The 113,000-nt window shown below is 70.8% G+C and carries 101 protein-coding genes, 5 tRNA genes and 5 pseudogenes (2 of these 111 running past the window's edge); 54 read left to right on the forward strand and 57 right to left on the reverse strand.

The window, feature by feature from the left end:
- A protein-coding gene (locus ACWCPM_RS03530) for a copper resistance CopC/CopD family protein (RefSeq protein WP_450974471.1) crosses the window boundary here: on the forward strand, window positions 1–716 show its end. Its footprint begins 1,237 nt before the window's first position; only the last 716 of its 1,953 coding nucleotides appear in the window; its start codon lies off the left edge, out of view; its stop codon occupies window positions 714–716.
- Window positions 717–788: 72 nt separating this feature from the next.
- On the opposite strand, the gene ACWCPM_RS03535 is transcribed toward ACWCPM_RS03530, so the two are convergent.
- The 4 genes from ACWCPM_RS03535 to ACWCPM_RS03550 form a co-directional block, all read right to left on the reverse strand.
- Window positions 789–873, reverse strand: a tRNA-Ser gene (locus ACWCPM_RS03535).
- A gap of 67 nt (window positions 874–940) precedes the next feature.
- The gene (tadA, locus tag ACWCPM_RS03540) at window positions 941–1,372 is read right to left on the reverse strand and encodes a tRNA adenosine(34) deaminase TadA (RefSeq protein WP_450974649.1); all 432 of its coding nucleotides are present in this window, start codon (window positions 1,370–1,372) and stop codon (window positions 941–943) included.
- A gap of 56 nt (window positions 1,373–1,428) precedes the next feature.
- Complete coding sequence (locus ACWCPM_RS03545; RefSeq protein ID WP_450974472.1) at window positions 1,429–1,965, reverse strand: tRNA adenosine deaminase-associated protein; 537 nt, start codon at window positions 1,963–1,965, stop codon at window positions 1,429–1,431.
- A gap of 303 nt (window positions 1,966–2,268) precedes the next feature.
- Window positions 2,269–2,463: a hypothetical protein gene (locus ACWCPM_RS03550; RefSeq protein WP_450974473.1), complete on the reverse strand. Its 195-nt coding sequence runs from the start codon at window positions 2,461–2,463 to the stop codon at window positions 2,269–2,271.
- A 96-nt stretch (window positions 2,464–2,559) separates the two neighbouring features.
- Here ACWCPM_RS03550 and upp point away from each other — a divergent pair, with 96 nt between their 5' ends.
- Window positions 2,560–3,195 (forward strand): uracil phosphoribosyltransferase, encoded by a 636-nt coding sequence (gene upp / locus ACWCPM_RS03555; RefSeq protein ID WP_450974474.1) that lies wholly within the window; start codon window positions 2,560–2,562, stop codon window positions 3,193–3,195.
- A gap of 202 nt (window positions 3,196–3,397) precedes the next feature.
- On the opposite strand, the gene ACWCPM_RS03560 is transcribed toward upp, so the two are convergent.
- Window positions 3,398–4,042: a LytR C-terminal domain-containing protein gene (locus tag ACWCPM_RS03560; RefSeq protein ID WP_450974475.1), complete on the reverse strand. Its 645-nt coding sequence runs from the start codon at window positions 4,040–4,042 to the stop codon at window positions 3,398–3,400.
- Between the two features lie 124 nt (window positions 4,043–4,166).
- Window positions 4,167–4,463, reverse strand: a complete 297-nt coding sequence (locus tag ACWCPM_RS03565) for a type II toxin-antitoxin system VapB family antitoxin (protein ID WP_003991361.1) — start codon at window positions 4,461–4,463, stop codon at window positions 4,167–4,169.
- Between the two features lie 103 nt (window positions 4,464–4,566).
- On the opposite strand from ACWCPM_RS03565, the gene ACWCPM_RS03570 reads away from it, so the two are divergent.
- Entirely contained in the window at window positions 4,567–6,174 is a 1,608-nt protein-coding gene (locus ACWCPM_RS03570) for a helicase HerA-like domain-containing protein (RefSeq protein WP_450974476.1), read from the forward strand.
- A gap of 20 nt (window positions 6,175–6,194) precedes the next feature.
- On the opposite strand, the gene ACWCPM_RS03575 is transcribed toward ACWCPM_RS03570, so the two are convergent.
- The 4 genes from ACWCPM_RS03575 to ACWCPM_RS03590 all read right to left on the reverse strand — a co-directional run bounded on the left by ACWCPM_RS03575 (window position 6,195) and on the right by ACWCPM_RS03590 (window position 8,654).
- On the reverse strand, window positions 6,195–6,320 hold the full coding sequence (locus ACWCPM_RS03575) for a hypothetical protein (protein WP_450974477.1): 126 nt from the start codon (window positions 6,318–6,320) through the stop codon (window positions 6,195–6,197).
- A 52-nt stretch (window positions 6,321–6,372) separates the two neighbouring features.
- Window positions 6,373–6,702 carry a hypothetical protein gene (locus ACWCPM_RS03580; protein ID WP_450974478.1) on the reverse strand — a complete coding sequence of 110 codons (330 nt, stop codon included), beginning with the start codon at window positions 6,700–6,702 and terminating at the stop codon, window positions 6,373–6,375.
- 571 nt (window positions 6,703–7,273) lie between these two features.
- Entirely contained in the window at window positions 7,274–7,951 is a 678-nt protein-coding gene (locus ACWCPM_RS03585) for an HdeD family acid-resistance protein (RefSeq protein ID WP_450974479.1), read from the reverse strand.
- A gap of 109 nt (window positions 7,952–8,060) precedes the next feature.
- The gene (locus ACWCPM_RS03590; protein WP_450974480.1) at window positions 8,061–8,654 is read right to left on the reverse strand and encodes an HhH-GPD-type base excision DNA repair protein; all 594 of its coding nucleotides are present in this window, start codon (window positions 8,652–8,654) and stop codon (window positions 8,061–8,063) included.
- Between the two features lie 152 nt (window positions 8,655–8,806).
- Between ACWCPM_RS03590 and ACWCPM_RS03595 the strand changes: the two genes are divergently transcribed.
- From ACWCPM_RS03595 to ACWCPM_RS03615, 5 genes are all read left to right on the forward strand, one after another.
- Complete coding sequence (locus ACWCPM_RS03595; RefSeq protein WP_450974481.1) at window positions 8,807–8,983, forward strand: hypothetical protein; 177 nt, start codon at window positions 8,807–8,809, stop codon at window positions 8,981–8,983.
- Window positions 8,983–9,276, forward strand: a complete 294-nt coding sequence (locus tag ACWCPM_RS03600) for a Dabb family protein (RefSeq protein WP_450974482.1) — start codon at window positions 8,983–8,985, stop codon at window positions 9,274–9,276. Before ACWCPM_RS03595 ends, ACWCPM_RS03600 begins: the two co-directional genes overlap by 1 nt.
- Before the next feature lie 169 nt (window positions 9,277–9,445).
- Window positions 9,446–10,369: an RNA polymerase sigma factor SigF gene (locus ACWCPM_RS03605; protein ID WP_450974483.1), complete on the forward strand. Its 924-nt coding sequence runs from the start codon at window positions 9,446–9,448 to the stop codon at window positions 10,367–10,369.
- A 337-nt stretch (window positions 10,370–10,706) separates the two neighbouring features.
- A complete protein-coding gene (locus ACWCPM_RS03610; RefSeq protein WP_450974484.1) occupies window positions 10,707–11,642 on the forward strand; it encodes an RNA polymerase sigma factor SigF in 936 nt (311 codons plus the stop codon).
- Between the two features lie 39 nt (window positions 11,643–11,681).
- Window positions 11,682–12,479: a hypothetical protein gene (locus ACWCPM_RS03615; protein ID WP_450974485.1), complete on the forward strand. Its 798-nt coding sequence runs from the start codon at window positions 11,682–11,684 to the stop codon at window positions 12,477–12,479.
- 8 nt (window positions 12,480–12,487) lie between these two features.
- On the opposite strand, the gene ACWCPM_RS03620 is transcribed toward ACWCPM_RS03615, so the two are convergent.
- Window positions 12,488–12,682 carry a hypothetical protein gene (locus ACWCPM_RS03620; protein ID WP_450974486.1) on the reverse strand — a complete coding sequence of 65 codons (195 nt, stop codon included), beginning with the start codon at window positions 12,680–12,682 and terminating at the stop codon, window positions 12,488–12,490.
- Between the two features lie 182 nt (window positions 12,683–12,864).
- Between ACWCPM_RS03620 and ACWCPM_RS03625 the strand changes: the two genes are divergently transcribed.
- The 6 genes from ACWCPM_RS03625 to ACWCPM_RS03650 all read left to right on the forward strand — a co-directional run bounded on the left by ACWCPM_RS03625 (window position 12,865) and on the right by ACWCPM_RS03650 (window position 19,308).
- Window positions 12,865–13,314, forward strand: a complete 450-nt coding sequence (locus ACWCPM_RS03625; RefSeq protein WP_450974487.1) for a MarR family winged helix-turn-helix transcriptional regulator — start codon at window positions 12,865–12,867, stop codon at window positions 13,312–13,314.
- Window positions 13,315–13,328: 14 nt separating this feature from the next.
- Window positions 13,329–15,845 (forward strand): MFS transporter, encoded by a 2,517-nt coding sequence (locus ACWCPM_RS03630; RefSeq protein WP_450974488.1) that lies wholly within the window; start codon window positions 13,329–13,331, stop codon window positions 15,843–15,845.
- Window positions 15,846–15,921: 76 nt separating this feature from the next.
- Window positions 15,922–16,743: a YceI family protein gene (locus tag ACWCPM_RS03635; protein ID WP_450974489.1), complete on the forward strand. Its 822-nt coding sequence runs from the start codon at window positions 15,922–15,924 to the stop codon at window positions 16,741–16,743.
- Between the two features lie 173 nt (window positions 16,744–16,916).
- A complete protein-coding gene (locus ACWCPM_RS03640; protein WP_450974490.1) occupies window positions 16,917–17,270 on the forward strand; it encodes an STAS domain-containing protein in 354 nt (117 codons plus the stop codon).
- A gap of 56 nt (window positions 17,271–17,326) precedes the next feature.
- Window positions 17,327–17,797, forward strand: a complete 471-nt coding sequence (locus ACWCPM_RS03645) for a PPOX class F420-dependent oxidoreductase (RefSeq protein ID WP_450974491.1) — start codon at window positions 17,327–17,329, stop codon at window positions 17,795–17,797.
- A gap of 92 nt (window positions 17,798–17,889) precedes the next feature.
- On the forward strand, window positions 17,890–19,308 hold the full coding sequence (locus tag ACWCPM_RS03650) for an FG-GAP-like repeat-containing protein (RefSeq protein ID WP_450974492.1): 1,419 nt from the start codon (window positions 17,890–17,892) through the stop codon (window positions 19,306–19,308).
- A gap of 203 nt (window positions 19,309–19,511) precedes the next feature.
- Here ACWCPM_RS03650 and ACWCPM_RS03655 read toward each other — a convergent pair whose 3' ends face one another.
- The 3 genes from ACWCPM_RS03655 to ACWCPM_RS03665 form a co-directional block, all read right to left on the reverse strand.
- Window positions 19,512–20,252 carry a response regulator transcription factor gene (locus ACWCPM_RS03655; RefSeq protein WP_450974493.1) on the reverse strand — a complete coding sequence of 247 codons (741 nt, stop codon included), beginning with the start codon at window positions 20,250–20,252 and terminating at the stop codon, window positions 19,512–19,514.
- Between the two features lie 90 nt (window positions 20,253–20,342).
- Window positions 20,343–21,314, reverse strand: a complete 972-nt coding sequence (locus ACWCPM_RS03660; RefSeq protein ID WP_450974494.1) for a DUF2797 domain-containing protein — start codon at window positions 21,312–21,314, stop codon at window positions 20,343–20,345.
- Between the two features lie 77 nt (window positions 21,315–21,391).
- A complete protein-coding gene (locus ACWCPM_RS03665) occupies window positions 21,392–21,724 on the reverse strand; it encodes a hypothetical protein (protein ID WP_450974495.1) in 333 nt (110 codons plus the stop codon).
- A 595-nt stretch (window positions 21,725–22,319) separates the two neighbouring features.
- On the opposite strand from ACWCPM_RS03665, the gene ACWCPM_RS03670 reads away from it, so the two are divergent.
- Entirely contained in the window at window positions 22,320–22,712 is a 393-nt protein-coding gene (locus ACWCPM_RS03670; RefSeq protein WP_450974496.1) for a hypothetical protein, read from the forward strand.
- A 453-nt stretch (window positions 22,713–23,165) separates the two neighbouring features.
- Window positions 23,166–24,137 carry an SGNH/GDSL hydrolase family protein gene (locus tag ACWCPM_RS03675; protein WP_450974497.1) on the forward strand — a complete coding sequence of 324 codons (972 nt, stop codon included), beginning with the start codon at window positions 23,166–23,168 and terminating at the stop codon, window positions 24,135–24,137.
- 265 nt (window positions 24,138–24,402) lie between these two features.
- Here ACWCPM_RS03675 and ACWCPM_RS03680 read toward each other — a convergent pair whose 3' ends face one another.
- Window positions 24,403–24,912 carry a hypothetical protein gene (locus ACWCPM_RS03680; protein WP_450974498.1) on the reverse strand — a complete coding sequence of 170 codons (510 nt, stop codon included), beginning with the start codon at window positions 24,910–24,912 and terminating at the stop codon, window positions 24,403–24,405.
- Between the two features lie 132 nt (window positions 24,913–25,044).
- Window positions 25,045–25,185 (reverse strand): hypothetical protein, encoded by a 141-nt coding sequence (locus tag ACWCPM_RS03685; protein WP_450974499.1) that lies wholly within the window; start codon window positions 25,183–25,185, stop codon window positions 25,045–25,047.
- Window positions 25,186–25,625: 440 nt separating this feature from the next.
- On the opposite strand from ACWCPM_RS03685, the gene ACWCPM_RS03690 reads away from it, so the two are divergent.
- Entirely contained in the window at window positions 25,626–25,937 is a 312-nt protein-coding gene (locus ACWCPM_RS03690; RefSeq protein WP_450974500.1) for a hypothetical protein, read from the forward strand.
- 78 nt (window positions 25,938–26,015) lie between these two features.
- Window positions 26,016–26,168 (forward strand): annotated as a pseudogene (locus ACWCPM_RS03695) (site-specific integrase); the annotation flags it as partial.
- A gap of 77 nt (window positions 26,169–26,245) precedes the next feature.
- Here ACWCPM_RS03695 and ACWCPM_RS03700 read toward each other — a convergent pair.
- Both ACWCPM_RS03700 and ACWCPM_RS03705 read right to left on the reverse strand, forming a co-directional pair.
- Window positions 26,246–26,318, reverse strand: a tRNA-Arg gene (locus ACWCPM_RS03700).
- 192 nt (window positions 26,319–26,510) lie between these two features.
- A tRNA-Ser gene (locus tag ACWCPM_RS03705) sits at window positions 26,511–26,601 on the reverse strand.
- Between the two features lie 166 nt (window positions 26,602–26,767).
- Between ACWCPM_RS03705 and ACWCPM_RS03710 the strand changes: the two genes are divergently transcribed.
- Complete coding sequence (locus ACWCPM_RS03710; RefSeq protein ID WP_450974501.1) at window positions 26,768–27,256, forward strand: SSI family serine proteinase inhibitor; 489 nt, start codon at window positions 26,768–26,770, stop codon at window positions 27,254–27,256.
- Between the two features lie 306 nt (window positions 27,257–27,562).
- Window positions 27,563–31,900: a PAS domain-containing protein gene (locus ACWCPM_RS03715; RefSeq protein ID WP_450974502.1), complete on the forward strand. Its 4,338-nt coding sequence runs from the start codon at window positions 27,563–27,565 to the stop codon at window positions 31,898–31,900.
- 59 nt (window positions 31,901–31,959) lie between these two features.
- Here ACWCPM_RS03715 and ACWCPM_RS03720 read toward each other — a convergent pair whose 3' ends face one another.
- The 7 genes from ACWCPM_RS03720 to ACWCPM_RS03750 all read right to left on the reverse strand — a co-directional run bounded on the left by ACWCPM_RS03720 (window position 31,960) and on the right by ACWCPM_RS03750 (window position 38,768).
- A complete protein-coding gene (locus tag ACWCPM_RS03720; RefSeq protein WP_450974503.1) occupies window positions 31,960–32,640 on the reverse strand; it encodes a hypothetical protein in 681 nt (226 codons plus the stop codon).
- 261 nt (window positions 32,641–32,901) lie between these two features.
- Window positions 32,902–34,557, reverse strand: a complete 1,656-nt coding sequence (locus ACWCPM_RS03725; RefSeq protein WP_450974504.1) for a long-chain fatty acid--CoA ligase — start codon at window positions 34,555–34,557, stop codon at window positions 32,902–32,904.
- Window positions 34,558–34,908: 351 nt separating this feature from the next.
- A complete protein-coding gene (locus tag ACWCPM_RS03730; RefSeq protein WP_450974505.1) occupies window positions 34,909–35,466 on the reverse strand; it encodes a SigE family RNA polymerase sigma factor in 558 nt (185 codons plus the stop codon).
- Between the two features lie 169 nt (window positions 35,467–35,635).
- A complete protein-coding gene (locus tag ACWCPM_RS03735) occupies window positions 35,636–36,775 on the reverse strand; it encodes a lipid-transfer protein (RefSeq protein ID WP_450974506.1) in 1,140 nt (379 codons plus the stop codon).
- Window positions 36,772–37,167 carry a MaoC family dehydratase gene (locus ACWCPM_RS03740; protein ID WP_450974650.1) on the reverse strand — a complete coding sequence of 132 codons (396 nt, stop codon included), beginning with the start codon at window positions 37,165–37,167 and terminating at the stop codon, window positions 36,772–36,774. The genes ACWCPM_RS03735 and ACWCPM_RS03740 overlap by 4 nt, the downstream gene beginning before the upstream one ends.
- A gap of 14 nt (window positions 37,168–37,181) precedes the next feature.
- Window positions 37,182–38,117, reverse strand: a complete 936-nt coding sequence (locus tag ACWCPM_RS03745) for a bifunctional MaoC family dehydratase N-terminal/OB-fold nucleic acid binding domain-containing protein (protein WP_450974507.1) — start codon at window positions 38,115–38,117, stop codon at window positions 37,182–37,184.
- Window positions 38,118–38,444: 327 nt separating this feature from the next.
- Window positions 38,445–38,768 carry a hypothetical protein gene (locus tag ACWCPM_RS03750; protein ID WP_450974508.1) on the reverse strand — a complete coding sequence of 108 codons (324 nt, stop codon included), beginning with the start codon at window positions 38,766–38,768 and terminating at the stop codon, window positions 38,445–38,447.
- Between the two features lie 362 nt (window positions 38,769–39,130).
- Between ACWCPM_RS03750 and ACWCPM_RS03755 the strand changes: the two are divergent.
- Window positions 39,131–39,997 (forward strand): annotated as a pseudogene (locus ACWCPM_RS03755) (bifunctional DNA primase/polymerase); the annotation flags it as partial.
- A gap of 1,033 nt (window positions 39,998–41,030) precedes the next feature.
- Here ACWCPM_RS03755 and ACWCPM_RS03760 read toward each other — a convergent pair.
- The 4 genes from ACWCPM_RS03760 to ACWCPM_RS03775 all read right to left on the reverse strand — a co-directional run bounded on the left by ACWCPM_RS03760 (window position 41,031) and on the right by ACWCPM_RS03775 (window position 45,473).
- Window positions 41,031–41,117: transfer RNA gene (locus tag ACWCPM_RS03760), tRNA-Ser, on the reverse strand.
- A 167-nt stretch (window positions 41,118–41,284) separates the two neighbouring features.
- Complete coding sequence (locus tag ACWCPM_RS03765; RefSeq protein WP_450974509.1) at window positions 41,285–42,772, reverse strand: peptidoglycan D,D-transpeptidase FtsI family protein; 1,488 nt, start codon at window positions 42,770–42,772, stop codon at window positions 41,285–41,287.
- A 221-nt stretch (window positions 42,773–42,993) separates the two neighbouring features.
- On the reverse strand, window positions 42,994–43,863 hold the full coding sequence (locus ACWCPM_RS03770) for a GNAT family N-acetyltransferase (protein WP_450974510.1): 870 nt from the start codon (window positions 43,861–43,863) through the stop codon (window positions 42,994–42,996).
- 131 nt (window positions 43,864–43,994) lie between these two features.
- Window positions 43,995–45,473: a S1C family serine protease gene (locus tag ACWCPM_RS03775; protein WP_450974511.1), complete on the reverse strand. Its 1,479-nt coding sequence runs from the start codon at window positions 45,471–45,473 to the stop codon at window positions 43,995–43,997.
- A gap of 256 nt (window positions 45,474–45,729) precedes the next feature.
- On the opposite strand from ACWCPM_RS03775, the gene ACWCPM_RS03780 reads away from it, so the two are divergent.
- The 3 genes from ACWCPM_RS03780 to ACWCPM_RS03790 all read left to right on the forward strand — a co-directional run bounded on the left by ACWCPM_RS03780 (window position 45,730) and on the right by ACWCPM_RS03790 (window position 48,688).
- Window positions 45,730–46,557 carry a glycerophosphodiester phosphodiesterase gene (locus tag ACWCPM_RS03780; RefSeq protein WP_450974512.1) on the forward strand — a complete coding sequence of 276 codons (828 nt, stop codon included), beginning with the start codon at window positions 45,730–45,732 and terminating at the stop codon, window positions 46,555–46,557.
- A gap of 139 nt (window positions 46,558–46,696) precedes the next feature.
- Window positions 46,697–47,335: an ATP-binding protein gene (locus tag ACWCPM_RS03785; protein WP_450974513.1), complete on the forward strand. Its 639-nt coding sequence runs from the start codon at window positions 46,697–46,699 to the stop codon at window positions 47,333–47,335.
- Between the two features lie 387 nt (window positions 47,336–47,722).
- Window positions 47,723–48,688: a DUF5926 family protein gene (locus ACWCPM_RS03790; protein WP_450974514.1), complete on the forward strand. Its 966-nt coding sequence runs from the start codon at window positions 47,723–47,725 to the stop codon at window positions 48,686–48,688.
- 253 nt (window positions 48,689–48,941) lie between these two features.
- Here ACWCPM_RS03790 and ACWCPM_RS03795 read toward each other — a convergent pair whose 3' ends face one another.
- Together ACWCPM_RS03795 and ACWCPM_RS03800 are read right to left on the reverse strand one after the other, a co-directional pair.
- Window positions 48,942–49,529, reverse strand: coding sequence for a hypothetical protein (locus ACWCPM_RS03795; RefSeq protein WP_450974515.1), 588 nt, complete (start codon window positions 49,527–49,529; stop codon window positions 48,942–48,944).
- 55 nt (window positions 49,530–49,584) lie between these two features.
- Window positions 49,585–50,250 (reverse strand): bifunctional DNA primase/polymerase, encoded by a 666-nt coding sequence (locus ACWCPM_RS03800; RefSeq protein ID WP_450974516.1) that lies wholly within the window; start codon window positions 50,248–50,250, stop codon window positions 49,585–49,587.
- 503 nt (window positions 50,251–50,753) lie between these two features.
- Here ACWCPM_RS03800 and ACWCPM_RS03805 point away from each other — a divergent pair.
- Window positions 50,754–52,262 carry a PP2C family protein-serine/threonine phosphatase gene (locus tag ACWCPM_RS03805; protein WP_450974517.1) on the forward strand — a complete coding sequence of 503 codons (1,509 nt, stop codon included), beginning with the start codon at window positions 50,754–50,756 and terminating at the stop codon, window positions 52,260–52,262.
- Window positions 52,263–52,343: 81 nt separating this feature from the next.
- A complete protein-coding gene (locus tag ACWCPM_RS03810; protein WP_450974518.1) occupies window positions 52,344–53,810 on the forward strand; it encodes an aminopeptidase P family protein in 1,467 nt (488 codons plus the stop codon).
- An 86-nt stretch (window positions 53,811–53,896) separates the two neighbouring features.
- Here ACWCPM_RS03810 and ACWCPM_RS03815 read toward each other — a convergent pair whose 3' ends face one another.
- The gene (locus ACWCPM_RS03815) at window positions 53,897–54,346 is read right to left on the reverse strand and encodes an ATP-binding protein (protein WP_450974519.1); all 450 of its coding nucleotides are present in this window, start codon (window positions 54,344–54,346) and stop codon (window positions 53,897–53,899) included.
- 281 nt (window positions 54,347–54,627) lie between these two features.
- Here ACWCPM_RS03815 and ACWCPM_RS03820 point away from each other — a divergent pair, with 281 nt between their 5' ends.
- The 9 genes from ACWCPM_RS03820 to ACWCPM_RS03860 all read left to right on the forward strand — a co-directional run bounded on the left by ACWCPM_RS03820 (window position 54,628) and on the right by ACWCPM_RS03860 (window position 64,715).
- Entirely contained in the window at window positions 54,628–55,440 is an 813-nt protein-coding gene (locus ACWCPM_RS03820) for a hypothetical protein (RefSeq protein ID WP_450974520.1), read from the forward strand.
- Between the two features lie 218 nt (window positions 55,441–55,658).
- Window positions 55,659–56,408, forward strand: a complete 750-nt coding sequence (locus ACWCPM_RS03825; RefSeq protein ID WP_450974521.1) for a YcnI family copper-binding membrane protein — start codon at window positions 55,659–55,661, stop codon at window positions 56,406–56,408.
- Between the two features lie 120 nt (window positions 56,409–56,528).
- Window positions 56,529–57,185: an SCO family protein gene (locus tag ACWCPM_RS03830; protein WP_450974522.1), complete on the forward strand. Its 657-nt coding sequence runs from the start codon at window positions 56,529–56,531 to the stop codon at window positions 57,183–57,185.
- Window positions 57,182–57,625, forward strand: coding sequence for a copper chaperone PCu(A)C (locus ACWCPM_RS03835; protein ID WP_450974523.1), 444 nt, complete (start codon window positions 57,182–57,184; stop codon window positions 57,623–57,625). Before ACWCPM_RS03830 ends, ACWCPM_RS03835 begins: the two co-directional genes overlap by 4 nt.
- A 13-nt stretch (window positions 57,626–57,638) precedes the next feature.
- Complete coding sequence (locus ACWCPM_RS03840) at window positions 57,639–59,615, forward strand: copper resistance CopC/CopD family protein (protein ID WP_450974524.1); 1,977 nt, start codon at window positions 57,639–57,641, stop codon at window positions 59,613–59,615.
- Window positions 59,616–59,623: 8 nt separating this feature from the next.
- Window positions 59,624–60,970, forward strand: a complete 1,347-nt coding sequence (gene efeB, locus ACWCPM_RS03845) for an iron uptake transporter deferrochelatase/peroxidase subunit (protein ID WP_450974525.1) — start codon at window positions 59,624–59,626, stop codon at window positions 60,968–60,970.
- 140 nt (window positions 60,971–61,110) lie between these two features.
- A complete protein-coding gene (gene pheA, locus ACWCPM_RS03850; RefSeq protein WP_450974526.1) occupies window positions 61,111–62,043 on the forward strand; it encodes a prephenate dehydratase in 933 nt (310 codons plus the stop codon).
- A gap of 540 nt (window positions 62,044–62,583) precedes the next feature.
- Window positions 62,584–63,861, forward strand: a complete 1,278-nt coding sequence (gene serS / locus ACWCPM_RS03855) for a serine--tRNA ligase (protein ID WP_450974527.1) — start codon at window positions 62,584–62,586, stop codon at window positions 63,859–63,861.
- Window positions 63,858–64,715, forward strand: a complete 858-nt coding sequence (locus tag ACWCPM_RS03860; RefSeq protein ID WP_450974528.1) for an HAD family hydrolase — start codon at window positions 63,858–63,860, stop codon at window positions 64,713–64,715. Before serS ends, ACWCPM_RS03860 begins: the two co-directional genes overlap by 4 nt.
- A 373-nt stretch (window positions 64,716–65,088) precedes the next feature.
- Here ACWCPM_RS03860 and ACWCPM_RS03865 read toward each other — a convergent pair.
- From ACWCPM_RS03865 to ACWCPM_RS03890, 6 genes are all read right to left on the reverse strand, one after another.
- Window positions 65,089–65,176: transfer RNA gene (locus tag ACWCPM_RS03865), tRNA-Ser, on the reverse strand.
- Window positions 65,177–65,444: 268 nt separating this feature from the next.
- Entirely contained in the window at window positions 65,445–65,726 is a 282-nt protein-coding gene (locus ACWCPM_RS03870; RefSeq protein WP_450974529.1) for an SGM_3592 family protein, read from the reverse strand.
- A gap of 96 nt (window positions 65,727–65,822) precedes the next feature.
- Window positions 65,823–66,542, reverse strand: a complete 720-nt coding sequence (locus ACWCPM_RS03875; protein WP_450974530.1) for an ABC transporter permease subunit — start codon at window positions 66,540–66,542, stop codon at window positions 65,823–65,825.
- A gap of 11 nt (window positions 66,543–66,553) precedes the next feature.
- Window positions 66,554–67,465 (reverse strand): ABC transporter ATP-binding protein, encoded by a 912-nt coding sequence (locus ACWCPM_RS03880; protein ID WP_450974531.1) that lies wholly within the window; start codon window positions 67,463–67,465, stop codon window positions 66,554–66,556.
- On the reverse strand, window positions 67,462–68,370 hold the full coding sequence (locus ACWCPM_RS03885; RefSeq protein WP_450974532.1) for an ABC transporter permease: 909 nt from the start codon (window positions 68,368–68,370) through the stop codon (window positions 67,462–67,464). The genes ACWCPM_RS03880 and ACWCPM_RS03885 overlap by 4 nt, the downstream gene beginning before the upstream one ends.
- Window positions 68,360–69,379, reverse strand: a complete 1,020-nt coding sequence (locus ACWCPM_RS03890) for an ABC transporter ATP-binding protein (RefSeq protein WP_450974651.1) — start codon at window positions 69,377–69,379, stop codon at window positions 68,360–68,362. Before ACWCPM_RS03890 ends, ACWCPM_RS03885 begins: the two co-directional genes overlap by 11 nt.
- A 539-nt stretch (window positions 69,380–69,918) precedes the next feature.
- On the opposite strand from ACWCPM_RS03890, the gene ACWCPM_RS03895 reads away from it, so the two are divergent.
- The 4 genes from ACWCPM_RS03895 to ACWCPM_RS03910 all read left to right on the forward strand — a co-directional run bounded on the left by ACWCPM_RS03895 (window position 69,919) and on the right by ACWCPM_RS03910 (window position 74,458).
- On the forward strand, window positions 69,919–71,676 hold the full coding sequence (locus ACWCPM_RS03895) for an SDR family oxidoreductase (RefSeq protein WP_450974533.1): 1,758 nt from the start codon (window positions 69,919–69,921) through the stop codon (window positions 71,674–71,676).
- Between the two features lie 219 nt (window positions 71,677–71,895).
- Complete coding sequence (locus tag ACWCPM_RS03900; RefSeq protein WP_450974534.1) at window positions 71,896–72,444, forward strand: RNA 2'-phosphotransferase; 549 nt, start codon at window positions 71,896–71,898, stop codon at window positions 72,442–72,444.
- Window positions 72,445–72,567: 123 nt separating this feature from the next.
- Entirely contained in the window at window positions 72,568–73,470 is a 903-nt protein-coding gene (locus ACWCPM_RS03905) for an LLM class flavin-dependent oxidoreductase (RefSeq protein WP_450974535.1), read from the forward strand.
- A gap of 118 nt (window positions 73,471–73,588) precedes the next feature.
- Window positions 73,589–74,458, forward strand: a complete 870-nt coding sequence (locus ACWCPM_RS03910) for a Cof-type HAD-IIB family hydrolase (RefSeq protein WP_450974536.1) — start codon at window positions 73,589–73,591, stop codon at window positions 74,456–74,458.
- Window positions 74,459–74,476: 18 nt separating this feature from the next.
- Here the strand turns inward: ACWCPM_RS03910 and ACWCPM_RS03915 are convergent.
- From ACWCPM_RS03915 to ACWCPM_RS03930, 4 genes and pseudogenes are all read right to left on the reverse strand, one after another.
- Window positions 74,477–75,534: pseudogene (locus ACWCPM_RS03915) on the reverse strand (murein hydrolase activator EnvC family protein).
- A 363-nt stretch (window positions 75,535–75,897) separates the two neighbouring features.
- The gene (cydD, locus tag ACWCPM_RS03920; RefSeq protein ID WP_450974537.1) at window positions 75,898–79,464 is read right to left on the reverse strand and encodes a thiol reductant ABC exporter subunit CydD; all 3,567 of its coding nucleotides are present in this window, start codon (window positions 79,462–79,464) and stop codon (window positions 75,898–75,900) included.
- Window positions 79,465–79,515: 51 nt separating this feature from the next.
- On the reverse strand, window positions 79,516–80,520 hold the full coding sequence (gene cydB / locus ACWCPM_RS03925; protein ID WP_450974538.1) for a cytochrome d ubiquinol oxidase subunit II: 1,005 nt from the start codon (window positions 80,518–80,520) through the stop codon (window positions 79,516–79,518).
- A 20-nt stretch (window positions 80,521–80,540) separates the two neighbouring features.
- Window positions 80,541–82,046 (reverse strand): cytochrome ubiquinol oxidase subunit I, encoded by a 1,506-nt coding sequence (locus tag ACWCPM_RS03930; RefSeq protein WP_450974539.1) that lies wholly within the window; start codon window positions 82,044–82,046, stop codon window positions 80,541–80,543.
- Between the two features lie 233 nt (window positions 82,047–82,279).
- Between ACWCPM_RS03930 and ACWCPM_RS03935 the strand changes: the two are divergent.
- Window positions 82,280–82,462: pseudogene (locus ACWCPM_RS03935) on the forward strand (cyclophilin-like family protein); the annotation flags it as partial.
- A 143-nt stretch (window positions 82,463–82,605) separates the two neighbouring features.
- Here ACWCPM_RS03935 and hisC read toward each other — a convergent pair.
- Window positions 82,606–83,685, reverse strand: coding sequence for a histidinol-phosphate transaminase (gene hisC, locus ACWCPM_RS03940; protein ID WP_450974540.1), 1,080 nt, complete (start codon window positions 83,683–83,685; stop codon window positions 82,606–82,608).
- A 416-nt stretch (window positions 83,686–84,101) separates the two neighbouring features.
- On the opposite strand from hisC, the gene ACWCPM_RS03945 reads away from it, so the two are divergent.
- The 3 genes from ACWCPM_RS03945 (at window position 84,102) to ACWCPM_RS03955 (ending at window position 87,580) form a co-directional block, all read left to right on the forward strand.
- Window positions 84,102–85,214 carry a LacI family DNA-binding transcriptional regulator gene (locus ACWCPM_RS03945; protein ID WP_450974541.1) on the forward strand — a complete coding sequence of 371 codons (1,113 nt, stop codon included), beginning with the start codon at window positions 84,102–84,104 and terminating at the stop codon, window positions 85,212–85,214.
- 202 nt (window positions 85,215–85,416) lie between these two features.
- Window positions 85,417–86,520: a metallophosphoesterase gene (locus ACWCPM_RS03950; RefSeq protein WP_450974542.1), complete on the forward strand. Its 1,104-nt coding sequence runs from the start codon at window positions 85,417–85,419 to the stop codon at window positions 86,518–86,520.
- A 193-nt stretch (window positions 86,521–86,713) separates the two neighbouring features.
- Window positions 86,714–87,580: a hypothetical protein gene (locus ACWCPM_RS03955; protein ID WP_450974543.1), complete on the forward strand. Its 867-nt coding sequence runs from the start codon at window positions 86,714–86,716 to the stop codon at window positions 87,578–87,580.
- A 148-nt stretch (window positions 87,581–87,728) separates the two neighbouring features.
- Here ACWCPM_RS03955 and ACWCPM_RS03960 read toward each other — a convergent pair whose 3' ends face one another.
- Window positions 87,729–88,610 (reverse strand): LysR family transcriptional regulator, encoded by an 882-nt coding sequence (locus ACWCPM_RS03960; protein ID WP_450974544.1) that lies wholly within the window; start codon window positions 88,608–88,610, stop codon window positions 87,729–87,731.
- Window positions 88,611–88,752: 142 nt separating this feature from the next.
- On the opposite strand from ACWCPM_RS03960, the gene ACWCPM_RS03965 reads away from it, so the two are divergent.
- Window positions 88,753–89,145, forward strand: coding sequence for a VOC family protein (locus tag ACWCPM_RS03965; RefSeq protein WP_450974545.1), 393 nt, complete (start codon window positions 88,753–88,755; stop codon window positions 89,143–89,145).
- 238 nt (window positions 89,146–89,383) lie between these two features.
- Here ACWCPM_RS03965 and thiC read toward each other — a convergent pair whose 3' ends face one another.
- Window positions 89,384–91,198 carry a phosphomethylpyrimidine synthase ThiC gene (gene thiC / locus ACWCPM_RS03970; protein WP_450974546.1) on the reverse strand — a complete coding sequence of 605 codons (1,815 nt, stop codon included), beginning with the start codon at window positions 91,196–91,198 and terminating at the stop codon, window positions 89,384–89,386.
- Window positions 91,199–91,452: 254 nt separating this feature from the next.
- Here thiC and ACWCPM_RS03975 point away from each other — a divergent pair, with 254 nt between their 5' ends.
- Entirely contained in the window at window positions 91,453–93,381 is a 1,929-nt protein-coding gene (locus tag ACWCPM_RS03975; RefSeq protein ID WP_450974547.1) for a YibE/F family protein, read from the forward strand.
- Window positions 93,382–93,768: 387 nt separating this feature from the next.
- Here the strand turns inward: ACWCPM_RS03975 and ACWCPM_RS03980 are convergent, their stop codons facing one another.
- From ACWCPM_RS03980 to ACWCPM_RS03995, 4 genes are all read right to left on the reverse strand, one after another.
- Window positions 93,769–94,206, reverse strand: a complete 438-nt coding sequence (locus ACWCPM_RS03980; RefSeq protein ID WP_450974548.1) for an SsgA family sporulation/cell division regulator — start codon at window positions 94,204–94,206, stop codon at window positions 93,769–93,771.
- A 100-nt stretch (window positions 94,207–94,306) separates the two neighbouring features.
- Window positions 94,307–95,032, reverse strand: a complete 726-nt coding sequence (locus tag ACWCPM_RS03985; protein ID WP_450974549.1) for an IclR family transcriptional regulator — start codon at window positions 95,030–95,032, stop codon at window positions 94,307–94,309.
- A gap of 346 nt (window positions 95,033–95,378) precedes the next feature.
- The gene (locus ACWCPM_RS03990) at window positions 95,379–95,591 is read right to left on the reverse strand and encodes a DUF5326 family protein (protein ID WP_450974550.1); all 213 of its coding nucleotides are present in this window, start codon (window positions 95,589–95,591) and stop codon (window positions 95,379–95,381) included.
- 195 nt (window positions 95,592–95,786) lie between these two features.
- The gene (locus tag ACWCPM_RS03995; RefSeq protein WP_450974551.1) at window positions 95,787–96,104 is read right to left on the reverse strand and encodes a cupin domain-containing protein; all 318 of its coding nucleotides are present in this window, start codon (window positions 96,102–96,104) and stop codon (window positions 95,787–95,789) included.
- 57 nt (window positions 96,105–96,161) lie between these two features.
- On the opposite strand from ACWCPM_RS03995, the gene ACWCPM_RS04000 reads away from it, so the two are divergent.
- From ACWCPM_RS04000 to ACWCPM_RS04020, 5 genes are all read left to right on the forward strand, one after another.
- A complete protein-coding gene (locus ACWCPM_RS04000; RefSeq protein WP_450974552.1) occupies window positions 96,162–96,539 on the forward strand; it encodes a phage holin family protein in 378 nt (125 codons plus the stop codon).
- A gap of 5 nt (window positions 96,540–96,544) precedes the next feature.
- Complete coding sequence (locus tag ACWCPM_RS04005; RefSeq protein ID WP_450974553.1) at window positions 96,545–97,036, forward strand: low molecular weight protein-tyrosine-phosphatase; 492 nt, start codon at window positions 96,545–96,547, stop codon at window positions 97,034–97,036.
- Window positions 97,033–98,190, forward strand: a complete 1,158-nt coding sequence (locus ACWCPM_RS04010; protein ID WP_450974554.1) for a cystathionine gamma-lyase — start codon at window positions 97,033–97,035, stop codon at window positions 98,188–98,190. The genes ACWCPM_RS04005 and ACWCPM_RS04010 overlap by 4 nt, the downstream gene beginning before the upstream one ends.
- 228 nt (window positions 98,191–98,418) lie before the next feature.
- Window positions 98,419–99,324, forward strand: a complete 906-nt coding sequence (locus tag ACWCPM_RS04015) for a LysR family transcriptional regulator (protein ID WP_450974555.1) — start codon at window positions 98,419–98,421, stop codon at window positions 99,322–99,324.
- A gap of 87 nt (window positions 99,325–99,411) precedes the next feature.
- Window positions 99,412–99,894 carry an NUDIX domain-containing protein gene (locus tag ACWCPM_RS04020; RefSeq protein WP_450974556.1) on the forward strand — a complete coding sequence of 161 codons (483 nt, stop codon included), beginning with the start codon at window positions 99,412–99,414 and terminating at the stop codon, window positions 99,892–99,894.
- Between the two features lie 66 nt (window positions 99,895–99,960).
- On the opposite strand, the gene ACWCPM_RS04025 is transcribed toward ACWCPM_RS04020, so the two are convergent.
- Together ACWCPM_RS04025 and ACWCPM_RS04030 are read right to left on the reverse strand one after the other, a co-directional pair.
- Window positions 99,961–101,574, reverse strand: coding sequence for a globin domain-containing protein (locus tag ACWCPM_RS04025; protein ID WP_450974557.1), 1,614 nt, complete (start codon window positions 101,572–101,574; stop codon window positions 99,961–99,963).
- Window positions 101,575–102,530: 956 nt separating this feature from the next.
- Window positions 102,531–103,163: an HAD family hydrolase gene (locus ACWCPM_RS04030; protein WP_450974558.1), complete on the reverse strand. Its 633-nt coding sequence runs from the start codon at window positions 103,161–103,163 to the stop codon at window positions 102,531–102,533.
- A gap of 171 nt (window positions 103,164–103,334) precedes the next feature.
- Here ACWCPM_RS04030 and ACWCPM_RS04035 point away from each other — a divergent pair, with 171 nt between their 5' ends.
- A complete protein-coding gene (locus ACWCPM_RS04035; protein ID WP_450974559.1) occupies window positions 103,335–104,201 on the forward strand; it encodes a GNAT family N-acetyltransferase in 867 nt (288 codons plus the stop codon).
- 106 nt (window positions 104,202–104,307) lie between these two features.
- Here the strand turns inward: ACWCPM_RS04035 and ACWCPM_RS04040 are convergent.
- Both ACWCPM_RS04040 and ACWCPM_RS04045 read right to left on the reverse strand, forming a co-directional pair.
- Window positions 104,308–104,725, reverse strand: a pseudogene (locus ACWCPM_RS04040) (GlcG/HbpS family heme-binding protein).
- Window positions 104,726–104,877: 152 nt separating this feature from the next.
- Window positions 104,878–106,086 (reverse strand): MFS transporter, encoded by a 1,209-nt coding sequence (locus ACWCPM_RS04045; protein ID WP_450974560.1) that lies wholly within the window; start codon window positions 106,084–106,086, stop codon window positions 104,878–104,880.
- A gap of 137 nt (window positions 106,087–106,223) precedes the next feature.
- Here ACWCPM_RS04045 and ACWCPM_RS04050 point away from each other — a divergent pair, with 137 nt between their 5' ends.
- Both ACWCPM_RS04050 and ACWCPM_RS04055 read left to right on the forward strand, forming a co-directional pair.
- Window positions 106,224–106,682: a MarR family winged helix-turn-helix transcriptional regulator gene (locus ACWCPM_RS04050; protein ID WP_450974561.1), complete on the forward strand. Its 459-nt coding sequence runs from the start codon at window positions 106,224–106,226 to the stop codon at window positions 106,680–106,682.
- Between the two features lie 9 nt (window positions 106,683–106,691).
- On the forward strand, window positions 106,692–107,144 hold the full coding sequence (locus tag ACWCPM_RS04055; RefSeq protein ID WP_450974562.1) for an N-acetyltransferase family protein: 453 nt from the start codon (window positions 106,692–106,694) through the stop codon (window positions 107,142–107,144).
- Window positions 107,145–107,305: 161 nt separating this feature from the next.
- Here the strand turns inward: ACWCPM_RS04055 and ACWCPM_RS04060 are convergent, their stop codons facing one another.
- Both ACWCPM_RS04060 and dnaB read right to left on the reverse strand, forming a co-directional pair.
- A complete protein-coding gene (locus ACWCPM_RS04060; protein WP_450974563.1) occupies window positions 107,306–108,691 on the reverse strand; it encodes a serine hydrolase domain-containing protein in 1,386 nt (461 codons plus the stop codon).
- A gap of 166 nt (window positions 108,692–108,857) precedes the next feature.
- A complete protein-coding gene (gene dnaB, locus ACWCPM_RS04065) occupies window positions 108,858–110,333 on the reverse strand; it encodes a replicative DNA helicase (RefSeq protein ID WP_450974564.1) in 1,476 nt (491 codons plus the stop codon).
- Between the two features lie 459 nt (window positions 110,334–110,792).
- Here dnaB and ACWCPM_RS04070 point away from each other — a divergent pair, with 459 nt between their 5' ends.
- A complete protein-coding gene (locus tag ACWCPM_RS04070; RefSeq protein WP_450974565.1) occupies window positions 110,793–112,130 on the forward strand; it encodes an MATE family efflux transporter in 1,338 nt (445 codons plus the stop codon).
- A 243-nt stretch (window positions 112,131–112,373) separates the two neighbouring features.
- Here ACWCPM_RS04070 and rplI read toward each other — a convergent pair whose 3' ends face one another.
- Both rplI and rpsR read right to left on the reverse strand, forming a co-directional pair.
- The gene (gene rplI / locus ACWCPM_RS04075; RefSeq protein ID WP_450974566.1) at window positions 112,374–112,820 is read right to left on the reverse strand and encodes a 50S ribosomal protein L9; all 447 of its coding nucleotides are present in this window, start codon (window positions 112,818–112,820) and stop codon (window positions 112,374–112,376) included.
- Between the two features lie 18 nt (window positions 112,821–112,838).
- Window positions 112,839–113,000 carry the 3' portion of a 30S ribosomal protein S18 gene (gene rpsR, locus ACWCPM_RS04080; RefSeq protein ID WP_003949403.1) on the reverse strand. The gene runs 75 nt beyond the window's last position, so 162 of the gene's 237 nt are visible here — the last part of the coding sequence; the start codon falls outside the window, past its right edge — the gene reads right to left on this strand; the stop codon is at window positions 112,839–112,841.

Raw genomic sequence — 113,000 nt, forward strand, 5'->3', positions numbered from 1 at the left:
CCCGCCGCTGGGCGGAGGCGCAACCGGCGCGGGCGGAGACCGAGGCGCGGGTGCTGGAGACGGTCGGCGGGGGTGGGGGCGCGGTCACGGCCGCGAGCGAGGGGGTGGGCGTCGCGGCGGTGGACTCCGCCGGCTCCGCGCCCACCGACGCCACCGGGCCGGACACGCACCCCGCCGACAAGGACCGGGCCCCGGCCACGGCGCCGGTCTCGGGGGACGACCACCACCGCCGGGCCCTGCGCCGCTCGGTCCTCGCCGAGTTCGTGACCGGCGTACTGGTCCTGGTGATCACCACCCTGCTCACCATCACCCTGCCGGGCCGTGCCGCCACCGAGTCGGCCGCGGCGCGGACCGAGGCCGCCGACGCCGACAGGCCCACCTCCTCCAGCAGCATGGTGCCCTTCGACGTGGGCACCCCGAACGGCCACGGCAAGGTGCAGCTCGACCTCGCCCCGGGCCGGGTGGGCCAGAACCAGGTGCAGGCCGTCGTCTTCGGCCCCGACGACGGCATCGTCACCGTCCCCGAGGTGCGCCTCACCTTCACCCTGCGCGCACAGGACGTCGGCCCGATCGACGCGGAGCTGGAGAACCGGGGCGGCTACTGGGGCACGGACAAGCTCCGGCTCCCGCTGCCCGGCGTCTGGACGATGAAGATCACGGTCCGCACGACGGACATCGACCAGGTCACCGTGGAAAAGAACGTCCGCGTCGGCTGACGCCGGAGAGGCCGGACGACACCCGGACACACGAAAGGGCGGTCCCCTCGGGACCGCCCTTTCGGCTACGAGCGGTAGCGGAGGGATTTGAACCCTCGGTGACTTGCGCCACACTCGCTTTCGAGGCGAGCTCCTTCGGCCGCTCGGACACGCTACCGAGGGAGACCCTACAGCAAGGTGGGGCATGCTCCGAAATCCGTTTCCACAGGCACCTCGGAGGGCGCTCAGCGGTCCCGGAAGAACTCGGTGAGCAGCTCCGCGCACTCCTCGGCGAGCACGCCCTCGACGACCTCGGGGCGGTGGTTGAGACGTCGGTCGCGGACGACGTCCCAGAGGGAGCCCGCCGCTCCCGCCTTGTCGTCGCGGGCGCCGTAGACGACCCGGTCCACCCGGGACTGCACGAGGGCGCCCGCGCACATCGTGCAGGGCTCCAGGGTGACGACCAGTGTGCAGCCGGTCAGTCGCCACTCACCCAGCGCGGCCGCGGCCCGCCGGATCGCGAGGACCTCGGCGTGCCCGGTCGGGTCGCCGGTCGCCTCGCGTTCGTTGTGCCCGGCGGCGAGCACGGTCGTGCCGTCGGCGGCGAGCACGACGGCGCCGACGGGGACGTCACCGCCCCGGACCGCCTGCCCGGCCTGCTCCAGGGCGAGCCGCATCGCGGCCCGCCAGGGGTCACGCACCGGGTCGGGGACCGTACGGGGGGCGGACGGGATCAGCGGACGGTCTCCAGCGTCTCCGAGGCGCCGAGGGCGTCCGCGATCTCGGTGACCGCGTCGGCCGAGAGCGACAGCAACTCCTTCTCGGTGACGCCCAGGTCGTCGAGGATGCCGACGTCGCCGACCGGGCCGTGCGGCACGGAGTCAGCGGAGCCGCCGTCCTCCTCGCCGTCCTCGCCGTCGCCGTCGGGCTCACCGTCCTCGGTGCCGTCCAGGTCGAGGGCGTCCAGGTCGTTGCCGTCGTCGGCGGGATCCCGGCCGAGCAGTTCGTCGGTGAGCAGGATCTCGCCGTAGCTGCTGCGGGCAGCGGCGGCGGCGTCCGAGACGTAGATGCGAGGGTCGTCCTCACCATCGATGCGGACGACGCCGAACCAGGCGTCCTCCTGCTCGATCAGGACGAGCACCGTGTCGTCGTCGGGTGTGGCTTCCCGGGCCAGGTCGGCCAGATCCGACAGGGACTCCACGTCGTCGAGCTCTGTGTCGCTCGCTTTCCACCCGTCTTCGGTGCGCGCGAGCAGTGCGGCGAAGTACACCGTGACTCTCCCACTGGTCTTAGGCGTGCCGGTTGGGGGTCCCCCCGGCGGAGGCTGCGGGCGGGGAGAGCTCGGGCTCCGAGCCCCACCCACTCGGAATCGTGGCAGAAACAAGGCGTTCAGGGGACGTCTTCGACCCGCTGTGTCCGGCTGTTTTGATCGCACGTCCGCGAACCACTCATCCGCGCGCTCGTTGCCGCCACCAGCGGATCGTACGCGGCTTTCGACCGGGGCCACGTACCCCCACCCCGGCAGCGGCCGCGCGTGGCGCCGTTCCGCCCACCCGGGTGCGGGGCATGCGGGCTACCAGCGGAAGGTTCGCATGCGCATCGCGCGGCGCAGCCGGGCCGCCTTGGCGCGCCGCGGCTGGACGCGGTCACGCAGTGCTCTGGCCTCGGCCAGTTCCCGCAGGAACTGCGCACGGCGACGCCTGCGCGCCGCGTCGGTCTCCTGCGCGTCCGCGTCCGACCGCGACACGTGGTCGGGCAGGTCAGACATAGGCACACCACCCCGGTCCATCCCTGTCAGCTTCCCCCGGAAGGGCGGTTTGACGCCAGGGAGTGGCTGCATCGAAGCGCGGCTACTGTTGTGTCCATGCGTCTCCACGTCGTCGACCACCCCTTGGTCGCCCACAAGCTCACCACGCTGCGCGACCGCCGCACCGACTCCCCGACCTTCCGTCGTCTGGCCGACGAGCTGGTCACCCTGCTCGCCTACGAGGCCACCCGCGACGTGCGCACCGAGCAGGTCGACCTCTCCACCCCCGTCGCCGACACCACCGGCGTCAAGCTCTCCCACCCGCGCCCGCTGGTGGTCCCGATCCTGCGCGCCGGCCTCGGCATGCTGGACGGCATGGTCCGGCTGCTGCCGACCGCCGAGGTGGGCTTCCTGGGCATGATCCGCAACGAGGAGACGCTGGAGGCCTCGACGTACGCCACGCGCATGCCCGAGGACCTCTCCGGGCGCCAGGTGTACGTCCTCGACCCGATGCTGGCCACCGGCGGCACGCTGGTCGCGGCGATCCAGGAGCTGATCAAGCGCGGCGCCGACGACGTGACGGCCGTGGTCCTGCTGGCCGCGCCCGAGGGTGTCGAGCTCATGGAGCGCGAGTTGGCCGGCACCCCGGTGACCGTCGTGACCGCCTCGGTCGACGAGCGCCTCAACGAGCACGGCTACATCGTCCCGGGCCTCGGCGACGCGGGCGACCGGATGTACGGGGCAGCCGAGTAGACGACGGCACGGCGCGCCCCGGCGCGCCGCCGCGACGAGGCGCAACCGACCGGCGGCCCCCTTCGGGGAGACCGCACGGGTCGGACGGGTCGGACGGCCCCTCAGAGGTACGCGGCTCCGGCGCGCGCGCCTCTGAGGGGCCGTCATGTGCGTCGGCGCGGCGCGCGGCCGTCGCGTGGGCGGCGCGGTGCGGTGGCCCCGCTCAGCAGCTCTTCCCCGCGGCCGTGGCCGCCGGCTTCGGCGCGCTCAGCGCGACCAGCGCGCGGTCGGCGGAGGGCTTCTTCGCCAGTTCCTTGAAGCCGTCGCCGATGATGAGGTCGACCGCCGGGCCCTTGCGCGCGCGGTCCGTGCTGCGCTCGGCGCCGGGCAGCTGGGTGGCGAGCACCGGCAGCGCCGTGTTCAGCGCCGAGGCGGGCCCGATCAACAGCCCGGTGCCCTTCACCTTCTTGTCCCACTGCTTCGGCGCGTTGCCCACCTCACCGATTTTGAAGCCACGTTTCTTCAGCTCGTCGGCGGTCTTCTTGGCGAGGCCGCTGCGGGTCGTGGCGTTGAGCACGTTGACGGTCACGGCGCCCGGCTTCGGCAGGACCACGGCCGCAGCGCTGGGCGAGGGGCTCGCCTCGGTCACGCAGCCCGCCTTGGTGCCGGCCGCCGAGGCGCTGTCGCCGCCGCCCGTGAAGACGTCGACGAGTTGCAGCGTTCCCCAGCTCAGGACGCCGATCACGACGACGGACGCGGTGACGACGAGTACGAGCCTGCCGCGCCGACGGGGTGGACGCATCCGTGGGTACTTGTCCCCCGTGATCCGGTACTGGCCGCCCATGCCAGGGGGAGTCAGCATGCTCATGGGCGCAGCGTAGTGCGCTCGGGCGGCTCTGCCTACTAGATGATCATCGGACGCCGCTCAGGAGAACCCGAAAGGGCCAAGCCGTTACCGGCGGGCGACGCTCCGGGACCCCGCGCGGGGTCGGTCAGTCCAGCTCCAGGACGCGCGCGTGAAGCACTTGGCGCTGCTGCAGCGCCGCACGCACCGCGCGGTGCAGGCCGTCCTCCAGGTAGAGATCGCCCTGCCACTTCACGACGTGCGCGAAGAGGTCACCGTAGAAGGTGGAGTCCTCGGCGAGGAGGGTCTCCAGGTCGAGCTGCTGCTTGGTCGTCACGAGCTGATCGAGGCGGACCGGGCGCGGCGCGACGTCCGCCCACTGCCGGGTGCTGTCCCGGCCATGGTCGGGGTACGGCCGGCCGTTTCCGATGCGCTTGAAGATCACACGGAAAGCCTACCGGTCAAGACGTTCCGGGCGCAGCCATGGAGAGGGAGTGCAACGCTGGAAAAGATGCCGCGATTCGGGTGAAACAGAACAGGGGTCCGACATGAGCGACAGCGAGACCGTGCCCGCGGCCACCCACCCCGAGGCGCCCGGCGGCGCTCCCGCCCTCCCCGAGGAGGCACTGAGAATCGCCGCCGGTTACGCCTTCGCCGGGCCCGCGCTGGATCTGGGAGCCCTCGTCTGGGACGGCCGGTGCCTGCCGGACGCCCAGGTCCGCATCCCCCTGCCGATGCTGACCCGGCACGGGCTGGTCGCGGGCGCCACCGGGACCGGCAAGACGAAGACGCTCCAGCTGATCGCCGAGCAGCTCTCCGCGCAGGGCGTCCCGGTGTTCCTGGCCGACATCAAGGGCGACGTGTCGGGCGTCTCGGCGCCGGGCCTGCCCGACGACAAGGTCCGCTCCCGCGCCGCCGAGGTGCACCAGCGGTGGACGGCGACCGCCTTCCCGGCACGGTTCTACGCGCTCGGCGGCATCGGCCACGGCATCCCGCTGCGCGCCACCGTCACCAGCTTCGGCCCGGTGCTGCTCTCCAAGGTCCTCGGGCTCAACCGGACCCAGGAACAGTCCCTCGGCCTGATCTTCCACTACGCGGACACCAAGGGCCTGGAGCTGATCGACCTCAAGGACCTGCGGGCGGTCGTCGCCTTCCTCACCTCCGACGGAGGCAGGGCCGAACTGAAGGCCGTCGGCGGACTGTCGACCGCGACCGCCGGGGTGATCCTGCGTGCGCTGACCACCTTCGAGGCGCAGGGGATGGGCCCCTTCTTCGGGGAGCCGGAGTTCGACACCGCGGAGCTGCTGCGCACGGCTCAGGACGGTCGGGGCCTGGTGTCGGTCCTGGAGCTGCCGGCCGTGCAGGACAGGCCGCGGCTCTTCTCGACCTTCCTGATGTGGTTGCTCGCCGACCTCTTCCACGACCTGCCCGAGGTCGGCGACGTCGACAAGCCCAAGCTGGTCTTCTTCTTCGACGAGGCGCACCTGCTCTTCGACGACGCCTCGAAGGCGTTCCTGGACTCGATCACGCAGACCGTGCGGCTCATTCGCTCGAAAGGGGTCGGCGTCTTCTTCGTCACCCAGACACCGAAGGACGTGCCCGGTGACGTCCTCGCCCAGCTCGGCAACCGCGTCCAGCACGCGCTGCGCGCCTTCACCCCCGACGACCAGAAGGCCCTCAAAGCGACGGTCAGGACGTTTCCCGACTCCGGCTACGACCTCGAAGAGCTGCTCACCACTCTCGGGACCGGCGAGGCGGTGGTCACGGTCCTCAGCGAGAAGGGCGCCCCCACGCCGGTCGCCGCGACCCGGCTGCGGGCGCCCGAGTCCCTGATGGGCCCGGTCGGCGCGGCGGCACTGGACCGGGCGGTGACGTCCTCGCCGCTCTTCGGCCGCTACGCGCGGGCGGTGGACCGGGAGTCGGCGTTCGAGAAGCTGGAGGCCGGAAGGACCCGGCGGGAGGAGCCGGAGGCCGGGCCGGGGCAGGAGCCGGAACCCGAGCCGCGGGCGGCGAAGGGGACACCCCGGCGGGAGGAGTCCGTCGTCGAACAGGTGGTCGGCAGCGGCATGTTCAGGTCCCTGGCCCGTTCCCTCGGCACCCAGATCGGGCGGGAGATCACCCGCTCGCTCTTCGGGACGGCGCGGCGGAGGCGGTAGGTCCCGCCTCCGCCCACGGCTCAGCGGTCCCGCTTCTTCGGCGGCTGCTGCGGCTGCTTGGTTTCCTTGAGTTCCGACTTGGGTTCGTTCCGGATGGCCTCCGCGCGAACCAGCGCGCGCAGAACGGCGTAGGGATCCGTGGGCATGGCTGTGACTCCTTGCGTGCGTACTGTCTGACCTGCGGGGACCACAGGTCTGTCAGCAGCGCAGGACCACCGACCGCACGGTCCGCAGCGTGTACGGCGGCCCGGTCGGCGCGTGCGCCGGGCGGGCCTGCGTGCTCGGCTCCTGCGGAGCGGCCGCCCGTACCGGACGCTGCGCCACGGCGGGCCGGTGCCCGCCGCGTCCCGGCGGCCGCAGGGCCGTGTCGAGCACGTCGGCCTCGACCGCCTCCCCCGCCACGACAGCGACGGGTCCCGCCGCCGCCTCCGCGTGCGCCATCGGCAGCAGCAGAGCGAGGAGCAGAACGAGGAGCCGGGGCCAGACGCGTCGGCGCGCAGCGCGGCGGGTCTGCTGGGGCGTGCTCACAGCAGGTCATCTCCCCGGCCCGCGTACGGCGTCCATCGCATGGCGGGCGGAATCCGCCCGCTCGGCGTAGGGACGGACCGACGGACCGACCCGGCGAGGCAGACCGAGAGCGTGCCGCCCGGCGCACCCGAGAACGAGCGGCGCGGCGCACCCGAGAGCGGACCGCGCGACCGGCCGAGGCGCGTGCCGCCCGGCGCACCGGGAAGCGAGCGGCGCGGTGGTGTCGGTGACGGGCCGCACGGCGTACCCGAGAGCGGACCGCGCGGCCGGCCGAGGAACGGACCGCGCGGCGCACCGGAGAACGAGCGGCGCGGTGGTGTCGGTGACGAGCCGCACCACCGGCCGAGGAACGGGCCGCACGGCGTACCCGAGAGCGAGCCGCGCGGCCGGCCGAGGTGCGGACCGCGCGGCGCACCGGAGAACGAGCGGCTCGGTGGTGTCGGTGACGGGCCGGGCGTGTGCCGCGAGGTCGCCGTGCGGCACGGTCCGTCGGGGCGCGGCCGGGGAGCCGGGCGGCGCGGGGATATGTCGGTGAGCGGCGGCGGTGCGCAGGCGGTCGTCGTCATGGCCGTCACACCTCGCGCGGGACCTGGCGGGCGCGGCTCCGGATACGCAGTGCCGTGGCGATCTCGACCACGCCCACCACGACCAGCCAGCACCCGCCGACCACCGTCAGGACGGCCACGGACTCGAACGGCGAGACGATCAGGACGACGCCGGCGAGGAGGCTGACCACGCCGAGGACGATCTGCCAGCCGCGGGCGGGCATCGCCGGGTCGGAGGCGGCGGCCAGCGTCTGGGTGATCCCGCGGAACAGCCAGCCGATCCCGATCCACAGGGCGAGCAGCAGGATCGACTGCATGGCGCCGCGGAAGCAGAACAGCCCCAGCAGGATGCACAGGGCGCCGCTGACGAACGCCAGCACGCGCAGCGCCGTCGTCTTGTGGGTGCCGAAGGCGGAGACGAGCTGGAGGACGCCGCTGACGAGGAGGTAGAGACCGAAGAGGACGCCGGCGGCGACCAGGGAGGCGCCCGGCCAGATCAGGACGAGGACGCCCAGCACCAGGGACGCGATGCCGGTGACGAGGACGGCCTGCCAGGCTGCCTTGGACAGCGCGTGCAGCGGGCCCTCGAAGGGCGGTTCGGGACCCTCGTGGTGCGGTCTCGGCGCGCGCGGGTCGCGCGTGGCGTGCACGTGCCGGTCGTCGAACTCCGCTGCTCGCGGGGATCCGCTCGGTGGCTCGGTCATGCTCCATGCTGGGAACGCGACCGAGCCCGGCGCACGCCGGAACGGGCCAGAAGAATGACCGGCGCGTGCCGGAAGAATGATGGAGCGGGCCGGAAAAACGAAGCGCGGGCTACTTCTTCGCGGCCTTCGCCGCCTTCGCCGCCGCCTTGATCTCCTGCTTGTGCGCCCGCACCTTGGCGAGCGACTCGGGCCCCGTGATGTCGGCGACGGACCGGAACGCCCGCGGCGGACCGTAGTCGCCCGCGGCCTCCCGCCACCCCTTCGGGGTCACGCCGAGTTGCTTGCCGAGCAGCGCGAGGAAGATCTGCGCCTTCTGCTTGCCGAACCCGGGCAGTTCCTGAAGCCGCCGCAGCAGTTCCGGCCCGTCGCCGACACCCTCCCAGACGGCGCTCGCGTCGCCGTCGTAGTGCTCGACGAGGTACTGGCACAGCTGCTGGATCCGCTGGGCCATCGACCCGGGGTACCGGTGCACGGCCGGCTTCTCGGAGAGGAGCGCGGTGAACGCCTCCGGGTCGTAGGCGGCGATCTCCTGCGCGTCCAGGTCGTCCGAGCCCATCCGGCCGACGATGGTCGCGGGCCCCTTGAACGCCCACTCCATCGGGATCTGCTGGTCCAGCAGCATCCCGACCAGTGCGGCGAGCGGAGAGCGTCCGAGCAGTTCGTCGGCCTCGGGGTCCTGTGCGAGGTGAAGTGTGACGTCCATGCCCCGATGATCCCGCGCCGGCCGTCCGGCCGCCTCCTCGTGCACGGTCCCCGTTCAGCAAGGCGTTGGTCCTCAAATACGACGTGAAGCTACACTCGCGGCCGGCAAACAGGCGTTCCATACAGGCACAGGCAGGCGCAGGGGAGGCCGCGGTGGCGGTGCATTCGAAGAAGATCGCCGTCTATGTGATCGTGGTCTTCGTGCTCTACGTGATCATCACCGATCCCGCCAAGGCCGCGGACTACGTCCAGATAGGGTTCGAGGGCATATCGGACGCCGCGCAGGCCATCGGCGACTTCATGACCTGGATCGCCAACGGAGGAGAGTGATGATCCGCCACCTGGTCCTCTTCAAGCTCGCCGAGGGCGTCGGGCGCGACGACCCGCGGGTGACCGAGGGCGCGGACGCCTTCCGCGCCCTCGAAGGAAGCATCGCGGAGATCCGCACCTGGGAGCTCGGCTGGAACTTCAGCGACCGGCCCATCGCGTACGACTTCGCCATCAATTCGGCGTTCGACGACAGGGCCGCTCTGGACCGGTACCTGGAGCACCCGGACCACCGGGCGGGCGTCGCGCTGTGGCGGGAGTTCTCCACCTGGGTGATCGCGGACTACGAGTTCTAGACCCGCCGCCACGGGCCCCCCACCGCAACGGTGGGGGGCTCCCATGCGTCTTACGCCCCAACTGACCCTCAACACGGCATTATGCGGTGCTTGCACACAGTGCACATGTCTTGTGATGCTATGACCGCTTTTGACGGATGAGTTGACGGATCTCGAGGTGGAGTTGACCGTGCCGGCCAGTACTGCGCCTCAAGCCCCGCCTCAGCAGACACCCCCCTCGGAAGCGGCCTCCTCCGAAACGGCCTCCTCCCCAGCGGCCGCTCCGCAAGCGGCCGCCCCGGACACACCCGCCCCCGAACCCGCCCCCGAACCCGCTCCCCAGCGCAGCAGCCGGGGCGCCGACACCCGGGCGCTCACACAGGTGCTGTTCGGCCAGCTCAAGACGCTGGAACCGGGCACGCAGGAACACACCCGGGTGCGTGGGGCGCTGATCGAGGCCAACCTCCCGCTGGTGCGCTACGCGGCGGCCCGGTTCCGCTCCCGCAACGAGCCCATGGAGGACGTCGTCCAGGTCGGCACCATCGGCCTCATCAACGCCATCGACCGCTTCGACCCGGACCGGGGCGTGCAGTTCCCGACCTTCGCGATGCCCACCGTCGTCGGCGAGATCAAGCGGTACTTCCGGGACAACGTCCGCACGGTCCACGTACCGCGTCGGCTGCACGAGCTGTGGGTGCAGGTGAACAGCGCCACCGAGGACCTGACCACCGCGTTCGGACGCTCCCCGACCACCGCCGAGATCGCCGAGCGGCTGCGCATCACCGAGGAGGAGGTGCTGTCCTGCATCGAGGCGGGGCGCTCGTACCACGCCACCTCGCTGGAGGCCGCACAGGAGGGCGACGGACTGCCCGGGCTGCTCGACCGGCTCGGCTACGAGGACCCGGCCCTGGACGGCGTGGAGCACCGCGACCTCGTGCGGCATCTGCTCGTCCAGCTCCCCGAGCGCGAGCAGCGCATCCTGCTGCTGCGCTACTACAGCAATCTGACGCAGTCGCAGATCAGCGCGGAACTCGGCGTCTCCCAGATGCACGTCTCCCGGCTGCTCGCGCGCAGCTTCCAGCGCCTGCGCTCGGCGAACCGCATCGACGCCTAGCTCCTGAACCCCTTCCGGCGCAAGAGCCGTCGGGGTCATCAAGCGGCCGCGAATCGAACCGGCGCACAACCGAAAGCGGGCTCGACACGTCACCTGGGAGAGCGAATCGCTCACCAGGCATTTTGGCCGTCCTTCGGTCCCGAAAAACCGTCAGACCCCCTTCTGCCAGCGGGTTTTCGCGTCTCGCATGTCGACATGTCGCTACAGCGTGTTGCCGACATGTGACATTCTGCCGGAAGCGCGTTTGCCGGTGCCCCGGCGCCGGTATTCAGGTGAAGGCTGCGCTCCACGACGAGGAGCGTTCGCCACGACCGTCCCGCGACCCAAAGGGGGTGGCATGTCCGCAGACCAGGGCAGCTCGAAGGTGCTGACGCTCATCAAGAGCGAGACAGCGCCGGAGGCGCTCGACGCGCACGGCGCGCTCGACCCCATCGATGACGTCCCGGCCCTGGCGGCCGCTCCGGCCCCGGCCCTCGCGGCCGCGGACGTTCCGGCCCCGCAGACCTCCGCGGACCTCGACACCCGCACCCTGTCCCGCACCCTGTTCCTGCGCCTCGCCGCACTCGGCGAGGACAGCCCGGAGCGCGCGTACGTCCGGGACACCCTGATCGAGCTCAACCTCCCCCTGGTGCGCTACGCGGCGGCCCGGTTCCGCTCGCGCAACGAGCCGATGGAGGACATCGTCCAGGTCGGCACGATCGGCCTGATCAAGGCCATCGACCGGTTCGACTGCGAACGCGGCGTGGAGTTCCCGACGTTCGCGATGCCGACCGTCGTCGGCGAGATCAAGCGGTTCTTCCGCGACACCTCGTGGTCGGTGCGGGTGCCGCGCCGCCTCCAGGAGCTGCGCCTGGCCCTGACGAAGGCCAGCGACGAGCTCTCACAGAAGCTGGACCGCTCCCCGACGGTCACCGAACTCGCCGCGGTGCTCGGCGTGTCCGAGGAGGACGTCGTCGACGGCCTCGCGGTCGGCAACGCCTACACCGCCTCCTCGCTGGACTCACCGGCCCCCGAGGACGACGGCGGCGAGGGCTCGCTGGCCGACCGCCTCGGCTACGAGGACACCGCCCTGGAGGGCGTGGAGTACCGCGAGTCGCTGAAGCCGCTGCTGGCCAAGCTCCCGCCCCGGGAGCGGCGGATCATCATGCTGCGCTTCTTCGCCAACATGACCCAGTCGCAGATCGGCGAGGAGGTCGGCATCTCCCAGATGCACGTCTCCCGGCTGCTCACCCGCACGCTGGCGCAGCTGCGCGAGGGCCTCATCTCCGACTGAGTTCTTCCTTCCTGACGCATCGTCAGTCACACTGGCGCGATGCGTGGGGCATGGAGCGCGTTCAGCACACAGTCGCCTCGCCGCCGTGGTGCCCTGCTGGGTGCCGCGGCGGCCCTCGTGTGCACGGGTGGCCTGCTGGCCGCGTGCGGCGGCGGGGACGGCGACGGCGGGTACGTCGCGGTCGGCGCGGCGGGCGGCCCGCCCCGGTCGCCCGGCACGACGGGCACGCCGCCTGACGGGGTCACGCTCGTGCCGCTCGACGGCACCCGCGCACCGGGCGGAGGAGCGGAGGGGCGCGACTCACCCGACAGCTCGCGGGATTCCGCCCCAGCGGCCCCAGCGGGCCCCGCGACCCCGGGGCAGCGGTCGCCGGACGGGACACCACCGTCCCCCGGCGACGCCCCCACGTCGGCCGCCGACGGCCGCACGACGCCCCCCGCGGACGGCGGCACGGATTCCGGCGGCACGCCGACGGACCCGACGCCCGCGACTCCCACCCCTCCGGACAGCCCCACGCCGGCGCCCCCCGGCCCCGCCGAGGTGAGCATGGGCACGCCCGCGCGGGAGCCCGCGGACAAGCGGTGGTGCGAGCAGGTGACCGTCACCTTCCACAACACCGGCCAGACGGCGGTGCGTTCGGGCACGGTCACCTTCGGCACGCACGTCATCGGCGCGCTCGGCGTCGACTGGGGGACGATCGAGTCGACCGAAGCACTTCCGGCGCCGATCGCGGCCGGCGCACGGAAGGAACAGACCTGGACCGTGTGCGTGGACGCCTGGCGGGTGCCGCTCGGCATGCACGTCGAGACGCGGGACGTCTCGGTCCGGTGGGAGTGACGGAACGGTTACTTCAGCGCGAGCCAGGCGACCGCCGCGACGACGGCGACGGCCACCACGACGCCGACGATCAGACCGATGCGCGGGCCGGCCGGCGCGGCCGGCTGCTGCCGGCCCTGCGGGGCCTCGTCGACGAAGGCGCGGAACATCTGGGTGTTGCCTGCGGGGTCGTGGTTGCCCTGGGGACCCGGGTTGTTAGCCATGGCCCGAGACCCTAGCGAAAAGGCCTGACGGGCCCAAGCGGGGGTCGCACCGGGTCCGACCTGCACATTTACGGTTGCAATACTTGCCTTTGCCAAGTTTTTATCGCCATCCGCCCGATTTAGCTTGCCCGCGGCAACCAACATTTTTATGGTTGCTCTAAGCAACTGAACTGGGAGGGGTCATGGCAGAGCGGACGCAGTACGAGGAACTGGCGCGTCAGTTCAGTGCCTTCGCCGCCGTGAAACGGGAGATGAGACGGAGCCTGCCGGCCGACTGCCCGAGCGGCTCCGCCGCCGTCCTCACGCTGCTCGGCCGGTACGGCGACATGCGGCTGAGCAGGCTCGCGGAGCTGCTCAGCGTCGACATGTCCGTCACCAGCCGCCATGTCGCGCACGTGGCCGGACGGGGCTGGATCGAACGCCTGGCGGACCCGGCCGACAAGCGCTCCCGCATCCTCCGCCTGACCCCCCGCGGCCTGGATCAGCTCGACGAGCTGTCCCGGCGCACCACACACCTGCTCGCCCAGCGGCTGAGCGACTGGAGCGACGACGAGGTCGGGCAGTTGACCGAGCTGATGGCCCGGCTACGGACGAGTTTCGACGACTGCACCCGTACACCCGCAAACACGTAGGAGAAAAGGAAGCCATGGCAACATCCACACCGGCCGGTGTGCGGGCCCACGCCAAGCATGGAGGTGGCGCCCACGGCTCACACAGCTCGCACGGCCCGGACGCCCCGATGACGCACCGGCAGATCATGGAGGCGCTGACCGGGCTGCTGCTCGGCATGTTCGTGGCGATCCTGTCGTCGACGATCGTCTCCAATGCCCTGCCCGACATCATCAAGGACCTCGGCGGCGGCCAGAGCGCCTACACCTGGGTGGTCACCGCGTCGCTGCTGGCGATGACCGCGTCCACCCCCCTGTGGGGCAAGCTCGCGGACCTCTTCTCCAAGAAGCTGCTGATCCAGCTGGCACTCGTGGTCTTCATGCTGGGCTCGGCGGCGGCCGGTCTGTCGCAGGACCCGGCGATGCTGATCGTCTTCCGCGCGGTGCAGGGCGTCGGCATGGGCGGTCTGTCCTCGCTGGCCCAGATCATCCTGGCGGCGATGATCTCCCCGCGTGAGCGCGGACGCTACAACGGCTACCTCGGCGCCACCTTCGCGACCGCCATGGTCGGCGGGCCGCTCATCGGCGGTGTCATCACCGACACCGACTGGCTCGGCTGGCGCTGGTGCTTCTACGTCGGCGTCCCCTTCGCCGTCATAGCCCTGATAGTCCTCCAGCGCACCCTGCACCTGCCGGTCGTCAAGCGGCGGGTCAAGGTCGACTGGGCGGGCGCCTTCTTCATCACCGCCGCGGTCTGTCTGCTGCTGGTCTGGGTGACCTTCGGCGGTGACAAGTTCGCGTGGATGTCCTGGCAGACGTACGCGATGACCGGCGGTACGGTCGCGCTGCTCGCGATCTTCCTGCTGGTCGAGGCGAAGGCGTCCGAGCCGATCGTCCCGCTGCGCCTGTTCCGCAACCGCACCATCACGCTGGCCTCTCTCGCCTCGCTGTTCGTCGGCATCGCGATGTTCGCCGGCACCATCTTCTTCAGCCAGTACTTCCAGCTGGCCCGCGACGAGTCGCCGACGATGTCCGGCGTCCTGACCATCCCGCTGATCGGCGGTCTGTTCCTCTCCTCCACCATCTCCGGCCAGGTCATCACCCGCACCGGACGCTGGAAGTCGTGGCTGCTGGCCGGCGGTGTGCTGGTCTCCGGCGGACTCGGCCTGCTCGGCACGATCCGCTACGACACCGAGTACTGGCACGTGGCCGTCTACATGGCGCTGCTCGGCCTCGGCGTCGGCATGATGATGCAGAACCTGGTGCTCGCCACGCAGAACCAGGTGGACCCGAGCGATCTGGGCGCCGCCAGCTCGGTGGTGAACTTCTTCCGCTCGCTCGGTGGCGCCCTCGGAGTCTCCGCGCTGGGCGCGGTGCTGGCCCACCGCATCACGGACTACGTCAAGGAGGGCGCCGCCGCCCTGGACCCGGAGTCGGCCGCCGCGCTCGCCGGTTCGAACGCCGGCGGGAGCATCCCCGACCTGGACGCCCTGCCCGGCCCGCTCCGCACCCTGTTCGAGAGCGCCTACGGCCACGGCATCGCGGACGTCTTCCTGTACGCCGCGCCGGTCGCGCTGCTCGCGCTGGTGTGCGCGCTGTTCATCAAGGAGGTCCCGCTGAAGACCGTGGGCGCGCTCGCACAGTCCGCCGACGACGAGATCCCGGCCCAGGCCGCCGCCGCGGCCCCCGCACCGCTCCCGCGCCGGAAGGTCCTCACGGAGACCGAGGCGGGCCTCGGCGACACCCAGCGGCTCGCGGCGGCCGTCGCCCTGGCCACCGAACCCCCGGTCCCCGGCGGCATCCCGATCCGCGGTCATGTGCGCGGCGCCGAGAACGCGCCGGTCCCGCAGGCCGCCGTCACACTGATCTCCCTCTCGGGGCGTCAGCTCGGCCGCTCGGTCGCACAGGCCGACGGTTCCTACGGGGTGGACGCGCCGGGCACGGGTTCGTACGTCCTGATCGCCTCCGCCGACCGCTTCCAGCCGCAGGCATCCACCGTGGTCGTGGCGGACGAGCCGGTGGCCTACGACATCCTGCTCAGCGGCACCAGCGGGCTGACCGGCGTGGTGCGGGCCGCCGGGAGCGTGCTGCCGGTCCGGGGCGCGATGGTGATCGTCACCGATGTGCGCGGTGACCTGCTGGCCAGCCAGACCACCGGGGAGCGGGGCGAGTTCGGTTTCGCCGAGCTGGTGCCCGGCCCCGTGACGGTCGCCGTCAACGCCGCCGGGTTCCGGCCGCGCGCGCTGCCCGTGGAGGTCGCCGGCACCGGCGTCACCCGCATCGAGGTCGACCTGGACGCGGGGGCCCAGGTGCTGGGCGTCGTACGGGCGCCGCACGGGCCGCTGGCCGACGCGCGCGTGACGCTGGTCGACGCCGCCGGCAACGTCGTCGCCACCTCGACGACCGGGACGGACGGGGCGTACGCCTTCACCGACCTGGACGGCGGCGACTACACGGTGATCGCGTCCGGCTATCCGCCGGTGGCGACCTCGCTGACGGTCACCGGCGCCGGCGCCGACGGTCACGACATCGAACTCGCCCACCCCGGCGAGTAGTTCCAAGAGGAGCAGATCCGGCCCGTGGCGGGCGCCCCGTCACGGGCCGGATCCAGCACAGAAAGTCACGAAGGACATGGCACTGACCGCGAGGATCCGCACCCGGGACGGATGGGCCGTGTCGCACGCGGTCGTCACCGTGACGGACGCGAGGGGCACGCAGGTGCTGAGGGCCGAGGCGGACGCCGAGGGCGCGGTGCGGGACGCGACGCCGCTGGAGCCGGGGCCCTACACGGTCGTCGTCACCGCGGTCGGGTACGGGCCCGCCGCCGCCGGCGCGATCGTGACGGCGAGCGGGCGGGCCGAGGTCGGCGCCGTGACCCTGTCCCGGCAGGGCGGAACGGATCTGCCGCCGCCGGGGCGGTGGACCATCGACCCGGCGCACTCCGGCGTGACGGCGGTCGCACAGCACCTCGGGATGTCCAGCGTGCGCGGCCGGTTCACGGACTTCGCCGGCACGATCGAGATCGCCCCGGACGACCTCGCCCGGTCCCGGGTCACGGCGGCCATCAGGGCGGCGACCATCGACACCGGCAACGGCGTACGGGACCGGCATCTGCGCTCCCCCGACTTCCTCGACGTCGAGCGCTACCCGGAGATCACCTACCGGTCGACGGGCCTCACGGCGGCCGGCGCGGACCGCTGGACGGTGCACGGCGAACTCGCCCTGCACGGCGTCGTCCGCCCGGTCGACCTCGACCTCGCCTGCCTCGGCACCGGCGCCGACCCCTGGGGCGGCACCCGGGCCGCGTTCCGCGCGACGGCCGAACTGCGGCGCGCGGACTTCGCCATGCACTACAACCAGGTGGTGCAGGCGGGCATCGCCGCCATCGGCACGACGGTCAGGGTGGAGCTGGAGGTGCAGGGGGTACGGGGAGAGACACTGCCCCAGTCGTGAGCCGGCGCGGGCTCACGCCGGAGGGTGGGCCCGGCCGGCCGTCTTTCCGGACACCTTTGAACCAGGCGGCGGGCGTGATGGAATGGGCCGACGGGTCAGGAAGCGGCCTCTTCGGAATTCGGAACCGGACGATCGTCTGCCATCTCCCCCATGCCGTCTACCAGGTGAGTGCCGTGACCCCCTTCCCGACCCCGTGCCGGGTCAGCGACCTGCCGGGCTGCACCCTGCTCACCCTGCCCACCGAGATCGACCTCGGCAACGGCCCCGCCCTGTACGCGGCGGTCACGGCCGTCACCGAGGGCCGCGCCGGCCGGCTGCGCATGCTGGTCCTCGACTTCACCGGGACCGACTTCATGGACTCCCAGGGCGCCCGCCTCGTCGCGGACGTCCGCCACCATCTGCCGCCGCACATCCGGCTCCGCGTGGTGGCACCCCCCGACAGCGTGCCGAACCGGGTCCTGGAAGTGACCGGCGTACGACGGGACGTACCGGTGTACACCGACCTGACGGAGGCGCTCGCCGCGTGAACCCGCTCCCCGCGGGGTCAGCCTCGGGGGACCCCGCGCGGCCTAGGCTGCCGTCCATGGCACCCCACATCGCGACCAACACCCGCGTCTCGCTCGACGAGCTCCTGGACTTCGTCCGCCCCCGTCATCACGCCCTGCTGCTCACCCGCCGCGCCGACGGCGGCCCCCAGGCGTCCCCGCTGACCTGCGGGGTCGACGACTCGGGCCGGATCGTGGTCTCCACCTACCCGGAGCGCGCCAAGACCCGCAACGCCAAGCGGGACCCGCGGGTGAGCCTCGTCGTCCTGAGCGACGACTGGAACGGGCCCTGGGTCCAGATCGACGGCACCGCCGAGGTGATCGACGCCCCGGACTCCGTGGAACCGCTCGTGGAGTACTACCGGAACATCGCCGGTGAGCACCCGGACTGGGCCGAGTACCGGCAGGCCATGGTGAAGCAGGGCAAGTCGATCATCCGGGTGACCCCGGAGCGCTGGGGCCCGGTGGCGACGGGCGGCTTCCCGGCGCGGCTGGTCGAGGGCGACTAGAACCCGAATGTTCACGCAACTCAGTTACAACCCGCGCCACTTCGCAAGCGTCTCCTGACCGCGACACCGGGTTCCCGGGGTCCACCCCGACCGTGGGAGACACCTTGCGCAAGCGCACCTATCTGCTCACCGCCGGCCTCCTCGCCTCCGGCCTCACCCAGCTGGCGCCGGCCACACCGGCGACCGCCGCCACCGCGAAGTTCGCGGACGACTTCAACGGTGACGGACACCGTGACCTCGTCCTCGGCGACAGCACCGCCACGGCGGGCGGCAAGAAGCAGGCGGGTGCCGTCGTGGTCGTCTGGGGCACCGCCCGCGGCCTCGCCCCCGCCAAGCGCTCGGTGATCACGCAGAACACCCCGCACATCGCGGGCACCGCGGAGACGAACGACTTCTTCGGCACGAAGGTCACCGCGGCCGACATGAACAAGGACGGCTACGGCGACGTCGTCGTGACCGCCCCCGGCGAGGACGACGGTGCCTACCGCGGCACCTTCACCGTCCTGTGGGGCTCCAAGGCCGGACTGACCGACGGGACGTCGTTCAGGAGCCCGAGCTGCAAGGACTGCGGCTTCGCCAAGGACGTCGCCGTCGGCGACTTCACCGCCGACGGCAAGCAGGACGTCGTCGCGATCACCGACGACTACGTCTTCGTCGTACGTGGCCCGTTCACGAAGACCGGTTCGCATGGCACGGCCACCAACCTCGACCCGATCGACGGCGAGGACATCAAGCCGGAACTGGTGGTCTCCGGCAAGGTCACCAAGGACGGCACCGCGGACTTCGCGGTCCTCGGCTACGACTCGGGCACCTGGACCAACCGCGTCTGGTTCTACCGCGGCCGTACGGGCGGTCCGGCCACTCCGCCGCGGAAGATCGGCCTGCCCCGCTCGGGCGACATCTCCCATCCGAGCGCCGCCGTCGCCGACTTCGACAAGGACGGCTACGGCGACCTGGCGATCGGCGTCCACCGCTCGGGCAAGGGCGGTGCCGTGCACCTCCTCAAGGGCACCTCGGCCGGTCCCAGCACCACGGTCACCTCGCTCAGCCAGGCCACCCCCGGCGTCCCGGGCACGGCCGAGCCGACCGACTACTTCGGGTACGACGTGTCGGTCGCGGACACGAACGGCGACGGCTACCCGGACCTCGCCGCCGGCGTCCCCGGTCAGGTGCTCGGCGACAGTGACTTCTGGGGCGGCGCGGTCACCGTCCTGCGCGGCGGCAAGGGCGGCCTCACCGGCAAGAACGCCCGCCAGTACGACGTCCGCACACCCGGTGTCGAGGGCGAACCCGACGAATCCGACAGCGCCTGGCTGGGAGCGTCGGTCCTGCTGCGCGACTTCAACCACGACGGACGGGCCGAACTGGTCGCCGCGGCGAACGAGAAGGGGCGCCTCCACATCCTTCCGGGCACGGCGTCCGGGCCCACGGGCACCGGCTCCACCCTGCTGACCACGCAGACCCTGGGCCTCGGTGCCCGCCCGTACTTCGGCGCGGCCCTGGCGGACTGACCCGCCCACCGTCGGCAGGGCGTACGCGGAGACGGTGGGTGGGTCAGCCGCGTTCGAGCACGGCTGCCTCGATCCTGGTACGGCGTACGAGGCAGCAGGGTGGAGTGGGGCGCCCTCGGCTCACCGGTCGCGTCAGCGGGGGGCACCGCCGGGTCAGCGGGGAGGGCGCCGCCGGGTCGGCGACCGCCCTCTCCGTCGCCGGGTCAGGACACGGCGGACTTGATCAGGTAGCCCGCCCCACGCCGGGTGTGGATCATCGGCTCCCGGCCGGCGTCGATCTTCCGCCGCAGATACGAGATGTACAGCTCGACGATGTTGGCCCGCCCGCCGAAGTCGTACGACCACACGCGGTCGAGGATCTGCGCCTTGCTGAGCACGCGCCGTGGATTGCGCATCAGGAAGCGCAGCAGCTCGAACTCGGTGGCGGTGAGATGGATGCCCACCCCGCCCCGCGTCACCTCGTGGCTGTCCTCGTCGAGCGTGAGGTCGCCGACGACGAGCACGGAGTCCGAGCGCCGGTCGGCGGCGCCGACCCGCCGGATCAGCCCGCGCAGCCGCGCGACGACGTCCTCCAGCGAGAAGGGCTTGGTGACATGGTCGTCCCCACCCGCGGTGAGCCCGGCGACGCGGTACCCGACCGCGTCCTTGGCGGTCAGGAACAGCACCGGCACAGCCGGCAGCTCCCGCCGCAGCCCGCCGAGCACGGCCGGCCCGTCCATGTCCGGCAGCATCATGTCGAGCACGACGGCGTCGGGCCGGAACTCCCGCGCGGTCCGTACGGCGCCCCGACCGTCCCCCGCGCTGCGTATCTGCCAGCCCTCGTGGCGCAGGGCCGTCGACAGCAGCTCGGTGATCGGCATCTCGTCGTCCACCACGAGCACCCGGACGGGGGTCCCGTCCGGCCTCAGCAGATCGGTGCGCCCCTGGGGCGAGAGGGTGGTCATGGTGGACACCTTGACCGGCGTCCCTGAGAGCGTCCTTGCGGCAACCTGTGAGGTGGCTGAGAAATGCGCGGGACGGCGGCTGGGGGGGGCTCAGAACAGGCCGTCCTGCGGCACTTCCGCCTTCGGGAACCCGCGCACGGGGAACGTGAGGACACCGGCTCGGCCGACGGGAGCCGCCGCAACGGCGTGTGACGGGGCCGGCGCAGAAGAGGCAGCCACGGCGGACGACTCACCCGCGACGGCTACCGAAGCCGCGGTCGGCGGCGCGATCAAGTCCCACCCACTCAAGAGCCGCGTGTCCAGCACCACCACCCGCCCGCCGACATCGAGATGCAGATCGGGCCCGGCGGCGGCCACCAGCTCGCCGCTCACCATCCCGCCCGCGACAAGCTCACCCACCTCCCCGACGGCGGCAGGCGCCCCCTCCAGCCCGAACGCCCGCACATGGTCGACGGCCCGGAACGGCCGGCGCTCCAGCGACTCGGGCCACGCGGCCAGAGCGGTGGCCCGCGCATGCAGCTCCGCGATCTCGGCCGCCCGCTCCGCCTCGCTCCCGGGCAACCCGGCGCGTACGGCCCGCTTGGCGGCGTACGGAATCCGGTCGGGCACCCGCGAGGCCGCCCGCAGCATCTCCTCCGCCCGCCGGGCCGCCATCAAGGGCCCGGCACCCAGCCAGCTGAAACAGACGGCTCCCTGTTCCAGCAGACGGGCCTCACCGCGCTCCACGGCGGTGATCCCGACCTTCACCATTCCGGGCCCGAACCACGCCAGATACACGTGGTACGCCCGTGGGTCGTCGGGCACGGCGTCGGCGGCCACGGAATGCGCCCGGTCCAGCCGCGCGCACTCCTCGCACCGGGCTCCCGTGCTCCGCCCCGCCACGACGGCACCCACGGGACACAGGTGCCCGCGGGCCCCCACGCACGTCCGGACGCTCCCTTCGGTGACCCCGAAGGAGATCCTCTTCCCCCAGCCCAGCACGCTTCGCCGGCCCCCGCTCCAGAGGAGCACGGGTCCACCGCCCACCCACCGCAGCCCCGAGCACTTCCACACGTCAGCCATCGACATCCGAGCGTAGGCGCAGCCACTGACAGCGGCCGTTCACCCCCACCCCGCCGGTCGACGGGACACCGACTCCGTCAGCAGGACCGCTGCCCCGTGCGGTACCCGACGTTGAAGCCGTCCTTGTAGCCCTTTCGGTAGTCCTTGCTCTGCTCGGGAAAACCGATGGGCGCCCGGCGCTCGTCGTTCCGGTCACACTTGTCCTCGCCCTGGCGGAACCCCTGCTTGAAGCCGTCGCTGAAGCCCCGCCGATAGTCCTTGCTCTCCTGGGGCACCAGCGTCGCCGTACCGACGTGAGTCTCCTTGGGGGTGGCCGCGGCGGCCTCCTGGAAGGTGACCGGCACCAGACCGAGGCTCAAGGCGAGGACAGCCGAACCGAGGACGGCGGCCCCTCGTCGTGAAACGGGCATGTCTGCCCCCTCTCACATGGACTTGCCTGCGGATACAACAACTCTAATCACCCGTTCGGCCGCCGCAACTTGCGTCACGGAAGGACACGTTGCGGGGCTCTCGGCCTGTACGGCGGGTGCGGCGGTGAGTGCCCGCCGGAGAAGCCGCGCAGCTCGGCGACGACAGTGGGTGCGCACTCCTCCTTGTCGTAGGGGTCGATGCGGGTGACGCCGCCGGCCCGGAACGGTTCCCCGAGAGATGGACGAGGTCGTAGGAGGAGTACCGGGCGATCCGGGCGACGCCACGAGCGACGCACGGCTCGCAGAAGTCGGGGTGCCGGGCCCGCGGGGTGCGGTAGTGGTCGCGGCCCTTCCGGGCAGAGGGCGGGCCGCCCATCGGCGTCCGCCTCGGGGACAGTTGTCGGGGTTGCCGCACTTCGCCGCCGTGCACCACGAGGTCCCGCGTGCCCGTCCCACGGTCCTGCTCGCGCACAACACGGCTGTACGCCCCGGTGGTTCAGGAACCCGTTCGCACGCCGGGTGACGTCGATTCCGATACCGCCATCGACGTCTACGGGATCTTCACAGGCTCACATCCCGCGTGTCAGGGTCCCCCATGACTGACATAGGCAGACGACGCAAGATCGGTGCCCTCTTCGGCGTTTGCGTCGCCGGGACCGTGCTGCCCGGCGTCACCCTGGGGGCGGAAGACATGGACGTGCCGGCCTCACTCATGGTCGCCGCACTCGTGGTCATGCTCCTCACCCAGCTCGTCCACATAGGCCCGTCTGCCCGTGTCCCGACTCCGGCACTGCTGGCCTTCGGCCTGGCCGGGTTCGTGCAGGACTCGCTCATCTGGTGGCTGCTCTCCTGGCTCGGCGGCAAACTCTCCGAGCTGGAGGTCGAGGGCTTCGGCACGATCCTCCTCGCGGGACTGATCACGCGCGTGTCGATCCTCGCGTTCTCCCTGATCGGCGCGGAGCCGGCGGCGGACATGACCGCGGACTGACGACCCGGCGAGGCCGCATGGTCAGGGAAGTCCTCGACCACAGCGCAAGCCGCGTGACCCGGGGCATCTCCCCCTTCGTACGGCTCGGCTCCCATCGGTCCGCTACCGGGAGTCGACCGGTGGCGGCCCGCCCGGCAAACGCAAGCACCACACGTACTGCCGCAGAAGCCACACGATGATCGCGAATCGGACAGCCGACGGGAGCCGTGCCGCCGACCACGATCCCGCGGATCGACCGGAAACCTGCTTCACCACTCACATCCTGTACCGGGCCGGTCGGATGGGAGTTGCGTGCGGTCGGCGCATCGAGCCAGTCCGTTCAGAACATGTCCGCCTCGGTCCCTGTGCACCCCCGGACGCCACGGAATGTGACTGTCCGCATTGGATCTATCGCGTTGAGTAATCAGCCTTTTAGGGTCAAGGACACGCCAACACCGCATCCCTGGAGGATTCGTGGCAAGGTTCCGCACTCGTCTGGCCCTGCTCGGCTCGGCCGCCGCCCTCACCGCCGGCGCCCTCGCTCCCGCACAGCTCGCCGGGGCACAGCCCGCCGCCGCAGCGTCCTACGACTGGGTCGCCCTGGGCGACTCCTACACCGCCGGGGTCATCCCCGCCGCGGGCGACATCTTCGAGATCCCCCGCGACGGCTGCGAGCGCACCGACCGGTCCTACCCCCAAGTCATCGACCGGGACCTCGGCTCGCTCATCGAGCTGACCAATGTCAGCTGCGGCGCCGCCACGATCGAGGAGATCACCTTCCGGGCACAGCAGCCGATCGGCCGTCACCTGCCCCCCGTCTCCGAAGACCCGGACTACCCCTTCCCGCCCGTGCCACCCCAGTCCGAGGCGGTCCGATCCGGCACCGACGTGATCACCGTCGGAGTGGGCGGCAACAGCCTCGGGTTCGCCGGAATCCTCTTCAAGTGCCTGGAACTGGGCTCGGGCAGCGGCGGCGTGGGCACGCCGTGCAAGGACGCCCTGGCCGCCGGCATTCCCGCCAAACTGACCGAGGTGGGCAAGGACTACGACGAGATGCTCGCCAAGCTTCACGAACGGGCCCCGCACGCCAAGATCCTGGCCGTCGGCTACCCCGCGGTCATTCCCGACGTCACCGCCAAGTGCCGGTACAACGACGTGCAACAGTTCCTTTCGATCACCCGGGGTGATCTGGACTGGCTGCGCCAGGACGTCCTGGAACCCCTCAACAAGACCATCGCGAAGTCGACCGACACGCAGGACGCCGCCGGCTTCGTCGACCTCTACGACTCCTCCCGGAACCACAGCGTCTGTGACGCCGGCAAGTGGGTCGAGGGCGTCTTCGACCACGACAACCGGACCGCCTTCGTACATCCCAACGCACGCGGCCACCGCAACGCGGCCGACCACGTCACATCGGCGATCCTGAACGCCATCGCCCCCAACTGACCCGCACGCAAGGCGGTTGCCGTCGAACGCCGCCGTCAGAACAAAAGCCAGAGGCCCCGCGGATCACTCCGCAGGGCCTCTGGTCCGATGTGCACTCGGCAGGATTGGAGGCCAACGGAAGCCAGTGGCGGGCGCTGCCGGTTGCTGGGGTTGCTGTACTTCATTGCTGTACAGCAGCGGCTACCCCGTCAGTCATCCGTGATCTCGGTGCGGCCGATGCCTCGCATCGCTACCGGGGCAAGGTGAGCGACGCGGCGGCAGTGGGTCAGCACCAGGCAGTTCCGTCATGGCTGGCCGTGATGTCCAGGCCGTAGTCGCCGGTGCGGTCGCCGAGGTCGCTGGGGAACCACACAGCGAGGTGGGCGGTAGTGCCTGCGACGGGCTTCTCGAAACAGAGCGCTGAGATGTCGACCGCGAGGCTGCCAGGTGCCGGGGACGGCGACGGATCGGCGCTCTCAAGTCGCCAGCCGTCTTCCGCGGCTGCCTGGCGGTAGAAGGACAGCACGCCGGTCCGGGATGTTGTGTATCGGTAGTACTGCCCGGCGTAGGCGAACCCGTCATCCTCGTCGCAGCCGGAGTACCGCTCGTCCTTGGGCTGCGTCTGACTCGGGTGTGCGTCGAGGATGGACAGGGACGCCAGAGTGGGGGCGAGTTCTTCGTCAGCTCTGGTACAGCCGTAGAGCCCACCCGACAGCGCCCACACGCCCGTTGCCGCGATGATGGCTATGCCACCTGCGCCGACGAGAACCGGCGTCGCCACTCTCTTCAGTTTCATGGCGCGGAGCGTAGTGCAATGGATCTACGGGACAGGGCGCGCACAGAGCGAGAACAGGCTCGTGGGCGCCTTCAGCGCCACTGCGAGAATGCCGGACGATGACGACGGCCCGGTCGGTGTCCCAGCAGCCATCTAGAGCCGCTTCAGGTTCCCGTCCAGGATCGCCCGAAGCCGATCCACGTCTGCCGCATTCTGGGCGCCCCGCTTGGGCAGTACCGCGAGTCCGGCCGCGCGGTCGCCGCCCAGCAGCACGAAGAGCCTGGGCGTCTCCATGTACTCCCGGAACACAGTCCAATCCACGGTGAAGGACACGCGGAGATCAGTGAGTGGGTCTACGCCGACGACTGGAAAGGCGGGGACTCCCGGTCACTCAATGGCAACCGGCGCGGACAGTGAGACGGCGCCCGTGCGGCGATGAGGCTTTGCAGTTTGTCCTCATCCTTATCAGGTCGATCACGGGGATGCGGCCACGTCGGTCAACCAACTCTGCGTCTCGGTCGATCGTCCAATGAGGCCCGGCGCCGACCGCCGCTGTTCGCGCTTGTTGGTGTCAGCCACTGGTGTCAGCACAGAGCGGCAGCCTTGACAGATCCAATCCGACCCGGTGCTCCAGGGGTTGGTGCATCTGAGTACCTGTGCTCATGTGCAGTGCCCGCTGCAACACCATGCTGACCACATGCAGATCGTCACCTGAAGACGGGACGGAAGTGGCCATGGGGCAGGCGAAAGAGCCGTCAACCAGCCAGCAGATCGGGGTCAGCGTGGCGCTACTCGTCATCGACCTCATGGTCATCGCTTGGGTGATGTACGGCTATGGGCTGGCGGGATGGGCCGACAGCTACCAGAGCGACAGCCCGTCGAGTGCCTCACGGGTGGCGTCGCAGGCATCGTGGCTCCTGGGGGGCGGCGCAGTACTCACAGGCGGTGGCCTCCTCGCCCTGGGTTGGCGTATTCCTGGCGTCGTGCAGTTGGTTGTCCTCGGGGGCGGGGCGGCGCTGTTCTCTTCTCTTGCTGCCGGTGGATAGCGCGCACTTGCCAAGCCAGAGATTCCCACCACTCTCCCCAGCTTCCATCCCGTCCGCCGTCGACCCACACGTCTGTTTCTGGTGGCGCTGAAGGTGCACCCGAAGGTGGCTCAGCGCATCCTGCGGCACTCACAGATCGCCATGACGATGGAGGTCTACGCCGAAGCGAGCGAGGAAGAAGTGCGGGCCGCGATCGGCAAGCTGTCGGACGCGATGGGCGGCACCGGTTGATGCGGTTGCTGTACTTCTCTGCTGTACGCCCCTGAAACGTCAAAGGCCCCGGATCACTCCGGGGCCTTCGACCTGTGTGCACTCGGCAGGATTCGAACCTGCAACCTTCTGATCCGTAGTCAGATGCTCTATCCGTTAAGCTACGAGTGCTTGTCCGTTGTTCTGTTTTCCCGCCGCTCCCGGCCCTTCCGGCCCGCTCGCGGCGACAGGAAGAACATTACATGACTGCCGCCGCCATGTGAAATCCGTTAGCCGCACCCCTTGTGACCTGCGCAAACGCCATCCCGAGGCTCAGAAACCAACGAAGCCCCGATCCGGGAGGACCAGGGCTTCGGTGATGCGCGGAGGCGGAGGGATTTGAACCCTCGATGGGCTTTAAGGCCCAAACCGCATTAGCAGTGCGGCGCCATAGACCGGACTAGGCGACGCCTCCAGCACAGCCGCTCTCGCGTGCGCGAACGGTGTGTGCCGATGATGACACAGTCGAGCGGGCCATCACCAATCGCCCCCCACGGTACTCGGCGGCCGGCCCGCAGGGCAAAGGGCTTCCCCGCCGGTGGAGCGCGCAACATCCGGGCGCGTCAGGCGTTGATCAGGTCATGTTGCAGGCCATGAATCTCACGCTGCCCCGGCTCGCCCTCGCCGCCGGCGCCTCCCTCGCCGCGCTCACCTCCCTGTCGGCACCGGCGGCCGCCGCCACGCCCTCCCCTCCCCTCGGCGAGCGCATCGGGCACCTCCACCCCCACCCCTACACCGACGCCGATCACCTCACCGTCACCGTCAGCGGTGTGAGCGGTGGTGCCGACGGGACCTTCGAGGTGCGGTGCCACCCGAGTGGCGGGAGTCATCCGGACACCGACGGAGCCTGCCGGGCACTGGAGAGGGAGACCCGGTGGGGACAGGACGTCTTCGCACCGGTGCCCCGGGACACCATGTGCACCATGCAGTACGGCGGTCCCGCGACGGCCCGTGTCACCGGGACATGGGCCGGCCGCCCCGTCGACGCCACGTTCGACCGCAGCAACGGCTGCGAGATGGCCCGCTGGGACCGGCTCGTTCCGTTCCTCCCCGACGCCGGCCGCGTCTAGCCGAATCCCGGCCGATTCCGAGAACACGGCCCGGTTCTCGGACGGCTCGCGGAGACAGTCCCCGCAGATGGCTCACCACCTCCACACGTAAAGATCCGGCACAGGGGGCGCGAACGGCGCGTGGCGGTGGTGTGCCGGTAGTCGTACGCACTCCCGTTCGGTGTCACTTCGTCGTGCGACCTCTCTCTCATCCCGCATCGCGAGGACAATCCCAGCCCTTAGACTCCCTCGCGTGACACGTCGCGGGGCCGTTGGCAAGATGGCCCGAGCGGTCGGCAAGGTGCGGTAACAGGAGGGAAGCGTCTCGTGAGCAGCAGGCCATCCCGAGGCGCTGCTCGCCTCGCAGCCATACTGGACGCGCTGCCCGACGCGTTGGTGCTGGTCAACGCCAACGGAACCGTCGTCAACGCGAACACCATCGCGCTGGAGGCCTTCGAGGCCCCCGGCACCGCCCTGGTCGGGCGCGGGCTGCTCGATCTGCTGCCGCAGTTCGACTCGAAGCTCATCCCGGGCTCCATGCGGCGCCCGGACCACATCGACCCCCAGGGGCGGACCAAACCGACCCGGATGATCGCCCGGCGGACGGACGGCAGCGAGTTCCCCGTCGAGGTCACCAGCGCGAACCTGGAGAACGGCCAGCAGGCCTACGACGGTTACGGCTACACCAGCGACGAGCTGCTGATGCTCGTCGTGCGCGATCTGTCCGGGACCGTCGACACCGAGGCCGAGCTGGCCCGCTCGCAGCGCCAGACCGAGATGATCCTGCGGGCCGCGTCCGAGGGCGTCGTCGGCACCGACACCGACGGCCGGATCGTGCTGGTCAACCCGGCAGCCGCCCAGATCCTCGGCTACCGCGCAGGTGAACTCGGCGGCAAGGAGCTGCACGACCTCGTCCTGCACTCCCGCGTGGACGGATCGCCCTTCCCCTACGAGGAGTCCGCGCTCGCCGACACGCTGCGCTCGGGGCGCAAGCACCGGGTGCGGGGGCAGGTCCTGTGGTCCAAGGGCGGGGACAAGGTCTCCGTCGACCTCACGACCGCGCCCGTCCGGGACGGCGACCAGCTCGTCGGCGCCGTGATGACCTTCGCCGACCGGCGCCCGTACGACGTCCTCGCCGAGGAGAAGTCCGCCGTCGAGAAGCGGCACGAGGAGGAACTGGAGCGGCTCTCCGAGGAGCACGCCTCCGACCTCACCGCCCTGCGCCAGCAGCACGTGACCGAGGTGGAGGAGCTGCGCGAGCAGCACACCGAGGAGGTGGCGGCGAGCGAGGAGCGGTACGCCGCGCTCGGCGAGCGGGAGAAGGACCGCTACGAGGCCCTGGCCGGGCGCCAGGACCAGCTGTCCACGCTGCTCGCCCACTCGCTGCGCGGACCGCTCGACGAGCTGCGCCGCGATCTCGCGGCCCTCGCCGCCGACGACGCCGGCCAGCTGTGGCCCGAGGCCAACCAGGTCCTGCACCACCTCTCCGCCGGGTACTCCCGGATCACCCAGCTCATCGACAACGTCCTCGCCTACCAGCGGATCGACAGCGGCGCCGAGGAGATCACGCGGACGAAGGTGATGCTCGACGCGGTCGTCGCCGCCGGTGTCGACGGCGCCGTCGAACTCGTCGGTCCGGGGCGCGTGCAGTTCGCCGTCCACGCGCCGCCCATCGAGGCCGAGGTCGACCCGGAGCGCCTCGCCTCCGCGCTCGCGCATCTCGTCGCGGACGTCGCGGGCGTCGACGCGACCGGCAACGCGCGGGTCCCGGCGGGCGGTTACATGGACAACACGGTCGTGGTCGCAGCGGCGCAGCGCGGCGAGGTCGTACGGATCGAGGTGCGCGGGCCGTACCCCGGGGGAGACCCGGTGCACCAGCCGATCGTGCGCGGGATCGTGCGCGCGCACGGCGGTGTGCTCCAGACGCACGAGGTACCGGGCATGAGCGGCAGCGCGTACGTGCTCGAAGTGCCGCTCGGTGGCGGGGCGGGCGCCGTTGCCGCCCCGGCCCTGCCGGCCCTGCCACAAGCGACGCCCGAGACCGGGGAGACCTCCGGCGGCGGGCGGCGGCGGGCGAGGCGGGCCTCCGTGGACGCCTTCCTGGAGAGCGAGGTGCCGCAGGCCGGGGCCGCCGAGATCGAGGGCGCGGCTCCGACCGGACGCCGTCGGCGGCGGGCCGCGGCCGAGGAGGCGTCGGCGCCCGCCGTGGCCGACGCGGGTGAGGCCGGTGGCGGTACCGGGCGACGGCGCGGGCAACCGGCCGAGGTCGGTGCCGAGCTCGCCCTGCCCGCCGGTACGACGGACGACGCGGCGCAGGACGACGTCAGCGAGGGCGCCGTCGTCACCGCCGCCGAGCATGCCGCGGGTGCCGCGGCGGCCGCGAACGGCCTGGGCCGGACGGTACCGCCGCAGGGCGTGCCCGGTTCCGGCGACGGACGGAGGGCCCGGCGGGCGGCGGGCGAACAGCAGGCGCTGCCGGCGGCGTTGCCCGCCGGGCCCCCGGACGCCGTGGCGGTGCCCGACGCGTCCGCCACGATGGTTCCCGCCGGGGCCGGTACCGGGACCGAGGGGCAGGAGCATTCGGACGGGCGTCGGCGACGGGCGCTCGCGGCGGCTCAGGAGCGGGCCGTGGCGCAGGAGACGGGCCCCCGCACGGTGTTCGCGCTGCCGCCCGCCGAGGCGGACCGGGGTGCGGCGGCTCCGGCCACGGTTCCTGCGTCCGGGCAGCTCCAAGGCCCGGGCCCCGCGGCTGTCCAGGCGCCGGGGCGGACCGGGTCGCAGGCCGCCCTGCCGCAGGCCGGCCTCGCCCAGGCGCAGGTCCCGAACCAGGGTTCCCCCGGTGCCGAGCACCCCGACGACCACGGCCGGCACGACGCCGTACCGCACGACCGGTCCGAGGACCACACTCCGCCGCAGCCGCATCCGGCGAGCGCGCCGACAGGGCGACGCCGCAGGATGGCCGCCTCGCAGGCGGAGGGCAACGGGGCGCCCGCGCAGGCGATCCCGGCGCAGGCGATCCCGGCCCAGGCCCAGCCCGCCGGCCAGCCGCTGCCACCGTCCCAGGCGGTTCCCGCCGTCCCCGCGGCCCAGGCCGCCCCCGTCCCTCCGGCCGCTCAGGCGGTACCGCCGCAGGGCGTCTCCGCACAGCAGCAGCCCGGCGTGCCCGCGCAGGGCCTCGCGCAGCCGCTGCCGGGCGCCCCCGGGCCGGCCCGGCAGACCCCCGCACAGCAGCCCGCCCCCGGCCGGCCCGTGCCGCCGCAGCCCGAGCCGCAGCCCCCGTCGCAGTCGAAGCGGACCGTGGCCCCGCAGGCGCCGGGTGCCGCACGGCCCCTGCCGGCCGAGGCGGCACCCGCGCAGGGCACGCCGCCCCCGCAGCAGTGGCCCGCCAGCGCCGGCGCGCTCGAGGCACCCGGCGCGGGCGCCCCCGCACCGCAGCCCCCCGCCCCCGGTGCGCCGATGCCCCCGGAGGCGGCGGCCGGGCGGGCCACCGCGACGCAGGCGCGGACGGCCCAGCCGTTGCCCGCCGAGGCCGGCAATGCCGTCGCTCCGGTGGATCCGGACTCCACGCAGGGCCGGGCGATCAGCGTGCGCACGCTGGGTCAGGGTGTGCCGTTCACGCGACAGGCGGCGCAGGTGCAGCAGCCGCCGGCCGGAGCCACGCCGCCGCCGCACCAGCCCGCCAACGGTGGCCGGCGCCGCAAGCTGGGCACGCCGCCGGAACCGGCCGCCGCGCGTGCGCATCCGCAGGGTGAGTCGCCCGCCGGGCAGCAGAAGCAGTCGGGGCAGTCGCGGCTCGCCGGTCCGGCGAGCGAGGGGGCCGGACGGTCGTACGCCATAGGCGCACCGGACGAGAACGCCGCCGAGGGACCCGAACCCCTGGACGGTCCCGGTGGGGCCGTCGAGGTCGCCGACCCGCCGAGGCCGCAACCGATGGACGACGAGCTGCCGCCCGAGCCGCTGGACAACCCGCGCCGGCTGCTGGTGTGGCCCGCGCCGGACGTGTCGACCCAGCAGGCGCTCAGCGACCGCGGCTACCGGCCGGTGATCGTGCACTCGCGCGAGGAGGTCGACGCGCAGATCGCCGCCTTCCCCGCGGCGCTGTTCGTGGACCCGCTGACCGGTCCGATCACACGGACCGCGCTCCAGTCGCTGCGGCAGGCGGCCGTGGCGGCGGAGGTACCCGTCATGGTGACGGCCGGGCTCGGGCAGGCGACGCGCGAGGCCGCGTACGGCGCGGACCCCGCCGTCCTGCTGAAGGCCCTCGCACCGCGCGACAGTGAGCAGCACCCGCCGCGCGTGCTGCTGATCGAGGAGCACGCGGAGATCGCGCTGGCGCTGACGGCGACGCTGGAGCGGCGCGGGATGCAGGTGGCACGAGCGGCGAGCGACGCGGACGCGGTGACGCTGGCGGGGCAGTTCCGGCCGAACCTGGTGGTGATGGACCTGATGCAGGTGCATCGGCGCCAGTCCGGGATCGTCGACTGGCTGCGGGCGAACGGGCAGCTCAACCGCACCCCGCTCGTCGTCTACACGGCCGCCGTCGACCAGGCCGACCTGCCGCGGCTCGCCTCCGGCGAGACGGTGCTGTTCCTCGCCGAGCGGTCCACGAGCGCGGAGGTGCAGAGCCGGATCGTGGAGCTGCTGGCGCGGGTCGGGACCAACTGACGGACGGCGCCCGCGGGTCGGGGGACTGCGGCGCCCGGTCGGCCCGTCCCGCGCCCGCGTCACCCGGAGCCGGCGGCGCTCTTCAGCGCGCTCACCACGGCCTGTTCGTCACGGCCGTTGACGGCCTTCTCCAGACTGTCGTCGGAGCGGCGGGAGAAGCGTTCACCGCGGGCCACGTCCTCCTCGCCCAGCACCCGCCCGCACCATTCGCCGCGTCCCGCCGTGCGGTCGTCGAACGGCAGGACGGCACCCTCGCCGAGGACGGCCCAGCCCTCGGACGTGCGGCGGACCGCGAGCAGATAGGTGTGGCCGAGTTCCAAGCGGGGTGAGTAGCCGACGGTCCGCTCGACGCGGTCGCCGCTGGAGCGCAGGACGCTCCAGCCGGGGGCGGTCAGTGCGAAGGTCTCGTCGATCGACCTGTCGGGGCGCGGGGCCGACCACAGGACCTCGTCCGTGCGGAGGGTGACCCGGCGGTCGCTCTGGTGGAGGTACGCGCCCTTCTCGAACTCACGGCGGTCCGTCTCCTCCTCGCGGACCGGCGCGGCCACGACGACGTGGTCGGCGTGCGCGACCCAGTCCCGCGCGGTCTGCGAGGGGTAGGGGTCCTGGGCCGGACCGCAGCCGACCACCGTGTCCAGGCCGCCCCGGCCGACCAGCACCGCACCGGCGACACCGGCCATCGCCAGGACCACCGCGACGGGGCGGAGCGGGATGCCACGTACTGAGTACGTCAGGTTCATGACGTACTAGACGATCACCCGGCCCGGAAAGGTGCGCCGGACACGGTGCGTTGTGGATCACTCCCAGCGTGTGGCCACAGCGGGTCGGCGAGGGGTGTCGTGGGGGCGGGGCGGGGAGGCCAGGGGGGAGAGACAGGTCGGCGAGGCGGCGCGTGGAGGCCCGGGGGGAAGCAGGTCGGCGAGGCGGGGCGTGAGGGCCGCGTGGGTCCGACCGCCGCGTCCGTACGGCGGATGCCGCCGCCGTACGGACGCGTGCAGCCGTCAGAGCTGGGTGACGTCCAGCTCCCCGTCCGCGTACTGGCGACGCAGCACCTTCTTGTCGAACTTGCCGACGCTCGTCTTCGGGACCGCCGGGATGACCGTCCAGCGCTCCGGGAGCTGCCACTTCGCGATCTTGCCCTCGGCGGCCAGGAAGGCGCGGAGGGTCTCGAAGTCGGCCTTGGCGCCCTCCTTCAGCACCACCGTGGCCAGGGGGCGCTCGCCCCACTTCTCGTCCGGGACGGCGACCACGGCCGCCTCGGCGACATCCGGGTGGGCCATCAGGGCGTTCTCCAGGTCCACCGAGGAGATCCACTCGCCCCCGGACTTGATGACGTCCTTGGCGCGGTCGGTGAGGGTGAGGTAGCCGTCGGCGCTGATGGTGCCGACGTCGCCGGTCTTGAGCCAGCCGTCCTCGCTGAACTTGTCGGCGGGGCGCAGGGCTTCGGCGTCCGGGCCGTTGTAGTAGGCGCCCGCGATCCAGGGCCCGCGCACCTCCAGCTCACCGGCCGACTCGCCGTCCCAGGGCAGGCGCTCGCCGCCGGGGCCGGTGAGGCGGCCTTCGACGCCGGCCGGGAAGCGGCCCTGGGTGAGCCGGTAGCCGAACTCCTCCTCGGTGCCGACCGCGTGGGCCGGCGGGCGGGCGACCGTGCCGAGCGGGGAGGTCTCGGTCATGCCCCAGGCGTGGCAGACCCGCATGCCCAGCTCGTCGAAGGCCCTCATGAGCGAGGGCGGGCAGGCCGAGCCGCCGATGGTGACCTGGGTGAGGGAGCGGACGTCCCGCGGGTGGGCGGTGAGTTCGGCGAGCAGGCCCTGCCAGATCGTGGGGACGGCGGCGGCGTGCGTCGGCTTCTCCCGCTCGATCATCTCGGCGAGGGGGGCGGGCTGCAGGAAGCGGTCCGGCATCAGCATGTTGACGCCGGTCATGAACGTGGCGTGCGGCAGGCCCCAGGCGTTGACGTGGAACTGGGGGACCACCACCAGGGAGGTGTCCTCGTCCGTCAGGCCCATCGACTGGGTCATGTTGACCTGCATGGAGTGCAGGTAGACCGAACGGTGGCTGTAGACCACGCCCTTGGGGTCGCCCGTGGTGCCGGAGGTGTAGCACATCGCGGCGGCCTGGCGCTCGTCCAGCTCCGGCCAGTCGTAGGTGACCGGCCTGCCGGCGATCAGGTCCTCGTACTCGTGCACCTGGACGTCGGCCTCGGCGAGCAGGGAGCGGTCCCCCGGGCCGGCGACGACGACGTGCTTGAGCGTCTTCAGATGCGGCAGGAGGGGCGCCAGCAGCGGGAGCAGCGAGCCGTTGGCGATCACCACGCGGTCGGCGGCGTGGTTGACGATCCAGACCAGCTGCTCCGGGGGCAGGCGGAGGTTGAGGGTGTGCAGGACCGCGCCCATACAGGGGATCGCGAAGTACGCCTCGACATGCTCGGCGTTGTTCCACATCAGGGTGGCGACCCGGTCGTCGGCCTCGACCCCGAGTTCGTCGCGCAGCGCGTTCGCCAACTGGGCGGCGCGGGCGCCGATCTCGGCGAAGGAGCGGCGCTGCGGATCACCCTCGCCGGTCCAGGTGATCACCTGCGACGATCCGTGGATCGTGGACCCGTGGGCCAGGATCCTCGAGATCAGCAGCGGTACGTCCTGCATGGTGCTCAGCACGGCGGTCCTCCCGGGGCGACATTGCCTACGCGCTTGCCTACGCGGCGGTAAGGTGTCCGCTGATTCTGCGCACATACCACGCGGTATGTCACTAGATCCGGATGATCGATCACTTCACGTTGCCGGACAGAACGCCGCGGGATCGAACAACGCCCAGCTCAACTCGGGGCCGGTCGGCGCAAGTCGGTTCGAGCGGGCCGGTCTCCACTCGGGCGGCGTGACTCAGCTCGCCCCGGCGCGGCTCAGCTCAGGTCGGCTCTGCCCGGATGAGCTCGGCACAGCTCGGCACAGCTCGGCCCGGATGAGAGCTCGGCGCAGCTCGGCTCGGCCCGGAGCTCGGCACAGCTCGGCTCAGAGAGCCAGCCCGAGCTCGACGTCCTCGCGGAGCTTGCCCAGCGCCCGTGACACCGCCGACTTCACCGTGCCGACGGACACGCCGAGCACCTCTGCCGTCTGGACCTCGCTCAGGTCCTCGTAGTACCTGAGGACGACCATCGCCCGCTGCCGGGCCGGAAGGCGCGTGATCGCCCGCCACATCGCGTCGCGCAGCGCCTGCTGTTCGGCGGGGTCGTCACCGACCGGAAGCGGCTCGGGCTCGGGCAGTTCGTCGCAGGCGAACTCGTCCACCCGGCGCTTGCGCCACTGCGACGTACGGGTGTTCAGCAGCGCGCGACGGACGTAGCCGTCCAGCGCGCGGTGGTCCTCGATGCGCTCCCAGGCGACGTACGTCTTGGTGAGTGCCGTCTGCAGCAGGTCCTCCGCGTCGCACGGGTTCGCGGTGAGCGACCTGGCCGTGCGCAGCAGCACGGGCTGACGGGCCCGGACGTACGACGCGAAGGACGGGTACGTGAGGGTCTGCGTCCTAGGTGCGGCCGCGTTCGAGGCGGTGGTGCAGACGGGTGTGGTCATGGCTCCAAGCTAGGTTCACTACCCCCTGGCGCGGATCGCCCGCAGGTCCCGAAGCCGGATCCCCCTCAGGGTGTAGAGGTGGGGCCCACCGCACCTCCTCGAGGTGGACGACCGGTGGACCCGGCCTGCGGGTGCGACCCCTAGGGGGCGCCCGGGCGCCCGGGTGCGGTCACGTTCCGGCCGTGAGCACGAGTCCCGACGTCGGTACGCCCGTCCCCGCCGTCACCAGCGCCCGTTCCGCCCCCGGGACCTGGTTCACGGATGTGCCGCGCAGCTGCCGTACCGCCTCCGCGATCCCGTTCATGCCGTGCAGGTACGCCTCACCGAGCTGGCCGCCGTGCGTGTTCATCGGCAGCCGGTCCTCGGCGACGAGGCCGGCCGCCTCGCCGCGCCCGCAGAACCCGTACTCCTCGAGCTGCATCAGCACGAACGGGGTGAAGTGGTCGTACAGGATGCCCACATCGATGTCGGCCGGTCCGCAGCCCGCCGTCCGCCACAACCGCCGCGCCACCACCGCGGCCTCGGGCAGTCCGGTCAGGTCGCCGGTGTAGAAGCTCGTCATCTGCTCCTGCCCACGGCCCGCGCCCTGGGCGGCCGCCGCGATCACGACCGGGGTGTGCCGCAGGTCCCGGGCGCGTTCGGGCGAGGTGACGACGAGGGCCTGGCCGCCGTCCGTCTCCTGGCAGCAGTCCAGCAGGCGCAGCGGTTCGGCGATCCAGCGGGAGGCGGCGTGGTCGTCGAGGGTGATCGGCCGGCCGTGGAAGTACGCCGCCGGATTGGCCGCCGCGTGCCGGCGGGCCATGACGGCGACCGGCCCGAAGGCGTCCTCGGCGGTCAGCCCGTACCTGTGCAGATACCGCTGCGCCGCCATCGCCACCCAGGACGCGGGCGTCAGCAGTCCGAACGGCATCACCCAGCCCAGCGCCACCCCCTCCGCCGTCGGCTCCCGGTGCCGGACGCCGGAACCGAACCGTCGGCCCGAACGTTCGTTGAACGCGCGATAGCAGACGACCACCTCCGCCGCCCCGGACGCCACCGCCAGCGCCGCCTGCTGCACGGTCGCGCACGCGGCGCCACCGCCGTAGTGGACGCGGGAGAAGAACGACAGCTCGCCGATGCCGCAGGCCCGGGCGACGGTGATCTCCGGGTTGGTGTCCATGGTGAAGGTCACCATGCCGTCCACGTCGGCGGGCGTCAGCCCGGCGTCGTCGAGCGCCGCCCGCACCGCCTCGACGGCCAGGCGCAGTTCGCTGCGCCCGGAGTCCTTGGAGAACTCGGTGGCGCCGATGCCGGCGATCGCGGCCCTCACGAGGTGCTCCCGGCGGGCAGCGTGAGGGTCACCGTGCCGGTGACGTGCCGGCCGACGCCGTTGTCGCCGGTCACGCGGACCACGGCCGTCGGCCCTTCGACCGCCTCGACAAGGCCGCTGAGCACCATGGTGTCGCCGGGGTGGTTGGGGGCACCGAGCCGGATGGCGACCTTGCGCAGGACGGCGGCGGGCCCGAAGTGGTCGGTGACATAGCGGCCCACCAGGCCGTTCGTGGTCAGGATGTTCATGAAGATGTCCGGCGAGCCCTTCTGCCGGGCGAGTTCCGGGTCGTGGTGCACGTCCTGGTAGTCGCGCGAGGCGATCGCCCCGGCCACGATCAGGGTGCGGGTGATCTCGATCTCCAACGGCGGCAGTTCGTCGCCCACCCGCACGTTCCTGTTCCCGCTCACGACGCCCCTCCCCGGAAGACGGGCAGCACCAGTGCGTCGTCGTAGCGCCGGAACTCCAGCCGCACCGGCATCCCGATCCGCACCTTGTCGTACGGCACCCCGACCACGTTGCTCACGATCCGTACGCCCTCCGCCAGCTCGATCAGGCCGACGGCGTACGGCGGGTCGAAGGCCGGGAAGGGCGGATGGTGCATGACGACGTACGAATGGACCGTGCCGTCTCCGGACGCCCGGACGGTGTCCCAGTCGAGGCCCCCGCAGGCCTCGCAGCCGGGGAGCCAGGGGAAGCGCAGGGCCTGGCAGGCGCCGCAGCGCTGGATCAGCAGTTCGTGCCGCTCGACGCCCTCCCAGAATCCGGCGTTGTCGCGGCTCACGACCGGGCGGGGGCGGAGCTCGGCCGGGCCCGGCCGCCGCCGGGCGGGGGCGTACTTCAGGATGCGGAAGCGGTGGGTGCCGGCGAGTTCGCCGGCGGCGTGGACGCGGGTGCGGGTGGTGACGAAGTAGCCGGTGCCGAGCTTGGTCGTCTTCCTCGCCGAGACCGACTCGATCACCGTCTCGAAGGTGATCTCGTCGCCGGGGCGCAGGGGGCGCAGATACTCCTGCTCGCAGTCGGTGGCGACGACCGAGGTGCAGCCGGCCTCGTCGAGCAGCCCGAGCAGCTCGTCGTACGCCGGTGTCCGGGTCGTGGGGCCGGAGCGGCGGCCCGGGTCGGAGTCGGTGGCCCCGGAGAGGCCGGCCATCGTCCAGGCCTGGAGCATGGTGGGCGGGGCGACGGCGCCGGGGCCGGTGTACGCCGGGTCGGTGTCGCCGAGGGCCTCGCACCAGTGGCGGATCATGGGCAGGTTGACGGGGTCCTTGCCGGTGCCGGCGAGTGTGGCGGGACGTCCCTCGTACGCCTTGAGGCGCGCGAACAGTTCGTCGTCGTCAGTCATGGTCGTCGTGCCCCCATCCCGTGGACGATTTCTGACTGTCCGTCAGATACGGGGGGCTGTCAAGGCCGTCACAGGCAGACCTGTACAGGCGGGGCCGGGCCGGCACAGGTGAGGCCCGACCTGTACAGGTGAGGCCGCGGCCGATAAGGCCCGACCTGTGCAGACGAGGCCGCGGCCGATGAGGTCCGGGCCCGTCCGCGTACAGGCCGGGGAAACGCCTGCGCGGCGGTGCAGAAGCACCGCCGCGCGGACTGACCTTGTTCACCCCACTGAACACGCCCCACACGCGGGTCGAGGGGACCGGCGCCGGGCACCGGCCCCCTCAGATCACCACCAGGGGTAGAAGTTGACGGCGACGTTCTCGTTGCCCTGCTGGATGGCCGTGTACGCCGAGTCGTCGACCTGCGCGGTGTTGCTCTGGTTCGAGGCGCCGGCGCCGACCGCCTGCTGCTGCGTGGTGGACGAGTTGCCGTTGTTGTCGCCGCCGACACCGCTGCCGACGATGCCCGCGAGCGCGCTGGTGGCGGAGGCGGTCGATCCGTTGTCCGCGAAGGAGCCGTTGTCCGCCGTCGCGACACCGGCGAAGAGGGCGGCCGCGAGCGGAAGGGCGGAGACGGCGGCGACCACGCGAGCGGTACGGATGCTTGCCATGTTGGGTTCCTCCAGTAGCAAATACGCCCGGCCGGATGGCCTTGAGCGCGTGAAGTACGGCTGTCACCAGGGCAGTTGGCCGACCGTCCCGGTGGTGTGAGCACGACGTCGCGAGATCAGGATTGCCCACCGAATCCCCGGCGAACCAGCCCGGAACCGGTGATTCGCCCTCAAGCGTGATGACAAGTCGATAAACCCCCTAGGCCATGTCGAGCCCACTCTTCAGGGCACACGGGACGACCCCTCATCAAGCGACACAAGAGGGGAAGCGTTCCGCCAACTTTTCCGACAATCGCCTGGTCACCGGCGCGTCGCACGGGGACCCTCTTCCTTTCTTCGAACACTCGTACGAACATAGGGGCATGGCCACCATCGACCGGCAGGCCACGACGCTGGCCCTCGCGCACGCCCTGTCAGCCGCCGAACGCGGTCTGGCCGTCATCCCTCTGTCCCGGACCAAGCTCCCGGCCCTCCGCTCTCCCCACCGCACCGACCCGGCGGCCCCCGCCTGCCACGGCGAGTGCGGCCGCTTCGGGCACGGGGTGTACGACGCCTCGACCGACTCACGCCGGATCCGCGCACTGTTCGCCGCCGCCCCCCGGGCCACCGGCTACGGCATCGCCTGCGGGCTGCCGCCGCACCATCTGATCGGCGTCGACCTGGACACCAAGTCCGGCACCGACTCCTCGGCCGCCCTGCGCGAACTGGCGCTGCGGCATCTGTTCACGATCCCGGAGACGGTGGTCGTCCTCACTCCCAGCGGTGGTCGCCACCTGTGGCTCACCGGCCCCCCGGACACCGTCGTCCCCAACTCGGCCGGCCGCCTCGCGCCCGGCATCGACATCCGCGGCGCCGGCGGCTACCTCGTCGGCCCCGGCTCCCGCACGGACCACGGGGTCTACGGCACCGTGCCCGGCACGGCCCACCTGGCCCCGGCCGCCTGCCCACCGGCCCTGCTCCGCCTGCTCCTGCCACCGCCCCGCACACCCGCCCCGCCGCACGCCAGGACCGGGCAAGGCGGCGGTCAGGGCCTCGTCCAGTTCGTCCTCGCGGCGCACGAGGGGCAGCGCAACACCCGCCTGTTCTGGGCGGCCTGCCGCGCCTACGAGCACGGACTGACCCCGGACCTGCTCCCGGCGCTGATCGAGGCGGCGCTCGCGACAGGGCTCACCGAACGGGAAGCGAGGGCGACGATCGCCTCGGCCGCCCGCCTGACGGGGCACCACCCAAGAATCCGGACGATCGACCCCGCCCCCGCCCCTAGGCTGTGGCCCATGCCGCTGACCCACGTCGTCCTCACCTCCGGCCGCTCGATCGAACTGACCGAGCTGCGTATGTCGTCGACCTACTCGGGAACGCTGGAGGGCTACCCCTGCGGGCCGGTCAACGAGATGGCGATCAACGGGCTGCTACGGGCCGCACAACAGGCCTACCCGACGACGCGGGTCCACCTGATCCCGCCACCGCGCGAGTACCCCGACCACCGTGCGGGCGCCTTCGGCCCGGTGGAGGTGCTGCCGTCGGTGGGCTGCGTCGGTGCCTTCCGCTCCACGCCGGTGGACGAGTCCCACGACCCGGTACTGCACCGCTCCCTTCTCACGGTGGTCTGGTTCCAGCCGACACCGTCGACACCGTCGGACGACAAGGCCCACCCCGCCCTGCGAAACCTGAACTGGGAGACCCTGGCCCAGGACCACGAACTCTGAGCCCCCTCACGCGACGGGGGCCACCGTCACTCGACCGCGCCCGAAGCATCGACGACCTCGACCTCCAGAACCTCGGCGCGGCCGCGGCCGGGACCGCCCGACAGCGATGAGGACGCGGGACCGAAGCTGATCCCCAGGCTTCGGCTCAGTTGCTGAGCCCCTGTTTGTGCAGGGCAGCACTGGCCCGAAAGCGGATCCGGCCACAACGATCACGCTCCTCTTCCGAGCTCTCCGGTCCGCAGCAGCAACGCCCTGCCAGCCAGCGAAGGTCATCGGGAGCGAGCCAGAGGGCGATCCGCCTCATCTCGCGCTCTCGCTGTGGGTCAGTCGGATCAACAGGAGCCATGGCCAGAGGCTATCCCCGCCCATCGGAGTCGCCGGCCTGCGCACGGCGGACAGGAACGATCCCAGGAAAGAGGGGTCTGCCGGCCGCTGGGTGGCCGCACACCCTGGTCAGAGGCGGGAAGCCGGCGAGCCGAGGTGCGACAAGACCATGCGCAAGGGGTGCCACTCCGGAGAGTGGCACCCCTTCTGACCTGCAAGTCTCTTACCTGCGCGGTGGGTGTGGGATTTGAACCCACGGTGACATCGCTGCCACGACGGTTTTCAAGACCGTTCCCTTAGGCCGCTCGGGCAACCCACCTGTGCGCCGCCCACCAGTGGCGGAGCGGGTACAGAGTACCGGGATCGGGCATCGGAGGGGAGCACGGTCCGCACGGGGGCGACCAGCCCCGCGCCGGGCCCCGCGAGGAGCCGCTCGGCGCATCACCGCTGATCATGATCACCGCGGAGCCGTCACCCCACTCGCCGCTACGGCTGCAGGACCGCCTGCATGACGCTGCGCGCGATGGGCGCTCCCAGACGGCCTCCTGAGATGTCCTGGCGTGAGATGTCCATGTCGGTCGGGTCGATGAAGACGGCTACGGCGACGGAAGTGCCGTCCGGCTTCTTCCCGTAGGAGACGAACCAGCCGTAGGGCACCTCCTTGGCCACGTCGACACCCCGCTGCGCCGTGCCGGTCTTGCCTCCGACCGTGATCCCGTCGATCCGGGCGCGCTGCGCGCTGCCCTCCGCGGCAGTGAACTCCATCATCTGCTGCACCTTCTGCGCGGTGCTCGCGGAGACCGCCTGGCTCATCTCCACAGGTTCGTTCTTCTGCAGAACGCTCAGATCCGGACCACGGACCTCGTCGACGATGTAGGGCTGCATCAGCTTCCCGTCGTTGGCGAGTGCGGCGGTGACCATGGCCATCTGCATGGGCGTGCTCGTGAGGCTGCCCTGTCCCATGCCCGTGAGCGCGGTGCCCGGCTTGTCCAGCTTTTCCGGGTACAGGCTCTTGGTGGCGAGCAGGTCACCGAATTCCTCGGAGTAGACGTCCTCGTTGAAGCCGAACTTCTCCGCCGTCTCGCGCAACTTCTCCGGGCCGAGCTTGGCCGCGGCATCGAGGAAGACGTTGTTGCACGAGTACTGCATCGCCGTCTTCAGCGAAGCCTTGCCGCAGACGGCGTCACCCGCCTCACTGCCGATCTTGTTCTGTGACTGCGGCAGGGGGTACGGGGAGACGGCGTCCGTAGCGGCGTCGATGTCGCTGGCGACGCCGTGCTCCAGGGCCGCGGCCGCGGTGAGGATCTTGAAGGTGGAACCGGGCGGATACGTCTCACGCAACGCACGGTTGGCCAACGGCTTGCTCTTGTCCTTGTCCAGTGACACGAACCGGTCCGACTCGTCGAAGGTGCCGCCCGCGAACTTGGACGGGTCGTAGGACGGAGCCGACACCAGAGCCAGCACCTTCCCCGTGCGGGGGTCCAGCGCGACCACGGCCCCCCGTGCGCCCTTGAGATCGGTCAGTCCCTTGTACGCGGCCTTCTGAGCCTTCGGGTCGATGGTGGTGACCACCGAGCCGGCACGCCGTCCCTCACCGGTCACCACATCGGCGAACCGCTGGAACGCCAGACGCTCGTCCTTGCCGGTCAGGATGCCGTCGAACGTCCTCTCCAGCAGCGTCATGCCCTGGGCCTGAGACGCGTAGCCGGTGACCGGCGCGTACAGGGGCCCGTCGGTGTACGTGCGCTTGTACTTGAAGTCGGTGCCCTGCACCTCCTTGGAGCCGGTGACCGGCTGGCCCCCGACGATGATGTCCCCGCGCGGCGCCGCGAACTGCTCGATCTGCACCCGCCGGTTCTTCTGGTCGGTGGCGAGTTCCGGGGCTTGGAAGAACTGCAGCCAGTTCGCTCGCAGCAGCAGGCTCAGCACCAGCAGCCCGCAGAAGATGGCCACCGCCCTCAGTGGCCTGTTCACCGGCAGCCTCCGAAGGCGTGCGAAGACGCAGCGGCCCTGCGGGGCAGAACGCTATGTCCACTCGGAGGGGATATGGAGAGGCGTCGAGGCAACATGCGAACACCCTAGACGACCAACAGGCCCCGACCGTCGGCCCGATCACGGTCCCCGGCGGCCTCGACACGGCGTCGACGATCCCGACATAAGCCGGCTTCAGCCTCCGCGGCTCGACGGGACCTGTCTCAGCCGGTGTGCGGGAAGTCGTACACCGACCAGTCGGCGAGCCGGCGATAGCCGAGGCGCTGGTACAGGGCGTTGCTCGTGGGGTTGGACAGGTCCGCGAACAGGACGACGTCACGCGCGCCCGCGGCCAGCGCGGCCCGGCTCACCTCCGTCGTCACGGCGGCGGCGTAGCCGCGTCCGCGGAGGTGGTCCGGGGTGTAGACGATGTCCACCTGGATCTGGCCGCCGATCAGCGGGTTCATGCCCGCTACGGAGACGGGGGTGCCGTCCGGGGTCTCCCAGAGGGTGTAGCGCTTGTCCGCGAAGCGGGTCCGGGCCCACGTGCCGGCGTCGAGGGGCGCCTCTTCCCCGACAGCCTTGGCGAACTCACCGCACCAGAAGATCACTTCTTCGAGATCCCCCTCGCCCAGGACGCGGCCTCGGCCCGCCGGTGGCGGCTGGGGCGGGGTGAGCGTGCCGAGACGGTACAGACACAGCCGCGTGTCGCGGAGCTCGGGCACCGCGCCGGTCTGCCGCTGCCAAGCCTCCGCGAAGGCGGTGGCCGTGTCGTGGTCCGCGCTGACGGAGGGAACGGGGTGCCCGAGGGCGGCCAGGCGGGCGGCGAGGGAGTCGGCCTGCTCGGGCGTGAGCGGGGAGACGCCGTAACCACGGGGAGGCAGACGGTAGAAGGTGGCGTGGACCTCGCCCGCCCGCTCCAGCACGCCGAACAGGGGCGCTTCGCCGCCGAACGCGCGCGCCCCCCGCGTACGCACTCTCTCGGCCCATGTCAGCTGCATGACGTGCGCGCCTGGGCGGGAGCGCAGGAAGCCCCCGGCCCGGGCGAGGAAGTCCTCGACGTCTTCGGTCAGGTGCCAGTGGTCCGGTCGCATGCCGCATGCTTTCGCATCCCGCGGACGCGCGTCGAGAGATCCCGCCACCGGAGCCATGCGCAGGGGGACACGGAAGGGGTGCCCCTCACCGAGGGGCACCCCTTCCGGTCGGCGGGCGGACCCGCCCGGGATCAGCTGTCGCCCACGCGGGAGCCGAGCGTGACGTCGACCGTGTCGGTCTTGCCGCCGCGCTCGTAGGTGATCTTCACCTTGTCGCCGGGCTTGTGGGTCCAGATCTCGCCGATCAGCGTCGGGCCGCTGTCGATCACCGTCTCGTCGAGCTTGGTGATGACGTCGCCGGGCTTCAGGCCGGCCTTGTCGGCGGGGCCGCCCGCCTCCACCGGGTCCGTGCCGCCCGCGCCGGTGTCGGTGATCTTCGCACCGCCGCTCGCGTCCTCCAGAGAGACGGACGCGCCGATCTTCGCGTACACCGGCTTGCCCGTCTTGATCAGTTCCTGGGCGACGTACTTCGCCTGGTTGATCGGGATGGCGAAGCCCAGGCCGATGGAGCCGGACTGGCCGGTGCCGAAGCCGCCGTTGCTGCTGGACTGGATCGCGGAGTTGATGCCGATGACATTGCCCTTGGCGTCCAGCAGCGGGCCGCCGGAGTTGCCCGGGTTGATCGAGGCGTCGGTCTGCAGCGCGCTCATGTACGACGCCTGGCTGCCGGTGCCGTCGCTGGAGGCCACCGGACGGTCCTTGGCGCTGATGATGCCGGTCGTCACCGTGTTCGACAGACCGAAGGGGGCGCCGATCGCGATCGTGGAGTCGCCGACGGCCACCTTGTCGGAGTCGCCCAGGGTGAGCGGCTTGAGGTCCGAGGGGGCGTTCTTGAGCTTGAGGACCGCCACGTCGTAACCCTGCGCGTTGCCCACGACCTCGGCGTCGTACTTCTTGCCGTTCGGGAAGGTGGCCGTCAGCTTGCCGCCGTCGACCGCCTCGGCCACCACGTGGTTGTTGGTGAGAATGTGGCCCTCGGTGTCGAAGACGAAGCCCGTGCCCGTGCCGCCCTCACCGCTGCTGCTCTCGGCCTCGATGGTGACCGTGCTCGGCAGCGCCTGGGCGGTCACCGCGGCGACCGTGCCGGCGTCGCGCTTGAGGTCGCCGCCGCTGTCGGAGGCCGAGACGGTGGTGGAGCTGGTGTCGTCGTCCTTGGCCAGCGTGTAGCCGATGCCGCCGCCCAGGCCGCCCGCGACCAGGGCGGCCACCAGGACCGCGGCGAGCAGACCACGCCGCCCCCCGGGCTTCGGCGTGGGCTGCGTGTACGGCGTTCCCCAGCCGGAGCCGTCACCGGGGCCACCGGGGCCCGGCTCCGGGTACGCCTGGGTGGGCGGCGGCGGAGGCGGCCAGCCGCCCTCGGGGGCCCCGCCCGGGGAGCCGCCCTGAGGGTTCGCCGAGGTGTACGCCGGTATTCCGGAACCGTAGGGCTCCTGCGGGGCGCCGGGGGGTGTCGGCGGCAGCGGAGCCGTCGGGGCGTCCTCGGCGGGGGCGTATCCGGGGTGTGCGGGGGTGTGCGCGGGTCGCTGCGGGGAGCCTGCGGCAGTGTCCACCGGCACGGGAGGTGCGGACGGGGCCGGGGGTACCGCAGTGCCCTCGTTCTCGGTGCTCACAGCTTGTCTCCTCGGTCCACTGCTGTTGGTCGGGCGCGATGCCGTCGGTCAGGCGCGATGCCGCTGTTTCTGCGCGCGCTCGTGAGTCTGTATGCGATCAGCTTTTCCCACGGGCCGTCAGGGCACCATAAGCGGTTGCTGTGAGTGTTCGACTCACCTTTATATGGGATCAGTCCTATTAAAGAGTCGCATTACGACCGCAGCCACATTACCTCCGCCTCCACGGGTGCCCCGGGCCGATGGCACCATGACGCGGGTGACCCACGCACGACAGCACCAGATCCAGGTCGTCGCCCACCGCGGGGCCTCCGAGGACGCCCCCGAGCACACCCTGGCGGCGTACAGGAGGGCGATCGAGGACGGGGCGGACGCCCTGGAGTGCGACGTGCGGCTGACCGCCGACGGACACCTCGTGTGCGTCCACGACCGCCGCGTCGACCGTACGTCCAACGGCCGCGGCGCGGTCTCCGCCCTGGAACTCGCCGATCTCGCCACCCTGGACTTCGGCTCCTGGAAGTACCGCGGGTCACTGCACCACCGGGACGAGGAGCCCGACTGGGTGCACCGCCCGGAGGACCCGGCCGATACCTCCGTACTCACCCTGGAGCGGCTGCTCGGCCTTGTCGCGGACGCCGGGCGGCGGGTGGAGCTGGCGATCGAGACGAAGCACCCCACGCGTTGGGCCGGACAGGTGGAGGAGCGGTTGCTGACGCTTCTGAAGCGGTTCGGACTGGACTCTCCGGCGTCCCCCGAGGAATCGGCCGTACGGGTCATGAGCTTCTCGGCGCGCTCCCTGCACCGCGTCCGGATCGCCTCACCGACGCTGCCCGTGGTCTATCTCGTGCAGTTCCTCTCCCCCCGACTGCGGGACGGGCGGCTGCCCGCGGGTGTCCGAATCGCGGGCCCCTCGATCCGGATCGTCCGCAATCACCCGACGTACATCCAGCGCCTGAAGCGGGCGGGCCATCGGGTCCACGTATGGACCGTGAACGAGCCCGAGGACGTGGATCTCTGCGTTGACCTGGGCGTCGACGCCATCATCACGAACCGGCCACGCGCGGTACTGGAGCGACTGGGTCGCTGACCCATGAAACGAACCTTGACCTCCCGGCCTTCCTGCACCATCCTCCGATCTCGGCCACACCGTCGAAATCCAGCCATACGCTGACCGGTCCATTACAGGGAGTGCTCCGGCGCGTTCGGTGCGTGTTCGATCGTTGCGAATGCGTCTCCGGGCCTGGACCGGCCGGTTTCCGGTACAGGCCAATGGGGCATCCACACCGTGGCGTGGGGCGAAGGAGGTCTCGGGGGTGGCGTTGGTGGTGGCACAGGAGGTGCCCACGTCGTCGAGCATGGCCGTACCCCATGGCCCTGCGGGCGTGGGCAAGGCGCGGCACCGGATGCGCGATCAGTTGCGCAACGGGGGTGTGCCGGAATCGGTCATCGACGATGCCGTTCTGATCTTGTCCGAACTTTTGAGCAACGCGTGCAAACACGGGCGGCCCCTGGGCGACGCCCTGTCCGGGGACGGCGACGTCCGGGCCGCGTGGCGCGTGGACCAGGCCGGGAGGCTGCTGGTCGAGGTGACGGACGGCGGCGGACCGACACGGCCGGCCCCGGCGACGCCCTCGGTGACCGCGCACGGCGGCCGCGGGCTCAACATCATCACGGCGCTGGCGGACGACTGGGGCGTACGGGACGACACCCGGGGCGAGGTCACGGTCTGGGTCGTGGTCCACGACGACGTGCACGATCCGGTGGTGGGACACCGCCGCGACGACTTCGCTACGCGTGTCATCTCCCCGCCGGTGTCGGCCGTACGGGACCTCGACTTCACGGACGCGTTCGACGACCTCGACTGAGGCGACTCCGAGTGGGGCGACTCCGGCGAACCGACCCGGACGGCCACCGGCCCCGACCGAACCGCCTTCCGCCGAAACGACACGGACGGCCACCGGCCCCGACCGAAGCCACCAGGACTCGGACGGCCAGGACCGCTACGCCCCGTGGCGACAAGCCCTGTGTGGCGAGAAGCCCTGCATCGAGAAGCTCTGTATCGGCACGCCCGGCCCGGACGCAGACGGCCGGCGGCGGCTCCGGTCCGTCGTCGCCCCGCCTCGGCCGGCCCTCCGCCGAGGCCTCCGTCCTTCGTCCACAACGCCCCGCGAGTCCCCAGGGTCCCGTCCCTCCGCGCACAAGCGGCTAGGCTCCCGCCGTACCAGAAGAGCCGTATCCGGGAGACACCCATCATGGCCAAGAAACGACCCCAGACGAAGGCCGCGCGCCCGCAGCTCACGGACGGGGAGATCCCGGTCGTCGGCGCCCGTGAGCCCTGCCCCTGCGGCAGCGGACGCCGTTACAAGGCGTGCCACGGCCGGGCCGCCGCGCAGGCCGTGACCGAGCTGGTGCACCGCCCGTTCGAGGGCCTGCCCGGGGAGTGCGACTGGGTCGCCCTGCGCGAGCTGGTCCCGGCGGCGACCGCCGGGCTGACCCTGAAGGAGGGCCTGCCCGAGGGCGTCCCCTCGGTCACGCTCGCCACGGTGCTGCCGATGGCCTGGCCCGCCCTGCGCCGCGACGACGGCTCGGTCCTGCTCGGTCTGCAGAACGACACCGCGTCCGGCGACATCAGCCGCGACCTCGCCGACACCCTGACGCGTGCCCTGGAGGCGCAGCCCGGCACCCCGGTCAAGGGCCGCCGCGCTCCCGCGGACGGGCCCCGCCTGCAGGACCTGCTCGATTCCGAGGCGCCGTTCGAGCCGGTCGTGCACACCGGTTTCGAGTTCTGGGTGCCCGACCCGGAGAACGCCACGCCGGAGGTGGCCGCCTCCCTGGAGCGGGCCAACGCCGCCGCGATCCCGACCGTCAAGCTCCAGGGCGTCGACTCGGCGTACTGGTGCGAGACCCCGGACAAGAACCACCTGCGCTGGGTCATGCCGCACCCGGAGGAGCAGCTGCTGGACGCCCTCGCGCGACTCCACGCGGCGGGCCGGTCGAGCCTCGGCGAGGGCACGCGGCTCGTGGGCTCCTTCCGCGGTCACGGTCTGACCGTGCCGGTGTGGGACCTGCCGAGCGGGGTCACCGCGGACGACATCGAGAAGCCGGCGGCCGAGTTCGCCGAGCGGCTCGCCGCCGCGCTGGCCACGGACGCCCCGCTGACCGCGGACGAGCGCCGCGCACGCGGCGGCCTGACCAACCGGCAGGTCACACTCAGCTGACGCACAGCCCTTCGACGCCGCTCGGCTGACCGGTCGGTCAGCCGATCAGGCCCCCGGATCGGTCCGCTCCGCCCGTAACTCCCGTTGCGGGCAGGTCAGTCGGTGTCCGAAAGGACGAGGAAAACAAGAGATCGAATTTGCGAACCGCCGATCTCTTGTTACCGTTCCAGTATCCCGGTTGCTGGTGCATCCCCCGTCGCCAGCAACCGGGTCTTTCCATGTGCGGCCTCGCCCTCGCGACGCCGCACAGAGGTCAACTTCCCGCAGGCGTACTTGAGTTGCTTCCCGAGCGCAACAGCGCCGGCCCCTGTCCGCCACGTGCCCCGAACTCCGTGATCGCCGAGTAGGCCGCGGGCTCGCCGTGCGTCCGCTCCCGGGGCGTCTCACAGCCGGCCGGTTCGTCCCCGGCGCCGATCGCGCACCGCATCTGCACGGTCCGGCCGTCCGGCCCCATCATGCTCAGCACGGCGTCGAGGGCGTCACCGGTCGCGTTGCGGTAGTACGTGCGCGCCCAGGTGTCCTCGCCCTGCGTCAGCACACAGGTCTGTGCCTCGATGCCGTCGGGCGAGGTGACTTCGGGGCCGCAGCGGGCGGCGGTGGCGAGTCCCAGGCCGAGGAGGTGGGCGGAGCGGGCGGGGTCGGGCGCGGCGGCGTCCTCACCGGGAGCCGCGGCGTCACCGCGCGGCCCCTCGTCGACCGGCACCTCGGCGGTCCCGTGCCCCGGGACCGACGCGGCCTTGGCGTCACGGTCGTCGCCCGCGGGCCCCGCGGACGCCATGGCCAGCGGCAGCGCCACCGCGCACGTGGCGACGGCCGCGAGAGCGAGCAGGCGGAGATTCATGAGGGGACGATAACGAGTGGGGCCGGGCGCCCGGTTCCACGCGCGCCCGACACCCTCAGAACTCGGGGGCGCTCACACCCGTACGAGTGAGTGCGTCGACGACGGCGTCCACCACGGCCTCGACGTCGGGCACCCAGGGAGCGGCCGAGCCGGGCAGCGGCGCGCGCTCCCAGTGGATCTGCCCCTGACCGGTCTCGGACGGCGGCAGCGCGACATAGCCGCCCTCGCTGTGGAAGCGCAGCGAGCCGGGCACGAAGTCCTGCGCGTAGAGCAATTCGCCCAGCTGTTCCATGGAGTACGGCCTGACGAGCACCGCCCAGCGGGTGCGGGAGGCGAGGACCGGGCCCAGGCGTATGCCCTGGCGGTCCAGTGCGGCCAGGGCGCGCGCTCCGGCGGGGGCCGGGAGGCTGACGGCGCAGGGCGCCGTGCCGCCGGTGGCCAGGACGATCGGCGCCGTGGGCCGGTTGGTCCACCACCAGCGCACCATGCGCTCGTCGGTGGTGGCCGCGAGGAGGCCGGGGTCGAAGGGGTGCGCTCCGGGCACCGTGCACTCGGGGTCGGGGCAGCCGCAACGGGCCCGGCCCTGCGGGTCCGCCGTGGCGCCCGGGAGTACGGGCCAATTCCATTGCGTCGCGAAGGTCAGGGCCGCGCTGAGCATTTCAGGCTTCCCGTCGTTCCGCCTGGTCAGGAGCCTGCGTCGCCTTCCGAGGATCTCGCGCATGAGCGCTCGTTCCTTTCCGTTGCACGCCTGGCAACACCGTGGTCCACATCACATCATGTGTCGATCACTTCACTGTGCGTACCTGTTGGCGCATCACATCCCGGCTATCCAGCACGGGTAACCCCTATGGGCCGAGCACGGGCTCTGTCCGCGTCCATGCCGAGTCCATCAAATACATGGGCGTGGCGTGGGGTGGCGAAGTCTGGCGTTTGCCGTCGCGCGTATTTCACTTCGCCGCCGTCACGGAAGGATGGGGCTCGGTCGTCGGTGGCTATGACGCCCGGCTCCGTCACCAGGTTCCGGGTGCCCCCAACCACCCCTGGCCTTCACCGAGTACGTACCCATCACGACCGCTGTGACGCTCCGTCGAGCGAGCCCAGTCGACCGCAATAACGCATTACCTCAAGCAGTTTTCAGCCAACTTCCGCTTTCCGCAAGAGATCCCGGGAGATCCGTCCCGGAACCACAACAAGCCCATGGACACCAGGAATCCCAGCAGGACAATGCTGGACATCCCCTCACGAGTGCGTGTACATGTGGAGACACCGCCAGCGGTGCAAAATGACATGGGGGTTTGCGATGCTTCTGAGCAAAACGCACCGGTCGGAAAGCCGGACGCCATGAACGCCCCGCACCCTCCGAAAGTGGCTGGAATCGATTCTCCCGTTCCGCCCCCTGCACACACTGTCGCGCCCTCCTCACCGGCCACCGCCGCCGTCACCAGCGGCCCCGGCGCTCTCCTCCAGGACCGGCTCGCCGGCTGGGTCTCGGACCTCACCACGCTGCACGAACTGACCGAGCGCCTGGCCCGTACGGGCACCCTGGCCGACGCGCTCCAGGAGGCACTGCGCGCCGGAGCCGCCCTGGTGGGCGCGCGGCGCGGCCTCGTCGTCCTGCAGCCGGCCGACGGCCTCGGCCCGTGCAGCACCGTCGGTCTGGGCCTCGCCCAGGCGGATCTCGGACACCTCGAGACAGTGCCGCGCGGTGCGCTGCCCTACGGCGATCTGCTGGACGCCCCGGTGGGGCCGCCGGGCGGTGTGCGGGAGGTCGTGCGGCCCGATCTGTTCGCCGAGGACGGCCTCGACCCACGCCACCGCGAGGTGGCCCGCCGGCTCGGCTACGCCGCGAGCTACGCCCTCCCCCTGGCGGGCGACGCCACGGGCCGGCTGGGCGCCGCCGTGTGGCTCTACGACGAACCCGCCGAGCCGGGTGAGCGGCAACGCCATCTGGCCGGTCTGTACGCCCGGTACGCCGGCGAGCATCTCGCCCGCCTGCTGGAGGTCGAGCGCACCCGCGCGTCCATGGCGACCATCTCCGAGGAACTGCTCCCCTCCCGCCTCCCCCGGGTCTCCGGCGTCCAGCTCGCCGCCCGGCACCGCACCGGCCCGCGCGGCGGCGGCGACTGGTACGACGCGCTGCCGCTGCCCGACGCGGCCCTGGGGCTCGCCGTCGGGTCGGTCAGCGGGTCCGGGCCCAGCGCGGTCGCCGCGATGGGGCGGCTGCGGGCCTCCCTGCGCGCGTACGCCGTCATGGAGGGCGAGGACCCGGTCGCCGTCCTGTCCGACCTGGAGCTGCTGCTGCGGCTGACCGAGCCCGCCCGTTCGGCCACCGCCCTGTTCAGCTATGTCGAGCCCGCCGTGCACAAGATCACGCTGGCCGGTGCCGGGCACTGCCCGCCGCTGCTGATCGGGGAGCGGCGCACCGAGTTCGTGGAGACGTCGGTCTCGGCGCCGCTCGGGATGCTCGCCTGCTGGGAGGCGCCCAGCGTGGAGGTGCAGGCCGAGCCCGGAGAGACGGTTCTGCTGTACACCGACGGACTGCTCCAGCGCACCGGCGATCCCATGGACCGGGCGTTCGCGCGCCTGCACGCGGCGGCGGCCGGGGTGCCGCGGGCCAAGCGGCGGGACCCGGACGCGCTCGTCGACCACGTCCTGCGCACCGTGCTGCCCGACGGGCTGGACCCGGAGGACAGCGAGGAGGACGTGGTGCTGCTCGCGGCGCGCTTCGAGTGACGCCGCTCACGGGTCTTCCGGCCCCGGGCCCCCTTTCGTCCGACCGTACGATGGACGAGGTCGAGTGCCCTATCGAGGAGGATGACCGTGGCCGAAGAGCTCCCGGAGACCCCGGAGGAGACTTCTGAGGAAGAGCCGATCAAGCGGCGGAAGAACGGACTGTACCCGGGTGTGTCCGACGAGCTGGCCGAGAACATGAAGTCCGGCTGGGCCGACACCGAGCTGCACGATCTGCGGCCGATCCCGCAGGCCGCCGAGACGGCCGCCCGCCGCGCCGCGCTCTCCGCCCGCTTCCCGGGCGAGCGTCTGGTGATCCCCGCGGGCAACCTGAAGACCCGCTCGAACGACACGGAGTACGCCTTCCGCGCCTCGGTCGAGTACGCCTACCTCACCGGCAACCAGACCGAGGACGGCGTCCTGGTCCTGGAGCCCACGAGCGACGGCCACAAGGCGACGATCTACCTGCTGCCCCGCTCCGACCGCGAGAACGGCGAGTTCTGGCTGGACGGCCAGGGCGAGCTGTGGGTCGGCCGCCGGCACTCCCTCGCCGAGGCGGAGCAGCTGCACGGCATCCCCGCCTCCGACGTCCGCGGGCTCGCCGACGCGCTGCGCGAGGCGACCGGCCCGGTGCGTGCCGTGCGCGGCTACGACGCCGGCATCGAGGCCGCGCTGACCGACAAGGTCACCGCCGAGCGGGACGAGGAGCTGCGGGTCTTCCTCTCCGAGGCCCGGCTGGTCAAGGACGAGTTCGAGATCGGCGAGCTGCAGAAGGCCGTCGACTCCACCGTGCGCGGCTTCGAGGACGTCGTGAAGGTCCTCGACAGGGCCGAGGCGACGAGCGAGCGCTACATCGAGGGCACGTTCTTCCTCCGCGCGCGCGTCGAGGGCAACGACGTCGGCTACGGCTCCATCTGCGCGTCCGGTCCGCACGCCTGCACGCTGCACTGGGTGCGCAACGACGGTCCGGTGCGCTCGGGTGATCTGCTGCTGCTGGACGCGGGCGTGGAGACGCACACGTACTACACGGCGGACGTGACCCGGACGCTGCCGGTCAACGGGCGCTTCGACGACATCCAGCGGAAGATCTACGACGCGGTGTACGAGGCCCAGGAGGCCGGCATCGCGGCGGTGAAGCCGGGGGCGAAGTACCGGGACTTCCACGACGCCTCCCAGCGCGTGCTGGCCGAGCGGCTGGTCGAGTGGGGTCTCGTCGAGGGGCCGGTCGAGCGGGTGCTGGAGCTCGGGCTGCAGCGCCGCTGGACGCTGCACGGCACCGGCCACATGCTCGGGATGGACGTCCACGACTGCGCGGCGGCGCGGACCGAGACGTACGTGGAGGGCGTCCTGGAGCCGGGCATGTGCCTGACGGTCGAGCCCGGACTGTACTTCCAGGCCGACGATCTGACCGTCCCGGAGGAGTACCGGGGCATCGGTGTCCGGATCGAGGACGACATCCTGGTGACCGAGGACGGCAACCGCAATCTGTCGGGCGGGCTGCCCCGGCGGTCGGACGAGGTCGAGGAGTGGATGGCCTCGCTCAAGGGCTGAGCCCTCTCGGAACGAGGTTCGACGACGGCCGGGTACCGCGAGGTGCCCGGCCGTCGCCGTGTGACGGGGGATGCCTTCCGGAGCGCCTACACCGCCATCAGCGGGGCGTCCTCTCGCCACTTGAGGATCTTGTCGAAGCTCACCACGGCCCCGTCCCGGCCGGGGTTGTTGCCGATCCGGACATGGTCCGCGAGCTCCTCGATGAGCCACAGGCCGCGGCCGTGCTCCGCGTCGGTGCCGACGGGCGACGGACCGGGGTGGGGGCGCGCGAAGCCGGGGCCGGAGTCGGTGACCTCGATACGGCACTTCTCGCCGTCGAGGTAGGCGGTGACCCGGTACGCCCCGTCGGAGACGCCGTGCGCGGTGTCCCCGCCGTGCTCCACGGCGTTGGCGCAGGCTTCGGTGAGGGCGACGGAGAGGTCGTACGAGACGTCGGGGTCGACACCCGCCGTCTCCATCGTGCCGAGCAGCAGGCGCCGGGCGAGCGGCACGCTCGCGGCTTCGCGCCGCAGATGGAGTGACCACCAGATGCTCATGCTCCAGCCTCCTGGCTGCGGCTCGACATACCGTTACGTATTACCGCCCGTACGCGCATGTAAGCGCGGAATCAACGTGATGCCGCCCATACGGGGGATGTGCTGACGGGGGCGAACGGTGTATGTGGGACATGAGTGTTCCGGACGGGTGACCGACGAGAGAGCCCCGGCGCCTGACGGGCCGACAACAGATCGGCACAGAAGGGGATCTTCCGGATTCACCGGAATCTTGCGGACCTGCCGTATGGCGGCCGTAAGGGCGGTGCGATGATGAGGCCGCCATGTCTGCCCCCCACCCGCGCGCGGTACGCACCGAGGCCGGGCTCCGGATTTCGCGGGCCGCGGTCTTCGCCGCGGTCTGCGTCGTGCTGGCCGGGGCCGGGCACGCCGTCGCCTCCTGCGCCACGGTGCCGCTGTGGACGCTGGGCGCGGGGTTCCTGGGCGTGCTCGCGGTCGCGGTGCCGCTCACCGGGCGGGTGCGCTCGCTGCCCGGCACCGCGGCGCTGCTGGCGGTCGGACAGACCGTGCTGCACGCGTTGTTCGGTCTGGGGCAGCACGCCACGGCCGCCACGGCCGAGGCGACGCGGACCGAGGCCGCCCTGGTCGCTCGGGCCGCGCGGCTGGTGTGCGGCGACACGGGGGCGATGAGCCCGGCACAGGCCCGGCAGATCCTGGTGGAGGCCCGGCTTCACCCCGGCGGCGACTCGGGCGCGCACGCCCTGCGTCACTCGGCGGACGCCCTGGGCACCGCCACCGACCCCTCCGTCGCGCTGCTGCCGTCCCTGCCCATGCTGCTCGGCCATGTCCTCGCGGCGATCGCCGCGGGCTGGCTGCTACGGCGCGGCGACCTCGCCCTGCTGCGGATCAGCGAACTCTCGGCCCCTACGGTCGCCGAGGGGACGCCCGTACGGTCCCTGCGCGCGGCGCTCGCGCTGGCGCGCGCCCTGTACGCCGGGCTCACCGGCGCGCCCGACGCCCGCCCGCGCATCCGGCGCGCCCCCGCACGGGCGGTCCCGGAACCCCGTACCACCGCACTCCAGCACACCGTGATCCGGCGCGGGCCGCCCGCCGCCGTACTCGTTCTCGCCGCCTGACGCGACACGCGCCGCCACTTTCCTCCGTGGTCCGCCGCTGTCGCGCGGCACGCGCGCGTACCCGCCGTCCGGCGGACGCACGGCTCGACGGACTCGCTGTCCGGCGATCGTTCTTCGGCGGGCCCCCGTTTTTCGGTAGAACCCTCAACGGGCACCTCCACGCGCGCGTACCCCTCTTCACCAACGGATCCCTCACTCGAAGTGGAGCGCTCATCACCATGAAGGCTTCTCGTCTCTCCGCCGCGGCCCTCGTCGCCGCCTCGGCCGTCGTCGTCCTGTCCGCCCCCGCCTTCGCGCACGTCGGCGTGCAGCCGGAGGGCACGGCCGCCAAGGGCGGCTACGCGGTCGTCGACTTCAAGGTCCCCAACGAGCGCGACGACGCCTCGACCACCAAGCTGGAGGTCAGCTTCCCGGCCGAGCACCCGCTGTCCTCGGTCATGCCGCAGCCCATGGCGGGCTGGAAGATCCAGGTCACCAAGTCCAAGCTCGACAAGCCGATCGAGTCGCACGGCCACCAGATCACCGAGGCGGTCACCAAGGTCACCTGGACCGCCACCGGCAAGGGCGTCGAGCCGGGCTACTTCCAGAAGTTCCCGGTCTCCGTGGGCGCCCTGCCCGAGGACGCCGACGAGATGGTGTTCAAGGCGATCCAGACGTACTCCAGCGACGAGGTCGTGCGCTGGATCGAGGTGCCGCAGGAGGGCCAGGAGGAGCCGGAGCACCCGGCTCCGGTGCTGAAGCTGTCCGCCGCCGAGGACGACCACCACGGCTCCGCGGGCCCGGAGAAGGAGTCCGAGCAGCCCTCCGAGGACGCCTCGCCCGCCGCCAAGACCACCTCCGAGGCCGCCGAACCGGCCGACGGCACCGACACCACCGCCCGTGTGCTGGGCGTCGTCGGCATCGTCGTCGGCGCGGCCGGTGTGGCGTACGGCGTCCTGGCCGGCCGCCGGCGCGGCACCTCCGCCTGACGCCTCCCCGCTTCGACGGTGTGCGCCGGACGGCGTGCGGAACGCGCCCCCCGCCAAGGGCGGCGCGCCCTCCGTACGCCACCGGCGCACGCCGAGATCTCACCTCTGGGACATTTTTCTATGCGTAAGAAGACGTTCACGGCGGCCGCGTTGCTCGCTGCCGCCACCCTGACCCTGTCCGCGTGCGGGGGCGGGAGCGACGACAGCGGTTCGCCCGTCACCGTCGTCTCCGAGGAGGGCGGCGGCGACACCAAGGCGGCCACCGTCCTCGACCAGCCGTTCGAGAAGCCGGATCTGGTGCTCACGGACACGCGGGGCGAGAAGTACGACCTCCGCGAGGAGACCGCGGGCAGGCCCACGCTGATCTACTTCGGCTACACCAACTGCCCCGACGTGTGCCCGCTGACGATGAACAACATCGCCGTCGCCAAGACCAAGCTGCCCGAGGCCGACCAGGACGAGCTGCGGATCGTGTTCGTCACCACCGACCCGGACCGGGACACCCCGGCCGCGCTCGGCAAGTGGCTCAAGGGCATCGACCCGCAGGCCGTCGGCCTCTCCGGCGACTTCGCCACCATCCAGGCGGCCGCCCGCACGCTCGGTATCACCATCGAGCCGCCGCACAAGGAGAAGGGCGAGATCGTCTCGACGCACGGCACGCAGGTCGTCGCCTTCTCCCCGAAGACCGACGCCGGATACGTCCTCTACGGCGAGGACGCCACCGTCGACGACTACATCAAGGACCTCCCCAAGCTGGCCAAGGGGGAGAAGCCGTGAGGCGTACGGCGCCGGCGGCGGCCCTGCTGACCGGGGCGCTGGCGCTCACGGGCTGCGGCGCGGACACCGCGGCGGACGTCTCCGTCAGCGCCGCCTACATGCCGCAGCCCGTCTCGGACACCATGGCGGCCGGCTTTCTGACCATCGCCAACAAGGGCGGCACCACGGACGAGTTGACGTCCGTGACCAGCGACATCGGTGAAGTGACCGTGCACGAGACGGTCGACTCGGCGATGCGCGAGGCCGAACGGCTCCCGGTGCCCGCGCACGGTGAGCTCGTGCTGGAGAGCGGCGGGAACCACCTGATGTTCGAGAACCTGGAACGCAGGCCGAAGCAGGGCGAGACGGTCTCCGTCGAACTGCGCTTCGCCGAATCCGGCACGGTCACGGTCAAGATGCCGGTGAAGTCCGCCACGTACACCCCGGATTCCGGGCACTGAGGGAGGGACCACCTTGACACCGACCACCGCTCCCCGCTTCCGGGGCCTGGTGCTGCTGCTCCTGGCCGCCGCCGGGCTGCTCCTCGGCGGCGCCGGCACCGCCTCCGCGCATGCCGCGCTGACCGGCAGCGACCCCCGGCAGGGGGCAGTGGTCGACAAGGCCCCGGCCCAGGTATCGCTCACCTTCTCCGAGCCGGTCTCGCTCTCCGACGACTCGCTCCAGGTCCTCGACCCCCAGGGCGAGCGGGCCGACACGGGCGAGGCGGGCAACGTCAGCGGGACGACGTACGCCGTCAAACTGCACTCGGGACTGCCCGACGGCACCTACACGGTGGCCTATCAGGTGGTGTCCGCCGACAGCCATCCCATCGCCGGTGCCTACACCTTCTCCATCGGCGCCCCCTCGTCGACCTCCGTCTCGGTGGCGGAGCGCACGGCCGGGGGCGGGGCCGTGGGATGGCTGTACGGGGTCGGGCGGTACGTCTCGTACGCCGGGTTCATCGTGCTGGCCGGCGGGGCCGCCTTCGTGCTGGCCTGCTGGCCGCGCGGCGCGGGTGCGCGGGCCGTGCAGCGGCTCGTCGTCTCGGGGTGGGTGACGCTCACCGCGGCGACGCTGGGGCTGCTGCTGCTGCGCGGCGCGTACACACGGTCCGGCTCGCTCGGCGACGTGTTCGACCTCGATCTGCTCGGACAGGTCCTCCAGACCAAGACCGGTGCGGCGCTCGTCTCCCGGCTGCTGCTGCTCGCCGCGGCGGCGCTCTTCATCGCCGTGCTCTTCGGCGCGTACGAGAAACGGGACGACGACGAGAAACGGGATCTCACGTTCGGGCTGGCGCTCGGCGGCGGTGTCGTCGCCACGGGGATCGCCGCGACCTGGGCGATGGCCGAGCACGCCTCCAGCGGGCTCCAGCCCGGGATCGCGATGCCGGTCGCGGTGATCCATCTGCTGGCGGTGGCGGCGTGGCTGGGCGGGCTGGGCGCGCTGCTGGTGTCGCTCTACTGGGCGCCCGCCGAGATTCCGCTGGAGGCCGCCGCGGTACGGCGGTTCTCCCTGGTCGCCTTCGGCAGCGTGATCACCCTGGTCGTGACCGGCCTCTACCAGTCATGGCGGCAGGTCGGCTCCTGGTCGGCGCTCACCGGGACACGGTACGGACAGCTGCTGCTGGTCAAGGTGGCACTGGTGGTGCTGCTGGTCGGGGTGGCGTGGATCTCGCGACGGTGGACCGGCCGGCTGACGGACGTCGTGGCCGCGAGTACCGCGGGCAAGCGGCGCGAGCGGGAGGGCGCCAAGGCCGCGGCCCGGTCCGGTTCCGTCGGCTCCGGGGAATCAGGGGACGCGAAACGCGCGGGCGGGTCAGGGGACACGAAGCGGACCGGCGACTCCGCGAACGCCAAGGGGGCCGGTGACGGCAAGCGGGCCGCCCAGCTCGCACGGCAGCGGGCCGCCGTGGAGGTCGCCCGGCAGAAGCGGGAGCGGAACGCCGAACCGGCCCGTCACGGGCTGCGCCGCTCGGTGCTGGCCGAGGCCGGCGTCGCGGTGGTCCTGCTCGCGGTCACGACGGCGCTGACGTCCACCGAGCCGGGGCGCACGGTGGAGGACGCCGAGGCGGCCGCCGCGTCCTCGTCGTCCGCCGAGGCCTCGGCCACCGGCGTGGTCACGCTGGACATCCCCTTCGACACCGGCGGCTCGGACGGCAAGGGCGTCGTCCGCGTCGACATCGACCCCGCGCGGGTCGGAGGCAACGAGATGCACGTCTACGTGCAGCGCCCCAACGGCCGGGCCTTCGACATCCCCGAGGTGAAGGTCGCCTTCACCCTGAAGTCCAAGAACGTCGGGCCACTGCCCGTCGTCCCCGACCACATCACGACCGGACACTGGTCGGCGAGCGGAGTGCAGATCCCCATGGCGGGCGAATGGGAGATCGCCGTGACCGTGCGCACCTCCGACATCGACCAGGTGACCGTCTCCAAGAACGCGCAGATCGGCTGAACATCACCATGGCTGAGCAGATGGCCCACCCCGCGGCCGACCACACCGCCGACCACACCCCCGACCCGTCCGTCCGGCGGCGGCGTACGGCCGGCAGGCCTCCCCAGGGACCCGCCTCGGCGGACACACACCCCGGGGAGGGCGTCTCGCGGCGGGCACTGCTCGGAACCGCCGGTGCCACCGGCCTGGTCCTGGGTGCGGCGGGCGCCGCCGCCGGGTACGCGGCGGCGCCCGCGCGGGCGACACCGCTCACCTCGCTCGGCGCCGACCGGGTGATGTTTCACGGGAAACATCAGCCCGGCATCACGACCCCGATGCAGGCGCGCGGCCATGTCCTCGCCTTCGACCTCGTCGCCGGCGCCGGCCTCAAGCAGGCCGCCGCGCTGCTGCGCCGCTGGTCCGAGACGGCCCGGCGGCTGATGGCGGGCGAGCCCGCGCAGGACGGCGACACGAGTGTGGCGCAGGACGCCGGGCCCTCGTCGCTGACGATCACCTTCGGGTTCGGGCACAGCTTCTTCGGCCGTACGGGCCTGGAGGAGCAGCGACCGGTCGCCCTCGATCCGCTGCCCGCGTTCTCCTCCGACCACCTCGACAAGGCACGGGGCGAGGGCGACCTGTGGGTACAGATCGGCGCCGACGACGCCCTGGTCGCCTTTCACGCCCTGCGGGCGATCCAGAAGGACGCGAGCGGTGCCGCCCGGGTCCGGTGGCAGATGAACGGCTTCAACCGGTCGCCGGGCGCCACGGCCCGCCCGATGACGGCGCGCAACCTCATGGGCCAGATCGACGGGACGCGCAATCCGAAGCCGGCGGAGGCCGACTTCGACCGGCGGGTCTTCGTGCCGGAGTCCGGACCGGCCGACCCGGCCTGGATGGCGGGCGGCTCCTACGCCGTCGTACGCCGCATCCGCATGCTCCTCGACGACTGGGAGCGGCTCTCGCAGGGGGAGCAGGAGGACGTCATAGGGCGGCGCAAGGCCGACGGGGCGCCGCTGTCGGGCGGGTCCGAGACGACCGGGATGGACCTGGAGAAGACGGACGCCGAGGGCAACCTGGTCGTCCCGATCAACGCGCACGCGCGGATCAGCCGGCCCGACCAGAACGGGGGCGCGGCGATGCTGCGGCGCCCGTTCTCGTACCACGACGGCATCGACGCCGACGGGGTCCCGGACGCCGGGCTGCTGTTCATCTGCTGGCAGGCGGACCCGCTGCGCGGGTTCGTGACCGTGCAGCGGAAGCTCGACCGGGGGGACGCGCTGTCGCGGTTCGTCCGGCACGAGGCGAGCGGGTTGTTCGCCGTGCCGGGTGGGGCGTCGGAGGGCGGGTACGTGGGGCAGGAGTTGCTGGAGGGATGAGTGATCCACACCAGGGCAGCCGTGGCGACGCGGCGGCGGCCCTGGTGTGGATCACTCCTCGAAGGGGGCGCGTTCACTCACCCGAGGGGCTCTCGTGAGACGCGTGAGCCGGGTGCGCGGAGGCCCATTAGGGTGAGGACATGCCAGCGAGCTATGCGTATCTCGGCCCCGAGGGCACCTTCACCGAAGTCGCTCTGCGCACACTGCCGGAGGCGGCGACCCGCGAGCTGATCCCGTACGTGTCGGTCCAGTCCGCGCTGGACGCGGTGCGCGGGGGCGAGGCCGAGGCCGCGTTCGTGCCGATCGAGAACTCCGTCGAGGGCGGCATCACGACGACCCTGGACGAGCTGGTCGCGGGCGAGCCCCTGATGATCTACCGCGAGGTGCTGCTGTCGATCACCTTCGCGCTGCTGGTCAGGCCGGGCACCTCGCTGTCGGACATCAAGACGGTCTCCGCGCATCCCGCGGCCCAGCCGCAGGTGCGCAACTGGCTGCGCAAACACCTGCCGGACGCGACCTGGGAGTCCGCCGCCTCGAACGCGGACGCGGCCCGGCTGGTCCAGGACGGCCGGTACGACGCCGCCTTCGCGGGCGAGTTCGCCGCCGCCCGCTACGGCCTGACGGCCCTGGAGACCGGGATCCACGACGCGGAGAACGCGCAGACCCGCTTCGTCCTGGTCGGCCGCCCCGCCCGGCCCGCCGCACCGACCGGCGCGGACAAGACGTCCATCGTGCTGTGGCAGCGGGACGACCACCCCGGCGGCCTGCGTGACCTGCTGGGCGAGTTCGCCACCCGGGGCATCAACCTGATGCTGCTCCAGTCCCGGCCCACCGGCGCCGGCATCGGCAACTACTGCTTCTGCATCGACGCCGAGGGGCACATCTCCGACCGCCGGGTCGCCGAGACCCTGATGGGACTCAAGCGGATCTGCCTCCAGGTCCGGTTCCTCGGCTCGTACCCGCGCGCGGACCTGCGGCCGGGGGATGTGGGGCGTCCGCTGCGCGGTACGTCGGACGACGAGTTCACCTCGGCGGCGGACTGGGTGACCCGGTGCCAGGACGGCCGGTTCTAGCCCGGTACCGTTGGTGCTACCTGCATATATTCGTTATCCACAGATGTTATCCACAGGTCCGCATCTCGACCTGGGGACAAGTCGACAGCAAGCTATGACCCAGTCGACAAATCGCCCCACGGAACCCCTCGGCGTCCACCGGCGGGCAGGTCACCCTTCGTCCACTCTTTTCCTTCGGTCAACCCTTTGGGGCGACGCATCTCCACTCGAAAGTGGGCGTAGGGGAGGTTTGCCATGGGAATCCAAAGTTCCGCCGGAGCAGTTCGGATTGATCAATTCCGAATCCACAGATCTCCCGCACAGCCTGTGGATAACTTTCCGGCCGGTGCGGATTCCTGTGGACAACACGAACCCCAAGTCCCGCTCCCCACAAGGAAATCCGGTCAACCACCCACCCGTCGACTGCCACGATCAAGGGATCCCCAAGATCTTTATTGACGAAGACGCGCGACACCGGGCAATGACGGCATGGCGGCACATGATCCGCAGTACGGAATAGTGAGTCGTGAGCGCTCACCCCGCACCGGTAGCCTGGTGCGCGTGATTGACCTTCGCCTGCTCCGTGAGGACCCTGACCGTGTGCGCGCCTCCCAGCGCGCCCGTGGAGAGGACGTCGCGCTCGTCGACGCTCTCCTGTCTGCCGACGAACGGCGCAGGTCGTCCGGCGTCAGCTTCGACGAGCTGCGCAACGAGCAGAAGGGCCTCGGCAAGCTCATCGGCAAGGCCTCCGGCGACGAGAAGGCCGAGCTGCTGAAGCGGGCGAGCCAGCTCGCCGCCGACGTCAAGGCGGCCGACGCCGAGCGTGACGCGGCCGACGCCGAGACCCAGGAACTGCTGCAGCGGCTCGGCAACCTCGTCCACCCCGACGTCCCCGTGGGCGGCGAGGAGGACTTCGTCACCCTGGAGACGCACGGCACGATCCGCGACTTCGGCGCCGAGGGCTTCGAGCCCCGGGACCACCTCGAACTCGGGCAGCTCCTCGGCGCGATCGACGTCGAGCGCGGCGCGAAGGTCTCGGGTTCGCGGTTCTACTTCCTCACGGGAGTCGGCGCGCTGCTGGAGCTGGCCCTGGTGAACGCCGCGATGGCGCAGGCCACGGCGGCGGGCTTCACCCCGATGCTCACCCCGGCGCTCGTCCGCCCGCAGTCGATGGCCGGCACCGGCTTCCTCGGCCAGGCCGCGCAGGACGTCTACCACCTCGCCGCCGACGACCTCTACCTCGTCGGCACCTCCGAGGTCGCGCTCGCCGCGTACCACATGGACGAGATCCTCGACGCGGACAAGCTCCCGCTGCGCTACGCGGGCTTCTCGCCCTGCTTCCGCCGCGAGGCCGGCTCGCACGGCAAGGACACCCGGGGCATCTTCCGCGTGCACCAGTTCGACAAGGTCGAGATGTTCTCGTACGTCGCACCCGAGGACTCGCAGGCCGAGCACCAGCGCCTGCTCGAGTGGGAGAAGCAGTGGCTGAACTCGCTGGAGCTGCCGTACCGCGTCATCGACGTGGCCTCCGGTGACCTGGGCTCCTCGGCCTCGCGCAAGTTCGACTGCGAGGCGTGGATCCCGACGCAGGGCAAGTACCGCGAGCTGACCTCGACCTCGGACTGCACCGAGTTCCAGTCCCGCCGCCTGTCGATCCGGGTCCGCGAGGACAAGAAGGTGCGCCCGCTGGCCACCCTCAACGGCACCCTGTGCGCCGTACCGCGCACGATCGTCGCGATCCTGGAGAACCACCAGCAGGCCGACGGCTCCGTGCGCGTGCCCGAGGTGCTGCGTCCGTACCTGGGCGGCCGGGAGGTCCTGGAGCCGGTGGCCAGGTGAACGACACGGCACCCGCCGCGGGGTTCCCGTACCGGCTGATCGCCACCGACCTGGACGGCACGCTGCTGCGTTCCGACGGGTCGGTCTCGCGACGCACCCGTGAGGCGCTCGCCGCGGCCACCGCGGCGGGCGCCGCGCACATCGTCGTCACCGGCCGCGGGGTCCCGTGGACCCGGCACATACTCGACGACCTCGACTACACCGGTCTGGCCGTCTGCGGCCAGGGCGCCCAGGTGTACCACGCGGGGGAGCAGCGTCTGCTGACGTCGGTGACCCTGGACCGGCAGCTGGCGGGAGTGGCCCTGGCGAAGATCGAGGCGGAGGTCGGCCCGTTGTATCTGGCGGCCAGCCGCGACGGTCTGGACGGCGAGGTGCTGGTCGGTCCGGGCTACACCCTCCAGGGCAAGCTGCCGACGACTGCCCTCACCGAGGCGGCGGACCTCTGGTCGGCGCCGCTGAACAAGATCTACATCCAGCACCCGACCCTGACCGACGACGAGCTCTCGGAGGTCGCCCAGCGCGCCGCGGGCGGCTTCGTCTCCGTCACGATGGCGGGGCACGGCATCGTCGAACTCCTCCCCCTCGGCCTGTCCAAGGCGACGGGGCTGTCACTGGCGGCCCGGCGTCTGGGCATGAAGGCCGCGGACACCATCGCCTTCGGCGACATGCCCAACGACATCCCGATGTTCGCCTGGGCGGCGCGGGGTGTGGCGATGGCCAACGCGCACGACGAACTGCGAGCGGTGGCCGACGAGGTCACCGCGTCCAACGAGGAGGACGGGATCGCGGTGGTGGTGGAGCGGTTGCTGGACGCATCCGCTCCGGCACGACCGGGGGCGGGTTCGGGTCGGTAGGTAGCGGGGTGTTCGGTGCCGGGTCTTGCGGTGCCGGTCGTTCCGTGCCGGTCGTTCCGTGCCGGTCGTTCCGCGTGCCGGTCGTTCCGTGCCGGTCGTTCCGTGCCGGTCGTTCGGTGCCGGTCGTTCGGTGCCGGGATACGTGCGGTCTTCGGTACCGGGTCTTCGGTACGACCGGGGGCCGGACCGGCTCGGTACCGGGTCTTCGGTACCGGGCTGTGTGATCCGACGCCATGCGGCATCCGGCTCGGGGCGGGTGCCGGTCGGGACAGGTGCCGCTCAGGGCTGGATCGGCCCCGCGGCGGTTCCTGTCCCGTTCGCTGTCGGTTCGGTTCGGCCCCGGACCGGGCGGGTGCCGGGGCGTACGGTGCGGCGGAGGATGCACGGATCGAACGTGCGCGGGCTCTTCCGGCCCGACCACGGCTTAGCAAGCCGGTGCCTTACCACTCGGCCAATCCTCCGGGTGGGCGGCCCACGCGAGAGCGACATCGCGTGCTCGAAGCGGCCGCCCCGGGCAGCTCCCCCTGCGGGGCGAGCTCGGCGGAGCGGTGGCGACTACTCCGGAGCCCTTCGGCTGCCCTGACGGGAGCTGGACGTACTGCCGTGCAGGGACATCGTCCGGCTCCTCTCCCAGTACGTGGCCGCCGGTCTGACCCGGCGTCGGGGACACCCTCACTCTGCCCGTACGCCGAGTCGACCGCCACTGATTAACGAGGGAGCCGGTCCCCGCTACCGGCGGCGCCACCAGCGCCGACGGGCCTTGCTGAAGAACCACCCGGCGGGCGGTTCTTCCGAGCGCCACGGCTGCGGCTCGGGCTCGTCCCGTCGCCAGCGCTCGGTGAGCATGCGGGCGCGGGCCGAGGGCTCCGAGGCACCGGCGGCCCGGACGAAGTCCTCGTCCAGGACGATGTCGTCCCAACCGTCGCCCGCACCCGGTTCGTTGCCTGCGGCGTCGCTCACCTCGTCGCCCGAGCGCCCGCGATCCTCGTGCTGGGGCGTCTCCTCCGTCATGCCCGTACCTCCAGCCGTGCGTCACCGTCCGTCCAGTGTGGCCGGGGCGAGGTGAGGCCCCCGTCAGGAACGAGGGCCCCACCGTCCGAGGTCATGTCACTCCTCGCCGGCCAGCGTCAGCGACCGCAGCTTCTGCCCCGCGTACCAGGTGGCGAGGACGGTGACCACGGCCAGCAGCACCGTCGCCGTCGTCAGCCCGACGTCCGAGGTGATCAGTTCGCCGTTGCCGACCTCGTGGGCCACGGCCAGCGACCACTGCTGGACGCTGAGCGTGCGCGCACCGGCCACCAGGGAGCCGAACAGCGCCTCCCAGACCAGTGCGTAGACCAGGCCGAAGACCACCGCGTGCCGGGACACCGTGCCCAGCAGCAGGAACAGCGCGGCGTAGGCGATGGAGGCGACCAGCGCGGCCACCGTGTAGGCGACGGCGACCTGCTGGCTGTTGCCGTTCAGGATGAAGCCCGCGATCAGCGTGGGCACCGCGGAGAACACCATCGTCACCGCGATGGCCACGATCAGCTTGGTGAAGATGATCGTCGGCCGCTTCACGGGCTTGGACAGCAGATACACCACCGAGCCGTCGTCGATCTCCGGGCCGATCGCGCCCGTGCCCGCGATGACGCCGATGATCGGCACCATCGTGGCCAGCGCGAGCCCGCCCAGCAGGTCGGCCGCCGTCTGGTCGTCGGCGCCGGCGAGGGCGCGCACGGCCACGGAGATCGCGATCAGCAGCAGGGGCAGGGCGCCGAGGATGAGGGCCCGGCGCCGGCCGAGCAGGGCCCGGTAGGTGAGGCGGGCGACTGTGGGGTCGTACATTCTTCGGCCTCCTACGCCGTGACCAGATACGAGAACACGGACTCGAGGGACTCGTCGGACGGCGAGACCGTCAGCAGACGGATGCCGTGGTCCCGGGCCACCCGCGGCAGCAGGGCGGTGAAGCGGCCGAAGTCGACGGCCTGGATGCGCAACGCGCCCTCGGTGAGGTCCACTTCGATGCCGGACGTCGACGGGTCGGCGATCAGCGCGGCCGCGAGTGCGCGGTCGTCGCTGGAACGCACCAGGTAGCGGTGCGGCCGGTCGGTCATCAGGCGGCGGATCTTGCGGAAGTCGCCGCTGGCCGCGTGCCGGCCGGCGACCACGACCTCGATGTGCCAGGCCAGTTGCTCGACCTCTTCGAGGATGTGGGAGGAGAACAGCACCGTGCGGCCCTCGTCGCCCATCCGCCGCAGCAGGTCCATCAGCTGCATCCGCTGGCGCGGGTCCATGCCGTTGAAGGGCTCGTCGAGCAGCAGCAGCGACGGCTCGTGGACCAGGGCGGACGCCATCTTCACGCGCTGGCGCATGCCCTTGGAGTACGTGGCGATCTTGCGGTCCTGCGCGTACTCCATCTCGACCGTCGCGAGGGCCCTCTGCGCCGCCTTGGCGCCCAGACCGTGCAGCTCGGCGTTGGCGACGACGAACTCGCGGCCGGTGAGGAAGTCGTACATCGCCTCGCGCTCGGGGACGATGCCGATCTTCTTGTAGATCTGCTCGTTGCGCCACACCGCCTCTCCGTCGAGGGTGACGGTGCCGGTGGAGGGGGCCAGGAAGCCGCCCATCATGTTGATCAGCGTGGACTTCCCGGCGCCGTTGGGGCCGAGCAGGCCGGTGACACCGGGGCCGATCGTCATGGTGATGTCGTTGACGGCGACCACGTTGCCGAACCAGCGGGAGACATGGTCGAGGGAGAGCGTGGTCACAGTCCCACCTTCTTGTAGCGGCGCACCAGGAGGCCGTAGCACGCGGCGATCAGACCCAGGGCGACGGCGACGTAGACGACGCCCTCGGCGTTCGAGGGGCCGACTCCGCCGGGGAACACCGATTCCGCGCCGAGGAACGCGGACTGCACTCCGTCGACGAGGGTGATCGGCGAGAAGAGACCGATCCAGGCGATCGCTTCCGAGGTTCCCTGCACGTCCGCGATGGCCTGCAGGGTGGAGACCGCGCCGGAGGAGATGGTCAGCACGGCGATCACGGCCGCGATACCGAAGCCTCGCCGTGGTGTGACCGAGGCGATGACCAGGCCGATTCCGGCGAAGAGCAGCGAGAGCAGCGCCACGGAGACCAGTCCCTGTGCGAAACCCTTGGTCTGGTCCGCGAAGTCGAGCTTGGCCAGCAGCGCGCCCGCGTAGAGGACGAGCAGCGGGGTGGCGGTGAGGATGAACAGCGCCGAGGCCAGGGCGGTGTACTTGGCGCGTACGTAGTCGGCGGTCTCGATCGGTCGCGAGAAGTACAGCGGAACGGTCTTGAAGCGCAGGTCGCGCGAGACGGACTGGGGTGCCTGCGAGGCGAGGTACAGGCTGATCACGGCCTGCATGATGACCGCGTAGCGCGTGTAGTCCACGGGCAGGTCGTTGGCCTTGGTGGCGACCGCGACGGCGACCATGATGGCCGCCGGTACGCACATCACCACGAACAGCAGCATCGGCAGCACCTTGGACTTCACCGAGCGGCCGAGGCCGTAGGAGCCGCGCAGGGACTGCGAGTAGAGGGATCGGCGGGCGTAGGCGCGGCCGAGGCGCGGGCCGTCGTACGTGCGGTAGCCGATGTTGTGGATGCGGGTCTGGTCACCCGGTGCCGTGGGTACGGGCTGCTCAACCGCCATGGCGGACCGCCTCCTTCCGCTGCTCGTCGCTGTCGGTGCCGGTGTCCGTGCCGGTGTCGGCGTCGGTGCCCGTGTCGGTACCCGTGTCGGTGGTGAAGACCTCGGAGATCTGGTGGCGGCGCTGCTCCATGCGCACCAGGCCCAGACCGAGGTCGGCGACCGTGTCCCGGACCAGGTCGTAGGTCTCCTCGCCCTTCGCGGTGAGCAGCAGGACGTGGCCGGCGCCGGGCAGTCCGCTGCCGGCGGCGACGGTCACCCCGCGCTCCTGGAGCGCGTCGCGCACCGCGCGGGTGCCGTCCGGGTGCTCGTCGGTGTCGGTGACCTCGATGGCGAGGGTCGTCGTGGTCTGCGTGAAGTCCCTGGTGGAGCTGGAGCGCAGGAGCTTGCCGCCGTCGACCACGACGACGTGGTCGCAGGTGCGTTCCAGCTCGCCCAGCAGGTGCGAGGTGACCAGCACGGAGATGCCGAAGTCGGTGTGGATCCGGCGGATCAGGCCGAGCATCTCGTCACGGCCGACCGGGTCGAGGCCGTTCGTCGGCTCGTCCAGGAAGACCAGCTGCGGGTCGTGGACCAGGGCCTGCGCCAGCTTGACGCGCTGCTTCATGCCCGTGGAGTAGCCGCCGATGGGGCGGTAGCGCTCCTCGTACAGGCCGACGTGGCGCAGCGTGTCCGCGGTGCGCTCGCGCGCCGCGGTGGGCGGCAGGCCGGACATGCGCGCCATGTGGACGACGAACTCGGTGGCCGAGACGTCGGGCGGCAGACAGTCGTGCTCCGGCATGTACCCCACGCGCTCGCGGATGGCGGCGCCCTCGGTGGCGACATCGAGTCCGAGCACTTCGGCGCGGCCCTCGGTGGCGGGGGACAGACCCAGCAGGATCTTGATCAGTGTGGACTTGCCGGCTCCATTGGCTCCGACGAGTCCGGTCACACCGGGCCCGACGTCCACGGAGAGCCGGTCAAGAGCGGTCACCCGGGGGAACCGCTTGCTCAGGCTTTCGGTCGCGATCACAGTCACGTCCACGACGGTAGCGACGAGGGCCATGCGCGTCGTCAGACCCCAGAGCAGTCTTCACGTCACTCTCGAGTATTACGGGACCCCGAGGGTCACCCTGAAGGTCGAACCGCACGTCAGAGTTGTCCGCATCCGTGCGGTCGCAGGCAGGCCGGCACGGGCCTGTTGACGGATCCTCTAACAACTGCCACATTCACCGATGTCAAGTGACGAGCACGTACCGCGACCAGCCGGACGGGTGCCATGGCGACGGCAGTGACCAGTGAACGCTCGACGGAGCTGCGCGGGTTCCGGAAGGTGCGGCGCCTCGCCCATGCGTGCGAGCGGTCCGTGGCCGCCCTGACGCGGCCGGGCGTGACCGGGCATGAGGCGGCGCGGACGCAGCGGGAGGGGCCGCGCGAGCGGGGCCTGCGCGACAGGTTCCCTCCGCCGTTCGCCCGGTTCGGCGACCGCACGGCGTTCGACGAACTGCCGTGGAGGTCCCCCCGCGTGAGCGCTTTCGCACGTGGGGGAGTGCGGCGACGGGCGGAGGAGAGATGACGATGCTCGCGGACGCGCGGGAGCGCCGGGTGCGCACGGGCGGGATCGAGCTGTGCGTGGCCGAGCTGGGCGATCCGGAGCGGCCGACGGTCGTCCTGGTGCACGGCTACCCGGACAGCAAGGAGGTGTGGTCCGAGGTCGCGAACCGCCTGGCCGGCCGCTTCCACGTCGTGCTGTACGACGTCCGGGGCCACGGCCGGTCGACGGCACCGCGACCGCTGCGCGGCGGCTTCACCCTGGAGAAGCTGACGGACGACTTCCTGGCCGTCGTGGACACGGTGAGCCCGGACCGTCCGGTGCACGTCGTGGGGCACGACTGGGGCTCGGTGCAGGCATGGGAGTTCGTCACCGTCCGGCGCACCGAGGGCCGGATCGCGTCGTTCACCTCGATGTCCGGCCCGTCCCTCGACCACTTCGGGCACTGGATCAAGCAGCGGATCAGGCGCCCCACCCCGCGCCGGGTCGGCCAGCTCCTCGGCCAGGGCGCCAAGTCCTGGTACGTGTACCTGCTGCACACACCCGTCCTGCCCGAGCTGGCCTGGCGGGGCCCCCTCGGCACCCACTGGCCGCGCGTCCTGGAGCTCATGGAGAGGGTCCCGGGCGACGGGTATCCGACCGCGTCCCTGCGCACGGACGCGGCGCACGGGGCATGGCTGTACCGCGACAACGTGCGGCGACGACTGCGCAGGCCCCGCCTTGACGCCTACGCGCACGCTCCCGTGCAGCTCGTCACACCCCAGGGCGACGCGTTCCTCTCGGAGCGCATCTACGACGGACTGGAGCGATGGGCTCCGCGGCTGACCCGGCGAACGCTGCCCGCCCGGCACTGGATCCCGCGCAGCCGTCCGGACCAGCTGGCCGCCTGGGTCGGGGAGTTCGTGATCGCCAACGAGGGAGGCAGGCCGGTGATCGAGGCGACGGGCCGGCACGCGGACCGTTTCGGCGGGCAGCTCGTGCTGGTCACGGGCGCGGGCAGCGGCATCGGAAGGGCCACGGCGTTGGCGTTCGCGGAGGCCGGAGCGCGGGTGGTCGCCGTCGACCGGGACGCGGAGGGAGCGGCCGGGACCGCCGAGATGTCCCGTCTGATCGGTGCGCCGCAGTCCTGTGCCGAGACCGTCGACGTCGCCGACGAGCAGGCGATGGAGAAGCTCGCGGAGAGGGTCGCGTCGGAGTACGGCGTCGTGGACGTGCTGGTGAACAACGCCGGGATCGGCCTGTCCGGGGCCTTCCTGGACACCACCTCGGAGGACTGGCGCAAGGTCCTCGACGTCAACCTGTGGGGCGTGATCCACGGCTGCCGGATCTTCGGCCGTCGGATGGCCGAGCGCGGGCAGGGCGGCCACATCGTCAACATCGCCTCGGCGGCGGCGTTCCAGCCCTCCCGGACGCTGCCCGCCTACAGCACCTCGAAAGCCGCCGTGCTGATGCTGAGCGAGTGCCTGCGCGCGGAACTCGCCGGCCGGGGCATCGGTGTCACGGCGATCTGCCCCGGCTTCGTCAACACCGGTATCACCTCGACGGCGCGCTTCGTGGGCGTGGACGCGGCGGAGGAGAAGCGGCGCCGGAAGCGGGCCGCACGGCTGTACGGGATGCGGAACTATCCGCCGGAGAAGGTCGCCGCCGCGATTCTGCGGGCGGTGGTGCGCGACGAGGCGGTGGTCGCGGTGACTCCGGAGGCGCGTGGGGCGTATCTGATGGCGCGGTTCATGCCGGGCGTGCTGCGCAGGATCGCCCGGGTGGACCCGCGGTGGTGAGCGGGGCATCTGTCGTACGGCGCCCGCGTCCGCTCGCCCGGTACACAGCTCGGCATCAAATGGACCAAAGGGTACAAATATTGACCAAGCCCCTGATGGTCATGAGCGGTTGTCCACAGGCCCGTCAATTGCCCTGTGGACAACTCAAGTTGGTTGTGGATCAAACCTGTGGAGCAAAATCAAGTGCGTGATCCACGTCTCGCCCGGCACGCTGGGAGCATGGACGAAAGACGCACTGTGAAGGTGTCGAAGTATCTCGCGAAGCACCTGCGCCACCAACCCGAGGGGATCGGGCTGACGCTCGACGAGGGCGGCTGGATCGAGATCGAGACGCTGATCGCGGCGGCGACCGCGCACGGCTTCCGGTTCACCCGCGAGGAGCTGGACCATGTGGTCGCGGCGAACGACAAGAAGCGTTTCGCCGTCGACGGCACGCGGATACGCGCCAGCCAGGGCCACAGCGTCGAGGTCGACCTCGGACTGCCCCCGGCGACCCCGCCGGCTTACCTGTACCACGGCACCGCGATCGGCACTCTGGACGTGATCCGCGCCGAGGGGCTGCGGCCCATGCGCCGCCACGACGTGCACCTCTCCGCCGACCGCGAGACCGCGACCCGTGTCGGCGCCCGCCGCGGCCGGCCCGTGGTGCTGTCGGTGGACGCGGGCGCGATGCACCGCGACGGCCATGTGTTCCAGGTCAGCGCGAACGGCGTGTGGCTGACCAAGGCCGTGCCACCGGAGTACCTGCGCTTTCCCGAGCGGCACTGACGGAGGCCGGCCCCGCCGCCCCTGGCCCTGTGACCGGCCCCGCTGCCCCTGGCTCCGTGGCCGAGTCACCACGTGCGGTGACAGTTTCACGTGGAACAGGGAAGGCCGCTTAGGCTCGGGTCCATGAGTCTGCGCCTGAGCACTGTGATCCTCCCGTACCGCCGTTGGCACGAGGGCGGCCGTGCGGCCTGGCAGCGCGCCGAGCAGCTCGGCTTCCACACCGCGTACACCTACGACCACCTGTCCTGGCGCAGCTTCCGGGACGGCCCGTGGTTCGGTGCCGTGCCGACCCTGACCGCGGCCGCCGCAGTCACCGACGGTATGCGGCTGGGCACCCTGGTCACCTCACCGAACTTCCGGCACCCCGTCACCCTCGCCAAGGAACTGATCTCCCTCGACGACATCTCCGGTGGCCGGATCACGCTCGGCATAGGAGCGGGCGGCACCGGCTTCGACGCCACCGCGCTCGGCCAGGAGGCCTGGACCCCGAAGGAACGTGCCGACCGCTTCGGCGAGTTCCTGCCCCTGCTGGACCGCCTGCTCACCGAGGACGCGGTGTCCTACAAGGGCGACCACTACGCAGCGCACGAGGCGCGCAACATCCCGGGCTGTGTGCAGCGCCCCCGGCTGCCGTTCGCGGTGGCCGCGACCGGCCCGCGCGGTCTGAGGCTCGCCGCACGTCATGGGCAGGCGTGGGTGACGACCGGCGACCCGAAGCTCTACGAGGAGGGCACGCCCGAGCAGTCGGTTCAGGCGTTGCGCCTGCAGACCGAGCGGCTCGCCGACGCCTGCGCCGAGATCGGCCGCGACGCCCACGGCATGGACAAGATCCTCCTCACCGGGTTCACCCCCGACCGCAACCGGCCGCTGGGGTCCCTCGACGCGTTCGTGGACTTCGCGGGGCGTCATCAGGCGCTGGGCTTCACCGAGATCGTGATCCACTGGCCCATCCCGGACTCGGACTTCGCCACGGACGAGAAGGTCTTCGAGCAGATCGCGATGGAGGCTCCGGGACAGCTGGGCTGATCCGGATCTCCCCCGTCGGCCTGAGCGGATCGCGGGAAACGTCGCAGGTGGGGGCGGTGCGTCCGCATGTGCGCGGGCTCCCGCACACCCGTGCGGGGGCGTGCGCGAGAATGGCCGGGTGACCTCAGCGACTCGACAGCCCGAGACCCCGGCAGCCGCGGTTCCGCCCCGGCTGATCGCCACCGACCTCGACGGCACGCTGCTCCGGGACGACAAGTCGGTGTCCCCCCGCACGATCGCCGCCCTCGCGGCGGCCGAGGAGGCGGGCATCGAGGTCTTCTTCGTCACCGGCCGCCCGGCCCGCTGGATGGACGTCGTCAGTGACCACGTCCACGGTCACGGCCTCGCGATCTGCGGCAACGGCGCGGCCGTGGTCGACCTGCACGGCGGACCGGGCACACACCGGTTCGTGAAGGTGCGGGAGCTGGCCCGGGAGAACGCGCTGGACGCCGTACGGCTGCTGCGTGACGCGGCTCCGGGAACGGTGTACGCGGTGGAGCAGACGTACGGCTTCCACCAGGAGCCGGACTATCCCAAGCTGCACATGGAGACCCCCGACACCCGCGCCCCGGCCGAGCGTCTGCTGGCGCCGGACGCCCCGGGGGCGGGCGAGCCCGTCCTCAAGATCCTCGCCTTCCACCCGGAGATCGACCCGGACGCCTTCCTCGGCCTGGCCCGCCTCGCCATCGGCGATCGCGCCGACGTCACCCGGTCCAGCCCCAGCGCCCTGCTGGAGATCAGCGGCCCCGGTGTCTCCAAGGCCAGCACGCTCGCCCTGTGCTGCGCCGAGCGCGGTATCTCCCACGAGGAGGTCGTCGCCTTCGGCGACATGCCCAACGACGTCGAGATGCTCACCTGGGCCGGCCGGTCCTACGCCATGGGCAACGCCCACCCGGACGTCCTCGCCGCGGCTTCGGGCCGGACCGTCGCCAACAACGACGACGGGGTCGCGGTCGTGATCGAGCGGATGCTCGCGGAACGGCTCTGACCTCGGACGTCATCGTGGTCAGAGGTGGACCCCCCGTGCCGCCAGCCACGGCACCGGGTCCACCCCCGACCCCAGTTCCGGAGTGACCCGCACCTCGAAGTGCAGGTGGGGGCCGGTCGAGTTGCCCGTCGTACCGGACTGCGCGATCGACTGCCCGGGCACCACGGTGTCCCCCTGGCCGACCGCGACCGACGCGAGAGGGCGTACTGGGTGTAGTAGCCGCCAGGGTGGGCGACCACGATCTGGATACCGAAGGCACCGCCGCAGGAGACCTTGACGACCCGGCCGCCGCCCACCGACCGCACCGGCGTACCGATCGGCACCGCGAAGTCCTGCCCGGTGTGCCTGTTCGCCCACCGCTTCCCGCCGCTGCCGAACCGCGCCGACAGCCAGTACTTCTCCACCGGCGCCACCCACGCCCGCTTGAAGGACCGGTCCGGCCGGTCGATCCGGGCCGCACGCCGGCAGGTGCCCGAGGCGGCCGATGTGTCGGCCTCCGCCTGCAACCTCCGGCGGGCCTTTTCGAGTTTGTGCTCGATGCCGCTCTTCAGCGCCACAAGTTCGGCGTTCCGCCGCTCCAGCGCCTTCCACTCCACCGCGGCCCTGGCCTCGTCCGCCAGGAGCCGGGCCTCAGCGCCACGACTTCTGCTGATCGCCTTGTCGAGCGCGGTGCTCGCCTGCTTGCGCGCCTGCTGACCGCGCACCAGGCCGTCGGGATCGTCCCCGAGGAGCACTCGCGCGCTGAGCGGCACGTCCCCGCCGCTGCGGTACTGGGCACGCGCGAGCCGCCCCAGGTCCTCGCGCAGAACGGCGAGCTGCCGGCGTTCACGGTCGAGGAGCCTGTCCAGCTCGGCCGCGCGCTTGCGCTGGGCCTTGGCCACACGCCGCCCCTCCTCGTACTGCCGGGTGGCCGTGGCCGCGTCCTCGTACAACCGTGCCACCTCGGTGCTGACGCCGGGATCGGCACCGCCCCGGGCCAGGCCGCCTCCGGGCGTCTCGGTGGGCCTGGCGGCGAGCACGGCAAGCGCGCAGAGCAGCGCCGGAACGAGCCGGCGAGGGCGGCGGGATGAGCGCATGCCAGCGATCCTGGCCCGCACGACGGCACGACGCCCTGCCGGAGTCGTACGCATGGGGGACCGAAGCGGCCCGTATGGAGCAGCGGTACGGCCGAACAGGGTGAGGACGGCCGGAGTCTGACTGCCCGTCGGGCGCAACAGGCATCGGGACACCGCCGAGCCCGTCGGACGCAACAGGCATCGGGACACCGCCGAGCCCGTCGGGCGCAACGGGCGTCGGGGTACCGCGAAGCCGTCGATCGGACCGGCGTCCGCCACATCACGGCACTGCGGCGGCCTCGCTGTTCGCCCCGTACGTCGGTGAAGCAGTCGGCACGAGAACTTCCCGTGCGATGCGGGGAGCACGGTCGACGCACCGGTCGGCTACGCCACCTTCACCAGCAGGTCCGCCGCCGCCTCCCGCTCCGCCATGGCCCGCAACGGTCCCTCCACCGCGGCCAGTTCCGCATACGGCCCGTGCTGCACCACACGGCCCTCGTCCAGCACGAGCACCTCGTCCACGGCCGCCAGCCCGGCCAGCCGGTGGGTGATGAGCAGGGTCGTACGGCCCTCGGTCGCGGCCAGCAGATCCGCGGTGAGCGCGTCGGCCGTCGGCAGGTCCAGGTGCTCGGCGGGCTCGTCGAGGACGAGGACGGGGAAGTCGGCGAGCAGCGCCCGGGCAAGCGCCAGCCGCTGCCGCTGACCGCCGGAAAGCCGTGCGCCGTGTTCCCCGACGAACGTGTCGAGACCGTCGGGCAGGCCCTCGGCCCAGTCGAGCAACCGGGTCCGCCGGAGCACGTCCCGCAGCTCGTCCTCAGCCGCGTCCCGGCGGGCCAGCAGCAGGTTCTCACGCACCGAGCTGTCGAAGAGATGCGCGTCCTGCGCGCACAGACCGACCAGCCGCCGTACGTCGTCACCGTCCAGGGCGTGGGCGTCCACGCCGCCCAGCGTGTAGGAGCCGGCGTCCGCGTCCAGGAAGCGCAGCAGCACTTGCGCCAGCGTCGTCTTGCCGGACCCGGACGCGCCGACCACGGCGATCCGGCGACCCTTGTCGAGCGTGAGGTCGAGCCCGGCGAGCGCGTCCCGGTCCTGCCCGGCGTGCCGGGCCGCCAGGTCCTTGACGGCGAGCGGGAACGGCGACGCGGGCGCCTGTCGCGGCCTCGCCGGTTCGCGTACCGGCTCGGGGGCGTCCAGCACCTCATGGACCCGCTCGGCGCTCTTGCGTACCCGCTGCCGGAACTGTGCCGCGAGCGGCATCCCGAGCACGGCCTCGAAGGCGGCCAGCGGGGTGAGCACGACGGTCGCCATGGCGACGCCGCCCAGCCGGCCGTCCGCCACCGCCTGGGCACCGACGAGGGCGGCAGCGGTGACGGTCAGCCCGGAGATCAGCGCGGTGAGCCCGTCGCCGAGCGCGGTGGCGGTGGCCGCCCGCGAGGCGATCCTGGTGAGCGCGGCGTCGGCCTGCCGTGTCTCGGCGATACGCGCGGGCAGGGCACCGGCGACATCGAGCTCCGCGGTGCCGGTGAGCAGATCTGCCACGCGCGTCGCCAGCACACCTCGGGCGGGCGCCAGCCTGCGTTCCGCACGCCGCGCCACCGCGGCGGTGAGCAGCGGCACGCCGGCCCCGGCCGCGACCAGCCCGACGGCGAGCACCACCCCGGCCTCGGGCAGCAGCCAACCGGTGAAACCTGCGGCGGCCGTGGAGACGGCGACCGCGGCCCCCGCGGGCAGCAGCCACCTGAGCCAGTAGTCCTGCAGCGCGTCCACATCGGCGACGAGCCGCGACAGCAGGTCGCCCCGGCGGGTCCGGCGCAGCCCCGCGGGCGCCAGCCGTTCCAGCCGCCGGTAGACGGCCACCCGGGTCTCGGCCAGCATCCGCAGCGCCGCGTCGTGGGAGACGAGCCGCTCCGCGTACCGGAACACCGCCCGCCCGATACCGAAGGCACGTGTGGCGGTCACGGCGACCATCAGATACAGCACGGGCGGGTGCTCGGAGGCCCGGGAGATCAGCCACCCGGAGGTGGCCATGAGTCCCACGGCGCTGCCGAGGGCGAGGCTGCCGAGCAGCAGCGCGAGGCCGAACCGTCCACGCCGCGCACCGGACAGGGCCCGGACGCGGGCGAGGACGCCACCGCGACCGTCCTTCGCGGGACCGGTGCCAGACGTCTCCCCAGGCGCCTCAGGGGCCGGGTCCGTGACGGCCGGGCCGTCGACCTCCAGCGTCCGGCCGTTGAGTGCCGGCGTCCGGCCGGTGAGCAGTTCCGTGGCCGCACCGGTGAGGGAGGCGGCCTCGCCGGTTCCCGTCACCCGCTGCGCCTCGTCCAGCCGGACGACGCGGTCCGCCACATGCAGCAGCGCCGGCCTGTGCACCACCAGCAGCACGGTCCGCCCGGCCGCCAAGCGGCCCACGGCCGCGACGACTTCGGCCTCCGTCTCCCCGTCGAGGGCGGCCGTCGGCTCGTCGAGCACCAGCACGGGCCGGTCCGCGAGGAAAGCCCGAGCGAGCGCGAGTCGCTGCCGCTGCCCGGCGGACAGACCTGCCCCGCCCTCACCGAGGACGGTACGGGCACCCTGCGGCAGGGCCTCCACGAAGGCGAGCGCTCCCGCCTCCCCCAACGCCCGGCGCACGGCCGCGTCGTCCGCGTCAGGGCGGGACAGGCGTACGTTCTCGGCGATCGTCCCGGCGAACAGGTGCGGCCGCTGCGGCACCCAGGCGATCCGCGATCGCCACCGCTTCAGGTCCACCTCGGCGAGATCCACTCCCCCGATCCGCACCCGCCCCTCGGCCGGACGCACGAACCCGAGCAGCGCGTTCAGCAGCGTCGACTTGCCCACGCCGCTCGGCCCGACGAGCGCGACCGTCTCCCCCGGCGCGACCTCGAAGGTCACGTCGGACACGGCGTCCGTGGTGCGGCCCGGGTACCGGACGGTCACGTTCTCGAAGGACAGCGCACCCGCCGGCGGGGTCCGGGTCCCCGACGCCGGCGCGGGCGTCTCCAGGACCTTGAAGATCTCCTCGGCCGCGGCGAGCCCTTCGGCCGCCGCGTGATACTGCGCACCCACCTGCCGCAGCGGCAGATAGGCCTCCGGCGCGAGGATCAGGATGACCAGGCCGATGTACAGGTCCATCTCACCGTGCACCAGCCGCATGCCGATCGTCACGGCGACCAGCGCGACGGAGATCGTGGCCAGCAGTTCCAGCGCGAACGACGACAGGAACGCGATACGCAGCGTCCTCATCGTGGCCTGCCGGTACTCACCGGTGATCCGCTTGATCGACTCGGCCTGGGCCTTGGCCCGGCCGAACACCTTGAGGGTCGGCAACCCCGCGACGACGTCCAGGAAGTGCCCGGACAACCGCGAGAGCAGCTGCCACTGACGGTCCATCCGGGACCGGGTGGCCCAGCCGATCAGCACCATGAAGAGCGGGATCAGTGGCAGGGTGCCGACGATGATGGCGGCGGAGACCCAGTCCTCGGTGACGATCCGCGCCAGCACGGCCACCGGCACGACCACGGCGAGTCCCAGCTGGGGCAGATAGCGCGAGAAGTAGTCGTCGAGAGCGTCGACCCCGCGCGTGGCGAGGGCCACCAGCGATCCGGTGCGCTGCCCGCTCAGCCAGCCGGGGCCGAGCTGCGCGGAACGCTCCAGCAGTCGTCCCCGGAGCTCCGACTTCACCGCTGCGCCGGCCCGGTGCGCCGCGAGTTCGGTGAGCCAGGCGATCAGCGCGCGACCGCAGGCGACGGCCACCAACAGCGCGAGAGGGGTCCGGAGTTCGGTGACGGACATCCCGTGCTGGAACGCGCCGACGACGGTCTCGGCGATGAGCATGGCCTGAGCGATGACGAGCCCGGCGCCGACGGCACCCAGACCGACGACCGTCACGAGGAACAGCCGGGTGGCGCGGGCGTAGCGCAGGAGACGCGGATCGATGGGTTTCACGTGAAACATGCCCTTCAGGCCCATGGGGTGTGTTTCACGTGAAACACACCCCAGCCGGACTCAGTGTGCGGGTTCGGCGATGTGCTGGGTGCCGATCCGCTTGCGGAACACCCAGTACGTCCACGACTGGTAGAGCAGGACGATCGGTGTGGCGATCACCGCGCACCAGGTCATGATCTTCAGGGTGTACGGGCTCGACGAGGCGTTGGTGACCGTCAGGCTCCAGCCCTCGTCGAGCGAGGACGGCATGACGTTCGGGAACAGCGACAGGAAGAGCATCGCGACGGCCGCGACGACGGTGACGCCGGAGAGGGCGAACGACCAGCCCTCACGTCCGGCCTGGTTCGCCACCAGCGCGACGACCAGCGCGGCCACCGCCACGACCAGGGCGACCAGGCTCTTGCCGTTCCCGCCCTCGATCTGCGTCCAGAGCAGGAAGACCGACGCCAGCACGGCGGTCGCCAGTCCTACCCGAAGCGCCAGCTTGCGGGCCCGTTCCCTGATGTCCCCGACCGTCTTCAGGGCCGTGAACACCGCACCGTGGAAGGTGAACAGGCTGAGCGTCACCAGGCCGCCGAGCAGGGCGAAGGGGTTGAGGAGGTCACCGAGGGTACCGACGTACTCGAAGTCCTGGTCGATCTTCACGCCTCCGACGATGTTGCCGAAGGCCACACCCCAGAGGAACGCGGGGATCAGCGAGCACCAGAAGATCGCGTGCTCCCAGTTGCGCTGCCAGTTCTCCTCGGGCCGCTTGGCCCGGTACTCGAAGGCGACGCCGCGGATGATCAGGCAGACCAGGATCAGCAGCAGCGGCAGGTAGAAGCCCGAGAAGAGCGTCGCGTACCACTCGGGGAAGGCCGCGAAGGTGGCACCGGCGGCCGACAGCAGCCACACCTCGTTGCCGTCCCACACCGGACCGATCGTGTTGATCAGCACCCGCTTCTCCGGCCGGTCACGGGCCAGCAGCTTGGTGAGGACGCCGACCCCGAAGTCGAAGCCTTCGAGGAAGAAGTAGCCGGTCCACAGGACAGCGATCAGGACGAACCAGACGTCGTGCAGTTCCATGACTGTGCAGCTCCCTCGGCCTAGTAGGAGAAGGCCATCGGCTTGTCGGCGTCACGGGCGTCGCCGCCGATCTTCGTGGGCGGGTTCAGGTCGGCCTCGGTCAGCTCGGGCGGGCCGGCCTTGACGTACTTGACGAGCAGTTTGACCTCGATCACCGCGAGGGTGGCGTAGAGCACCGTGAAGACGATCATCGAGGTGAGGACCTCGGCCGTGGAGACGCCGGGGGAGACCGCGTCGCGGGTCTGGAACAGGCCGTAGACGACCCACGGCTGGCGGCCCATCTCGGTGAAGATCCAGCCCCAGGCGTTGGCGATCAGCGGGAAGACCATCGTCCAGACCGCCACCAGCCAGTACAGGCGGGTGAGCCGTGGCTTCAGCGGCTTCCTCAGCAGCACCAGATGCGGCACCTCGTCCTCCCCGGTCCGTGACGCGGCCGGCAGCAGGAACTTCTTCCGCGTGAGCCACAGCCCCAGCAGCCCGATGGAGAACGACGTCATACCGAAGCCGATCATCCAACGGAAGCCCCAGTAGGCGACGGGGATGACGGGCTTGTAGTCACCGGGGCCGTACTTCTCCTGGAGGGCCTCGTTGGTGTCGTTGATGCCCGGCACGTACGACTCGAAGTCGCTGTGGGCCAGGAAGGAGAGGAGACCGGGAATCTCCAGGGCGACCTTGTTGTGGCCCTTGTCGACGTCCCCGTACGCGAACACGGAGAAGGGTGCCGGCTCCTCGCCGTCCCACAGCGCCTCGGCAGCGGCCATCTTCATCGGCTGCTGCTCGTACATGACCTTGCCCAGGGTGTCGCCGCTGATCGCGGTGAACAGTCCGCCGACCGCCACGGTGACCAGGCCGAGCCGGAGGGAGGTCCGCATCACCGGGATGTGCTTCTTGCGCAGCAGATGGAAGGCGGCGATGCCGACCATGAAGGCGCCACCCGTCAGGAAGGCCGCCGAGAAGCTGTGGAAGACCTGGTTGAGCGTGGTGTTCTGGGTCAGCACGACCCAGAAGTCGGTGAGTTCCGCCCGGCCCTTCTCCTCGTTGATCCGGTAGCCGACCGGGTGCTGCATCCACGAGTTCGCCGCGAGGATGAAGTACGCCGACAGCAGCGTGCCGATCGAGACCATCCAGATGCAGGCCAGGTGGATCCTCTTCGGGAGCTTGTCCCAGCCGAAGATCCACAGCCCGATGAAGGTGGACTCGAAGAAGAAGGCGATCAAGGCCTCGAAGGCGAGGGGCGCGCCGAAGACGTCACCCACGAACCGCGAGTAGTCGGACCAGTTCATGCCGAACTGGAACTCCTGCACGATGCCGGTGACGACGCCCATGGCGATGTTGATCAGGAAGAGCTTGCCCCAGAACTTGGTCGCCCTGAGGTACTTCTCCTTCTCGGTGCGTACCCAGGCGGTCTGGAGGCCGGCCGTGAGGGCGGCGAGCGAGATCGTCAGGGGAACGAACAGGAAGTGGTAGACGGTGGTGATCCCGAACTGCCATCGCGCCAGGGTTTCCGGCGCCAAAGCCAATTCCACGTCGTCTCTCCTTACATCGCCGTGGACACTGCGGCGGTTTGCCCCTTTCACCCTGGGCATCCAAGGCATCCGGGACACGCTTGTGAACGCGTTCACATTCACAAGCCATTATGACGCACACCTGCACGACTCCTGGAGGGGGGTCCCCCTTATCCCGTATCGACCCCTTGGCGGCAAATTCAACACGCTGTTGAAGAACCGGCGGGCAGGCGCTGCCGCCGCGGACCCGGATTCTGACTCTCGCCCTCGGGGTACCTGGCCCGGCCACGACGCTCTACGACACGCCGGACACACAGGCCCCAGCCGACGCGCTGCCGTTCGCCTCCACCACGCATACGTGGGGCGAGGAGGTCCAGGTCGACACGGGCATCGCTGTTTCACGTGAAACGACCGCCCGGCAGGTCATCGAGGCCGGCACGGCGACGTGGGAATCGTCGAAGCGTGGGGCCGGGCGGGCGGGATCCACTCCGCGAGGTCAGGCGACCGCGTTCTCGGCCGTGCCGACGCGGTCGCCGCCTCCCCCGCTCCTTCAGGGGTTCCTGCATTCGGATCCTGGGCGTCAGAGGTTCTTGAGGAACCCTTCCGTCACCTTCAGGAAGATGTCGTTGCCCTCGGTCTCGCCGATCGTCACGCGTACACCCTCGCCCGGGAACGGCCGCACGATCACTCCCGCCTGCTCGCACGCCGCCGCGAAGGCGACCGTGTGCTCACCCAGCGGCAGCCACACGAAGTTGGCCTGCGTCTCGGGAACCGTCCAGCCCTGGTCGCGCAGCCCCTCGGCCACGCGGTTGCGCTCACACACCAGCGAACCGACCCGGCCGAGCAACTCGTCCTCGGCACGCAGCGAGGCGACCGCCGCATCCTGGGCGAGCCGGCTCACCCCGAACGGGACCGCCGTCTTGCGCAGCGCGGCGGCCACCGGGTCATGGGCGATGGCGAACCCGACGCGCAGTCCCGCCAGGCCGTACGCCTTGGAGAACGTGCGCAGAACACAGACGTTCGGCCGCGCCCGGTACAACTCGACGCCGTCCGGCACCTCGGGATCACGGATGAACTCGCGGTACGCCTCGTCCAGCACGACGAGCACATCACGCGGCACCCGGTCCAGGAACCGCTCCAGCTCGGCCCGCCGTACGACCGTGCCCGTGGGGTTGTTCGGATTGCAGACGAAGATCAGCCGGGTCCGGTCCGTGATCGCGTCCGCCATCGCGTCCAGATCGTGCACCGCGCCCGGCGTCAGCGGCACCTGCACCGACTTGGCACCACTGATCTGCGTGATGATCGGGTACGCCTCGAAGGAACGCCAGGCGTAGATCACCTCGTCGCCGGGCCCGCTGGTGGCCTGCACCAGCTGCTGTGCGACGCCGACCGAGCCGGTACCGGTGGCCAGGTGGGACACCGGGACGCCGAAACGGTCGGCCAGCTCGTTCACCAGGTCCGTGCAGAACATGTCCGGGTAGCGGTTGAAGGACGCGGCGGCGGCCGTCACGCTCTCCATCACACCCGGCAACGGCGGATAGGGGTTCTCGTTGGAGGACAGCTTGTATGCCACCGGGCCTTCGGCCGCGGCGGTCCGGCCCGGCCTGTAGGTGGGGATCCCCTCCAGCTCGGCACGCAGCTTGGGGCTCGTCTCACTCACCGCAGTCCTCCTCGCGACCACCGGCGGCCCCTGACCGCCGGCTTCCAATGCTTCTCACCTTATGAGGATTCGGCCCGACTGCGTATGGGTGGGGATGGACCACATCAGTCCCACCGGCATCAGGGGGCATCACGTCCTGAAGGCGTACGAATCAGGGGGCGCGCCGCACATATATCTACGCGCCGGTGGCTCGCGCCCTGGCGCGCATCGCCCGGTCAGGTGAGTTGAGACCTCTTCGAAACATCGAGGTCTTGGCAGGTGGGTGCACGTCGACGAGTCACGTACGTCAATCAGTGACACCAACCCTCTTTGTTTCTAAGGTATTTGATGTCAACTGACCTTGCAGAAACGTGCCTGTCAACAGGTGCATATGCGTCCGCCCTACCCCACCGCATGAGCCCTACTATCGGCTCGCCATGACAGCAGCAGGGAAGCACCAGGTGAGCCGAGCGGAAACCTCCCGTCGAGGAAGTCGGCCAGGCCGGGCGGGCATCAGAGACGTGGCCGCCGCCGCCGGGGTCTCCATCACGACCGTCTCCGACGCCCTCAACGGCAAGGGCCGGCTCCCGGACGCCACCCGACGCCATGTCCGCGAGGTCGCCGACCGGCTGGGGTACCGCCCCTCGGCCGCGGCCCGCACACTCCGTACCGGCAAGTCCGGCCTGATCGGTCTGACCGTGACGACATACGGGGATGAACCTTTCACCTTCACGGAGTTCGCGTACTTCGCCGAGATGGCCCGCGCCGCCACCTCGGCCGCCCTCGCCCGTGGCTACGCACTCGTCATCCTGCCCGCGACCTCGCGTCACGACGTGTGGGCGAACGTGGCCCTCGACGGCACCGTCGTCATCGACCCGTCCGACCAGGACCCGGTCGTCAGCGAACTGGTCCGGCAGGGTTTACCGGTCGTCTCCGACGGCCGCCCCGCCGGCGCGCTTCCGGTCACCGCCTGGGTCGACAACGACCACGAGGCCGCGGTGCTCGGCATCCTCGACCACCTGGCCGAGGCCGGCGCCCGCCGTATCGGCCTGCTGACCGGGACCACGACGGACACGTACACCCATCTGTCCACCACGGCGTACCTGCGCTGGTGCGAGCGTGTCGGCCAGACCCCCGTCTACGAGGCGTACCCGGCGCACGACCCCTGCGCGGGTGCCGTCGCCGCCGACCGCCTGCTCGCCCGGCCCGACCGGCCGGACGCCGTCTACGGTCTGTTCGACCCGAACGGCACCGACCTGCTCGCCGCGGCCCGCCGCTACGGACTGCGCGTACCGGACGATCTGCTGCTGGTCTGCTGCAGCGAGTCCACCGTGTACGCCAACACCGAGCCGCCCGTCACCACGCTCTCCCTCAAGCCGCGCCGGATCGGCACGGCAGTGATCCAGTTGCTCATCGACGCCATCGAGGGAGTCGATTCGGACCAGCCGGTCGAGCAGGTGATACCGACGGAGCTGTTCGTGCGCACCTCTTCGCAGCGGCGCTCCCCGCGCACCACGGTCAGTCCGCCGCGTACGCCCGACAAGGGCTAGCCGCCCCACAGCGGTGACGTCAAGCGCGCACCGGACGGGAGAAAGCCCGGCCCAAACGGGGCGAAAGCCGCGGCGAAGCGGGGTTCCGCTCCGATTCACCACCCCTGGGTCATCACACGGCACGATCCGCATTCCTATGATGGGCCCACGACACCGCGGGCCGCTGCGACCAGGCAGTCCGGAGCGGTGCAGATGCGGCGCGATGGTGGAGGGGTCGATGACTCAGGGGGCCGGTCAGGGACCCGAGGTGGAGCGCACGGCGACGGTGCGCGACTTCCGGGTGCCCGCTTACGTCCACGAGACCGGTCCGTACGACCACAGCGCACACCCCGGTGACGTCGCGAGCCCCGTCGTGGAGCCGGTGGAGCACCCCGAGGGGTACACGCCCACCGAGCGCGACCTGCCCGTCATCAACCGGGGCGACACGGTTCAGGTGACCGTCGACCCGTCGGCCGTCCCGGCGCAGGAGCCGCAGTCCACGGCCGGCCCCGGGCCCCTGTTCGTCGTGGGCGACGTGCACGGCTATCTCGACGAGCTGCTGGCCGCACTGCGCGAGAAGGGTCTCATCGACGCCGCGGGCCAGTGGTCCGCGGGCACGGCGCGGCTGTGGTTCCTGGGCGACTTCACCGACCGCGGTCCCGACGGCATCGGCGTCATCGATCTCGTCATGCGGCTGTCCGCCGAGGCAGCCGCGGCCGGCGGCTACTGCAAGGCCCTGATGGGCAACCACGAGCTGCTGCTGCTCGGCGCCAAGCGCTTCGGCGACACGCCCGTCAACTCCGGCGCGGGCACCGCCACCTTCCAGGCGGCCTGGCTGCTCAACGGCGGCCAGAAGACCGACATGGACCGTCTCCAGGACCACCACCTGCAATGGATGGCCCGCCTGGACGCGCTCACCGAGACGGACGGTCATCTGCTCGTCCACTCGGACACCACCGCCTACCTCGACTACGGCGACTCCATCGAGGCGGTCAACGACAACGTCCGCGAGGCTCTCACCCGTAACGACGCGGACGAGGTCTGGGACCTGTTCCGCAAGTTCACCAAGCGCTTCTCCTTCCGCGACGAGGGCGGCGCCGACGCCGTTCGCTCACTGCTCGATACGTACGGCGGCACCCGCATCGTTCACGGGCACAGCCCCATTCCCTATCTTCTGGGCGAGGTCGGCTCAGAGGAGGGCGAGGACAGCTCGGGTCCGGTGGTCGACGGACCGCACGTCTACGCCGACGGGCTCGCCATCGCGATGGACGGCGGCGTGACCATGGCCGGAAAGCTGCTGGTCCAGCAACTTCCCCTACATAACTGAGCGTTCGCCGGGCAGGCATACCCGGGTGGCGGACCGGCGCACCACTGCGCAGGCGGGCGGCCAATTTCTGGAAACCCTCTGTCACAGCGCACCGTCACCGCTCTACCATCGCCTTATCCGTAGCAGGCTCCCCTCCGTTTCTGCCCGACGGCTCGTCAGCGTGCGAGCCCCAAGCCCTACGGAGCATCGGGGGATGCACATGAACAGCGTTCCGCAGCACCTTTTGAGCGAGGACCGCCAAGAATATGAGCGGCTCCTCGACGAGGCGCTGCGCTCCGCGCACCATCGACCCGAACTGGCCGCTGTCGGACAGCGGCTCAACCCGGAACAGCTGCGCACAATGGCGCTCAACGCCACCGCTCTCATCACGGCGGCCGCGGCGACCGAGTACCAGCATTACGTGAAGGTCCGCGAGGAACTGCGCCGCCCGGCGCCGTCCACCCCGTCGGCCACCCGCGAATCAGGCTCCGACGAGCCGGGCACGGACGCCGTGGGGCTCGCCACCACCATGGGAGAGGCCGCGGCCGAGACGGTCGGCGCTGGTGCCGTCGCCGTCATAGCCGTCCTGGCACCCGTCCTGGCCGGCACGGCCGCGGCGATCTTCCTGCTCGTCGGTTACACCCTCAAGATGCTCGCCCCCGAGCCGGGCATCGCCCAGACCATGGTCACCACCGGGTGGGTGTTCGGCGCCGTGACCGCGGTCGCCATCCTGCTCGCCGGCGTCGGCCTGTTGCTCACCGCGCTGCGCAACCGACCGGCGCTGAGTTCCGGTCCCTACGAGGAACTCAGCGAGGAGGTGGCCGCCGCCAGGGATGCCTGGCGGCAGGCCCTGCTGGAGAACGGCATCCTGCCGTTCCTCCGGGAGGCTCTCACCACGCCTGACCAGGCCGCACTGCACCGTGCGACCCCGACGGTCCCGACCAGTCGTATGCCGCACCTGGGCTATGGCCGTCCGGGGTTCACCAGCCCCGGTGACGGCCCGTCGGGCGCGCGCCCGAGCTTCTCGAGCCCGGACTACACCAGCCCGGATTTCGGAGGCCCGGACCACACACCGGAATGACCTGCGGCTTGCGCCCCCCAGGGTGCGCAAGCCGGAGATCCGGTGGTACCGGTGTGCCCTCGTGTGAGGGCTCGACCGCGACGATGATGCGGGACCGAAGCCGGAACCAGAGCCAGGGGCGGGGCTGGGGACGGGGCTGGGGACGGAGTCAGTGGGGTAGCGTCTCCGCCGCGTCCGTCGCAGCGCGTACGAACTCCCGTACGCGTTCCGTCGTGTTCCCCTCCGACCAGACCAGTCCACGCTCGATCGGCTGTGCGTCGTGAAGGAGCACGTAGGAGACGTCCGGCCGAGGGTAGTAGCGACGGGAATGCTCCCCGACCGGAAGGATCCCCCTCCCCATCGCGACCAGGGTGAGCATTTCGGAGAACGACTCTCCGGCCGGCCCTTTCGGCACCGCCCTGCCCGACGGGGTGCGGTCCGGCGTGCGATCCCGCTTGAATCCCGTTGAGGTCACCTCCGGATACTGCACGACGGGATGCTCCGCCAGCACTTCGACAGAAATCGACTCCTCGTCGGCGAGCGGATGCCCGGCGGCGACGGCGAGAACCCTCTTCTCCGTCAGCAGTACCGGCCCATGGGCCATTCCGTCGAACGGGAACGACGCCATGAGGATGTCCACCGAGCCGTCGAGCAGGCTCGCGCGCGAGTTGGACAGCTGAACCTCCCGTACATCGACCCTGCAGTCGGGATGACGCGTGCTGAACAGACCGGCTGCCTTCAGGAGTGCGGGTGCTGTCCACTCCCCGAGAAACGCGACCCGCAGTTCCCCCGTGACACCACGACTGGCATCGGCGGCTCTCCGGAGCGCCTCCTCCATCCCCGCTACCAAAGGAACCAGGTCCTCGGCCAGCTGCCGCCCGATCGCCGTGAGCCGAACCGTTATGCTGGTCCGCTCGAAGAGTTTGCCGCCTATCCGCCGTTCAAGCTTCCTGACCACCTGGCTGACCCGTCCGGTCGTGACGCGCAGGCGCTCGGCCGCACGACCGAAGTGCAGTTCCTCCGCAAGCGTCAGGAAGACCTCTGTCTCCACCCGTTCCAGCACGATGCCCCCGGCGTTTAATCAGGCTCAACGACCGTGTTCCGATCGCGCCTTGATGACGGCCTCCCCCCAGCGGATCGTAGACGGCGTCCACCTGGACCTGCCCGCACCGCGACGTCGCCCTGGAGAAGAAATGACCCCCCTGCGCGTGAAAGCATTCGATCACCTGGTCCTGAACGTCGAAGATGTCGAACGGTCTCTTGACTTCTACACCGGACGCCTTGGCCTGCACCCGGTACGCGTCACCGAGTGGAGGGCGGGCAAGGTCCCCTTCCCCTCGGTGAGGATCACCCCTGAAACCATCATCGACCTGGTCCACCGGCCCCGGGGGGAGTCCAACGTCGACCACATCTGCCTCACCGTGGAACCGCTGGACTGGGACGAATTCATCAAGGCGGAGACCTTCACCGTCCTCGAAGGCCCCGTCGCGCGCTACGGAGCACGGGGTTCCGCCACGTCGGTCTACGTCCAGGACCCGGACGGGAACACCGTGGAACTCCGCTGGTACCCGCAGGACGCCGGCTGACGGCACCACGGCGCACTCCGGGAAGCACGACCCCGGGCCTGTCCGCCGACATCCCGCTCACCGGCGGATCGGTACGCGGTTCGCCGAGACCTGGTCGGATGCCCTCATTCACGGCGTCCGACCAAGCCGTCAACCGGCCGAAACCATCTCCACCAACGCCACATGGATTCGCTGAACCCCCTGCGGATGGTGGGGACCTGAGAGCCTGATGACCCACCACCCGGCACTCTCGCGCTGCTCAGTCGGCCATCGGCAGATACACCCTGTTCCCGCTCGCCGCGAACTCCTTCGACTTCTGGAGCATCCCCTCTGCGATCTCCTCCGCCGAGGCCCCTTCCGCCGCCGTACCGCCGAACCTCTCGGTGATGCTCTGGCTGATCTTCATCGAGCAGAACTTCGGCCCGCACATCGAGCAGAAGTGGGCCGTCTTGGCGGGCTCGGCCGGCAGCGTCTCGTCGTGGAACTCACGGGCCGTGTCCGGGTCGAGGGCGAGGTTGAACTGGTCCTCCCAGCGGAACTCGAAGCGGGCGTCGGACAGCGCGTCGTCCCACTCCTGCGCACCCGGGTGCCCCTTGGCGAGGTCGGCCGCGTGGGCGGCGATCTTGTAGGTGATGACGCCGGTTTTCACGTCGTCACGGTTGGGCAGGCCCAAGTGCTCCTTGGGCGTGACGTAGCAGAGCATGGCCGTGCCCCACCACGCGATCATCGCGGCACCGATGCCGGAGGTGATGTGGTCGTACGCCGGCGCGACGTCCGTCGTCAGCGGGCCGAGCGTGTAGAACGGAGCCTCCTCGCAGATCTCCTGCTGAAGGTCGATGTTCTCCTTGATCTTGTGCATCGGGACATGCCCCGGGCCCTCGATCATGGTCTGTACGTTGCAACGCTTCGCGATCCGGTTGAGTTCCCCGAGAGTTCGCAGCTCAGCGAATTGCGCGGCGTCATTGGCGTCAGCGATCGACCCCGGCCTGAGGCCGTCGCCCAGTGAGTACGTGACGTCGTACGCGGCGAGGATCTCGCAGAGTTCCTCGAAGTTCTCGTACAGGAACGACTCCTTGTGGTGCGCCAGGCACCACGCCGCCATGATCGAGCCCCCGCGCGAGACGATCCCGGTCTTACGGTTCGCCGTCAACGGCACGTATGCCAGACGGACGCCCGCGTGGACCGTCATGTAGTCCACGCCCTGCTCGGCCTGCTCGATGACCGTGTCCTTGTAGATCTCCCAGGTCAGCTCCTCGGCCCTTCCGTCGACCTTCTCCAGCGCCTGGTAGAGCGGCACCGTGCCGATGGGGACCGGTGAGTTGCGCAGCACCCACTCGCGCGTGGTGTGGATGTTGCGACCCGTGGACAGGTCCATGACCGTGTCGGCGCCCCACCGGGTCGCCCAGGTCATCTTCTCGACCTCCTCCTCGATCGAGGAAGTCACGGCCGAGTTGCCGATGTTGGCGTTGACCTTCACCAGGAACCGCTTGCCGATGATCATCGGCTCGATCTCCGGGTGGTTCACGTTGGCGGGCAGTACGGCCCGCCCCGCGGCGATCTCCTCACGCACCACCTCGGGCGAGACGTTCTCCCTGATGGCCACGTACTCCATCTCGGGCGTGACGTCGCCCCGTCGCGCGTAGGCGAGTTGGGTTACCGCCTGCCCGTCGCGGCTGCGGCGCGGAAGACGCGGGCGGCCGGGGAAGACCGCGTCGAGGTTGCGCAGTCCGCCGCGCGGCGAAGTGTGCTTGATCCCGTCGTCCTCGGGACGGACGGGACGGCCCGCGTACTCCTCCGTGTCGCCACGGGCGACGATCCAGCTCTCCCGCAGTGGCGACAGCCCGCGGCGGACGTCGGTGTCGACCAGTGGATCGGTGTACGGGCCGGATGTGTCGTACAGCGTGACCGACTGGCCGTTGGTGAGGTGCACCTGACGGACCGGCACCCGCAGGTCGGGGCGCGAGCCCTCGACATACGCCTTGTGCCAGCCGATGGACTTCCCGGCCTCCTCGTCGCGCGCGTCGTCCGTCGCGTTCTGGATGGAGGCAGGCGTGCGTGCGTCCTTGTTGGTCATGAGACCGATCTCCCTACGCCGGCATTACCCGGTAACAGGTTCGGCGGTCGACGCAGCGGTTCTCGTCTGTCGGCGCTTCATGGGAAACATCACTCATGCCGAGTGACGTTCCACGTGAAACATCGCGAAGACGAAGGTCAGCGCCCTCTCAGCCCGGTGCTCCGAGCTCCCGCGTGTACAAAGGTGTCTCCACGCTAGCGTCAATTCGGGCGCGGTGAACAGAGGGCCCCCGTCGTTCTTGCGATGATCGGTCGGTGACCACGAATCAGCAGCCCCCGTTCCCGCCGCACGAACGACCGCGCGGAACCGGCTCCGGTATGGGGTCGGAACGCGGCTCGAATGCGGGCGGAGGCGGTGCTTCAGGCAGGGGGCGAGGCGGCGCTCCAAGCGGTGGCCGTGGCGGTGCTCCTGGCACGGGGGCGGGTGCTCAGGCCGGCATGCGGCACGGTGCGGGCCAGGGCGGCAGTGAAGGGCTCGGTCCCGAACCCGGTGGCGGTCACGGCCTCGGGGGTAGTCGCAGCCCTGGGGGTGGTTGGGGGCCTGAGGGTGTTCGGGGCCCTAAGGGTGTTCGGGGCACCAGAGGTGGTCAAGGTCCCGAGGGTGGTCAGGGCTGGGGTGGCGGTCACGGCCACGGTTTCGGCCAAGGGAACGGTGACGCGCAGTCCGGGCCAGGCGGCGGTCACGGGGACGTACGCGGCCAGGGACCAGGCAGCGGTCACGGACACGGCCACGGACCCGGCAGCGGTCACGGACACGGCAGCGACCAGGGTCCCGGTCAAGACCCCGACGACGGGCCGGAGCACGGCCCCGGCGGTGGCCATGGCGCCCACGGTGGCCGCGGCTCCGGCGGCGGGTACGGCCCCGGCGGTGAGCACGGCCACAGTCACGCTCACGGTCCCGCGGCCCCCGTCTCCAAGCACCTGCGCAAGGTCATCGCGGCGGTGCTCATCCCCTTCGCCGCCGCCGTGGTGGTCGGCCTCGCCGTGCTGTGGCCCGGCGGCGCCCCGCCGCACGAGCGCACGGGCGTCGGCTTCGACCGGCAGACCCAGCAAGCGACGGTCACCAAGGTCGAGGAGCTGCCCTGCGGCTCCGTCAACGGCTCGGCGCCGACACCGAACGGCGAGACCTCCACCGCCGAGGGCTCGTCCGCCCAGCAGCAGGCGACCGGCACCTGCAAGCGCGCGACGATCCGGATCGACACCGGTGAGGACAAGGGCCGTACCTTCACCGAGATCGTGCAGCCCGACCAGTCACGGCAGTTGCACCAGGGCGAGAAGGTCGTGGTCGCCTACGAGCCCTCCGCGCCCAAGGACCTGCAGTACTCGGTCACGGACGTGAACCGCCGTCTCCCGATGGCCCTGCTCGCCGGCATCTTCGCGCTGGCGGTCGTGGTCGTGGGACGCATGCGCGGTGTGATGGCACTGGTCGCGCTGGCGATCAGCTTCATGGTGCTGAACTTCTTCATCCTGCCCGCGATCCTTCAAGGATCGAACCCGCTGGTGGTCGCCGTGGTCGGGGCGAGCGCCATCATGCTGATCGCGCTCTATCTGTGCCATGGCCTGTCGGCACGAACATCCGTCGCCGTGCTCGGCACTCTGATCTCGCTGTTGATCATCGGCGTCCTCGGACTGCTGTTCATCGACTGGGCGGCGCTCACGGGCAACACCGACGACAACACCGGACTCATCCACGGCCTCTACCCGACGATCGACATGAGCGGTCTGCTGCTGGCAGGCGTCATCATCGGTTCGCTCGGTGTCCTCGACGACGTGACGGTCACGCAGACCTCGGCGGTCTGGGAGCTGCACGAGGCCAACCCGACGATGGGCCGGCGCGGTCTGTACCGGGCCGGCATCCGTATCGGGCGCGACCACATCGCCTCCGTCGTCAACACCCTGGTCCTCGCCTACGCGGGTGCCGCGCTGCCGCTGTTGCTGCTCTTCTCGATCGCCCAGAGCAGCGTGGGGACGGTCGCCAACAGCGAGCTGGTCGCGGAGGAGATCGTGCGCACGCTGGTCGGATCGATCGGCCTGGTGGCCTCGGTGCCGGTCACCACGGCGCTCGCGGCCCTGGTGGTCTCGGCCGACCGGTCGGGCCGACCGTCCGGCACTGCGCCGGCCACCGCGGGCAGCGAGGCTTCGGCGCCGCCCCGCACGGGCCGGGGGCGCCGGCGCAAGCGCTGAGTGAGCTGCACAGGCACTGGACGGCACGTCGGCGCAAGCACCGGGGGCACAAGCACTGGACGGCGCAAGCCCGAGGCGACACAAGCACCGGGCGGCAGAAGCACCGGGCGGCGCAGGGTCCACGAGGTACGAGGACCAGGGTGTACGGGCCGAACGGCACAGGGAGGCGCGGACCGGCGTACCGACCGAGAGGCGTAGGCCGGGGGCATCACCGCCCCGCGGCAACATCGCAGAAGCGTTCCTGCCGAGCATCCCTGGACAGCCGTGGGCGCACTTCCACGCCTCTCCTGAGCCTTCGGCCACGGCCGGTCGGCCCCGGTCGCCCCGAGGCCCCCGAGCCCCCTCACCCCAGGCGAAGCGTTACACCAGGCGCTTGCGTCACATGAATCACCCCGCGCTCTGCTCCTCCGCCAGAATCCGGTCCAGCGCCTCGTCGAGATGGGCGTCGAAGTCGGCGAGCGTTCCCTCCTGACCCAGCGGCACCAGCTTGTCCGTACGGTCCAGGAAAGCGACCAGCGGTGCCGTGGAGGACCGGAACAGCGCCTGGTCGCTGCCCACCTGAAGCCGGATCAGTACGTCTCCCAGCGACTCCGGCTCCACCGGCGAGACCCGCACATCACCCTCCCCGCACGGCCGCCCGACACCGTCGATCAGCAGCTCCCGGCCGAAGGCCCAGGTGACCGGGGCATCCCCGGGCAGGTGAAAGGTCAGCCGCACCGCGTAGGGATCACACTTCTCGTAGCGCAGCTCCACAGGGATGCGGAAGGAGAGCTCCTCGGAAACGAGAAAGCTCATCATGACCTCTGCCTGTACGGACTCGCGCATCGCCTACCCCGTCACTTGCCGTTCGATTGGCCGGGAATGAACCTCTGATACCTGGTGGCATCTTGCTGAAAGTACACACCAGATCACAAGGAGTGAGTTTTCAGATACTGATAGAGAGCCCGAGCGACCCGACCGCCCGGCCCACCTCGTCCTGCAACTGCCGTACCGCTGGGAGCAGTCGGTCCGCCTGATGGCTGGGGAGCGAGATCGCCATCGTCCCGGCCGTGTCACCCATGGTGAGGGGAATGGCGGCACATACCGTCCCCAACGCGTACTCCTGGCACTCGGTCACCGGTTCCATCCGGTTCGTGCGTTCGAGTCGTTGCAGCAGCGCGCGGCTGTCACGGACGGTGTAGGGGGTGATCGACTGCACGGGATAGCGGTCGAGATGGTCCCGGCGGATGTTCTCGTCGAGCTGGGAGAGCAGGCACTGTCCGATCGCGTGCGCATGGCCGGTCTCACGGAAGTCGGCCCACTCCTCCACGGCCGGACTGCCAGGGCTGTCGGAGACGCACATGATCTCGATCTCGCCCTCGCGGTACAGCGCGTAGTACACGGGCACGCCGAGGGAGTCCCGCCAGCGCGACAGGGCCTCGATGACCGTGCTGCGACGTTTCTGCTCGGCTCCGCTGCTGCTCAGCCGCTCCGCCGCCTCGCCGAGGAAGAACAGACCCTTCTCCCGGCGCAGGTAGTCCTCATGCACCAGGGTGCGCAGCAGGTGGTACGTCGTGGGGAGCGCCAGGCCGGTCTCGCGGGCCAGCTGTTTGGCGGGGGCTCCGTATTCGTGTGCGGCGACGGCCTCCAGCAGGCGAATGGCGCGTTGCACGGAGCCGATGAGGGTGGTGCGGTGCCGGGAGGCGGGGGGTGAGCAGGAGTCTGCGGTGGCTGTGTCTGCCGGGGCCAAGGATCACTCCCGAAGCGCGAGGGGGGCAGCCCGTGCGGGGTTGACACGGGAGGGGTGTGCGGGTGTGTACGCCGCTCGCGGGGTACTCCCACGCCGAGTTCCGGACTCTATTGGCCCGCCACCGCTCGCAGAGCACCCGCGCGGAAAACTTCCCTCCCCCGAGGGAACCGGCAACCCTTGCCACCGGTTCCCGTCACCCACTCCTCTTGCCATTAGCCGTGCGACGAGGGTTTCGTCCTACCGGTCGCCGCGCGACGAGGAGTTCGTCCTACCAATCGCCGCGCGACGAGGAGTTCGTCGTGAACTTCCGTACGACGTAGATGAGTCCACCGACCAGGGCGACGAAGAGCAGCACCTTGAACAGCAGTCCGATCACGAAGCCCACGACGCTCGCTATCACGCCGCCGAACACCACCAGAGCGATGACCGGCACCGCGATCCACTTCACCCACCACGGCAGACCCGCGAAGATCTCACCCATCGCCCTTGTCCCTCTCTCCGCCCGCCGACCGCACGGCCCCCATTGAGCCCTCCGGTTCCGCCAGGTCCTTTGATGTCCTGCCTCGATGCTAGAGCCGGCAAGGTGCCGTACGGGGCCCTGACAGCCCTTGTCCTCCCCTGACCGATCCCCTAGGGAATTCTGGGAGACGGAAGCCGAGGACCCCGAGCCCGCGCGTCAGTTTCCGGGCGGCGAGAACACCACGAGCACCCGCAGGTCCTCGCTGATGTGGTGGAACTTGTGGGCCACCCCGGCCGGGACGTAGACCACGCTGCCCCGGGCCACCTCGGTGGTCTCCATGCCGACGGTGATCGAGGCGCGGCCGCTGACGACGAAGTACACCTCGTCCTGGTTGTGCGGTTTCTGCGGATCATGCTCACCCGCGTCAAGCGCGTAGAGACCGGCCGACATGTTCCGCTCCCGCAGAAACTGCAGGTAGGCGCCGTCGTTGGCGGCACGCTCCGTCTCCAGCTCGTCCAGCCGGAATGCCTTCATCGCTTCGTCGCCTCACGCCTGTACTCGTATCCGATCTCGTCTGCCACGATCAGACACATGATGAATTTCGTAGTCAAGACGATCGCCAACGCCGGTGCCCTGGCAGTCGCCGTGTGGCTGCTCGACAAGATCACTCTGACGGGGGACAGCACCGGGAAGAAGGTCGGCACACTGCTCGTGGTGGCGCTGATATTCGGTCTCGTGAACTTTCTGGTGAAGCCACTCGTTCAGCTTCTGAGCCTGCCGTTGCTCGTCCTCACGCTCGGGCTGTTCACCCTGATCGTCAACGCCCTGATGCTGTTGCTGACCTCGTGGCTGGCCGACAAGCTCGACCTGAGCTTCCATGTCGAGGGCTTCTGGACGGCCGTTCTGGGCGGCCTGATCATCTCGATCGTCTCCTGGGCACTCAACGTCATCCTTCCCGACCGGGACTGAGCACCATGACCTACCGCATCTGTTTCGTCTGTACCGGCAACATCTGCCGCTCCCCGATGGCCGAGTCCGTCTTCCGCAGACGCACGGTGGAAGCCGGGCTCGACGAGCTCGTCGAGGTCGACAGCGCCGGCACGGGCGGCTGGCACGAGGGCGAGCCGGCCGATCCGCGCGCCGTTGCCGTGCTGGAGGCGCACGACTACGACAGCGCGCACGCCGCCCGGCAGTTCCAGCAGTCGTGGTTCTCCCGGCTCGATCTCGTCATCGCGCTCGACTCCGGCCATCTGAGGGCCCTGCGCCGCCTCGCGCCCACCGAGCAGGACGCCGCGAAGGTGCGCCTGCTGCGTTCGTACGACCCCGCCGCGGGCGGCGACCTCGACGTCCCGGACCCCTACTACGGGGGTGGAGAAGGCTTCCTGGAGGTCCTTGAGATGGTGGAGGAGGCGAGCGCTGGACTGCTCGCCGCGGTACGTGAGCACGTGGAAGGACAGGCGGCATGAGCGATGCGGCGGACGGTACGGGCGCTGAGCGGGGCTTCGGCGAGGGCACGCGCGCGGTGCGGGCGGGACTGCCCGAGCCGGTGAAACACGAGCCCACCCTGCCGGGCCCGGTGTTCGCCGCCCACTTCCATCTGCCGGGCGACCCGACGGGAGGGTACGCCTACGGCCGCGACGAGAACCCGACGTGGACGCACCTGGAGCGCGCGATCGGTGAGCTGGAGGCGCCCGGACAGGACGCCGCCGAGACGCTCGTCTTCGCCTCCGGGATGGCGGCGATCTCGTCGGTGCTGTTCTCGCAGCTGCGCGCGGGGGACGCGGTCGTGCTGCCCAGCGACGGCTATCAGGTGCTGCCCCTGGTGCGGGAGCAGCTGGAGGCGTTCGGCGTCGAGGTGCGCACCGCGCCGACCCGCGGTGACGCCCAGCTCGATGTGCTGGACGGCGCGAAGCTGCTGTGGATCGAGACCCCGTCGAACCCCGGGCTCGACGTCTGCGACGTCCGGCGCCTGGCGGACGCGGCACACGCGCGTGGTGCCCTGGTCGCGGTCGACAACACGCTCGCCACACCGCTCGGGCAGCGGCCCCTGGAGCTGGGCGCGGACTTCTCGGTGGCGAGCGGCACCAAGCAGCTCACGGGGCACGGAGACATTCTGCTGGGTTACGTCGTCGGCCGCGGCCCCGAGGTCATGGCCGCCGTACGCCGGTGGCGCAAGATCGTCGGGGCGATTCCGGGACCGATGGAAGCCTGGCTCGCACATCGGTCGATCGCCACACTTCAGATGCGAGTCGACCGGCAGAGCAGCACCGCCCTGGCGGTCGCCCAAGCGCTGCGTGACCGGTCCGAGGACCTCGGGGTGCGCTATCCGGGGCTGATCAGCGACCCGTCCCACAAGATCGCCTCGGAGCAGATGCACCGCTACGGCTGCGTGGTGTCGTTCACGCTGCCGTCCCGCGCGCGTGCGGACCGCTTCCTGGACCTGCTGCGGCTCGTGGACGACGCGACGAGTTTCGGCGGAGTCCGCTCCACCGCCGAGCGGCGGGGGCGCTGGGGAGGGGACGCGGTACCGGAGGGCTTCATCCGTCTGTCGGTCGGCGCCGAGGACACCGCGGACCTGGTCGCGGATGTGCTGCGTGCCCTGGACGAGTCGGCGCGGTGACCACCCGCCGGATGCCCGGTGAGGGGTCCGGCTACGCAGATCGGACGGTCCGAGCCTCCCCCCTCGTGGCTCGGACCGTCCTCGGTTCCGTGCGCCGAGAACCGCGCGAACAAGGCTAGTTGACTGTCTGTCAGTGTCCAATCACAGTAGCGACAGCGACCTATCGACTTATTTATAGTTGGCCCTGCCTCGGGGGTGGGAGCAGCGCACGGAAAGGGTGGGCGCGCCATGGATCTGGCCTTGCTGCGCACGTTCGTGACCGTGCACCGGGCCGGCTCCTTCACCCGTGCCGCCGCCCTGCTGGGCCTGTCCCAGCCGGCCGTGACCTCCCAGATACGCACGCTCGAACGGCAGCTGGGCCGTCCTCTCTTCCTGCGCCAGGCGCGCGGCGTGACACCGACGACCACCGGCGACGAACTCGCCCACAAGGCCGCTCCGCATCTGGACGCCCTGGTCGAGATCGCCGAGAGCGGCCTGGACGACGAGTCCTCACTCCGTACGTTGCACCTGGCCGGTCCGCCGGAGTTCACCGCCGAACGGGCACTGCCCGCTCTCGTGGAGCTCACCGGGGACGACGGCCAGGGGTTCGCCCTGCGGGCCTCCTTCGGCAACGCCGAGGAGGCGCTGGAAGGGCTGGCAGCCGGACATCATGATCTGGCCATCAGCAGCGCCCGCCCCCGCGGCGCTCTGCTCACGGCGACTGCGCTCTGCGACGAGGAGCACGTCCTGGTCGCCGCCCCACGCTGGACCGAGGCGATCGACGCCGAAACCCTGCGCCACAGAGGCGCCTCCGCCCTGGAGAACCTCCCCGTCGTCGAGGTGCACGAGTCCCTGCCGTTCGTGGCCCGCTACTGGGCTTCCGTCTTCGACTCCCGCCCGGCCGCGTCCGGCGCGGTCATCGTCCCCGATCTGCGCGCCGTCCTCGCCTGCGCCGCCGCGGGGGCCGGCCTCGCGGTGCTGCCCCGCTATCTGTGCGCGTCCGCCCTGGAGCGCAAGGAGGTGGTCGCGCTGCATGAGCCGGCGGTCCCGCCACTGCGCACGTACTTCCTGGTGGTGCGCACCGGCACGCTGGCCATGCCGCATATCGCGCGGGCGCACGAGTGGCTGCAGCGGGCGGCTGCCGACTGGTGCTGATCCGGTATCGAGGAGCCTCACTCACCGGTTCCGGAGGGTGACCATCCGCGATGTTTCACGTAGAACATCGCGGGCCACATTTCTCCCATGACCGTTCGACCCGTGGTCAAGCGCACCGCCCGCGCCGTTCTGCTCGACGGTGGCGACCTCATCCTGATCAAGCGCACCAAACCCGGCGTCGATCCCTACTGGATCACCCCGGGAGGCGGGGTCGAACCCGGTGACCCCACAGTCGTACACGCCCTGCACCGCGAGGTGTACGAGGAACTGGGCGCCAAGATCACTGATGTCGTACCGTGCTTCGTCGACACCGTCGAGCACATCGGCGAGGACAGCGCCTCGACCGGTGTGAAGGTGCAGCACTTCTTCGTCTGCCGGCTCGAATCCATGGACCCGTCCCTGCGGCACGGCCCCGAGATCGAAGAACCCACAGGTGAGTACGAGATCGTGAGAGTGCCGTTCACCCGGGTCGGGATCGCCTCCGTACATCTCGTACCGCTTTCGCTACGGCACTACCTCGACGGGAACATCGAGGGCGTACGAGCCATGCATGCGCCCGACCTCGGCTGATCCGGCCGCCGGACCGACGTCCATGGGCGGGCAGACCGCGCTGGTCGCGGCGCGCCGCGGCGCCCGTCAGCTTCCGGTGGCGACGAGTTCCTCCACCGAGTCGTGCCGGATGCGCGCGGACGGGATGCCGATGTCCCGCAGAGCGTGCACGCCGCTGCGAATCATGCCGGGCGGCCCGGACAGATAGGCGTCGTACTCGGTCCAGGGACCGTACTCCCTTATGACGTCGGGGAGCTGGACATGCGACTGCTGGTCGATGATCGCGCGCACGGACAGCCAGGGGTGAGCCTGCTGGAGCCGGAGCATCGTGTCGATGTCGTACAGGTCGTGATCGGTCCGGGCGCCGTAGAACACCTCGACCGGCCGCCGCTCACCGTGCTCGGCCACGTCCTCGACCAATGCCTTGATCGGCGCGATGCCCGTGCCGCCGCCCAGGCACAGCAGCCCGCTGTCCGTGCTGTGGTCCACGGTCATCGAACCTGCCGGCGGTCCGAGACGGATGACGTCACCAGGCCGGGCGCGGTGCACCAGGGCGTTGGAGACCCAGCCCGCCGGAACCGCCTTCACATGGAAGCTGAGCAGACCGTCCGAGCGGGGCGCCGAGGAGAACGAGTAGTGCCTCCAGACACGCGGCCACCACGGTGTCTCCAGGCTCGTGTACTGCCCGGCGAGGAACGGGTAGGGCTGGTCCGGGCGGACGGTGACGACCGCGACATCGGAGGTCCTGAGGTCGTGCGAGACGACCTCCGCGTGCCACCACGGCGGGGAGCGCAGTTCGTCCGCGGCCGACGCGTCGATCATGACCTGCGAGATCGTCGTGTAGGCCCGCACCCAGGCCGCCTCCGTCTCTTCGCTCCAGACGGATTCGGCGTACCGGCTCAGCGCGCCGATCAGGCACTCGCCGACGGCCGGATAGTGATCGGGTTGAGTGCCGTACTTGCGGTGGCCGCGACCCAGATTCTGGAGATATGCGACGAGCACGTCACTGTTGTCGATGTGCTCGGCGGCCGTGAGCAGCGCCTTGAGCAGTCGGTCGCGCTGGGCATCCATGGCCGCAGGGAAAAGGGGCCGCAGTTCGGGGTGACGCACGAAGAGCAGGGCGTAGAAGTACGAAGTGACCTTGTCGGCGACCGGGGCGACGGTGGCCATCGTGCGCCGGATGAGGACTGCGTCCGGCGAGGCGTCCCCTTGGGAGCCGGAGGCGGTGGGCTCGGTGTGCCTGTCCGGACCGGCGGGTGTGGCTTGCGGGGGTGCGGCGGACGCGGGTGAGGGCGCGGTGGGCGCGGGTGAGACCGGAGCGGAACCGTGTTCCTGGGCGTGCCCGGCGCTCGACGAGGGCTCGGGATGCGGGGCGGCGGGAGCCGCTGGCGGCGCGGCGGCCGGTGCGTTGTGCGGGGCTGCGGCCGACGCGGTGTGCGGGGCCGGTGCGGCGGAGGGACCACCTCCGGCGGTGAAGAGCGACGGCTCCGAGTGGTCTGCCCGGGCCTGGCGTTGTGGCGGCACACGGAGCGGGGCGGGCGGGGCCTCGGTGGCGGTGGTGACGTGCTGGTCGTACGGCCGGGCTTCGGTGCGTGTGGGGGGCGGCGTGGGCGTGGACCCGGCCGCCTGGCTTATTCGCTCATGATGTGCCGCGCCATCGGTCGCGGTGGACACGGGACCGTGAGCAGGCGACGTATCCATGACGCCCGAGGGGGTAGCCGCGTGCGAGGCGTCCGCGCTTCCGAAAGGCTCCGCCGGACGCGCTCGCGTGTGCGGCTCCGGGTGCCCCTCTGCGCCCCGCGCGTCCCTGGCCGGTGTCTGCGCCTCCCGGGCCAAGGGGGTGGCCCCCGTGACGTCATGCGCTCGGGGCACCGGCGCGGTCTCTGCCGCACGGCTGACGGCCGGGGAACCGAAGTCCGAGCGGGACTCACCGCCGACGGCCGGAGGCGTCGTGCGCGGCTGGGAGCGAGCTTCGGCGACGTACGGCCGGGCAAGCGGCTCTTCGGCCTCGGAACGTCCCTGCGGCTCCGGTGGCCCGGCGTTCGAAGCGGCGTGGTCCACCGGGGCGCCCGAACCGGTACCGGTCGCGGCCCTGCCCACCGTGCGCATGCCTGCCAAGCGGCTGCCTTCCGCGGCCTCACGCTCGGCTCCCCGCGAAGGAGCCGGCTGCTTGCGCGGCTTGAACCAGCCGCCGCCGCCGTCCGAAGCGCCGTTGTCGGCAGACGTGGTGGTCGGAGCGTCCATGGTGTGCCTCGCCTCGAACATCTTTCGGTCGGTCTGCGCACTTCCTCAGTCGGAAGATGCCTGCTTCCTCCGCAGCCGGTTGCTTTGCCCGTTCGGCGTCGCGGCCAACGCGGCCATAGTCAACCCTTGTTCCCGGTGCGTACGGACAAGTAGGCGGAGAGTGTGACATTGGCCGCAGTGTTCTCGTCGCAGCGTCTCACTTTCTGTGGACGCCCGGCTGCTGAACCGAGAATGCGGGTCTTCGATCACTCCGTCCCGTTAGGCTGCATTGCCCTGCTCTCATCCCCGAAGGGCAGTTTGCTCTGCTTCCCGTACGGGAACCGGAGTCGACCCTACCGGCACCGGGCCCGCACACAAGTCCCCCCCTGCACGCCTACAAATTTGACTATGGGGAGATCCAACGATTCCCCCAATTACTCCGCGTGCCGCACCAATTCGTAGGCATCCCACAGATCCCTCCCCGCGTACGAGTGGGTCGCCAGACCGGCCAGATGCCGATCCGCATTGACAGCGACGGACACCGGAACGACGCCGAACAGGTCCTTGTCCGAGGAAGAGTCCCCGTAAGCGACGCAATCCGTCCGCGTCACTCCGAACTTCCGGCAGAGGCGGTCTGCGATGAGCACCTTGCCCGCGGCGCTGAGCACCCCGGCAGGGTCCAGAGGCTGAGTGAACGGCACGGCGGGGAACAGGGAACCATGCGCCGCGTGGGCGCCCCATCCCATGAGCCGTTCGACGAAGAACGAGGGGGACAGCGTCACCACCGCACAGTAGTCGCCTCGGCGCCTGATCTCCGCCCAGACGTCACGGATTCGATCCAGCCAAGGCGCACCTTCGAATGCGGCCAGCACATGAGCCTCGGTCAAACCGGCCCACAACGTGTGCACCCGACGCGCGTACTCCGGCGGGCCGATCAGCCCTGCCGCGATCTCCTGCTCGAGTGCCACCGTCTCGGCTTCCACGCCGAGTTGCCGCGAGATCTCCAAGGGCGCGGTGGAGCCGTGGAGCAATGTGCCGTCGAGATCGAAGAGATGAAGTCTCGCCATGGCATTGGAGGCTAGCGGGACTGATGGACGCTAGCCGTTCGCCGGTGTTTCACGTGAAACACCGTGTGCGCGTCCCTGAGTCGCGCCGCACTCGACGAGTTGACCAAAAGGGCGTACCTCTCTGTCGAAACAGGTGGACGTCAAGGGCGCCCGTCAGACAGCCTGACCTGCGTGCTTACTCCTTCCCTCGCTGCTCTGCCGATCCGCCGCCTGACTCGTCGCGACTTGGAGGCCTGCGCCGACTTGTCCGAGGACCGGGGGTGGCCGCGCGAGGAACACAAGTGGGGCTTCCTCCTGACCGCCGGGAAGGGATACGGCATCGACGATCCTCAGGGAGGTCTCATGGCCGCCTGCGCGATCACCGAGTACGGACCGCAGGAGCGCCCCGAACTGGGAGCCGTAGGGATGGTCCTGGTTGCCGAACGGCATGCACGGCGAGGCGTCGGACGCCGGTTGATGCGGCACGTGGTGTCGCTGATGGGCACCACACCACTGACCCTGCACGCAACGCCGAACGGTCGACCGCTCTACGAGGAAGTCGGCTTCAAGGCCACCGGCCGCGCAGAGATGCTGCGCGGCTTTTTCATGCCCGGCGGAACCGAGCCCAGGGTGACCACCCGCCCTGCGACGGGCGAGGATCTCCCCAAGATCCTCCGAATCGACGCGGAGGTGTTCGGTGCCGACCGCACGCACATCGTCACGCGCCTGCCCGCCTTCGCCGACCAGGTGCGGGTCGCCGAGGAGAACGGCAGGATCATCGGCTACGCGGGAGTCTGGCCCAATATGGAGACGCATGTCGTGGGCCCGCTGATCGCACGGGACACGGAGACCGCGAAAGCTCTGGTCATCTCACTCGCCGCCCATACCGACCGGCCCCTGCGCACCGACATCGACGTACGGCACGAGGAGCTGCTGACGTGGGCGAAGGAGCGTGGGCTGGCATCGGTGGCCTTCAACACGGTGATGACGTACGGAGTGCCGGAACTCCCGGGTGATTGGCGCCGGCGCTTCGCCCCGCTGACGGTGGCAGCGGCCTGAGTCCGGAAACCCGTTCGGAAGCCGGGTGCGGGACGCCGGCCCCGGAAAGGAAGGGACGCCGGTCCCTGGGAGAGCCGGCGTCCCACCCCGGAGAAACCAGTGAGCTTCAGGCGAGTGTCTCCACGGCGGCCGAGGCGAAGCCGTGGTCCTGCTCCGGCGCGCCGCCGCCCTCCGATCGCACCGATCAGCCGGCCCTCACGGTGAACCGGCAACCCGCCCGCGATGAACAGGAGCGGCCGGTCGAGAGCGGTCTGGAGGGAATGGAACGGCCCGTCGGGCTTGACCGCGTCGACGAGGTGGGCGGTCGGCGCGTTCAGCTGAAGGGCGGTGTACGCCTTGCGGGTGCTGGTCTCTCCGGAGATCAGCACGGCCTGGTCGTCGCGCCGGAAGGCGGGCAGATGCCCGCCCGCGTCCAGCACGGTGACGCTGACGGTCACTCCTGCGGCCTCGGCGGCCCGACGGGCAGCGGTGACAAGAACCTCGGCGTCCTGGGTGGTCAGGGGCGCGACGGCGGTGGTGCTCATTCTCGGGTTTCTCCTTGTGTGGTGGCGGTGAGGAAGCCGTCCGGGTGACGCGGGGGCGGCCCTGGCCCCGCGGGGACCCGGCCCGGGTCGAGGGCGAGCGAGCGCTGGGAGGTGGTACGGCGGGGTGTACAAGCCCGTTGGGCCCAGCAGGGTCAGTGGTGGACGGCGGCCCGCTCCTCGGAGGCGACACCGGCCGTGACGACGGCGCTCGGAGTGCTGCCACGACGCTCCAGGGCGGCCGAGAAGACCGCGAGGACCAGAGCCGCCGCGGCGAGGACCGCGCCGACCCAGTTCGGGGCCGTGTAGCCGAGGCCGGCGGCGATGACGAGGCCGCCGAGCCAGGCCGAGAGGGCATTGCCCAGGTTGAAGGCGCCGATGTTCACCGCGGAGGCCAGGGTCGGGGCGCCGTGCGCCTGGTCGAGGACCCGTTTCTGCAGCGGCGGAACGGTCGCGAATCCCAGGGCACCGATGAGCGCGATGTTGACGGCCGAGGGGATCTTGTCGTGTGCCGTGAGTGTGAAGAGCGCGAGTACGACCGCGAGGGCTCCCAGGGAGACGTAGAGCATGGGCATCAGGGCCCGGTCGGCGAACTTGCCGCCGACGAGGTTGCCGGCCACCATCCCGAGGCCGAAGAGGACCAGCAGCCAGGTGACGGAGCCCTCTGCGAAGCCGGCGACATGGGTCATCATCGGAGCGATGTAGGTGATGGCCGCGAAGACGCCGCCGAAGCCGAGAACGGTCATCGCCATGGCGAGCAGGACCTGGACGTTCTTGAAGGCGGCGAGTTCGTGCCGCAGGTGCACGCCTTCGGGCTTGGGAGTCTCGGGAACGAGCTTGGCGATGCCGGCCAGGCCGACGACACCGAGCGCGGCGACGACGGTGAAGGTGACGCGCCACCCCAGGGACTGCCCGACGAGCGTGCCCAGCGGTACGCCGACGACGTTGGCGACGGTCAGACCGGTGAACATCATCGCGATGGCTCCGGCCTTCTTGTCCGGGGCGACGAGCTCGGCTGCGACCACCGAGCCGATACCGAAGAAGGCACCGTGAGCGAGCGAGGCGACCACGCGGCCGATCAGCATCACGGAGAAGGTGGGGGCAAAGGCTGAGAGCAGATTGCCGATGATGAACAGCCCCATCAGCACCATCAGCATCCGCTTGCGGGAGATCCTCGTGCCGAGGACGGTCATCAACGGGGCACCGAACATCACGCCCAGTGCGTAGCCGGTCACCAGGTACCCGGCCGTCGGGATGGAGATCCCGTAGTCGGCCGCGACCTCGGGCAGCAGGCCCATGATCACGAATTCGGTGGTACCGATTCCGAAGGCCCCGATCGCGAGGGCCAGAAGCGCGAGAGGCATGGGGGATACACCTTCCCAGAAGATTGCAGGAGCGCTTTGCGTGCGTTCACAATAATTGCAGACGCGGGCTATATGCAACCGTCGACTATGCGCGCTTGCCCTATCCTGGAGTCAGCCGCTCCGGGACGGAGGAACCCATGACAGCTACGGATCCCGCGCTCACCGCCCTCGCTCAGGGCTGGTGCGCCCTCTCCCTGCTGCACGGGAGGATCGAGGCGCACATCGAGCGCGCTCTACAGGCCCGGCACGGCCTGAGCGTGCGCGAGTACTCGCTGCTCGACGTGCTCAGCCGTCAGCACGACGGCGAGGGCGGGCATCTGCAGATGAAGCAGGTCTCCGACGCGGTCGTCCTCAGCCAGAGCGCCACCACCCGACTGGTGACCCGTCTCGAGGACCGCGGTCTCCTGGAGCGGTACCTGTGCCCCACCGACCGACGCGGCATCTACACCGACGTGACCGACTCGGGCCTGAGGCTGCTGGAGGAGGCGCGGCCGACCAACGACGCCGCCCTGCGCGAGGCGCTCGACGAGGCGGCCAAGATCCCGGAGTTGGCCCCGCTGGTCCGGGTCGTGGAGTCGGTCAACCTGCCCGCATAGGGTGCGAGCATGGGAGACCTTGAAATACGAGCCGCGGTCACGGACGACCTCCCCGTGATCGTCGGCATGCTCGCCGACGACCCCCTGGGTGCACAACGCGAATCACCGGACGACCTGATCCCGTACCGGGCCGCCCTGGAGCGGCTCCAGGGCGACCCGAACCAGCACCTCGTCGTCGCTCTTCGGCAGGAGCGGGTCGTCGGCACGCTTCAACTCACGATCATTCCCGGGCTCACCCGGCGCGGAGCCACCCGGTCGATCATCGAGGGCGTCAGGATCCACGGCGACGAGCGAGGCAGCGGCCTCGGCACGCAGCTCATCGAGTGGGCCGTCGAGGAATCCCGCCGCCAGGGCTGCCAGTTGGTCCAGCTGACGTCCGACACCTCCCGTGTGGACGCCCATCGCTTCTACGAACGGCTCGGTTTCACGGCGTCCCACGTCGGTTTCAAGCTCCAGTTCTGAGGCTCTGGTACACAGTCCGGACGGACACACGCGTCACCCGCCTCCGCCTCCCGTGCACCCCCGCATCGGTGAGGCACATCGCCGGGATCCGGCAAGGTATGACGAAGGGCCATGTTTCACGTGAAACATGGCCCTTCGTCATCCGTCTTGGACGCGGATCTCTAGCCGATCCCCCGCCAGCCCTCCGGATCCACTCCACCCGGCACTTGTGCCGCCTCCTCGTACGGCTGGCGGGCGAAAACGAACGACCCGAGGTCCAGGTGGCTCAGCGACCCGTCGGCCCGCCGTGCGGGCCTCAACAGCTCTCCGGCGTAATAGCCCTCCAGCCCTGTCCAGGTGCCGTCCCCGTTGCACCGGAAGCGCGCGCCACGCCCCTTCCCGGACAGCGGCTCCAGCGAGACCCCGCCGCCACCCGTCAGGCGCAGCCCGAAAGCGTACGTCCCCCAGTACCACTGGCCCGCCAACTCCAGTACGGACGGGTCGACTTCACGCAGAGGTCGCCAGGGTTCGGGAATCCGCGGCTCGGCCTCGGCGACGATGCGCACGAGGTCGGCACCCACCATGGACAGGAACGGACCGGAGGTGCAGTTGGCGAGCACCACCGCCGCGACGTCGTCCGCCACGCCGAGGGTCAGATTCGCGAGGAAGCCCGGCAGTGAGCCCGAGTGGCCCACGAGCAGCCGGCCGTACTGGTGCTGGATCTGCAACCCCAGTCCGTACGACGCCCCCTCGGCAAGATCAGCGGCTTCGGCAGGCGCCGCGGGCGCCCGCATCTCCCGCACCGTCTCCGCGCTCAGCACCCGCTCGTCGCCCTGCGCCAGGAACACGGCGAACCGTGCCAGGTCGCCGGTGGTCGACCAGAGCTGCCCGGCGGGAGCCATCCTGCCCAGATCCTCGGCGGGTTCCGGCAACAGCACATCGGCCCAGGGATGCACCGCCCAGCCGCTCGCGTGCGGCGCGGACGGCTGCCCACTCGTCCGATGCAGACCGAGTGGCTCGAGTACCTCACGGCGCAGTACCTCCTCCCAGGGGGCACCACGCAGCCTCTCGACAAGCGCTCCCAGCAGCGTGTAGCCCGGGTTCGAGTAGTGGAAACGCCGCCCGGACGGATGCAGGAAGGGACGCTCACCGAGAACGTCGGACAGCTCCGGGCGCAGCGACCCCGGGCTGCGCTCCCACCACGGCGCGGGGGACTCGGCGGCCAGCCCGCTGGTGTGCGCCAGCAGTTCGGCGACGGTGGCCTCGCCGGCGCTCGTCCCCGGCAGATGCTTCTCCAGCCGGTCACCGAGGTCGAGGAGACCCTGGTCACGCAGCCGCATCACGAGAACCGCAGTGAATGTCTTGGTGATCGAACCGATCCGGTACTGGACGTCCTCGTCCGGCAGCTCGCCGTCCACCGAGGAGCGGGCACCGTGCCATACGGCACGACCGTCCCGCACGACGGCCGCGACCATCGACGGGGCCCGCCCTTCGGACTGGGCCATGGCGAGACGGTGGAGCAACGCCCTGCGTGTACCGGGCAGCAGCTCATCCTGAGATGTGTTCATGCCCCCAGTCCATCCGCCCGCGCGACAGACGTCGAGCACATTTCCCCACGCACGGCACCGGGTGTGCGGCCGGGGCACGGAAGCTACGTCCTTGCTCCGCGCTCCGACGAGTTCGACTGGGTCTTTGACGCCCGTGAACGGGCGAAGAGGGAGCGGCTTCGGGGGATCAGGTCTGCGCCATGTCCACGAAGCGGGAGTAGTGGCCCTGGAAGGCCACCGTGATCGTTGCCGTCGGGCCGTTTCGGTGCTTGGCGACGATCAGATCCGCCTCACCCGCGCGGGGCGACTCCTTCTCGTAGGCGTCCTCGCGGTGCAGCAGGATGACCATGTCGGCGTCCTGCTCGATAGAGCCGGATTCACGCAGGTCGGAGACCATGGGCTTCTTGTCGGTGCGCTGCTCGGGACCACGGTTCAGCTGGGAGAGCGCGATGACCGGCACCTCCAGCTCCTTGGCCAGCAGCTTGAGGTTTCGGGACATGTCCGAGACCTCCTGCTGACGGCTCTCGGCCCGCTTGGAACCACCGGACTGCATCAGCTGGAGATAGTCGATGACGACCAACCTGAGGTCGTTGCGCTGCTTGAGGCGGCGGCACTTGGCCCGGATCTCCATCATCGACAAGTTCGGGGAGTCGTCGATGTAGAGGGGGGCGGCGGAGACGTCCGGCATCCGGCGTGCCAGCCGCGTCCAGTCCTCGTCGGTCATCGTGCCGGAGCGCATGTGATGCAGCGCGACGCGGGCTTCGGCGGACAGCAGACGCATCGCGATCTCGTTGCGTCCCATTTCGAGGGAGAAGATGACGCTCGGCAGGTTGTTCTTGATCGATGCGGCCCGGGCGAAGTCCAGGGCCAGCGTGGACTTACCCATCGCGGGACGCGCGGCGATGACGATCATCTGCCCTGGATGCAGACCGTTGGTGAGCGAGTCGAAGTCGGTGAAACCCGTGGGCACACCGGTCATCTCGCCGGTGCGAGAACCGATCGCCTCGATCTCGTCGAGCGCGCCCTCCATGATGTCGCCGAGCGGCAGATAGTCCTCGCTGGTGCGCTGCTCGGTGACGGCGTAGATCTCGGCCTGAGCGCGGTTGACGATCTCGTCGACGTCGTCGTCGGCCGCGTATCCCATCTGTGTGATGCGGGTGCCGGCCTCCACGAGGCGGCGCAGGACGGCCCGTTCGTGGACGATCTCCGCGTAGTACTCGGCGTTCGCCGCGGTCGGCACCGTCTGGACGAGCGTGTGCAGATACGACGCTCCGCCGACCTTGTTGATCTCGCCGCGCTTGGTGAGCTCCGCGGCGATGGTGATGGGGTCGGCCGGCTCCCCCTTGGCATAGATGTCGAGGATCGCCTGGTAGATCGTCTCGTGCGCCGGCTTGTAGAAGTCGTGTCCCTTGAGGATCTCCACGACGTCGGCGATGGCGTCCTTGGACAGCAGCATGCCGCCCAACACGGACTGCTCGGCGTCGAGATCCTGCGGCGGGACCCGTTCGAAGGACGAACCTCCACCGTCCCACGAATCGCTCTCCCGGCCCCGCTCGTGCTGTTCCTCCCGGCTTCGACCACTGTCCGGACGACGGCGGGAGGGCAGACGATCGCTGGGTCCGCTCTCGGCCCACGGGTCGTCCAAGGGCTCGGAAATGCTCACCGAGCGACCTCCTCCCGTCCGCCGAGCGGACCTCGCCATGCCACTCTTTTCTACGGCACGGCACCGACAACTAAGAGGCCCGGCTCCGGTTCTGGCGCGTCGGTTTTGTGACGGTTCCACGAGCCGGCGGAGGAGCGGGCGCCGGACCACGTTAGGCCCCCGGGCACCGTCAGCCAATCTGGTTATCCACAGGCCATGTGGACGACGGCCCCGATGCTGTGGAGAACTCCGCGAAACCTGTGCACGACGCGGTGGACAGGCCTGTGAACAAGCCCGCACCATCCGGGTACCACAGCCTCTGACCTGCGACTTTCCCGTCCACTGGCTGTGCAGAAGAAAAACTTCCCCAGTCGGCCCAAGATCCCTTCGAACAGTGCACGACACTACTCTCCGCGACGAGAGAGGTAAGGGTCGCAAGCCAATTGCATCTCTTACCTGTGGAAGATTAGATTGGTGGCCATGACACAGGCTCCCGCGACCTCCCGGGCCGCTCGGCGACATCACGATCGAGAGATCGTCTCGCTGGCCGTCCCCGCCTTCGGCGCGCTGGTCGCCGAGCCCCTGTTCATCCTGGCCGACAGTGCGATCGTCGGCCACCTCGGCACCGCCCAACTCGCCGGACTGGGCATCGCCTCGGCACTCCTTACGACCGCCGTCAGTATCTTCGTCTTCCTCGCCTACGCCACCACGGCAGCCGTGGCCCGTCGAGTCGGCGCCGGTGACCTGCCGGCCGCGATCCGCCAGGGCATGGACGGCATCTGGCTGGCGTTGCTGCTCGGCGCCGGCGTCATCGCCCTGGTGCTGCCCTCGGCACCGTTCCTCGTGGAACTCTTCGGGGCTTCGGACACTGCGGCGCCTTACGCGATCACCTACCTGCGGATCTCTTCCCTGGGCATCCCCGCCATGCTCGTCGTCCTCGCCGCTACCGGCGTTCTGCGTGGCCTGCAGGACACAAGGACACCCCTCTACGTCGCCGTCGGAGGCTTCGTCGCCAACGGAGTCCTCAATGTGCTCCTCGTCTACGGCGCCGGCTTCGGCATCGCCGGCTCCGCCTGGGGCACCGTCATCGCCCAGTGCGCCATGGCAGCCGTCTATCTGGCGGTCGTCGTGCGTGGTGCCCACAGAAACGGCGCCTCGCTACGACCGGACGCCGCCGGCATCAGAGCCTCGGCGCAGGCCGGGGCACCGCTGCTGGTCCGCACACTCTCACTGCGCGCGATCCTGATGATCGCGACAGCCGTCGCGGCCCGACTTGGCGATGCCGACATAGCCGCCCACCAGATCGTCCTCTCCCTGTGGAGCCTGATGGCCTTCGCCCTCGACGCCATCGCGATCGCCGGGCAGGCCATCATCGGGCGCTACCTCGGCGCCGAGGACCCCAAGGGAGCACGTGATGTCTGCCGCCGCATGGTCCAGTGGGGCATCGTGGTCGGCCTCGTCCTCGGTGCTCTCGTCATCGTGTCCCGCCCTGCCCTCCTGCCACTGTTCACCGGTGACTCCACCGTGAAGGACGCTGCCTTCCCGGCTCTGCTGGTGGTTGCCCTCTCCCAACCGATCTGCGGAGTCGTCTTCGTTCTGGACGGCGTACTGATGGGCGCCGGCGACGGCCCTTACCTCGCCTGGGCGATGATCCTGACCTTGGCGGTCTTCACTCCCGTTGCGCTTCTTGTGCCCACCCTCGGCGGCGGACTCACCGGACTCTGGGTGGCCATGACCTTGATGATGACGGTCCGCCTGCTCACACTGTGGCTGCGCACCCGCTCGGGTCACTGGCTCGTCACGGGCGCTACCCGCTGATCAAGCCGTCGGGGGCAACACCGGCAGCGGAGTTGTACTCGCTTCGGCGTTTCACGTGAAACAGCGCTGATTGCCAAAACAGTGCCGATTGCCGATGTTTCACGTGAAACGCCCAGAGCGGGCGCCCGTTCGGTCCTGTGCTCCCCACCCGACCGAGAAGCAGCCACAACAAACCCGCAAGACACGAGTGGGGCCGCACCCCGAAGGATGCGGCCCCACTCACTGCTTCAGCAAGCACGGCACTCAGCCGGCGACGACCTCGATGTTGACCTTGGCGGCAACCTCGGGGTGCAGACGCACGGACGTCTCGTGAGCGCCCAGCGTCTTGATCGGCGAACCGAGCTCGATGCGGCGCTTGTCGACCTCGGGGCCACCGGCAGCCTTGATCGCCGAGGCGACGTCGGCCGGGGTGACGGAACCGAAGAGACGACCGGCGTCGCCGGAGCGAACGGCCAGACGAACCTTGACTCCCTCGAGCTGGGCCTTCACCTGGTTGGCCTGCTCGATGGTCTGGATCTCGTGGATCTTGCGAGCACGACGGATCTGCTCGACGTCCTTCTCGCCACCCTTGGTCCAGCGGATAGCGAACTTCCGCGGGATCAGGTAGTTGCGAGCGTAACCGTCCTTGACGTCGACGACGTCGCCCGCGGCACCGAGGCCGGAGACCTCGTGGGTGAGGATGATCTTCATGAGTAGGTCACCCTTCCCTTATCGCGCGGTGGACGTGTAGGGCAGCAGCGCCATCTCACGGCTGTTCTTCACGGCCGTGGCGACGTCACGCTGGTGCTGCGTGCAGTTGCCGGTCACGCGGCGGGCACGGATCTTGCCGCGGTCGGAAATGAACTTCCGCAGCATGTTCGTGTCCTTGTA

This window comes from Streptomyces sp. NPDC002309 (genome assembly GCF_053593375.1).

Bases quoted from the DNA above. Each gene is read 5' to 3' on its own strand.
- ACWCPM_RS03585 (WP_450974479.1), bottom strand. From the start codon at position 7,951: ATGACCGAGCCACCGAGCGGATCCCCGCGAGCAGCGGAGTTCGACGAC.
- ACWCPM_RS03800 (WP_450974516.1), bottom strand. From the start codon at position 50,250: ATGCGCGAGATCCTCGGAAGGCGACGCAGGCTCCTGACCAGGCGGAAC.
- ACWCPM_RS03750 (WP_450974508.1), bottom strand. From the start codon at position 38,768: ATGGCAAGCATCCGTACCGCTCGCGTGGTCGCCGCCGTCTCCGCCCTT.
- ACWCPM_RS04025 (WP_450974557.1), bottom strand. From the start codon at position 101,574: ATGGATACGTCGCCTGCTCACGGTCCCGTGTCCACCGCGACCGATGGC.
- ACWCPM_RS04030 (WP_450974558.1), bottom strand. From the start codon at position 103,163: ATGGCGAGACTTCATCTCTTCGATCTCGACGGCACATTGCTCCACGGC.
- ACWCPM_RS03805 (WP_450974517.1), top strand. From the start codon at position 50,754: ATGCTGGACATCCCCTCACGAGTGCGTGTACATGTGGAGACACCGCCA.
- ACWCPM_RS03955 (WP_450974543.1), top strand. From the start codon at position 86,714: ATGCACATGAACAGCGTTCCGCAGCACCTTTTGAGCGAGGACCGCCAA.
- ACWCPM_RS03570 (WP_450974476.1), top strand. From the start codon at position 4,567: ATGAGCGACAGCGAGACCGTGCCCGCGGCCACCCACCCCGAGGCGCCC.
- ACWCPM_RS03685 (WP_450974499.1), bottom strand. From the start codon at position 25,185: ATGGAGACGCCCAGGCTCTTCGTGCTGCTGGGCGGCGACCGCGCGGCC.
- ACWCPM_RS03620 (WP_450974486.1), bottom strand. From the start codon at position 12,682: ATGGCTAACAACCCGGGTCCCCAGGGCAACCACGACCCCGCAGGCAAC.
- ACWCPM_RS03610 (WP_450974484.1), top strand. From the start codon at position 10,707: ATGTCCGCAGACCAGGGCAGCTCGAAGGTGCTGACGCTCATCAAGAGC.
- ACWCPM_RS04070 (WP_450974565.1), top strand. From the start codon at position 110,793: ATGACACAGGCTCCCGCGACCTCCCGGGCCGCTCGGCGACATCACGAT.
- ACWCPM_RS04005 (WP_450974553.1), top strand. From the start codon at position 96,545: ATGACCTACCGCATCTGTTTCGTCTGTACCGGCAACATCTGCCGCTCC.
- ACWCPM_RS03965 (WP_450974545.1), top strand. From the start codon at position 88,753: ATGACCCCCCTGCGCGTGAAAGCATTCGATCACCTGGTCCTGAACGTC.
- ACWCPM_RS03980 (WP_450974548.1), bottom strand. From the start codon at position 94,206: ATGCGCGAGTCCGTACAGGCAGAGGTCATGATGAGCTTTCTCGTTTCC.
- ACWCPM_RS03670 (WP_450974496.1), top strand. From the start codon at position 22,320: ATGACTGACATAGGCAGACGACGCAAGATCGGTGCCCTCTTCGGCGTT.
- thiC (WP_450974546.1), bottom strand. From the start codon at position 91,198: ATGACCAACAAGGACGCACGCACGCCTGCCTCCATCCAGAACGCGACG.
- efeB (WP_450974525.1), top strand. From the start codon at position 59,624: ATGGCTGAGCAGATGGCCCACCCCGCGGCCGACCACACCGCCGACCAC.
- ACWCPM_RS03885 (WP_450974532.1), bottom strand. From the start codon at position 68,370: ATGGCGGTTGAGCAGCCCGTACCCACGGCACCGGGTGACCAGACCCGC.
- ACWCPM_RS03730 (WP_450974505.1), bottom strand. From the start codon at position 35,466: ATGACCACACCCGTCTGCACCACCGCCTCGAACGCGGCCGCACCTAGG.
- ACWCPM_RS03665 (WP_450974495.1), bottom strand. From the start codon at position 21,724: ATGCCCGTTTCACGACGAGGGGCCGCCGTCCTCGGTTCGGCTGTCCTC.
- upp (WP_450974474.1), top strand. From the start codon at position 2,560: ATGCGTCTCCACGTCGTCGACCACCCCTTGGTCGCCCACAAGCTCACC.
- ACWCPM_RS03745 (WP_450974507.1), bottom strand. From the start codon at position 38,117: ATGACTGACGACGACGAACTGTTCGCGCGCCTCAAGGCGTACGAGGGA.
- ACWCPM_RS04060 (WP_450974563.1), bottom strand. From the start codon at position 108,691: ATGAACACATCTCAGGATGAGCTGCTGCCCGGTACACGCAGGGCGTTG.
- ACWCPM_RS03710 (WP_450974501.1), top strand. From the start codon at position 26,768: ATGTTGCAGGCCATGAATCTCACGCTGCCCCGGCTCGCCCTCGCCGCC.
- ACWCPM_RS03895 (WP_450974533.1), top strand. From the start codon at position 69,919: ATGACGATGCTCGCGGACGCGCGGGAGCGCCGGGTGCGCACGGGCGGG.
- ACWCPM_RS03600 (WP_450974482.1), top strand. From the start codon at position 8,983: ATGATCCGCCACCTGGTCCTCTTCAAGCTCGCCGAGGGCGTCGGGCGC.
- rplI (WP_450974566.1), bottom strand. From the start codon at position 112,820: ATGAAGATCATCCTCACCCACGAGGTCTCCGGCCTCGGTGCCGCGGGC.
- ACWCPM_RS03945 (WP_450974541.1), top strand. From the start codon at position 84,102: ATGACAGCAGCAGGGAAGCACCAGGTGAGCCGAGCGGAAACCTCCCGT.
- ACWCPM_RS03635 (WP_450974489.1), top strand. From the start codon at position 15,922: ATGGCACTGACCGCGAGGATCCGCACCCGGGACGGATGGGCCGTGTCG.
- ACWCPM_RS03560 (WP_450974475.1), bottom strand. From the start codon at position 4,042: ATGAGCATGCTGACTCCCCCTGGCATGGGCGGCCAGTACCGGATCACG.
- ACWCPM_RS03720 (WP_450974503.1), bottom strand. From the start codon at position 32,640: ATGAACCTGACGTACTCAGTACGTGGCATCCCGCTCCGCCCCGTCGCG.
- pheA (WP_450974526.1), top strand. From the start codon at position 61,111: ATGCCAGCGAGCTATGCGTATCTCGGCCCCGAGGGCACCTTCACCGAA.
- ACWCPM_RS03655 (WP_450974493.1), bottom strand. From the start codon at position 20,252: ATGACCACCCTCTCGCCCCAGGGGCGCACCGATCTGCTGAGGCCGGAC.
- ACWCPM_RS03950 (WP_450974542.1), top strand. From the start codon at position 85,417: ATGGTGGAGGGGTCGATGACTCAGGGGGCCGGTCAGGGACCCGAGGTG.
- ACWCPM_RS03690 (WP_450974500.1), top strand. From the start codon at position 25,626: ATGGGGCAGGCGAAAGAGCCGTCAACCAGCCAGCAGATCGGGGTCAGC.
- ACWCPM_RS03870 (WP_450974529.1), bottom strand. From the start codon at position 65,726: ATGACGGAGGAGACGCCCCAGCACGAGGATCGCGGGCGCTCGGGCGAC.
- ACWCPM_RS03790 (WP_450974514.1), top strand. From the start codon at position 47,723: ATGGCCAAGAAACGACCCCAGACGAAGGCCGCGCGCCCGCAGCTCACG.
- ACWCPM_RS03815 (WP_450974519.1), bottom strand. From the start codon at position 54,346: ATGAGCATCTGGTGGTCACTCCATCTGCGGCGCGAAGCCGCGAGCGTG.
- ACWCPM_RS04020 (WP_450974556.1), top strand. From the start codon at position 99,412: ATGACCGTTCGACCCGTGGTCAAGCGCACCGCCCGCGCCGTTCTGCTC.
- ACWCPM_RS03680 (WP_450974498.1), bottom strand. From the start codon at position 24,912: ATGAAACTGAAGAGAGTGGCGACGCCGGTTCTCGTCGGCGCAGGTGGC.
- ACWCPM_RS03905 (WP_450974535.1), top strand. From the start codon at position 72,568: ATGAGTCTGCGCCTGAGCACTGTGATCCTCCCGTACCGCCGTTGGCAC.
- ACWCPM_RS03660 (WP_450974494.1), bottom strand. From the start codon at position 21,314: ATGGCTGACGTGTGGAAGTGCTCGGGGCTGCGGTGGGTGGGCGGTGGA.
- ACWCPM_RS03575 (WP_450974477.1), bottom strand. From the start codon at position 6,320: ATGCCCACGGATCCCTACGCCGTTCTGCGCGCGCTGGTTCGCGCGGAG.
- cydD (WP_450974537.1), bottom strand. From the start codon at position 79,464: ATGTTTCACGTGAAACCCATCGATCCGCGTCTCCTGCGCTACGCCCGC.
- ACWCPM_RS03830 (WP_450974522.1), top strand. From the start codon at position 56,529: ATGCGTAAGAAGACGTTCACGGCGGCCGCGTTGCTCGCTGCCGCCACC.
- ACWCPM_RS03590 (WP_450974480.1), bottom strand. From the start codon at position 8,654: ATGGACGTCACACTTCACCTCGCACAGGACCCCGAGGCCGACGAACTG.
- ACWCPM_RS03875 (WP_450974530.1), bottom strand. From the start codon at position 66,542: ATGTACGACCCCACAGTCGCCCGCCTCACCTACCGGGCCCTGCTCGGC.
- ACWCPM_RS03810 (WP_450974518.1), top strand. From the start codon at position 52,344: ATGACCGTGGCCGAAGAGCTCCCGGAGACCCCGGAGGAGACTTCTGAG.
- ACWCPM_RS03630 (WP_450974488.1), top strand. From the start codon at position 13,329: ATGGCAACATCCACACCGGCCGGTGTGCGGGCCCACGCCAAGCATGGA.
- ACWCPM_RS04000 (WP_450974552.1), top strand. From the start codon at position 96,162: ATGATGAATTTCGTAGTCAAGACGATCGCCAACGCCGGTGCCCTGGCA.
- ACWCPM_RS03900 (WP_450974534.1), top strand. From the start codon at position 71,896: ATGGACGAAAGACGCACTGTGAAGGTGTCGAAGTATCTCGCGAAGCAC.
- ACWCPM_RS03625 (WP_450974487.1), top strand. From the start codon at position 12,865: ATGGCAGAGCGGACGCAGTACGAGGAACTGGCGCGTCAGTTCAGTGCC.
- ACWCPM_RS04015 (WP_450974555.1), top strand. From the start codon at position 98,419: ATGGATCTGGCCTTGCTGCGCACGTTCGTGACCGTGCACCGGGCCGGC.
- ACWCPM_RS03825 (WP_450974521.1), top strand. From the start codon at position 55,659: ATGAAGGCTTCTCGTCTCTCCGCCGCGGCCCTCGTCGCCGCCTCGGCC.
- ACWCPM_RS04050 (WP_450974561.1), top strand. From the start codon at position 106,224: ATGACAGCTACGGATCCCGCGCTCACCGCCCTCGCTCAGGGCTGGTGC.
- ACWCPM_RS03645 (WP_450974491.1), top strand. From the start codon at position 17,327: ATGGCACCCCACATCGCGACCAACACCCGCGTCTCGCTCGACGAGCTC.
- ACWCPM_RS03550 (WP_450974473.1), bottom strand. From the start codon at position 2,463: ATGTCTGACCTGCCCGACCACGTGTCGCGGTCGGACGCGGACGCGCAG.
- ACWCPM_RS03795 (WP_450974515.1), bottom strand. From the start codon at position 49,529: ATGAATCTCCGCCTGCTCGCTCTCGCGGCCGTCGCCACGTGCGCGGTG.
- ACWCPM_RS04055 (WP_450974562.1), top strand. From the start codon at position 106,692: ATGGGAGACCTTGAAATACGAGCCGCGGTCACGGACGACCTCCCCGTG.
- ACWCPM_RS04045 (WP_450974560.1), bottom strand. From the start codon at position 106,086: ATGCCTCTCGCGCTTCTGGCCCTCGCGATCGGGGCCTTCGGAATCGGT.
- ACWCPM_RS03770 (WP_450974510.1), bottom strand. From the start codon at position 43,863: ATGCGACCGGACCACTGGCACCTGACCGAAGACGTCGAGGACTTCCTC.
- ACWCPM_RS03995 (WP_450974551.1), bottom strand. From the start codon at position 96,104: ATGAAGGCATTCCGGCTGGACGAGCTGGAGACGGAGCGTGCCGCCAAC.
- ACWCPM_RS03615 (WP_450974485.1), top strand. From the start codon at position 11,682: ATGCGTGGGGCATGGAGCGCGTTCAGCACACAGTCGCCTCGCCGCCGT.
- ACWCPM_RS03990 (WP_450974550.1), bottom strand. From the start codon at position 95,591: ATGGGTGAGATCTTCGCGGGTCTGCCGTGGTGGGTGAAGTGGATCGCG.
- cydB (WP_450974538.1), bottom strand. From the start codon at position 80,520: ATGGAACTGCACGACGTCTGGTTCGTCCTGATCGCTGTCCTGTGGACC.
- ACWCPM_RS04010 (WP_450974554.1), top strand. From the start codon at position 97,033: ATGAGCGATGCGGCGGACGGTACGGGCGCTGAGCGGGGCTTCGGCGAG.
- ACWCPM_RS03785 (WP_450974513.1), top strand. From the start codon at position 46,697: ATGCGTCTCCGGGCCTGGACCGGCCGGTTTCCGGTACAGGCCAATGGG.
- ACWCPM_RS03820 (WP_450974520.1), top strand. From the start codon at position 54,628: ATGTCTGCCCCCCACCCGCGCGCGGTACGCACCGAGGCCGGGCTCCGG.
- tadA (WP_450974649.1), bottom strand. From the start codon at position 1,372: ATGCGGCTCGCCCTGGAGCAGGCCGGGCAGGCGGTCCGGGGCGGTGAC.